Annotated in this window: 81 protein-coding genes, 1 other RNA gene and 3 pseudogenes (1 of these 85 running past the window's edge); 65 read left to right on the top strand and 20 right to left on the bottom strand. The window is 66.1% G+C overall.

Features of this window, described 5'->3' with window-relative positions; translation table 11 throughout:
* Positions 1-122, top strand: partial view of a DEAD/DEAH box helicase gene (locus ASE10_RS00375; RefSeq protein WP_055899433.1) — the 3' end only. The gene continues 4,306 nt to the left of window position 1, outside the view; 122 of the gene's 4,428 nt are visible here — the last part of the coding sequence; its start codon lies off the left edge, out of view; it ends in the stop codon at positions 120-122.
* Positions 123-620: 498 nt separating this feature from the next.
* Here the strand turns inward: ASE10_RS00375 and ASE10_RS00370 are convergent, their stop codons facing one another.
* Entirely contained in the window at positions 621-1,670 is a 1,050-nt protein-coding gene (locus tag ASE10_RS00370; protein WP_055899429.1) for a nitronate monooxygenase, read from the bottom strand.
* Positions 1,671-1,833: 163 nt separating this feature from the next.
* Here ASE10_RS00370 and ssrA point away from each other — a divergent pair.
* The 4 genes from ssrA (at position 1,834) to ASE10_RS00365 (ending at position 4,286) form a co-directional block, all read left to right on the top strand.
* Positions 1,834-2,187: a transfer-messenger RNA gene (gene ssrA / locus ASE10_RS19350) on the top strand.
* 244 nt (positions 2,188-2,431) lie between these two features.
* Positions 2,432-2,668 carry a hypothetical protein gene (locus tag ASE10_RS19875; protein WP_157480953.1) on the top strand — a complete coding sequence of 79 codons (237 nt, stop codon included), beginning with the start codon at positions 2,432-2,434 and terminating at the stop codon, positions 2,666-2,668.
* A 212-nt stretch (positions 2,669-2,880) separates the two neighbouring features.
* A complete protein-coding gene (locus ASE10_RS20485) occupies positions 2,881-3,072 on the top strand; it encodes a hypothetical protein (RefSeq protein ID WP_162255237.1) in 192 nt (63 codons plus the stop codon).
* Between the two features lie 65 nt (positions 3,073-3,137).
* Positions 3,138-4,286, top strand: a complete 1,149-nt coding sequence (locus ASE10_RS00365) for a helicase RepA family protein (protein WP_162255236.1) — start codon at positions 3,138-3,140, stop codon at positions 4,284-4,286.
* 108 nt (positions 4,287-4,394) lie between these two features.
* Here the strand turns inward: ASE10_RS00365 and ASE10_RS00360 are convergent, their stop codons facing one another.
* Entirely contained in the window at positions 4,395-5,156 is a 762-nt protein-coding gene (locus ASE10_RS00360; RefSeq protein WP_056305510.1) for a Cthe_2314 family HEPN domain-containing protein, read from the bottom strand.
* 493 nt (positions 5,157-5,649) lie between these two features.
* Here ASE10_RS00360 and ASE10_RS00355 point away from each other — a divergent pair, with 493 nt between their 5' ends.
* From ASE10_RS00355 to ASE10_RS19860, 6 genes and pseudogenes are all read left to right on the top strand, one after another.
* Positions 5,650-6,582 (top strand): hypothetical protein, encoded by a 933-nt coding sequence (locus ASE10_RS00355; protein WP_056305508.1) that lies wholly within the window; start codon positions 5,650-5,652, stop codon positions 6,580-6,582.
* A 367-nt stretch (positions 6,583-6,949) separates the two neighbouring features.
* Positions 6,950-10,794: pseudogene (locus ASE10_RS21345) on the top strand (DUF6531 domain-containing protein); the annotation flags it as partial.
* 1 nt (position 10,795) lies between these two features.
* On the top strand, positions 10,796-12,007 hold a 1,212-nt coding region (locus ASE10_RS20870; RefSeq protein WP_235567527.1), incomplete at its 5' end, for an RHS repeat-associated core domain-containing protein.
* 2 nt (positions 12,008-12,009) lie between these two features.
* A complete protein-coding gene (locus tag ASE10_RS19870) occupies positions 12,010-12,327 on the top strand; it encodes a hypothetical protein (RefSeq protein ID WP_157480951.1) in 318 nt (105 codons plus the stop codon).
* Positions 12,328-12,963: 636 nt separating this feature from the next.
* Complete coding sequence (locus ASE10_RS19865; protein WP_157480950.1) at positions 12,964-13,335, top strand: hypothetical protein; 372 nt, start codon at positions 12,964-12,966, stop codon at positions 13,333-13,335.
* 419 nt (positions 13,336-13,754) lie between these two features.
* A complete protein-coding gene (locus ASE10_RS19860) occupies positions 13,755-14,114 on the top strand; it encodes a hypothetical protein (protein WP_157480949.1) in 360 nt (119 codons plus the stop codon).
* Between the two features lie 333 nt (positions 14,115-14,447).
* Here ASE10_RS19860 and xth read toward each other — a convergent pair whose 3' ends face one another.
* On the bottom strand, positions 14,448-15,242 hold the full coding sequence (xth, locus tag ASE10_RS00345) for an exodeoxyribonuclease III (protein ID WP_056305646.1): 795 nt from the start codon (positions 15,240-15,242) through the stop codon (positions 14,448-14,450).
* A gap of 205 nt (positions 15,243-15,447) precedes the next feature.
* On the opposite strand from xth, the gene ASE10_RS19345 reads away from it, so the two are divergent.
* Positions 15,448-15,612, top strand: coding sequence for a DUF1328 domain-containing protein (locus ASE10_RS19345; protein ID WP_082559598.1), 165 nt, complete (start codon positions 15,448-15,450; stop codon positions 15,610-15,612).
* A gap of 171 nt (positions 15,613-15,783) precedes the next feature.
* On the opposite strand, the gene paoC is transcribed toward ASE10_RS19345, so the two are convergent.
* From paoC to paoA, 3 genes are read right to left on the bottom strand one after another with little or no spacing between them, the layout of a single operon-like run.
* Positions 15,784-17,976, bottom strand: coding sequence for an aldehyde oxidoreductase molybdenum-binding subunit PaoC (gene paoC, locus ASE10_RS00340; protein ID WP_056305502.1), 2,193 nt, complete (start codon positions 17,974-17,976; stop codon positions 15,784-15,786).
* The gene (locus ASE10_RS00335) at positions 17,973-18,929 is read right to left on the bottom strand and encodes a xanthine dehydrogenase family protein subunit M (protein ID WP_056305501.1); all 957 of its coding nucleotides are present in this window, start codon (positions 18,927-18,929) and stop codon (positions 17,973-17,975) included. The genes paoC and ASE10_RS00335 overlap by 4 nt, the downstream gene beginning before the upstream one ends.
* Positions 18,926-19,582, bottom strand: coding sequence for an aldehyde dehydrogenase iron-sulfur subunit PaoA (gene paoA, locus ASE10_RS00330; protein WP_056305499.1), 657 nt, complete (start codon positions 19,580-19,582; stop codon positions 18,926-18,928). Before paoA ends, ASE10_RS00335 begins: the two co-directional genes overlap by 4 nt.
* Before the next feature lie 474 nt (positions 19,583-20,056).
* On the opposite strand from paoA, the gene ASE10_RS00325 reads away from it, so the two are divergent.
* The 4 genes from ASE10_RS00325 to ASE10_RS00310 all read left to right on the top strand — a co-directional run bounded on the left by ASE10_RS00325 (position 20,057) and on the right by ASE10_RS00310 (position 25,086).
* Positions 20,057-21,145: an SGNH/GDSL hydrolase family protein gene (locus ASE10_RS00325; protein ID WP_055901734.1), complete on the top strand. Its 1,089-nt coding sequence runs from the start codon at positions 20,057-20,059 to the stop codon at positions 21,143-21,145.
* Between the two features lie 27 nt (positions 21,146-21,172).
* Positions 21,173-21,847, top strand: coding sequence for a hypothetical protein (locus ASE10_RS00320; protein ID WP_157480948.1), 675 nt, complete (start codon positions 21,173-21,175; stop codon positions 21,845-21,847).
* A 24-nt stretch (positions 21,848-21,871) separates the two neighbouring features.
* A complete protein-coding gene (gene lnt / locus ASE10_RS00315) occupies positions 21,872-24,337 on the top strand; it encodes an apolipoprotein N-acyltransferase (RefSeq protein WP_056305494.1) in 2,466 nt (821 codons plus the stop codon).
* A 287-nt stretch (positions 24,338-24,624) separates the two neighbouring features.
* Positions 24,625-25,086: a hypothetical protein gene (locus ASE10_RS00310; protein WP_082559597.1), complete on the top strand. Its 462-nt coding sequence runs from the start codon at positions 24,625-24,627 to the stop codon at positions 25,084-25,086.
* Positions 25,087-25,266: 180 nt separating this feature from the next.
* Here the strand turns inward: ASE10_RS00310 and ASE10_RS00305 are convergent, their stop codons facing one another.
* Positions 25,267-25,539 (bottom strand): hypothetical protein, encoded by a 273-nt coding sequence (locus ASE10_RS00305; RefSeq protein WP_157480947.1) that lies wholly within the window; start codon positions 25,537-25,539, stop codon positions 25,267-25,269.
* Complete coding sequence (locus ASE10_RS00300; protein ID WP_056305644.1) at positions 25,536-34,100, bottom strand: glycoside hydrolase family 94 protein; 8,565 nt, start codon at positions 34,098-34,100, stop codon at positions 25,536-25,538. Before ASE10_RS00300 ends, ASE10_RS00305 begins: the two co-directional genes overlap by 4 nt.
* A 266-nt stretch (positions 34,101-34,366) precedes the next feature.
* Here ASE10_RS00300 and ASE10_RS00295 point away from each other — a divergent pair, with 266 nt between their 5' ends.
* Positions 34,367-34,681, top strand: a complete 315-nt coding sequence (locus ASE10_RS00295; RefSeq protein WP_056305492.1) for a hypothetical protein — start codon at positions 34,367-34,369, stop codon at positions 34,679-34,681.
* A 156-nt stretch (positions 34,682-34,837) separates the two neighbouring features.
* Here the strand turns inward: ASE10_RS00295 and ASE10_RS00290 are convergent, their stop codons facing one another.
* A complete protein-coding gene (locus ASE10_RS00290; protein WP_056305642.1) occupies positions 34,838-36,952 on the bottom strand; it encodes a catalase in 2,115 nt (704 codons plus the stop codon).
* Positions 36,953-37,114: 162 nt separating this feature from the next.
* Complete coding sequence (locus ASE10_RS00285) at positions 37,115-38,407, bottom strand: phospholipase D-like domain-containing protein (protein ID WP_157480945.1); 1,293 nt, start codon at positions 38,405-38,407, stop codon at positions 37,115-37,117.
* A 351-nt stretch (positions 38,408-38,758) separates the two neighbouring features.
* Between ASE10_RS00285 and ASE10_RS00280 the strand changes: the two genes are divergently transcribed.
* The 5 genes from ASE10_RS00280 (at position 38,759) to ASE10_RS00260 (ending at position 45,524) form a co-directional block, all read left to right on the top strand.
* Positions 38,759-39,382 (top strand): hypothetical protein, encoded by a 624-nt coding sequence (locus ASE10_RS00280; protein ID WP_056305490.1) that lies wholly within the window; start codon positions 38,759-38,761, stop codon positions 39,380-39,382.
* A 92-nt stretch (positions 39,383-39,474) separates the two neighbouring features.
* Entirely contained in the window at positions 39,475-40,461 is a 987-nt protein-coding gene (locus ASE10_RS00275; RefSeq protein ID WP_056305488.1) for an SDR family oxidoreductase, read from the top strand.
* Between the two features lie 537 nt (positions 40,462-40,998).
* Positions 40,999-42,072: an efflux RND transporter periplasmic adaptor subunit gene (locus ASE10_RS00270; RefSeq protein WP_235565793.1), complete on the top strand. Its 1,074-nt coding sequence runs from the start codon at positions 40,999-41,001 to the stop codon at positions 42,070-42,072.
* On the top strand, positions 42,069-45,161 hold the full coding sequence (locus ASE10_RS00265; RefSeq protein WP_056305486.1) for an efflux RND transporter permease subunit: 3,093 nt from the start codon (positions 42,069-42,071) through the stop codon (positions 45,159-45,161). Before ASE10_RS00270 ends, ASE10_RS00265 begins: the two co-directional genes overlap by 4 nt.
* Before the next feature lie 51 nt (positions 45,162-45,212).
* Positions 45,213-45,524: a hypothetical protein gene (locus ASE10_RS00260; RefSeq protein ID WP_055901708.1), complete on the top strand. Its 312-nt coding sequence runs from the start codon at positions 45,213-45,215 to the stop codon at positions 45,522-45,524.
* A gap of 271 nt (positions 45,525-45,795) precedes the next feature.
* Here the strand turns inward: ASE10_RS00260 and ASE10_RS00255 are convergent, their stop codons facing one another.
* Positions 45,796-46,167, bottom strand: coding sequence for a helix-turn-helix domain-containing protein (locus tag ASE10_RS00255; protein ID WP_055901703.1), 372 nt, complete (start codon positions 46,165-46,167; stop codon positions 45,796-45,798).
* 220 nt (positions 46,168-46,387) lie between these two features.
* Between ASE10_RS00255 and ASE10_RS19855 the strand changes: the two genes are divergently transcribed.
* From ASE10_RS19855 to ASE10_RS00245, 3 genes are read left to right on the top strand one after another with little or no spacing between them, the layout of a single operon-like run.
* Positions 46,388-46,621 carry a hypothetical protein gene (locus tag ASE10_RS19855; protein WP_157480944.1) on the top strand — a complete coding sequence of 78 codons (234 nt, stop codon included), beginning with the start codon at positions 46,388-46,390 and terminating at the stop codon, positions 46,619-46,621.
* A 35-nt stretch (positions 46,622-46,656) separates the two neighbouring features.
* A complete protein-coding gene (locus tag ASE10_RS00250; protein WP_056305484.1) occupies positions 46,657-47,106 on the top strand; it encodes a hypothetical protein in 450 nt (149 codons plus the stop codon).
* A gap of 58 nt (positions 47,107-47,164) precedes the next feature.
* On the top strand, positions 47,165-49,354 hold the full coding sequence (locus ASE10_RS00245) for a CHASE domain-containing protein (protein ID WP_056305481.1): 2,190 nt from the start codon (positions 47,165-47,167) through the stop codon (positions 49,352-49,354).
* Between the two features lie 867 nt (positions 49,355-50,221).
* On the opposite strand, the gene smpB is transcribed toward ASE10_RS00245, so the two are convergent.
* Complete coding sequence (gene smpB / locus ASE10_RS00240; protein ID WP_056305479.1) at positions 50,222-50,734, bottom strand: SsrA-binding protein SmpB; 513 nt, start codon at positions 50,732-50,734, stop codon at positions 50,222-50,224.
* Positions 50,735-50,776: 42 nt separating this feature from the next.
* Here smpB and ASE10_RS00235 point away from each other — a divergent pair, with 42 nt between their 5' ends.
* On the top strand, positions 50,777-51,211 hold the full coding sequence (locus ASE10_RS00235; RefSeq protein WP_055901691.1) for a type II toxin-antitoxin system RatA family toxin: 435 nt from the start codon (positions 50,777-50,779) through the stop codon (positions 51,209-51,211).
* Positions 51,208-51,489, top strand: a complete 282-nt coding sequence (locus ASE10_RS00230; RefSeq protein ID WP_055901689.1) for an RnfH family protein — start codon at positions 51,208-51,210, stop codon at positions 51,487-51,489. Before ASE10_RS00235 ends, ASE10_RS00230 begins: the two co-directional genes overlap by 4 nt.
* Before the next feature lie 79 nt (positions 51,490-51,568).
* Here the strand turns inward: ASE10_RS00230 and bamE are convergent, their stop codons facing one another.
* Entirely contained in the window at positions 51,569-51,964 is a 396-nt protein-coding gene (bamE, locus tag ASE10_RS00225; RefSeq protein ID WP_056305477.1) for an outer membrane protein assembly factor BamE, read from the bottom strand.
* 185 nt (positions 51,965-52,149) lie between these two features.
* Between bamE and fur the strand changes: the two genes are divergently transcribed.
* Complete coding sequence (gene fur, locus ASE10_RS00220) at positions 52,150-52,551, top strand: ferric iron uptake transcriptional regulator (protein ID WP_055901683.1); 402 nt, start codon at positions 52,150-52,152, stop codon at positions 52,549-52,551.
* 238 nt (positions 52,552-52,789) lie between these two features.
* On the opposite strand, the gene recN is transcribed toward fur, so the two are convergent.
* The gene (gene recN, locus ASE10_RS00215; protein WP_056305475.1) at positions 52,790-54,457 is read right to left on the bottom strand and encodes a DNA repair protein RecN; all 1,668 of its coding nucleotides are present in this window, start codon (positions 54,455-54,457) and stop codon (positions 52,790-52,792) included.
* Between the two features lie 144 nt (positions 54,458-54,601).
* On the opposite strand from recN, the gene hrcA reads away from it, so the two are divergent.
* The 23 genes and pseudogenes from hrcA (at position 54,602) to ASE10_RS00105 (ending at position 82,316) form a co-directional block, all read left to right on the top strand.
* Positions 54,602-55,651, top strand: a complete 1,050-nt coding sequence (gene hrcA, locus ASE10_RS00210; RefSeq protein WP_056102829.1) for a heat-inducible transcriptional repressor HrcA — start codon at positions 54,602-54,604, stop codon at positions 55,649-55,651.
* 592 nt (positions 55,652-56,243) lie between these two features.
* Entirely contained in the window at positions 56,244-56,753 is a 510-nt protein-coding gene (grpE, locus tag ASE10_RS00205) for a nucleotide exchange factor GrpE (protein ID WP_055901674.1), read from the top strand.
* A gap of 141 nt (positions 56,754-56,894) precedes the next feature.
* The gene (dnaK, locus tag ASE10_RS00200; protein ID WP_056305473.1) at positions 56,895-58,802 is read left to right on the top strand and encodes a molecular chaperone DnaK; all 1,908 of its coding nucleotides are present in this window, start codon (positions 56,895-56,897) and stop codon (positions 58,800-58,802) included.
* A 128-nt stretch (positions 58,803-58,930) separates the two neighbouring features.
* Positions 58,931-60,058: a molecular chaperone DnaJ gene (gene dnaJ, locus ASE10_RS00195; RefSeq protein ID WP_056305471.1), complete on the top strand. Its 1,128-nt coding sequence runs from the start codon at positions 58,931-58,933 to the stop codon at positions 60,056-60,058.
* Between the two features lie 217 nt (positions 60,059-60,275).
* Positions 60,276-62,198: a DUF3857 and transglutaminase domain-containing protein gene (locus tag ASE10_RS00190; protein WP_056305470.1), complete on the top strand. Its 1,923-nt coding sequence runs from the start codon at positions 60,276-60,278 to the stop codon at positions 62,196-62,198.
* A 111-nt stretch (positions 62,199-62,309) separates the two neighbouring features.
* On the top strand, positions 62,310-62,642 hold the full coding sequence (locus ASE10_RS00185; RefSeq protein ID WP_055901659.1) for a hypothetical protein: 333 nt from the start codon (positions 62,310-62,312) through the stop codon (positions 62,640-62,642).
* Between the two features lie 62 nt (positions 62,643-62,704).
* Positions 62,705-63,430 (top strand): 4-hydroxy-tetrahydrodipicolinate reductase, encoded by a 726-nt coding sequence (gene dapB, locus ASE10_RS00180; RefSeq protein WP_082559595.1) that lies wholly within the window; start codon positions 62,705-62,707, stop codon positions 63,428-63,430.
* A gap of 333 nt (positions 63,431-63,763) precedes the next feature.
* Positions 63,764-64,891 (top strand): glutamine-hydrolyzing carbamoyl-phosphate synthase small subunit, encoded by a 1,128-nt coding sequence (carA, locus tag ASE10_RS00175; protein ID WP_055901652.1) that lies wholly within the window; start codon positions 63,764-63,766, stop codon positions 64,889-64,891.
* The gene (locus ASE10_RS00170; RefSeq protein WP_055901649.1) at positions 64,888-65,466 is read left to right on the top strand and encodes a hypothetical protein; all 579 of its coding nucleotides are present in this window, start codon (positions 64,888-64,890) and stop codon (positions 65,464-65,466) included. The genes carA and ASE10_RS00170 overlap by 4 nt, the downstream gene beginning before the upstream one ends.
* 52 nt (positions 65,467-65,518) lie before the next feature.
* Positions 65,519-65,911: a hypothetical protein gene (locus ASE10_RS00165; protein WP_055901749.1), complete on the top strand. Its 393-nt coding sequence runs from the start codon at positions 65,519-65,521 to the stop codon at positions 65,909-65,911.
* Between the two features lie 49 nt (positions 65,912-65,960).
* Positions 65,961-66,611: a hypothetical protein gene (locus ASE10_RS00160; protein WP_055901646.1), complete on the top strand. Its 651-nt coding sequence runs from the start codon at positions 65,961-65,963 to the stop codon at positions 66,609-66,611.
* 4 nt (positions 66,612-66,615) lie between these two features.
* Positions 66,616-69,864 (top strand): carbamoyl-phosphate synthase large subunit, encoded by a 3,249-nt coding sequence (gene carB, locus ASE10_RS00155; protein WP_056305468.1) that lies wholly within the window; start codon positions 66,616-66,618, stop codon positions 69,862-69,864.
* Positions 69,865-70,096: 232 nt separating this feature from the next.
* The gene (gene greA / locus ASE10_RS00150) at positions 70,097-70,573 is read left to right on the top strand and encodes a transcription elongation factor GreA (RefSeq protein ID WP_055901640.1); all 477 of its coding nucleotides are present in this window, start codon (positions 70,097-70,099) and stop codon (positions 70,571-70,573) included.
* A 25-nt stretch (positions 70,574-70,598) separates the two neighbouring features.
* Positions 70,599-71,549 (top strand): hypothetical protein, encoded by a 951-nt coding sequence (locus tag ASE10_RS00145; protein ID WP_055901637.1) that lies wholly within the window; start codon positions 70,599-70,601, stop codon positions 71,547-71,549.
* 25 nt (positions 71,550-71,574) lie between these two features.
* Positions 71,575-73,362 carry a single-stranded-DNA-specific exonuclease RecJ gene (gene recJ, locus ASE10_RS00140; protein WP_082559594.1) on the top strand — a complete coding sequence of 596 codons (1,788 nt, stop codon included), beginning with the start codon at positions 71,575-71,577 and terminating at the stop codon, positions 73,360-73,362.
* Between the two features lie 22 nt (positions 73,363-73,384).
* The gene (locus ASE10_RS19850; protein ID WP_157480943.1) at positions 73,385-74,056 is read left to right on the top strand and encodes a hypothetical protein; all 672 of its coding nucleotides are present in this window, start codon (positions 73,385-73,387) and stop codon (positions 74,054-74,056) included.
* Positions 74,019-75,092 carry an XRE family transcriptional regulator gene (locus ASE10_RS19340; RefSeq protein WP_162250423.1) on the top strand — a complete coding sequence of 358 codons (1,074 nt, stop codon included), beginning with the start codon at positions 74,019-74,021 and terminating at the stop codon, positions 75,090-75,092. The genes ASE10_RS19850 and ASE10_RS19340 overlap by 38 nt, the downstream gene beginning before the upstream one ends.
* Before the next feature lie 24 nt (positions 75,093-75,116).
* Positions 75,117-75,347 (top strand): annotated as a pseudogene (locus tag ASE10_RS00130) (single-stranded-DNA-specific exonuclease RecJ); the annotation flags it as partial.
* Between the two features lie 126 nt (positions 75,348-75,473).
* Positions 75,474-76,277 (top strand): TSUP family transporter, encoded by an 804-nt coding sequence (locus ASE10_RS00125; RefSeq protein WP_055901629.1) that lies wholly within the window; start codon positions 75,474-75,476, stop codon positions 76,275-76,277.
* Positions 76,278-76,479: 202 nt separating this feature from the next.
* Positions 76,480-76,866: a CopL family metal-binding regulatory protein gene (locus tag ASE10_RS00120; protein WP_055901626.1), complete on the top strand. Its 387-nt coding sequence runs from the start codon at positions 76,480-76,482 to the stop codon at positions 76,864-76,866.
* Positions 76,867-76,984: 118 nt separating this feature from the next.
* Positions 76,985-79,714, top strand: coding sequence for a TonB-dependent receptor (locus tag ASE10_RS00115; protein ID WP_055901623.1), 2,730 nt, complete (start codon positions 76,985-76,987; stop codon positions 79,712-79,714).
* A 77-nt stretch (positions 79,715-79,791) separates the two neighbouring features.
* Entirely contained in the window at positions 79,792-80,484 is a 693-nt protein-coding gene (locus tag ASE10_RS00110; RefSeq protein WP_055901621.1) for a PepSY domain-containing protein, read from the top strand.
* Positions 80,481-82,316: a 2Fe-2S iron-sulfur cluster-binding protein gene (locus ASE10_RS00105; protein ID WP_055901611.1), complete on the top strand. Its 1,836-nt coding sequence runs from the start codon at positions 80,481-80,483 to the stop codon at positions 82,314-82,316. Before ASE10_RS00110 ends, ASE10_RS00105 begins: the two co-directional genes overlap by 4 nt.
* A gap of 57 nt (positions 82,317-82,373) precedes the next feature.
* Here ASE10_RS00105 and ASE10_RS00100 read toward each other — a convergent pair whose 3' ends face one another.
* Complete coding sequence (locus tag ASE10_RS00100) at positions 82,374-83,759, bottom strand: trypsin-like peptidase domain-containing protein (RefSeq protein WP_055901609.1); 1,386 nt, start codon at positions 83,757-83,759, stop codon at positions 82,374-82,376.
* Positions 83,760-84,155: 396 nt separating this feature from the next.
* Between ASE10_RS00100 and ASE10_RS00095 the strand changes: the two genes are divergently transcribed.
* Entirely contained in the window at positions 84,156-87,125 is a 2,970-nt protein-coding gene (locus ASE10_RS00095) for a VIT domain-containing protein (protein WP_235565792.1), read from the top strand.
* A 155-nt stretch (positions 87,126-87,280) separates the two neighbouring features.
* Positions 87,281-88,409, top strand: a protein-coding gene (gene prfB, locus ASE10_RS00090) for a peptide chain release factor 2 (RefSeq protein WP_200944219.1) whose coding sequence is annotated in 2 segments (ribosomal slippage) — positions 87,281-87,355 and positions 87,357-88,409 — 1,128 coding nt in all. Because the reading frame shifts where the segments join, the coding sequence is not laid out codon by codon here.
* A gap of 59 nt (positions 88,410-88,468) precedes the next feature.
* On the opposite strand, the gene ASE10_RS21260 is transcribed toward prfB, so the two are convergent.
* Entirely contained in the window at positions 88,469-88,597 is a 129-nt protein-coding gene (locus tag ASE10_RS21260) for a hypothetical protein (protein WP_255355402.1), read from the bottom strand.
* Positions 88,598-88,809: 212 nt separating this feature from the next.
* On the opposite strand from ASE10_RS21260, the gene lysS reads away from it, so the two are divergent.
* From lysS to ASE10_RS00075, 3 genes are all read left to right on the top strand, one after another.
* Complete coding sequence (lysS, locus tag ASE10_RS00085; protein WP_055901603.1) at positions 88,810-90,324, top strand: lysine--tRNA ligase; 1,515 nt, start codon at positions 88,810-88,812, stop codon at positions 90,322-90,324.
* 231 nt (positions 90,325-90,555) lie between these two features.
* Positions 90,556-91,614 (top strand): two-component system response regulator, encoded by a 1,059-nt coding sequence (locus ASE10_RS00080; protein WP_055901601.1) that lies wholly within the window; start codon positions 90,556-90,558, stop codon positions 91,612-91,614.
* 3 nt (positions 91,615-91,617) lie between these two features.
* Positions 91,618-93,783, top strand: a complete 2,166-nt coding sequence (locus tag ASE10_RS00075) for a response regulator (protein WP_082559592.1) — start codon at positions 91,618-91,620, stop codon at positions 93,781-93,783.
* A 52-nt stretch (positions 93,784-93,835) separates the two neighbouring features.
* Here the strand turns inward: ASE10_RS00075 and ASE10_RS00070 are convergent, their stop codons facing one another.
* Both ASE10_RS00070 and ASE10_RS00065 read right to left on the bottom strand, forming a co-directional pair.
* Entirely contained in the window at positions 93,836-94,729 is an 894-nt protein-coding gene (locus tag ASE10_RS00070) for a crotonase/enoyl-CoA hydratase family protein (protein ID WP_055901595.1), read from the bottom strand.
* Positions 94,730-95,016: 287 nt separating this feature from the next.
* Positions 95,017-96,693, bottom strand: a complete 1,677-nt coding sequence (locus ASE10_RS00065) for a long-chain fatty acid--CoA ligase (RefSeq protein WP_055901593.1) — start codon at positions 96,691-96,693, stop codon at positions 95,017-95,019.
* Positions 96,694-96,884: 191 nt separating this feature from the next.
* Here ASE10_RS00065 and ASE10_RS00060 point away from each other — a divergent pair, with 191 nt between their 5' ends.
* Positions 96,885-97,349 (top strand): nuclear transport factor 2 family protein, encoded by a 465-nt coding sequence (locus ASE10_RS00060; protein WP_235565791.1) that lies wholly within the window; start codon positions 96,885-96,887, stop codon positions 97,347-97,349.
* Positions 97,350-98,003: 654 nt separating this feature from the next.
* On the opposite strand, the gene acnA is transcribed toward ASE10_RS00060, so the two are convergent.
* Complete coding sequence (acnA, locus tag ASE10_RS00055) at positions 98,004-100,784, bottom strand: aconitate hydratase AcnA (protein WP_055901587.1); 2,781 nt, start codon at positions 100,782-100,784, stop codon at positions 98,004-98,006.
* A gap of 373 nt (positions 100,785-101,157) precedes the next feature.
* Between acnA and acnB the strand changes: the two genes are divergently transcribed.
* A complete protein-coding gene (gene acnB, locus ASE10_RS00050) occupies positions 101,158-103,755 on the top strand; it encodes a bifunctional aconitate hydratase 2/2-methylisocitrate dehydratase (RefSeq protein ID WP_055901585.1) in 2,598 nt (865 codons plus the stop codon).
* Between the two features lie 216 nt (positions 103,756-103,971).
* On the opposite strand, the pseudogene ASE10_RS00045 reads toward acnB, so the two are convergent.
* Positions 103,972-104,820: pseudogene (locus ASE10_RS00045) on the bottom strand (integron integrase); the annotation flags it as partial.
* 671 nt (positions 104,821-105,491) lie between these two features.
* Here ASE10_RS00045 and ASE10_RS19845 point away from each other — a divergent pair.
* From ASE10_RS19845 to ASE10_RS19335, 7 genes are all read left to right on the top strand, one after another.
* Positions 105,492-105,827 (top strand): hypothetical protein, encoded by a 336-nt coding sequence (locus ASE10_RS19845; RefSeq protein WP_157480942.1) that lies wholly within the window; start codon positions 105,492-105,494, stop codon positions 105,825-105,827.
* Positions 105,828-106,353: 526 nt separating this feature from the next.
* Positions 106,354-106,818, top strand: coding sequence for a hypothetical protein (locus ASE10_RS00040; RefSeq protein ID WP_156087782.1), 465 nt, complete (start codon positions 106,354-106,356; stop codon positions 106,816-106,818).
* 2,270 nt (positions 106,819-109,088) lie between these two features.
* A complete protein-coding gene (locus ASE10_RS19840) occupies positions 109,089-109,481 on the top strand; it encodes a hypothetical protein (RefSeq protein WP_157480941.1) in 393 nt (130 codons plus the stop codon).
* Between the two features lie 1,163 nt (positions 109,482-110,644).
* Positions 110,645-110,929: a hypothetical protein gene (locus ASE10_RS00020; protein ID WP_056305464.1), complete on the top strand. Its 285-nt coding sequence runs from the start codon at positions 110,645-110,647 to the stop codon at positions 110,927-110,929.
* A 59-nt stretch (positions 110,930-110,988) separates the two neighbouring features.
* Positions 110,989-111,423, top strand: coding sequence for a hypothetical protein (locus tag ASE10_RS19835; protein WP_157480940.1), 435 nt, complete (start codon positions 110,989-110,991; stop codon positions 111,421-111,423).
* A 71-nt stretch (positions 111,424-111,494) separates the two neighbouring features.
* Entirely contained in the window at positions 111,495-111,791 is a 297-nt protein-coding gene (locus tag ASE10_RS00015; protein WP_055907074.1) for a hypothetical protein, read from the top strand.
* A 2,027-nt stretch (positions 111,792-113,818) separates the two neighbouring features.
* Positions 113,819-114,508 carry a VIT family protein gene (locus tag ASE10_RS19335; RefSeq protein WP_082559837.1) on the top strand — a complete coding sequence of 230 codons (690 nt, stop codon included), beginning with the start codon at positions 113,819-113,821 and terminating at the stop codon, positions 114,506-114,508.
* Positions 114,509-115,343 lie beyond the last annotated feature (835 nt).

The raw sequence follows: 115,343 nt of genomic DNA, 5'->3' as shown, positions 1-115,343 counted from the left end.
AAGAAGAAGTGACCCAGGCCGACGCCGAGCGCGTACGCCAGGCCCTGGTCCGCCGCCGCGGCACCGCCGCCGACCCCGACACCGCCCTGTACCCGCCGGGCCTGGCCGAAGCGCTGCGTTAAGCCTTCACCCCCATTTCGCGCCCCGGGGTAGGAGCGGCGTAAGCCGCGACCACAAACCCCCACCAACGCCGCACCTCCCAAAGCACCCTGTAGGAGCGGCGTAAGCCGCGACCGCGACCCCCACCAACGACGCACCTCCCCAAAGCACCCTGTAGGAGCGGCGTAAGCCGCGATCGCGCCCCCCACCAACGACGCACCTCCCCAAAGCACCCTGTAGGAGCGGCGTAAGCCGCGACCGCGACCCCCACCAACGCCGCACCTTCCCAAGCACCCTGTGGGAGCGGCGTAAGCCGCGATCGCGACCCCGCACCTGCATCGCAACTCTCGAAGCGCGCCAGACCCGCCAAAATCGACGCGTCGCCTTTCCCCCGCGACAATGAAAAGCGCGCGAACTGCTCTGCAGCGATAGCACAAAAGAATGTCGACAGCAGCGATCGGAGACTAGCGCTGTCCGCGGCCACGCAATCGCGGCTTACGCCGCTCCCACAGGAAGCAGACTCAAACTACGCGCTCGAACCCCCGCGCCAACTCCCGCGTCAATTCGCCCGCCGGAATCTCACGGCAGCCGCTCGCATTCTGCCCCGACCACAACGGCGAAAAATCGCCGCTGCCTTGCGCCTCGGCATGCGCGCGGATCGGCGCCAGCGCACCACCGGCGAGCGGGAAGGGCGGCGCCAGCGCGCTGATCGGCCCGCGCTCCAGCATGAAACGATTGACGATACCGCGCGCCGGGCGCCCGGAAAACAGGTTGGTGAGCGCGGTATGCGCGGCCGCTTCGCTGCCCAGCGCGGCGCGATGCACCGCACTGGTGGTGGCTTCGGGGCAGAGCAGGTAAGCGGTGCCGATCTGCACCGCGGCCGCGCCCAGATGCATCGCCGCCGCCACCCCGTCCGCATCGGCGATACCGCCGGCGGCGATCACCGGCACCCGGACCGCACGCGCGATCTGCGGCACCAGCGCGAAGGTGCTCAGCTGCCGGCTCAGGTCCATGTCGAGAAAGTGCCCGCGGTGCCCGCCGGCCTCCAGCCCCTGCGCGATCACCGCATCGGCGCCGTGCGCCTCCAGCCAGCGCGCCTCCTCGACGGTGGTCGCCGAGGCCAGCACCGTCGCGCCCCAGGCGCGCACGCGCTCCAACAGTTCCGGCGCCGGCAGGCCGAAATGGAAACTGACCACGCGCGGCCGGAACTGCGCCAGCAGCTCCGCCGCTCCGGCATCGAAAGGGCGCCGACCCACCGCCGCGCCGCCGGCGTCCGGATCGATCCCGAACTCGCGGTAGTAGGGCAGCAGCGACTGGCGCCAAGCCGCCTCGACAGCGGCATCGGCCGCAGGCGGGGTGTGGCAGAAGAAGTTGACGTTGTACGGACGGTCGGTCTGCGCCGCGATCGCGGTCAGCTCCTCGCGCAAACTCGCCGGACTCAGCATCGCCGCCGGCAGCGAGCCCAGCCCGCCGGCATTGCAGACCGCTAGCGCGAGCGCGCTGCCCTGCGAGCCGGCCATGGGCGCCTGGATCAGCGGGAAATCGAGTCCGAGCAGGTCGCGTAGCGTCATGGCTGGGGGCCGCGAAGGCAGGGGGCGTCTTGCGGATTATCGGCACAGACGACGCACTGCGGCCGTGAGCGCGCCGCAGCCGCCCAGATGAACCGCCGCCGTCGCCGCGCTTGTGAATGCGCCCGCCGTCCCTATACTGATCGGGTCAGCGTTAGCTGTCCCCGGGGGTGCACTGGCTTCGACGGGGGTTGCAAAATCGCTTGGCGCATGCCGAGGGGGTAGCTTTCCTCGTAAATCCAGCTGCAAACTTTTAGTTGCCAACGACGACAACTACGCTCTCGCCGCTTAAGGCGTAAGCCCCGAAACTGCTTGTGTCCGTGCTCGCAGCGTAGGGTCATCATCACGGAATCGCTGGGGACGGTTGCCTGTCAATCCCTGGTCAACCCAAAACAGGCTGGTTCCCGGATGCGCTTTGCGCGCCGTGCTGTCCGGGGGCGAGATCTAACGGAGCGCTAAGCATGTAGTGCCGGGGATGGAGTGCCTTCGGACGGGGGTTCAATTCCCCCCACCTCCACCAATACAAACCCCTGATTTATCAGGGGTTTTTTCTTTTCTGCCGCCCTGAGATCTGCCGCGTACGGATGCATGTACGGAAACCCAGATCGATCCGCTTGCGAGAGGTGCGCGGCTAAGAGCCTTCCTGCCAAAGCGCGCCTTCGACGTCCGGACATTCCTGCAATGGAACCCTTCTGCGGCAGTGCTGAAACTGACCCTGTCGCAACTATCGCGATATATCGCAAGGGTCTACCCGTATGCAGCGAATGGAACCATTCAAGCTGTCGCTTCGAGCAATCGCCGACCTTACTGGCGAAAGCCTTCCGCTTATTCATGACGCTATCAACGCCGGCCATCTGGAAACCTTCCTGGTGGGCCGCCGGCGCTTCGCGCGTCCCGCCGCTGTGTCGGCATGGGTCGACTTCCTGGAGTCCCGCAGCAAAGCCGGCAAACCTGTTTCCTACCGCGCACGTACTGCCGACCGCGAGGGGGTGGCCGCGTGAGGACAAAGAAAAGCCCCGGCTTGGGGGCCGGGGCCAAGGAAAACACCGAGAGCGACGCCAATGCTAGGGAGCAGTTGGCAAGCGCGTCATTGCGGAAATGTCCGCTTCCGCTTCGACCATTCCGCATCGAGCATCGATTCCTTAGTCGCTTGGTGATAGCACCCCGCTGGCGAGATAGGCAGCTGACACTCGGCGCTCTGGAGGCGCGCAGGATGGAAGCGGCCTGGCGAACGGTGCGGGCAGGGCTGCGAGAAATGTCCGTTGACGACGTGTTCGCCCACACGCGGCATATGGCTCGGCAATGGGAACGCTTCGCCATGTTGCCGAATTGCCCGCCTCCATTCGAGTTCAACGAGCTGGATGCAGTTCGCATGGTGCTGGATGCAATGGAGCTTCAGCGGTGACGGCTACCCCAGGTGAGTACACGCTCACGGAGAATGTCCCTCAGTGGCAAGCATATTTTCGACACTTGAACGAGCAGCGAGCGTCGCGGCTTGCGAAATTGGCTGCGCCGCATCTACCGCAAGTCCGGCCGCCGGTAGTAGACAAGCCGGCGGCTGGCTTCGGGTTCACGCTGATTGGGGACATGATCGGCGACGGGCTAAAGCCGGTCGCCTGGTTAGTTCGCAACTATGTCGAAGCTGACTCGCTGGCGCTTATGTTCGGCGATCCTGGTTGCGGCAAGTCGTTTGCCGCGATCGACCTGGCCTGTTGTATTGCGACCGGAACATCCTGGCATGGCAACAAAACCACGCAGGGCGCGGTTTTCTACATCGCTGGCGAGGGTCAGAACGGCCTAGCCCGTCGTTTTGTCGCTTGGTCGCAGCACAACAGCATTCCCCTGGCCGGGGCACCACTGTTCGTTAGCCAGCGTCCGGCTCAGCTTTGCAGTGCAGCAGCGGCGGCAGAGGTCGCCAACGCGGTTGGGGGGCTGGAAGCTGTGACGGGTCACAAGCCAGCGCTAATCGTCATTGACACTCTAGCCCGCAACTTCGGCGGCGCCGACGAGAACAGCGCGCAAGACATGGGGTCGTTCATCGCAAACCTGGATGCGTTCCTTAGGGCGAAATGGCGAGCCACCGTTCTGATCGTTCACCACTCCGGCCACGCCGACAAATCGAGGGCGCGCGGTAGCACGGCACTTAAAGGCGCTTTGGACGCGGAATACGCCCTCACGAAGGACGAATCTGGCGTCGTGCGGATCGACGCCACCAAGATGAAGGACGCTGAGCAGCCCGCGCCGCTGGCTTTCAAGCTGGAAACGGTGACCCTTGATGGGCTAACCGATGACGAGGGAAAGCCCATCACAAGCGCGGCTCTTTGGAGTGTGCCCCATGTCGCGCCAGCTAAGGCAGGAAAGACTGGGCGCGGCCGGAATCAAACTCTCGCGCTTTCAATCCTGGCGGAACTATTTGACGAGCGCCGCGCCAGGCTAGAGCGCGGAGGGTTTGACGCTAATGCGGCCCGCGTGAAGCTTGAAGAATGGCGGGATCGTCTAGCCGAGAACGGCGTAGACAGAAAGCGCTTCTATGACCTGCGGAACACACTCAAGGACGCCGGCCGCATCGACATCGAGTTTGGTGATTACGTCAGCCTGGTCGACGAGCGTCCGGTTTGAGTCCGGTTTACGTCCGGTTTTCCCGATTTGTCGTGTCCGGTTTGTCCGGTTTGCCTATAGGCAACCGGACGGACGGACTAAAGCGGTCGGGACATAGGGACTGAGCGTCTAGGTGGCGGAAACATAAGTGGACACCTTTTTTACGTGCTTTCGATAGTGCGGAAGAAACTTGTCGAGCAGGAGCCCAATGGCTTCGAACAGTTCAGTATTAATTGCCTCGAATTCACTGCGCTTTTCCGCGACAACCTTGCGCAGCAGTTGGCTCCGCATGATTGCCAGGTTCTTGAATGGGGTGCCCGACTGAGCTTCGTCCCAGGTTGACTCGTCGTAGATGTAGAAGAGAAGCAGGCGGTCAAGCTCCTTTTCTTGGTAGGAAGCCTGGTGAACGATCTTGTTCCTATCGCTCTGCTTTCCGGCAACAGCCTTCCTGACTCGCTTTAGGTGCGACGGAATGTCAGTCCGGGATACCTGCAGGTTGCTGACAACCAGGGAATGCCCGACGTTCGAGTCTTCAATGCAAAGGTGGAATACGCAATTCGTTAGCTGCAAGCATCTGTCGTATATCGACTGCAGGCGAATTAGGTAGTTTTCCACGGTGTATAGGAGATACCGTGCTCTGGTGATGCCGCTCTTCCGGGCTTTCCCAGAGTAGTTGAAGTCTGCGAGGTAAGTCGGTGCCTCTTGGAGCTGTTCGATCCAGGTTAATAGGTGCGCCAGGGCGTGACCCACTCGATATGTATAGAACTCAAGTTCATTAACGCTGTCTGACATCGGGTCGATGCCGAGCTCCTTATGCTTGCGCCGCATGCCCATTGAGTCGTTCCAGCACTCAGTAACGAACTTGTGGGTCTTTAGGTCGTCGATATTCATTCCTGATCCATCACCGATTGCCCGTACCCATGATGCCTGGGTCCTTCCCTGGCGGGGTAGGCCTGTGGGGTCGGCGACACCGCCTAGTTCGCATTGTGCGTGCCCGTCAAAAATGGGTTTGTTGTTTCTGTCGGCCATCTACCGCCTTAGCCGAGAGGCCAGCCATCAGTCCATGAACCCCATCGAGAGGACCTCTCCTGGCTCTGGCGGACATTCCGCCAATGGAATGGGCTCCCTGCATGGCGGACATTTCGGCAATGGAAGCGGCAGCAATTGACGCCGAAGATTTGCCCCACAGAGCCGCCCAGAGCCCCGCATGCACGACGAGTCCTCAGCCTTGGAAATCCACTACACGATGATTGCGCCTGATGGCAGTCGGCACCTTGTGTACTCGGGATCGAGCTGGGAAGGGTTGCGAGCGGCAAAGGAAGCATGGCTCGCAAGCCATTACCCGGACGGCGGTTACCGCCACACCACTTGAGACCTGATACCAATGCTGCAGGAAAAGATTCGCAATTTGATGGCCGAGGCCACGACCGCTCAGGCGTTCCGTGCCCATACCCCTGTAGGAATGCAGGAGCCAACGGTTTACATCCCGACTTCGGCTGCTCGCTCTGCTCTCATGTGCCTGAGCACAGATAGCCTTACGGGGCTCTTCGACAAAGACGGTCGACTTCGTCGCACGCCGAACGCCGCGCCTTCAAGTGACGAGATCCGACTTGATTCGGTCGTTATTGCGAACTCCCGCGTCGCGAATGCAGGCGCCCATATCGTCATCTATCCGGAAGCCACAAAGGCGCACGCAGTCGGCAAGACGGGACAAGTGGCGCTGGAGCATGTGCCAGGCCATGTTCGGAGCATCGAACTCGCCGTTTTCTCCACAGTAGACGTCGAGGAGGGAGGGACTGTGCCGACTACACCGCTCCCGATCCAGTCGTCGGCTATTGATTGGAATCTAGGGGTCGCAAAAGCGGTCCGCTTCGAAATTTCGCGCAGCGACCGTCGCAAATATTCGAACCCCGACGAGCTTTGCGCGCAGGTGCTGGCGACGATAACGCTGGGCCTGGCGCGCGCGGCCGATGAAGTCCTGTTGTCCGCTCTAAGCGGCATGTCGCTGTCACCTTTCACGCTCGGCAAGGCAGCTGCTGAGGGGCTCATGGTTGGCGACCTTCGCGCTCTGACAAGCGGCGCGGGCGCCGCGATTGCCCACGATGGTGTTCTCCGCGCATCCGGCGTTCCTGCGGAACTTACCGCTGATATGGCAGGAACCATTGCAGGTGCATTCAACCGCGCCTCGGTTGTTGTGAAAGATGACGTGACTGTCATGTTCGAGCGCATCGGCAATGCCGGCAACCTCTCAGTCATCGCTTGGGCGAGCATGCTGCCAATCGTCAATGATCCGAATAAGTTCTGGATCGTCGCCTAATGCGACTGCTTACACGGCTCTCAGGCATTGGGGATCGAGGTTCGGAGTTGCCGCAAACGGTCGCGTTCTCTGGTGCGTTGGATGCGGCAATTGGCGCAGCCACCTTTGTGGGGCGCGAACCGGACGACAACGGACATCGCATCGTCGTTATTTGCCACGCACGTATCGGCGCAACTGTCGTTTGCGATGCCGGGCGCCCCGACGCCTGCCGGCACACTTAAAGCAGGTTCGAAGCTTGGGCGCGGCACTTGACGGCGCAGTCGGTGCTCCTTGAAGCTGGCCCCACGTCGCTCCCGGACTCTTCCGTCCGCGGCGACGCAAGGAACCGCTGCAGCCCACAGGGGAGCAAAGCAGTGATGCATATGGAATGTGGATCGGCCGGCCGTTCGCCGTCGGCCCCATCGCAACGATTCGCCGCGGGTCGCGCGTCCGTCGTGCGCCTGTCTCGGCGCTGTCCGATTTCGCGCTCAACCTGTCGCAGTCCGGGCGACGGGGTCGTCGTGTAATGCATTCGTGCGTGCGGCCCGGTGCCGTACGTAGGCAACACCCGCGCCGTCCGCTAGGCCGGCGCAGACAACTCGAAAAAGGGGATGGTATGGGTTACGAAGGATTGAACCGCCACCGCACCGCCGCGCGTACGCGCTGGGCGGCCGTCGCACTCGGGTGTTTGTCGCTGCTGGCTGGCGCCGCCTCGGCGCAGGAAATCGGGCAGGTCTGGGTCAGCGACTGGGCGTTCAACGGCCCGCACGCCACCGAGCGCGCCGTGCAGCAGGACATGGAAAGCCTGCATGATTTCTCGCTGCCCTATGGCCCCTTCAGTTTCGAAGTGACCCAGCAGACCGTGCTGGACGACCGCACGATCTACCAGTACGAGTTCGAACGCGTGCCGCCGGTAGTAGGCGAGTGGAGCCATCACACCCTGCTCGACCCGCAGCAGCCGAACGCGACCTTGCAGATGGTCGTGGACCAGATCACGCAGCGCCTGGATGCGGAAAGCGTGGGGCAGGGCTGCCCGGCGTCCACCGTCGTGACCGTGTCGCCGAACTGGCAGGTGGACAGCAGTTGGGACAATGGGCAGAGCCTGAACGAGAACACCGCCTACACGGCCAGCTATGCGGTCGGCTCGCCCGGCAATTGCACCAGTACGAACGAGAACGGCTCGATCTTGCGCAACCGTTCGATCCAGTGCCCGAACATCACCGTGCATGCCTGGAGCGCGGCCAAGCAGGCCTGCGCCGGCGTGCCTGGGTCGGAGATGACCTATGCCAGCGCGCCGGTGCGCATGTGCCCGAACGAAGAGGACTGCCAGCCGGGCAGCGGTAACAAGACCGAGGCCACGCGCGACTTCGACCTGGGCTGGGTGTCGTTCCAGCGCCGCTACAACTCCACCGGTTCGTCCGCGGGCGGCGGCTTCGGCAACGGTTGGACGCACTCGCACAACATCCGTCTGACCATCGGCACCGATCCGCTCAGCGGCAATTCGACCTTGCACTACGGTCTGGTCGACGAGAACGGGGTGCACACGCCGTTCAAGCCTGTGGGCGCGGCCTACGAGGCCAGCGATGGCAGCGGCGATCGTCTGGTCGCCGCCGGCGCGCAGTGGACGCTGTACCGCGCCGACCGCGTGCTGAGCTTCGATGCCGACGGCCGCCTGCTGCAGCAGCGCTACGACGACGGCTCCACGCTGAGCTATGCCTACGACAGCCTGCAGCGGTTGACCACGCTGACCCACAGCAGCGGGCGCACGCTCGATTTCGCCTACGCCTCGAACAAGGGCAATGCGCCGGTCGCGTCGATCAGTTCCGCCGGCACCGTGCTGGCGAGCTATGCCTATACCGCGGCCGGGCAGGTCGAGACGGCGACCTACAGCGGCGGCGCACAGCTGCGTTACCACTACGCATCGGCGTCGTTCCCGGCACTGCTCACCGGCATCACGGCCGAAGACAACCGCCGTCTGAGCACCTACGACTACGACGCCAAGGCGCGTGCGGACTACAGCGTGCGCGGCGATCTGGTGGGCGCCCCGACCTTGCTGGACTACGACCCCTCGGGCACGGCCACCGTCACCAATCCACTCCAGCGCACCAACACCTACACCTTCACCGCAGCCCCGCCCAGCGGCGCCCCGAAGAAGGTCGCCTCCGTCAACAACGGCGCCACTACCCTCAGCTACACCTACTACCCCGAGTCCACCGACTTCCGCCGCCGCCTCGACACCGTCACCGACCGCAACGGCACGGTGACCAAGCACGAGTACGCCGAACTCACCGACACGCCGTCCGGCCTGACCGTGCGCAAGCACACCGTCACCGAGGCCCAGGGCACCGCGCAGGCGCGCACCACCGAGCAGCGCACCGAGCTGGCGACCAACCGCGTGCTGATGACGTTGGTCGGCAATCGCGAAACCCGCATCACCCGTAACGCACGCCAGCAACCGACCTCGGTCACGGTGCGCGACACCAGCAATAACGCCACCCGCACCACGGCCTACGCCTACTGCGAAGCCGCCGACGTCGCCGCCAGCAACAGCACCTGCCCGCTGCTGGGCCTGCTCAAGTCCATCGACGGCCCGCGCACCGATGTCAGCGACGTCACGACCTACGCCTATTACCCCAGCGACGACGCCGGCTGCGCGTCCGCCCCCGCCACTTGCCCGCACCGCAAGGGCGACCTGTGGAAGACCACCAACGCGCTGGGGCAGGTCACCGAAGTGCTGCAGTACGACGCCCAGGGCCGTGTGCTGTCGGTCAAGGACATGTCCGACGTCGTCACCGACTACGAGTACCACCCGCGCGGCTGGCTGACCGCCACCAAGGTCCGCGGCCCCAACGCCGGCAGCGAGACGGATGACCGGATCACCTCCGCGATCTACGAGCCCACCGGCCTGGTCCAGCGCCTGACCCAGCCCGACGGCCGCTATGTCGTGTTCACCTACGACGCCGCCCAGCGCCTGACCGACGTCGCCGACAACGCCGGCAACACCATTCACTACACCCTGGACGCCGCCGGCAACCGCACCCAGGAAGAAACCAAGGACAGCGGCGCCGTGCTGCGCCGCCAGCTCGGCCGCGCCTTCAACAGCCTGGGCGAGCAGACGCAGCACAAGGATGCCGGCAACCACATCACCGGCACCACCTATGACGCCGACGGCAACCCCAACTTGGTCACCGACCCGCTCAGCCGTGTGGTCGACCACGACTTCGACCCGCTCAACCGCGTCTCGCGCACCGTCCAGGACCCGGGCGGCATCGCCGCCGAAACCCTGTACCAGTACGACGCCCTGGATCAGGTCACCCAGGTCACCGATCCCAAGGGTTTGAACACCGGCTACGCCTACAACGGCTTCGGCGACGTCACCGCGCTTACCAGCCCCGACACCGGCCTGACCCAGTACGGCTACGACAGCGCCGGCAACCTCGACAGCCGCCTCGACGCCAACGACAGCCAGGCGCACACCTACGACTACGACGCGCTCAATCGGCTGACCTCGGTGTCGATGCTGGCCACCAGCGGCGGCAACGACATCGTCTACCAGTACGACACTGTCAACGCCATTTGCGGCGCGGGTGAGGGCTTCGCGCAAGGGCGCCTGACCGGCTCCAGCCGCTTTGGCGTGCAACAGCGCTACTGCTACAACCGCTTCGGTCAGGTCACGCGTAAGACGCAGTTGATCGGCGGCCAACTTTTCGCGGTGAGCTATGCCTACACCGCAGCGGGTGATCTGCAGGCCGTGACCTACCCGGATGGCGCGTTGGTCGACTACGTGCGCAACGCCCTGGGCCGCATCACCGAGGTCGGCGTCACGCCGAACGGCGGCAGCCGCACCGTGCTGCTCAACCAGGCCGGCTACGCCCCGTTCGGCCCCGCGGTCGGCTGGACCTACGGTAACGGCCGCAGCCTGTCGCGTAGCCACGACTTGGACTACCGCGTCCAGACGATCCAGGACAACGCCAGCGGCGGCCTGTCGCTGCATTACGGCTACGACCACGCCGGTCAGTTGACCGAACTCAAGGACGGCCTGCAAAGCGCGTTTCTGTCGCGCTACGACTACGACAACCTCGGCCGCCTGACCATCCTGCGCGACGGCCCGAGTAGTACGCCGATCGAGACCTATACCTACGACGCCACCGGCAACCGCACCAGCCTGCTGCACGGCGGCATCACCACCGCGTTCACCTATCCCGGCAGCAGCCATCGCCTGAGTTCGGCCGGNACCGGCAACCGCACCAGCCTGCTGCACGGCGGCATCACCACCGCGTTCACCTATCCCGGCAGCAGCCATCGCCTGAGTTCGGCCGGCGGCATCGCACGCACCTACGACGGCGTCGGCAACACCACGGCCATTGGCGGTTCGGCGAAGCAGCTCAATTACGGCGAAGACGACCGCATGAGCAGCGTCCAGCAGGGCGGCGCCATCGTGCGCAGCTATACCTACAACGCTCTGGGCGAGCGTGTGGTATCGACCATCCCGGGCACGACCGGCAACCCCGACGGCAGCGGCGGCACGCCGGCGGTCAACACCTACACCGTCTACGACGAATCCGGCCGCTGGCTGGGCGACTACGACCACAACGGCGCCGTCCTGCAACAGGCCATCTGGCTCGACGACCTTCCCGTCGGCCTGTTGGCCGGCGCCGGCGCCGGCGCCAACCAGAAACTGCACTACATCGAGCCCGACCACCTGGGCACCCCGCGCGCCGTCATCGACCGCACCCGCGACGTCGCCATCTGGACCTGGGCGCTACAGGGCGAGGCCTTCGGCAACAGCCCGCCGAATCAGGATCCGGATCTGGACAGCACGAACTTCGTGCTCGATATGCGCTTCCCGGGCCAGCGCTATGACGCGGCGACGGGCCTGAACTACAACTACTTCCGGGATTACGATGCGGGCAGTGGGCGGTATGTGCAGTCGGATCCGATAGGACTTGAGGGAGGCGCAGCAACATATGCGTATTCCAAAGGGAGTCCCTTGCATTATTCGGATCCCTATGGTTTAGAGGCTTATGATGAATGTGAAACGCGCTCTATATTGGCAGAGGTTTTTTTGAACCTTAATAAGTCAAAAAATCCTTTGAGAAGGTTTCTTGTTGATTCTAATCCTACAATAAGAACTTGGAATGCGTTCAAGGGGCATGCTGGTGGCGGATATTTCGATTACAAGAATAGAGAGGAGGAGAGTACTTTTAGAATAAGAGGGAAAGTTTATAGCGCTGCCGCTTTCGGAAATTTCGCTGCTGGCTACGCCGGAATCTATTACGGAATTAATGGCTATTTCGGAGTTAGGGCTGGTGGCGTTCTGTATGATTACATTGACGGCAAATCAAATTGGGATAGAGATAGCATTGATGATATTAATGCTGGCGCCGAAATGGCGGCCAGGGAGGTAAGCTCTGGAGTTATCGATTCCTGCGGATGCGGAGAGTGATCATGATTATATTTATAATTTCTTCATTGGTTTTTTTGCTTGGTCTGTGGGTGGCCTTTTCTGGAAAGGGAGGGGCGACCCGGGCAATCTATGCGGTTGGTATTGCGAGTTGGTCAGCATTTTTGTTGTACTTTTATATGGATGCTGCAGTAAGGGTGGTCGCGCAGGCGCCTCGAGCAGAGATGTACTCGACCAGCGACTTTATCAGCGGCATTGTCGCGTATAGGAATGGGCTCGATTGGTTTCGTTTTTCTCTTTCAGCGGTCATTGCAGCGGCTGCATTGGTTGCCGGAATTCCTCCGCGAGATAAGCAGGGATAGCAGGCTAATAGGGCCAGTAGGGGGCGAATTACTTTTTGCAGGGAAGGGGGTGAGAGTTAATTCCCGTTTCCAGTGAATGTTCTTTTTGTTGCTTGCTATTGGAGCTAGCTTTCCTGCATGCAGTCCTCCGCCTACTAGTGCGTCTGATGACTATTGCATTCTCCGCGGAGGAAGTGGCGCGTCTTGAGCGTGATGCTCTCAAGGGCGGGCAGGACTCTGCCGGCTGTATCATGACACCTGCAATATCGGGAGCGGCTTGTCGATGATATCTTGGCTGATTATTTTCAAGGGCTATGGGGTTGGCCTGATAAGCTGAGGTCGGACATTGAATGTGGGATGGCAGTTCTTCTCGGTGTGTTTGAGTTCTATGCGATAGGTCTGCTTTTAGGGAAAATATTTGCCCGAGAAGATAAGTGAAGATATTGGTGTGGCGTTAGCTTAGGGTGCTCATGGCTTCAGGGTTTGGCTTGCCCATTCGAATAATTGCGATTTGCTCAGTCCGTTGAGGTCCGGCGTGATTTGCATTGCTGGAGCGATTTCTGGGCATGTCTGACTCAGCTACATCCGCGACAGCGCCGGTAACCTCGGCCTCGATGCTGGCCACCAGCGGCGGCTTGATCAAGGGTGCGCTCGGGCATGTTCGAAATAACTTACAAGACACTACAGGGTGCGACGTTGGCAGCTTTTGTCTTGCTTGCTTGCGGCTGCGAAGGATATCCAGGCGACGCGACTGTCAAGGATGACTTTCGGAGGCTTGCGAAGGTCAGGGTGCCCTCTGGGATCGATGTTGTACCCACCGTTACCTATCGAGCTGATGGTGATTACAAATCATTCTCTCAGGTTGTCGTGTATGAGGCGACTGCGAGAAAAGAAGTTGCGATCAAACATGGTTGGCTTAAGGGTGTGGTCATGCGCAATGGACAAGTCCTTTCCGATCGAAAAGTTGAGTTCCTGTACAACTGGGGAGATGGTCGCTGGCTGCTCGTCGACGACGGGCCAATTGAATAGGTCAAAAGCCAGGGTGCTAATGACTCCGCTTGAGAATCGGCTCGATTGCCATCAGGGCCGGATGAAGCTCTACCCAGGAGGTTATGGATGGTTAGGGGGATTTCTTCGCTTGCGGCCGAGAATGGCGACCCGGTGGGCCAGTACAACGCGGGGATGAGCTATATGGATCCCACTCAGGACAGGTATGCGCCAGGTCGCGCGAGGTTTTGGCTTGAGAAGGCAGCTAGTCAGGGGGATAAGCTAGCAAAGGATCGGCTCAGCGAGGCTCTTCGTAAATAGGAAGGTGGCTGGCTGCCTTGCTGCTCATGCCATGCCTGTTGTTCTGCCGTTGACCGTCCTCGCGCGCGGCAGTCAGATGACGGGCATGAGTGCTTAGTACGGCGGAAATTTCATTTGGCTGGGATACTGAGGTTTTAGCTATGGTTGAGAAGTCAGATTTTTTTCATGATCTAGCAGTGGTTCTTGATGCCTGGTCGCAAACATCTACGGACTCCCTTACGGCGGATAAAGCAGACCTGCTATGGATGGAGGAAAAAGACGGCTGTATCCGCATGCGTGAAGCTTTTGAGAAAGCCGGTGTCGAGAGTAGTGCGGTGCGCGCCGTTCTAAATGAATGCTTTCGAGGACTTTTGGTGAGTGCTCTAAGCATCATTGATGGGGCGACCGAGATGGTGAAAAAGGGCAGAGTTCATCTTGTGAATGAGGACGGCGAGCCCTTGGGGGAGGGCCTTCATCAGGAATTCGTCAACTATCTGTTCGACACCGTTCGGCTGAAGTAGTGTCGGCTCGCATGTCTTCTAGATCCGCTTGATGAGCAGTGTCGAGGGCGATCTGCTGGGGGCACATCTGGGGGCATTGAATCGTTGTAGAGAAGTCGAACCCTGCGCGAAATCAGCCTTGCAGCGCCCAATTTGGGGGAGCCCATCTCCACCATAAAACGGTCCCGAGAGGACCGCGAAAGGCGGAAAATCCCACGAAATCAGGGCTTCCTGCTTTTTGGTGTCCGCGTCGGTCCGAAGGGCTGCCGCAATCCGGTTTCTTTCGGCGGCAACGGTGAGTGCATGGTCGGCCTTCCGTAGCAGCGGTCACGATTGCGTCGCGACGTGCGCAGGTTAGACCAAACCGACTTCGACCCAGGCCGGAGCATGATCGCTGGCTTTTTCCTGCAGTCGGACCCAGCGATCCACGCCCGCGTCCTGCAGGCGTTTGGCCAGGGCCGGGTTGAGCAGCAGATGGTCGATGCGCAGCCCGCGGTCGCGTTCGGCGTGCTGACGGAAATAGTCCCAGAAGGTATAGATGCGCCGGTCGCCGTAAACCTTGCGCAATGCGTCCGTCCATCCTTGATCCAGCAGGCGCCCATAGGCGTCCCGGACCTCGGGCTGGATCAGGGCGTCCTTGCGCCAGGCTTTGGGGTCGTACACGTCTTCGTCGGTGGGGATGACGTTGAAATCCCCCACCAGCGCGACCGGATCGGGCAGCGCCACCAAGGTCTTGGCGCGGCGGCTGAGCGGTTGCATCCACTTGAGTTTGTAGTCGAATTTGGGGCCGGGCTGCGGGTTGCCGTTGGGCAGGTAGATGCCGGCGACCACGATGCCGTGCGCTACCGCCTCGATGTACCGGCTCTGTTCGTCCTCGGGGTCTCCGGGCAGGCCACGCCGGCTCTCGATCGGTATCAGCCCGCGCGCCAACAAGGCCACCCCGTTCCAGGATCTCTGCCCGTGCCAAACGGCGCCATAGCCTGCGTCCTCCAGCGCCGCGGCTGGGAACGCCGCATCCGAGGCCTTCAGTTCCTGCAGCGCGACCACGTCCGGTTTTTCCTTGGCCAGCCACGCCAGCAGATGCGGCAGGCGGGCGCCGATGCCGTTCACGTTGAACGTCGCGATCTTGAAGGTTTTTCGGCGGGTCATGATGGCCATCGCAGGGCCGAATCGGCGGCCTCCAGCCTAGGGCGGCTTTGATGCGCGATACGTGAAGCGCGGCTGGCCGCGACGTAAAGCGGCGTGGCGGGCCGCGGCAGCGTTAAGGCCTCGCCACGAGAAGGGCTGTCCGCGTATACGGCGCCATAGCGGTCGCTGCCGGACGATGGATCACCGGTCCAATGAGGATACCGCCATGCTCAATTACGCCCTGGTCTTCCTGGTCATCGCCTTGATCGCCGGCGTGCTCGGATTCACCGGCATTGCCGGAGCGGCCACCCAGATCGCCTGGATTCTGTTCGTGGTGTTCCTGGTGCTGGCGGCGATCTCCTTCTTCCGCGGCCGAGGACGCGCGGCCTAGCGCGGCCTCGAGCGCTGCCGTTGGAAGCGGCGGATGAAATCGATCCATCCTGTCGTTCGACGGGCTGGGTCCGCCGTTCCTGCGCAATAGCGGCCCGGCGAGCGTCGTGCCGGGCCGCGACGGCGAGGTCGCGCGGGCCAGGGCGGCGGCTGCCGGGCGGCGCCGCCGCGATCACGCCGGGAGGTGATCGAGCAGCTTGTCCAGCGTGATCGGGTAGTGGCGGACGCGGAAGCCGGTCGCGTTGTGGATGGCGTTCGCCACCGCCGCGCCGACGCCGCAGATGCCCAGTTCGCCGACGCCTTTGGCCTTCATCGGCGAGGAGATCGGGTCGGTCTCGTCGAGGAAGATCACGTCCTGGTGCGGGATGTCGGCGTGCACGGGTACTTCGTAGCTGGCCAAGTCGTGGTTGACGAAATAGCCCAGCCGCTTGTCTATCGCCAGCTCTTCCATCAGCGCCGCGCCCACGCCCATGGTCATCGCGCCGATGACCTGGCTTCGCGCCGATTTCGGGTTGAGGATGCGGCCGGCCGCGCACACCGCCAGCATGCGGCGCACCCGGACCTCGCCGGTGGCCGCGTCCACGCCGACTTCGCAGAAGTGCGCGCCGAAGGTGGATTGCTGGAATTTCTTGTCCAGGTCGCCGTACTCGATGGCGTCCTCGGCCACCAGTTCGCCGTCCTTCGCCGCGTCCGCCAGTGAGGCTTGGCGCGTTCCGTCGCGCACGCGGCCGTCGGAGAATTCGGCAGTGGCGGCGTCGAAGCCGAGCTTGTGCGCCACGGCCTCGCGCAACTTGATGCAGGCCGCGTACACGCCGGAGGTGGAGTTGTTCGCGCCCCATTGCCCGCCGGAGCCGCACGAGACCGGGAAGGCGGAATCGCCCAGGCGCACGGCCACGCGCTGCAGCGGCACGCCCATCATTTCGGCGGCGGTCTGGGCGATGATCGTGTAGGTGCCGGTGCCGATATCGGTCATGTCGGTTTCGACTGTGACCATACCTTTGTCGTCCAGCCGCACGCGGGCGGCGGACCGGGTGAGCAGGTTGTTGCGGAACGCGGCGGCCACGCCCATGCCCACCAGCCAGCGCCCGTCGCGGACGCTGCCGGGTTTCGCCGAGCGCTTGTTCCAGCCGAAGCGCTCGGCGCCGGTACGCAGGCATTCGACCAGGCGCCGCTGCGAGAACGGGCGCTGCGGTTGCTCCGGGTCGACCTGGGTGTCGTTGAGGATGCGGAACTCGACCGGGTCCATGCCCAGTTTTTCGGCCATCTCGTCCATCGCCGCTTCCAACACCATCAGGCCGGGAGCTTCGCCGGGTGCGCGCATCGCGTTGCCTTCGGGCAGGTCCAGCGTGGCCAGCCGCATGCGGGTCATGCGGTTCGCGCCGGCGTAGAGCAGGCGGGTCTGCTGCACGGCCACTTCGAGGCCGCCGCCCGGCAGATCGCCGGACCAGCTTTCATGGCCGATGGCGGTGAGCTTGCCGTCCCGGCCGGCGCCCAGGCGAACGCGTTGGATAGTCGCCGGCCGATGGGTGGTGTTGTTGATCATCAACGGGCGCTGCAGCGCGACCTTGACCGGCCGCCGCGCCGCGCGGGCGCCCAGCGCCGCCAGCAACGCGTCGGCGCGCAGGAACAATTTGCCGCCGAAGCCGCCGCCGATGTAGGGCGACATCAGGCGCACGTTCTTCTTCGGTATGCCCAGGGTGGCAGACAGATCGCCGACGCCCCAGTCGATCATCTGGTTCGACGTCCAAACAGTGAGCTGGTCGCCGTCCCACGCGGCGATGGAGGCGTGCGGCTCCATCATGGCGTGCGATTCGTCCGGCGTGGTGTAGGTGCCGTCGAACTGGACCGGCGCCGCTTCGAACGCCGTCGCGAAGTCGCCGGCGTCGCTGTCGGGCTTTTCGTTCTTCGGCGCGATCGCGCCGGCCTTGGCTTTCTCCAGGTCGTAGGCGCCCTTGGCGCGCACGTAGTCCACCCGGATCGTCTGCGCGGCGGCGCGCGCCTGCTCGAAGGTCTCGGCGACGACCACCGCCACGGCCTGGTGGTAGTGCTGGATGTCCGGCCCGCCCAGCAGCTTGGCGGTATTGAACTTGCCCTTGCCGAGCTTGCCGGCGTTCTTCGCCGTCACCACCGCCAGCACCCCGGGCGCCTTGCGTGCGGCGCTGTCGTCGAGGAGGGCGATCCGGCCCTTGGCGATGCCGGCGCCGACCACGTAGCCGTAGGCCTGGTTGGGCACGACGTCGTGGCGCTCGTAGGCGTAGGGGGCGGTTCCGGTGGTCTTGAGCGGGCCGTCGATGCGATCGGTGGCCTTGCCGATCACCTTGCCCTGGTCGATCGGATTGGTGGTCGCGGGCTGGTCGAACTTCATGCGGACCTCCCTGCGTCGACCAGCACGGCGGCGATCGTGCGTTCGACCAGCGGCTGCTTGAAGGCGTTGTCGTGGGTGGTGCGCGCGCCATCCAGCAGCGCCGCGGCGACCGCCTTGGCGCCCTGCGGCATGGCTGCGTCGGCGGCGTCCACGCGCCACGGTTTGTGCGCCACGCCGCCCAGCGCGACCCGGCCGCTGCCGTCGCGCTGGACGATGGCCGCCACCGACACCAGCGCGAAGGCGTACGACGCGCGGTCGCGCACCTTGCGATAGATCTGCCGGCCGCCGACCGGTTTGGGCAGGGTGACCGCGGTGATCAGCTCTGCGGGCTTCAGATTGTGCTCGATCTGTGGCGTGTCGCCGGGCAGGCGGTGCAGGTCGGCGATGGGAATGCTGCGGGACTGGCCTTGCGGGTCCACGGTTTCCACGACGGCGTCGAGCACGCGCATGGCCACCGCCATGTCGCTGGGATGGGTGGCGATGCAGGCCTGGCTGGTGCCGACGATGGCGTTGTGGCGGCTGAAGCCTTCCAGGGCCGAACAGCCGCTGCCGGGACGGCGCTTGTTGCAAGGCTGGTGGGGATCGTAGAAATACGGGCAGCGCGTGCGCTGCAGCAGGTTACCTGCGGTCGTCGCGCGGTTGCGCAACTGTCCGGACGCGCCGGACAGCAGCGCCCGCGCGAGCACCGGGTAATCGCGGCGCACCTGGCGGTCGGCCGCCAGGTCGGTGTTGCGTACCAGCGCGCCGATCCGCAGCCCGCCGTCCCGGGTTTTGGCGATCGCGTCGAGCCCGATGCCGTTCACGTCGACCAGATGGGGCGGCGTCTCGATTTCCAGTTTCATCAGGTCCAGCAGGTTGGTGCCGCCGGCGATGAAGCGCGCACCCGGCGTGGCCGCCACGGCGGCCGCGGCTTCGGCCGGCGTGCGCGCGCGTTCGTAGGCGAAGGCCTTCATGACAGGCCTCCGGCCGCTTCGCCGATGGCGTCGACGATGTTGGAATAGGCGCCGCAGCGGCAGATGTTGCCGCTCATGCGTTCGCGCACCTCGGCGGCGGTCAATCGTGGCTTCGCCTGCAGATTCTCGGTGACGTGGCTGGGGATGCCGGCCTTCACCTCATCGATCATCGCGACCGCCGAACAGATCTGTCCCGGCGTGCAGTACCCGCACTGGTAACCGTCGTGCTTCACGAATGCCGCCTGCATCGGGTGCAGGAGTCCGGGTATGCCGAGCCCCTCAATGGTGGTGATGCGCGCGCCCTCGTGCATCACCGCCAGCGTCAGGCACGAGTTGATCCGGCGCCCGTCGACGATCACGGTGCAGGCGCCGCATTGCCCGTGGTCGCAACCCTTCTTGGTGCCGGTCAGGCGCAGGTGTTCGCGCAAGGCATCGAGCAGGGTGGTGCGCGTGTCGAGTTCGAGGCTGTGCCGCTTGCCGTTGACCTCGAAGCCGACCTTCGACATCACCGGTGGCTTGGTTTCCGCGGATGCGGTGGCCTCGTTGGCCAGGGTGGCGATCATGGGCAGGGTCGTGGCTGCGGCCGATACGGTGCCGGCGATCAACACCTGCCGCCGGCTTACCCGGGTCTTGAGCGGAGAGTCTTCTTCCATTGGCTACGTCCCCGATGGGCGGATGGCTATTGGAATACCGCAAGGGCTCGCTATTAACACAGGAATTGCTATGGCGACGTGATCTGGCTGCAAGGAAGGCGGATTCGGGCTTGCATGCGCGGGCATCGGGCAGGAACGTCTTGCGCTTGATGCGATTGGGCTCGCGACTTGGTCGTTGCGGCTTGCGGACGCGAAGCTTCGCGCTTTGCGTCCGCGTCGATGCGTGGAGTCCTCAGCTGGAACTATGGATTTCTCCCGCCCATGTGCGGAAACGTGATGCAGCCCATTGCGGCTGTTGCAGCGCACATTGCGCGACCCTGGACCGTACGCTAGCGTCTGGGGCGATGGCGGGGGGAGGGATGCCCGAAGCTCGGGGCGTTCTCATCGTGAGTCGAGTTTCGCAGTTGGGTTTCGCGTTTTCTCATCGGACACCAGCCGGTGTCCGTGGCGCACCATCTCGAAGGGGAATTAAGGATGAAGACTCTGTTCCGCAATAGGGCGGGGCGGTGGCTCTCGGCTGTGGCGCTGCTCGCGCTGTCGGCCCCGGCCATGGCCAGCACGCTCAACCAGAATGTGTCGTGGACCATCGACCGGGCCGGGACCAGCACCAAGTACCGCGTCGTCGCCTACGGCGACTCGATCTTCGCCGGCTACAACGGCTCGATCAGCAATGCCGCGCGTTACTCGGCGCCGACCGTGGACGCCGAATACCTGTCGGCGCGCTGGAACGCCGACATCGAAAGCATCCGCCGCGCCAAGTCCGGCGCCGTGGCCAGCGACGTCTACAACAACAAGATCGTCGCCGAGCGTTCCTACATGCAGGCCGCCTCCACCCGCGTGGTGAGCTTCGAGATGTGCGGCAACGACGGCCTGCAGGCGCGTTCGAGCTTCAAGTCGCAGACCGGCACCTGCGACTACAGCGGGCTGGATGCGGCGGTCAATTCCTGCAAGACCTACGTGGCGGCGGCGATGGATTACATCAACGTCAACGCCCACGCCAACACCAAGCTCAAGATCGTTTCCAACCTGTACTACCCCGGCTACAACGCCGACAACGTGCAGAGCTCGTGCCGCGACGCCAGCACCGGCCAGACCGTGAACCTGCGCGACCGCTTCCTGCCGGCGATGGCCAAGATGAACTACTGGATGTGCGAGTACGCCCGCCAGAAGGGCTTCCAGTGCGCGGACAGCTTCGCCCAGTACATGGGCGCGGACTACGACAGCAACGGCGACGGTCAGATCGATTCCGACGCGCTGCGCTACGTATCCGGAGAAAGCGAGGCCAGCTACATCACCCGCACCGCGGTGACGCTGCGTCCGACCTTGCGCGACGCCAACACCAAGTTCGTCTCGTCCTCCAGCTCGTTCGACTACATCCAGTCCGACGACACCCATCCGACCTACACCGGCGGCACGGTGTCGGCCGGCCTGTGGGGCGGCAGCACCGGCAGCGGCGCACCGCGCTACTCCAGCTTCAGCAATGGCCGCAGCCCGATCTGGAACCAGTACGGCCACGAGCGCATGGGTTGGGCGTTGTCGGTCTATCAGCCGGCCAATCCCTGACGTACGAGTCCGACGGAGCACAGAGCCGTGGCCAAGCGCCGCCATCCGCAAGCCCCGTCGTCCCGAGCGGACGGCGAGGGCTTGCGTGTGATCCCGAAGACGCCCACTGCCCGCGGCAGGATGCTGCCGTGGGCGGTGCTGGTCGTCGTCGTGGTCGCTGCGGCGCTGGTGTGGTGGCTGCGGATGCCCGAACCTGCGCAGGCGACGAATGCCGTCGTCGCTCAGGCGGGCGTGGATCGCGACGCGGCGGCAATCCCGGCGGACGGCGGACCTTCATCCACGCGCGTCGCGCTGCAAGCCGCGTCGCCGCAGGAACCGCAGGCGATGCCGAGCAACGATCCCGACGATCTGGCCGCTTACTTCCAACCCGGCGATCCGGAACCCACCGGCGCGCAGGTGATCGAAGCCTTGCAGCAAGCCGGGGTCCGCACGGGCCTGGGCGCGTTCAATCCGCCCGGCACCAGCCCGCCGCTGCTCGGCCTGGCCGTGCCGGAAGGCTTCGAACTGCCCGAGGGCTATGTCCGCCACCATCAGGTCACCGACGAAGGCGTTCCGATCGAGCCGATCCTGATGTTCTCGCCCGACTTCACGCTGTACGACCGCCAGGGCCGGCCGATTGCGATGCCGCCCGACCGCGTCGTGCCGCCGGCGCTCGCGCCGCCCGGAATGCCGTTGCGGCAGATCCGCATTCCTCCGCGCTAAGACCGCGACCCGGAGTTCTTCGACTTGACCAAGGAACGGTTGTCTCCGTCCCGCTGGCGCAGCATCGCCGGCATCCTCGCCACCGCTGTCTTGCTCGGCCTGTACGCTCGCGGCGGCCCCGCCTGGGGGCTGGGCTTCGTTGCGCTGGTGCCGTGGCTGCTGGTGCTCGCCACCGACAGGACCATGCTGCGCGTGTCGGCGAACGCCGCGCTGATGAGCATTGCCTTCGTCGCGGCGGCGTTTCACTGGTTCGGTGCCGCGATCGGCGCCTACACCGGGGTCGGGGCGTCGACGGGGACAGTGGCGCTGCTCGTGTCGGCGCCGTTGTTGCAACCGCAATTCATCGCGTTCGCGCTGGTGCGCCAGTGGGCCGGGCGCCGTTACGGGCCGGTACTACGCGCACTGGCCGCGGCCTGCGCATGGGTGGCCTGCGAGTGGCTGGCGCCGAAGCTGTTGGGCGACACGCTGGGGCATGGCTTGTTTTCGTCCGCGGTGCTGCGTCAGGTCGCCGACCTCGGCGGCGCGGCGGGCATCACCCTGTTGCTGCTGCTGATCAACGAGGCGGTGGCCTTCGCCATGGAGCAGCGCGGCCGCGGCGCGCGCACGCTGTTGCGGCCGCTGGCGCTGGCATCGGTCATCGTCGCCTGCATGGCCGGCTACGGCCTGGTGCGGCGGGCCGCCTTGCAGGCGCCTCCGGTCGACGATGCGCCGACGCTGCGCGTCGCCATGGTCCAGGCCAGCATCACCGACTATGAGCGGCTGCGCCGGGAAATGGGCGCGTACGCCGTGGTCCGGCACGTGCTCGACACGCATTACGCCTTGTCCTGGTCGGCGATCCGCGATCACGATGCGGACGTGCTGCTGTGGTCGGAAACCGTGTACCCCACCAGCTTCGGCAGCCCGCGCAGCGAGGACGGCGCAGCCTTGGACCGTGAGATTCAGGGCTTCGTCGATGCCGCGGGCGTGCCCCTGGTGTTCGGCACCTACGACCGGGATGGGCAGGGCGAATACAACGCGGCCGCCTTCCTCGAGCCCGCCAAGGGCATGCTCGGCGCCTATCGCAAGACCCATCCGTTTCCGCTGACCGAGTACGTGCCGGCCTGGCTGGATGGGCCTTGGTTGCGCCGCTGGCTGCCGTGGGCCGGCGGCTGGCGGCCGGGCGACGGCGCGCGCGTGCTGCCGTTGCGCAGCGCGGACGGGCGCGAGGTCAACGTCGTGCCGCTGATCTGCCTGGACGACGTGCACAGCGATCTGGCCATCGACGGCGCGCGGCTCGGCGCGCAGGCCATCGTCGGCATGTCCAACGACTCCTGGTTCACCGCCTATCCTGTCGGCGCCCGCCTGCACCTGGCGGTCGCCGCCTTCCGCAGCATCGAAACGCGGCTGCCGCAGGTGCGCGTCACCACCAACGGACTCAGCGCGATCATCGACGACACCGGCGAAGTGCTGGCGAGCACTTCGATGGGCGACCAGGCGGTGCTGACGGCCTTCGTTAGCGCCCGCGATCCATCGCCCACCTTGATGGTGCGCTGGGGCGATTGGGTAGGGCGCGCGGCTGCGGCGTTCCTGCTCGGCCTGGCGGCGCTGGCCGCGTGGCAAGCCTCGCGGCGCCGTGCAAAGCCCGTGCCGGAGGCGGAATCGACGGTCGAGGTCGTCGTGTTCACACCGTTCTGGCGTGCGCTGGCCGGCGCGCTGAGGCTGGGCGCGGGCGCGGGGCTGCTGTGGCTGGCCTTCGACATGCTGCTGCGCACAGGCTTGCAGATCCAGTCGCTGTCGCAGCTCGGGCTGTTCGCCGCCGCCGTGGTGGCGCCGCTCGTGGCCGCGTGGGCGATCGGGCGCGCGTTCGTCGCGCAAGCGCGCGTCGAGGGCCCGCTGTTGGTGCTGGAGCAACGCCGGCAGCGGATCGAAATGCCGGTGGCGTCGATCGCCGCGCTACGGCCCTGGCGCGTTCCATTGCCGCGCAGCGGCGTCGACGTGCGCCTGGCCGAAGGGCCGCGCTGGACGCGCTGCCTGGCGCTGACGCGCCCGAACGCATTGCAACGCATGTTGGCCGCGACCGGCGTGCCGCAGCGCTGGGAGGGCGGCCTCGCGCGCGGCTTGGCGGACCTGGCCCAGGCGCGCGCGGACGCACGCCGGCCCCGGTTGGACCATGCGCTGCTGAAGTTCGCCCTGTTCCCGTTGCTGCTGGCGCTGGTCGCCTTCCGTCTGCATCAGGTCATCGCCTTCGGCGGCAGCTTCGGCGAGTACTACAGCTATGGGCTCCGTGCCTACCTCAGCGGATTGCTGATCTGGTGGGCGTCGTGGTCGATCGGTCTGATGCTGTTCGCCGCGTTACTGCGGGTCGCGATCGAAACTGTCGTCGTGCTGGCCATGGCGCTGCGGTCCACGCACGCAGCCGCCCTGCGGGACGCGCTGGAATGGCTGGGCCGTCTGGCGTTCTATGTCGGCGTGCCGGCTTGGTTGGCCTTGCGCTTATTGGCTGCGGGATAAAGGCGGCGAGCGTAGGCAGCCGGGACATCGGAACACAGCGATACTCGGCGCGCTCAACCCTGATGGGCGGGTACTACTCGGCTCTGTCGGCGATCAAGAAGGCCCGAGTCCGCGACGCCGTGTGAGCGCTATTCACCTCATCATCCTTCACATTTTTTGCAATTCCTTCAATCGAAACTAAACGCTCCATCGGCGCTGCCACGACAATTCACGCTCCTATTCCGCAGCATGCCTAGAGTGGATTTGCCGGTGCCGATTAGCGCCGGTCCCCCACAGGAGTATGCGAAATGAGCGATGTCAAAAAAGACCATAGCGTCGGTGCAGGCACTGGTGCGGTTGCGGGCGCGATCGCAGGAGCGGCGATCGGCTCAGCCGCCGGACCCGCCGGCAGTGCGGTGGGAGCGGTAGTCGGTGGTGTGGTGGGCGCCAAGGCCGGCGATTCGATCGCGGAAGCGGTCAACCCGACCGAGTACGTCACCTATTTCCGCAACGAATACCGGAATTCCCCGACCTACATTTCGGGGCGCGAATGGAGCGATTACGAGCCGGCCTACAAGTACGGCTACGACACCTACGGAACGTATCGCGGCAGGAGCTTCGACTCCGTCGAGAGCGATCTGCAGCGCAAGTGGGATGAAACCCGCTCCGCATCGCGTCTGCCCTGGGACGAGGCCAGGCACGCCGTGCGCGAGGGTTGGCATTACATCGAGCGCGCGATGCCGGGCGACGCGGACAAAGACGGGCGCTAAGGGTCCCGTTTCGGCAAGGCTCAGAAGGGCCGGAAAGCCATCGAGGCTTCCGGCCCTTTCGTGTTCTTGGGCCGCCGCGTTCCGGTAACTCGGTTCACGCCATTGAAAGCGCTGGGCTCACCGTGGCGGTGCCTGCATGCGCTGTTGCGGCGCCCTCTGCCCGGAGCCTTGCGATGCGATTCATCGACCGCCTGCATTCGAGCTTGCAGGAGGAAAGGGCGGGGCGGTTTCGCGTTTCGATGGGTCCGCTTCGACTCCGTTTTCGATCAGCATGGCGTGCAGGCGTTGCAGCACATGGACGCGGTCGTCCGCAGCGGCGTCGGTGAGAATTTCCTGAGCGAGGGCGTCGAACTGCGGCCAAAACTGCGCGGGATGACGGAGTTTTTCCAGCCAGGGCGGCAGCATCCGCGCCAGGCGGTCGAGCTCCGCATCCAGTTGCGGCTTGGTCTTCATGCAGGCGAGCGCGGCCAAAGCGCCTCGACCTGGTGCATCGCGCCGTCGTTGATCAGCGCGAATTCGAACCCCGGCTGCTGCTCGCCATCCAGGCTCAGCGTCGCGGACCCCTCATCGTGTTGCCGGACGCGGATCGAGTACAGGCTGCTGCCATAGCGGTACTGCAACCGGTACTCGGGCCAGTCCGCGGGCAGGCAAGGCTGCAGCCGCATGCGATCGCCGCTGCGTTGCAGGCCCAGCAGGGATTCGGTCAGCAGCCGGTACATCCAGCCGGCCGAACCGGTGTACCAGGTCCATCCGCCGCGGCCCACGTGCGGCGCTACCCCATACACGTCGGCGGCCAGCACGTAAGGCTCCACCTTGTAGCGTGCGGCGTCGTCCGCGTTGCCTGCGTGGTGTATGGGGTTGATCATGCGCGCCAGCTCCCAGGCGCGCCTCGCATCGCCTTGCGCGGCGAACGCCATGGCCGCCCACACCGCGGCATGCGTGTACTGGCCGCCGTTCTCGCGCACACCGGGCACGTAACCGCGGATATAGCCCGGGTCCTTGGCGGTCTTGTTGAACGGCGGATCCAGCAACTGGATCAGCCCGGCCTCACGTCGCACCAGATACTGGTCCAGGGAATCCATGGCCTGCCGCGCACGCGCAGGATCCGCCGCGCCCGAGAGCACCGACCAGCTCTGCGAAATGGAGTCGATCCTGCATTCGTCGCTCTGGGTCGACCCCAGCGGCGTGCCGTCGTCGAACCAGGCGCGGCGATACCACTGTCCGTCCCAGGCGTGGGCTTCCAGGTTATCGCGCAGGCGCTGCGCCTGCTCGCGGCAATAGTCGGTGAAGATGTCGTCGCCGCGCGCCTGCGCCACATCCGCGAAACGCTGCAGGGCATCGAACAGGAAGAAGCCCAGCCATACGCTCTCGCCGCGACCGGCTTCGCCGACCCGGTTCATGCCGTCGTTCCAGTCGCCGGTTCCGATCAGCGGCAGGCCGCGTTCGCCCAGCAGATCGCAGCCGCGCCTCAGCGCCAGCACGCAGTGCTCGTAGAACGGCTGCTGCAGGTAGGACGCAACCGGCATGTCGTAGTAGGACTCTTCGTCGGGATTGACCGGGCGTCCCTCGATGAAGCGCACGTTCTCGTCCAGTACGCCGGTATCGCCGGTCACCGTCAGGTAGCGGCAGGCGGCCAGCGGCAGCCACAGATAGTCGTCCGAACAGCGGGTGCGGACGCCGCGGCCCTGCGGCGGATGCCACCAGTGCAGTACATCGCCATGCGGGAACTGGTGCGCTGCGCAGAGCAGCAGGTGCTCCCGGGTCAGCGCCGGCTTGGCGTGCACGGTCGCCATGGTGTCCTGCAGCTGGTCGCGGAAACCGAACGCGCCGCCGGACTGGTAGTAGCCGCTGCGCGCGACATAGCGGCAGGCCAGGGTCTGGTACAGCAACCAGCCGTTGGCGAGGGCGTCGACGCTGGGGTCCGGCGTCTTCACCCGTACGGTCGACAGCAGGGCATGCCAGTGGATGCGCACCGCGTCCAGCGCGTCGTGCGCGCGTTGCGTACCGCGCACCTGGGTCGCGAGTTTCAGCGCTTCGTTCTGGTCCTTGCCTATGCCCAGGCGGAACACCGTTTCCAGTTCCTCGCCGTCGGCCAGGTCGATCGGCACCTGGATGGCCGCGCAGGGGTCCAGGCCGACCCCGAGCCGGCCCGACAGGCGCTCGCGTCGCAAGGCCGCCGGCTCGCCCAGGCTGCCGTTGCGGCCCAGGAACTCGGTGCGGTCGGCGGTGTAACTGCAGCCGTCGGCATCGGTGTCGAAGAAGGCGACGCGTCCGCTGAACTCGGTGTTGTAGGGGTTGCGCGCGGTCAGCAGGCCGCTGTCGGCATGCAGTTCGCTGACCACGTGCATCTGCGATTTCACCCGCAGGTCGCCCAGTATCCATTCCACATAGCCGGTGACGGACAGGCGGCGCGCGCGGCCGGACAGATTGCGCAGCTTCAATACCGAGAACTTGACCGCATCCTCGACGTCCACATACACCCACAGTTCGCTGGCGATGCCGTCCTCGACATGCTCGTAGACGCTGTAGCCGAAGCCGTGGCGGGTGCGGTAGTCGCCATGCCCGCGACAGGGCAGGGGCATCGGCGACCAAATCTGTCCGCTGTCCTCGTCGCGCAGGTAGTAGGCCTCGCCGCCGCTGTCGGCGACCGGGTCGTTGTGCCACGGCGTCAGGCGGAACTCGTGCGCATTCTCGAACCAGGTGTAGCCCGGCGAACTCTCACTGACCACCGTGCCGAGCTTGGCGTTGGCCATCACGTTGGACCAAGGCGCCGGCGTCGGTGCGCCCTCGCGCGAGACGATCACGTACTCGCGCCCGTTGGCGGAGAAGGCGCCGGTGCCGTTGTCGAACAGGAACTCGTCGGCCACCGCATCGAACGGCCAGGCGTCGTCGGCCGCGTTGTCGATCCTGGGCGGTGGCAGTCCGTTCGCCGCGTTCGTATCCGACGCATAGGACGGTATTTCCGGCGGGCCCTCGGGCAACAAGGCGGGCACCGGCCGTTCGGGCGGCACGTGTCGGCCGATCTGCGCGGCCAAAGTGCCGCGTTGATCGCTGATGATCGCCCGTGCCACCGATTGCAGCAGGATGCGGTCTTCCTGCGATATCTGCTGGGCCGGGCGCACGAAGATGCCGCCGGGCCGGTCCAGTATGTTGGCTTCCGGATCGGCCGAGATCATGCCCAGGATCTGGTCCTGCAACTGCTGCCGATAGCCGGCCTTGCTCTCGTTCCAGATCACCAGGTCGGCGCGCAGGCCCTTGAGCCGCCAGTAGGCATGCGCCTGCACCATCTGCCGCACCAGTTCGATGTTGTCGGCATCGGAGATCTGCAGCAGCACGATCGGCAGGTCGCCGGAGATCGCATGCCCCCACAAGCCGGACTGGCCGCGCTGGTTCTGCAGCAGCACCTCGGGGTCGGCGCGCAGAAAAGGGTGCGCGTAGACGATCAGCCCGGCCAGGCGTTCGTACAGCTGGGCATCGGCCTGCGAGGCGTTGATCTGGCGCCGAACCACCTGGCTGTGGGTCCAGGCCAGGTCGAACACGCGATCGGCGAGGCGGCGGTCGCGGTACTTGTCGACCAATCCCGTGCAGGCTTCCCGGTCCGCGCCCACGCCGTAGACCATGTCGATCATCGCGGTCTGTTCCGGCGCCAGTTCGATCCGGCAACGGATCGCCACGATCGGGTCCAGCACCGAGCCCTGCGTATCCGACAGCGCTTCGTCGGCCGACAGCGCTCGCGGCGTGCGCGGGGTGTTGCCGCGGCCTAGGAAGCGCGCCCGATCGGTTTCGTAGGAAATCGCGCCGATGTCGGCGTCGTGCACGGCGACCAGATGGAACATCCACGGCGGCACCTCGTCGTGCGCGCGCGGCCGCCGCGTGCACAGCAGCGCCTGCTTCTGCCTCAGGATCTCCGATTGCACGAACAGGTTGCTGAAGGCAGGATGCAGCTCGTCGGCGATGGCCGGGGCCAGCACCACTTCGGCATAGGTGGTGATCTCGATCGTGCGGGTGCGTCGGCTGCGGTTGCTCAGGCGCAGCCGGCGCAGCTCGATGTCGTCTTCGGCCGAGATGGCGATTTCCAGGTGGCTCTCGTAGCCGCGCTTGCGTCCGCGGAACTCGGCCTTGGCGTCGGAGAAGATCGCTTCGTAGTGTTCGATGGGTACGCCGGTCGGCTGCAGGGCGGCGGACCAGTATTCGCCGCTGCCGACATCGCGCAGGTAGCAGAAGTTGCCCCAATGGTCGCGGGTGCCGTCCTCGCGCCAGCGCGTGACCGCCATGTCCTGTTGCCGGCTGTAGCCGCCGCCCGCGCTGGTCAGCAGCCCGTGATAGCGCCCGTTGGACAGCAACTGCACGGACGGCCGCGTGGTTCCGGGATTGCGGAAGATGCGCAGCTGGGTTTCGGTCTCGCCGACCGTGGCGCGCGTGCCCAGGGTCTCGGCCTCGTGCGGATGGAACACGCCGGTATGCGGGATGCGCTCCTGCAACAGCAGCAGCGTGGCCTGGAATTCGGCGTCGGCGACGAAGCGCCGCTGCATGGGCTGCTGGCGCAGCAGGTGGTCCAGGGACAGCAGCCCCATGCCCTGATGGTGGGCCATGAACGAACGCACCACCACGCATTCCTGGCCGTGCGGCACGCGCGCCGGGGTGTAGTCGATGGCTTCGTACAGGCCGAACTCGCCGCCGAAACCCAAGGCGGTCAGCCGCTGCAGGTTCTGGCAGGCGGCTTCGGGCGCCACCATCAGCGCCATCATGCTGGCGTAGGGCGCGATCACCAGATCCTGGCCCAGGCCGCGCTTGAGCCCGAGCCCCGGAACGCCGAACGCACGGTACTGGTAGTTCATGCGCGCATCGACCGTGTTGTAGCCGGACTCGGACACGCCCCAGGGCACCGAACGCTGGGCGCCGTGCACGATCTGCGCCTCCACCGCGTGGCGCGAGGTCTGATCGAGCAGGGTGTCCGGATAGCTGGGCATCACCAGTTGCGGCATCAGGTACTCGAACATCGAGCCGCTCCACGACAGCAGGGTCGCGTCGCCGTTGACTTCGGTCAGCAGCCGCCCCAGCGCGAACCAGCTGTCCTGCGGCAGCTGGCCCTGGGCGATGGCCACGAAACTGCACAGCCGCGCTTCCGATGCCAGCAGGTCGTAGTAGCCGGCGTCGAGCCGATGTTCGTCCAGGTTGTAGCCGATCGATAGCAGATTGCGCGGGCGGTCGTACAGGAAGTCGTACTCCATCAGCGAGAACTGCCCGGCGATATGGGCGAGGCGTTCGAGCTGGTGGACGCGTTCGCGTGCCCGGGTTTGCGCCTGCGTATCGGACGATTGCGTCTGCAGCTCGCGCAGGGTCGGGATGCGGTCGCCATAGGCCATGGCGGCGGGCGCGGCCGGGTCGGGGACGAAGAACTGCAGCTCGGCATGCGCGGACCGGCAGGCGTCGGCCAGCGCGGCGGCCCAACGGTTCGCTTTCGGGTCCTCGCTCGCCGGCCATACGGCCAGGATCCGGTCGGCGCGCACGACCAGATGCGCCAAGGTCCGTTCCGCATCGCGGACGTTGGCGGGCGCTTGCGCCAGTGCCGGGTCGAGCGTGGCGCGGAAGTCGCTCAGGGCCTGGCTCAGCGCGTCGTCGTCGTGGCCGGCGGCGCGGCGGACTTCTTGCAGCACGCCCAAGGTGTCGGCCAGGCCCGCGAAGGTGCTGGGCGCCAGCACCGGTGCATCGGCCAGGGCCAGCAGTCCCTGGCGCAGAGTCAGCAGATGGCCGGCCAGATTGCCGCTGTCGACCGTGGAAATGTAATGCGGCGGCAGCGGCTGCAGGGTTTCGGTGTCGTACCAGTTGTAGAAGTGCCCGCGGTGGCGCGGCAGGGTGTCGAGCGTGGCGAACACCAGGCGCGTGCGTTCCATCACGCCGCCCACCTGCAGATAGCCGAAATCGTAGGCCGACAGGTTGGCCAGCAGCGACAGGCCGATATTGGTCGGCGAGGTGCGGCGCGCGACCACCAGCGCGGGGTGCTCCTGCACGTTGTCCGGCGGCAGCCAATGATCTTCGGCGCGCACGTAGGTTTCGAAGAAGCCCCAGGTGCGGCGGGCCAGACGGCCCAGGAACGCCAATTGCGCGGCGGACAGGTCCGCGTCGCGCTGCGCGGGCGGATGGCCCAGCCAGGCCATCAGGGCCGGCGACAGCAGCCACAGGCCCAACAGGGGAATCGCCACCCACAGCGAGCGGGGTTGGGCGACGGCCAGCAGCGCCGCCACGGCCACGGCGAACAGCGGCGCGGCGGCCATGCCGCGCAACTCCGCGCTCATGCCGCTGCCGAGGTTGCGTTCCACTTCGCTGGACGGGTTCCACTGCAGCAAGTGGCGGCGACTGATCGCCAACCGCCACAAAGTGCGCGCGATCGCGCTCAGGCTCAGGAAGGCTTCGTAGGGCAGGCAGGCCAGACTGACCGCGGCGCGCAGCAATTGGCGCAGCGTGGATTTTCCGACCTGGACCAGGTGGGTTTCCAGCGGCATGTCCACGGGAATCATGAAGACGTCGCGCAGCACCGGCACCAGCACGGGCAGCAGCCACAGGCACAGCAGCCATGCCGTCCAGGCCAGCGGATGCGGCGAGAACAGCCAGCCCAGCAGCAACAGCGCCGTGGCCGCTGCCGGCACCAGGCTGCGGCGCAGGTTGTCCAGCAGCTTGCCGCGCGACAGCCACGACAAAGGGTTGCGCTCGTAGCCGCCGCGCGCGCGCGGCACCCACGGCAGCAGCCAGGGCAGCAACTGCCAGTCGCCGCGTATCCAGCGGTAGCGCCGTTTCACATCGGCCGCATAGCGCGACGGATAGTCCTCGAACAGGCGCACGTCGCTGACCAGTCCGGCGCGTGCGTAGCAGCCTTCCAGCAGATCGTGGCTGAGGATGCGGTTGTCCGGGAAGCGATCGGCGAGCGCCGATTCGAACGCATCCACGTCGTAGATGCCTTTGCCGACGAAAGAACCCTCGCCGAACAGATCCTGGTACACGTCCGATACGGTGCGGGTATACGGGTCGATGCCGGGCTCGCTGCCGAACATGCGCGCATAGCGCGTACTGCGGCGTCCGCTCTGGCTGGTCCCGACGCTGGGTTGCAGGATGCCGTAACCGCGCACGACCCGGCGCCGGCGGCTGTCGAAGCGGGCGCGGTTCAGCGGATGCGCCAGCGTGCCGACGAACTCGCGGGCCGCATCGCGCGGCAGGCGGGTGTCGGTATCCAGGGTGATCACGTAGCGCACCTGGCTCAGCACTTCGGTATTGCCGATCACCTGCAGGAACTCGTCGTGCGCTCCGCCGCGCAGCAGCCGGTTCAGCGCCGCCAGCTTGCCGCGCTTGCGCTCGTGGCCCATCCAGCGGCCCTCGCGCGGATTCCACTGACGTGGGCGATGGAACAGGAAGAACAGGTCGCCGCTTTCGGCGGCATAGCGGGCGTTGAGCTGCGCAATTTGTTGCCGGGCCCGCGCCAGCAGCGCCTCATCGCCGGGCAGCGTTTGCTGGTCGGCGTCCAGGAAATCGCTCAGCAAGGCGAAATGCAGGTGGCGGTCGCGATTGGCCAGGAAGCGCACTTCCAGCCCCTCCACCAGGCTGTCCACCCCCTCGACGCTGCCGAGCATGCAAGGCACCACGACCAGGGTGCGCGAATCGACCGGGATGCCTTTGGAGAAATCCATCCGCGGCAACGGCCGCGGCGCCATCAGCACGGTCGCGAGCCAGTTGACCAGGGCGATGCCCAGCTCGCTGAAGGCCAGCAACGCCAACGCCGCCAGCAGCCACAGCGGCACCTGTTGCCGCATGCCGGAGCTTTCCGACAACAGGCCCCAGGCGAACAGCCCGGCGATCGCGGCGATCGGCGCCAGGTAGACCGGCAGCGGGATACGCCGGGGACGCAAACGCACCGGCCGGTGCTTCGCATCCGACGCGGCCAGCGCCGCCCGCGTCTGCACCACGCCGTCGTCGACCAGGTAATAGCCGACATGGGTCCGGTCGTCGTCGGCCGCGGTCGCCTCCGCTGCCGCCTGCGCCAGCTGCAGCACGATGTCCGTCACCTCCTGTTCGCTGGCGCCGCTCAGCCGCGCCATCTTCTCCACCACATGGCGGTAGCTGTCGCGGGTGTTGAAATCCATCAGGGCATACGTGCCGGCGGGGTCTTCGCGCAATCGGCGATCGACCACGCTCATGTTCTCGACGAACTCGCGCCAATCCATGTTGGCCAGGAAACGCAGGCTGCCGATGCTGTTGCTGATCGACACCTGGTCGGCGGCCTGTTGCTGGCTTTCCAGGTGCACCAGCTCTTCGATGCTGCGGCCGCCGTCGGCGACCCACTGCTCCAGCCAGGTGATCGGCATCGAGAACACCGCCCCGCGGCCCTGCAGCCCCCGGGTCAGCTCGGACACGAACGCGCCCGACAAGGGCGGCCGGGAGCGCGCCATGTCGGCGACGATCAGCACCACGTTCTTGGGGTTCTCCGCGGCCGTCTCGTTCAGCAGATCGGCCCACTCGCTGGCCAGGCGGTGGTCGGCCGCGTCATGCATGACCCGTACCGCCATGCGCCGCAGGTTGTCGATCAACGCCAGCCGCAGCATGATCGGAATCGCCCACAGCTCGCCCAGCTTCAGCGGCGTGATCGATTGGTAGGCGGCGACGAAACGGCTGATGGTTTCTGCGTCGATGCGGCCGTCGCCGTGGGCGATGGCTTCCAGCGACAGGTCGTACACGCGCGGCAGACCGGCGGAGGGGCCCTGCCGCAAGGAGGGCAGCTGGCGGCTATAGCCTTTGGGAAGGTGCCGGCGCGCGGTGTGGATCTGTTCTTCGATCAGGTAAAAGTTGTCCAGCAGCCACTCGCCGGCCGGAGTGATGCGCATCTCGTCCTGGACCATCCGGGTCAGGACCGTGCTGGCATCGTCCAGCAGGCCTTCGTTCTCTTCCAGCCGGTCCAGCAGGCGTTCCGGGCCGGCGCGCGCATGCACGTGATGCGAGCGGGTCAGCGCCTTGCCGTGCGACTCCATCTGCTCGGCATTGAACAACTGCGAGCGCAACGGTTCTTCGGCTTGCAGCGTGCTCTGGCCGGCTGCACGTCGCCAGCGCCACAAACGCCTGCGCAAGCGCAACCAACGGCTGAAGATCCTCCATAGCTGAGGCATCGGAGACTAAGGTAGGGGCGAGCGGCCGCCGGAAAGGCGATCTTTGCATTCGGCTCGGTAGAGCAAGGTGAAAGGCCGTCGCCGCCGCGCGCGCTTGGTGCAGGCCGAAATTGCTAAGATGCCCGACTCGAATGAACAATCGCGCGCCAACAACCATCAGCCAGCGCATAGACGCCCTGGTCGAGCAAATGCCTGAGCTGGTGGCGGACAACCTCGACGAAGCCGACTTCTGGGCGACTTACGTGCGCCTTTCCGGTCCGATCATTCGGGATGCGGCCGCGATCGGCGATGAGGCCTTGGAGCAGGCGAGTCTGAGGCTGGAGAATGTGTTGGCGCAGTACGGCAAGCTTGGACCAGCGATACCGAAGCCTTCGGACCCAAAGACGGTGCCGCTAGGGGAATGGTTGCGGCAGACCAGGAAGACCGCCAGGAAGCGCGCCTTCTAGCCAGGTCTGGCCGTCCTTCGCTTGCGCCGTCCGCCTTTCGCATGGCGCTCCTGGCGCGCTTTCCCGTCGCCGATGCGAGGGGCGTGCCGAGGAAGGCGACGCCCCATGATCGCGGCTCAGCCGACCGCGGCGGCGACGCCGACCTCGCACGCAGGCTCAGGCCAACGTCCGGACCTTGGCTTCGCGCTCCCACAGACGGCCCTTGGCCGCAGCCACGAAGGAGCGCGCATCGCTGGCATCGACCACGCCCTCGTCGCGTTCGATCCCGCCCGCATCCAATAGCCATTGACCGCCCTGGTCCACCGCGATCGCCTTGAGATGGCCGTAGGCGTCGCGCACGAAGTCGATCGCGGCGCCTTCCTTGGCCAGGCGCTTGCCGGCTTTGTCCGCCAACACCACGGCGACCGCGTCGAACACCACCGATGGCGTGCCGGCGAGCTGACCGTCGGCGGTCTGCGGCTTGCCGTCGCTCAATTTGGCGCCGCCGATGCGCGGCGCCACGATCTTGACCCGTGCGCCGGCAGCCTCGACCGCCTTGCGCAAGGCCCGCACGGTGCCGGCATCGGAGCCGTCGTCGATCAGCAGGCCGACGCAGCGCCCCTGCAGGGTGGATTTCATCTTGCCGATGATCTGCAGCGGCGGGGAGACCGGCAGGTCCTTGGCTGCGACCGCAGCAGGCGGCGCTGCGGGCAGTGCGGCCAGGCCCAAACCATCGGCGACCCGACGGGCCAAGGCGCTGTCGATATGACGCAGGTGGCCGACGATGGCCTCGCGCACGTGCGCGGTGCCGACCTTGGACAGTTCGAACACCAGCGCCGAGGCGATGTGCGCCTGCTCGTAAGGAGTCTGGCTACGGTAGAACTGCCGCGCCTGGCTGTAGTGGTCGGCGAAGCTTTCCGGCCGCACCCGACCCTTGGCGCCGTCGTCGGCGGGCACGGAAGCGCTGCGGAATCCCGCTGGCGTTTCGCGCGGCGACTGCGGGTCCAGCGAACTGGGTTCGTAGTTGACGCGGCCGCGCGGCACCCGCATCTGCATGTGGCCATCGCGCTGCAGATTGGCGAACGGGCATTTGGGGGCGTTGATCGGCAACTGGTGGAAATTCGGCGAGCCCAGCCGCGAAAGCTGGGTGTCCAGATAGGAGAACAGACGGCCCTGTAGCAGCGGGTCGTTGGAGAAATCGATGCCGGGGACCACGTGCGAGGGGCAAAAGGCGACCTGTTCGGTCTCGGCGAAGAAGTTGTCCGGCCAGCGATCCAGGACCATGCGCCCGATCACCGTCAGCGGAACCAGTTCTTCCGGAATCAATTTGGTCGCGTCGAGGTGGTCGAACGGAAAGGCGTCGGCCTGTTCCTGAGTGAACAATTGCACCGCCAGCTCCCACTCCGGGTAGTCGCCGTTCTCGATCGCCTCGAACAGATCGCGGCGATGGAAGTCCGGGTCGGCGCCGGCCAGCTTGCAGGCCTCGTCCCAGACCGCCGACTGCAGGCCCAGCTTGGGCCGCCAGTGGAACTTGACGAAGGTCGAGGCGCCCTTGGCGTTGAGCAGACGGAAGCTATGCACGCCGAAGCCCTCGATCATGCGCAGCGAGCGCGGGATCGCGCGGTCCGACATCGCCCACATGATCATGTGCATGGCTTCGGGCGTGAGCGAGATGAAGTCCCAGAACGTGTCGTGGGCGCTGGCGGCCTGGGGGAAGCCGCGGTCGGGCTCCATCTTCACCGAATGCACCACGTCCGGGAATTTCATCGCATCCTGGATGAAGAACACCGGGATGTTGTTGCCCACCAGATCCCAGTTGCCCTGCTGGGTGTAGAACTTGACCGCGAAGCCGCGCACGTCGCGCGGGGTGTCGATCGAGCCGGCGCCGCCGGCCACCGTCGAGAAGCGGCAGAACAGCGGCGTGCGTTCGCCCACCTCGGTCAGGATGCGCGCCGTCGTATAGCGGGCCAGCGATTTGCTCAGTTCGAAGTAGCCGTGCGCGCCCGAGCCGCGCGCATGCACGATGCGTTCGGGAATGCGCTCGTGGTCGAAATGGGTGATCTTCTCGCGCAGGATGAAGTCTTCGAGCAGGCCCGGGCCGCGCGGCGTCGCGTGCAGCGAGTTCTGGTTGTCCGACAGGGGCAGGCCTTGGTTGGTCGTCAGCGGCGGATGTTTGCCGCCGGCAGGCTGGTGGAGTTCGTCGCCCTGACCGCGGCTGTCGCGGGTGGCGCCGCCAGTGCGGGTCGTGGAGCGTGTCGTGGAGCGGGGCGTAGCGGTTTTCTTGCTGGCCATGGCGAAACTCCGCAGCAGGATGAGCAGGGGGCGGTCGACGCCGACCGGCCGATGCTGCATCGGACGCGGTGAACATCCTGTCGTGCGCTCCTGCGCGCGCATTCATCCGCGCTCGCTCGGAACTGCGCGTGAGCGGAGTCGCATGCGGCTCGAAGCGCAAGGCTAGAGCTGCGATTTGAGCGGCAGCACGAACTTCTCGAACAGCCGCTCTTTCCAGGGGCGGTCGCGCCAGTCCTGCAGCGTGTAGCGGCGCGATTGGCGCAGGTCGGCATCGAAGACGGCGGTCATATCCGCGGCGAAGCTGCGGTCGTAGACGTTGAGGCTGGCTTCGTCGTTGAGGCGGAACGAGCGTATGTCGAAGTTGGTCGACCCCACGGAGACGAGTTCGCCGTCCACGATCAGCATCTTGATATGCATCATGGTCGGCCGGTATTCGTAGAACTCGATGCCGGCCTGGATCAGGGTCTCCCACTGCGCCTTCGAAGCCAGGCGCACCGCATCGGAGTCGGTGTGTTCGCCGGGCACGAGGATGCGGATGCGCACGCCGCGGCGGCGGGCATCGAGCAGGGCCCGCCGTACCAGGTCGTCGGGCACGAAATAGGCGGCGGCCAGGTCGATGGTGCGCTCGGACGCGGCGATCGCCATCAGCACCATCAGATGCATGCTGTCGCTGCCGCCGGCCGGGGAGCTGATGAACAACTGCGCGTCCATGTCGCCGGCGCGGGTCAGCGGCGGGTAGAAGCCGGCGCCGTGCAGGACCACGCCGGTGGATTTGACCCAGTTGTCGTTGAAGCCCGCCTGCATCTGCGCTACCACCGGCCCTTCGACGCGGAAATGCGACTCGCGCCAATGCTGCGGATCCTGGGCATGGCCCTGCCACTGATCGGCGATACCGACGCCGCCGGTGAACCCCACCGTGCCGTCGACGATCAGCAGTTTGCGGTGGGTCCGGTTGTTCACCCGGTCCAGGTTGTACCAGGCCAGCGGCCGGTACTGGCGGATGTGCACGCCGGCGCGCTTCATCTCCTCGATCTGCGCCGCGTCCATCTTGCTGCTGCCGAGCCAGTCGACGGTGAGGTAGACCTGCACGCCGGCGCGCGCGCGTTCGGACAGGGCCTGGCTGAACGCGCGGCCGGTGTCGCCCGACCAGTAGATATAGGTTTCGAAGGCGATCGTGCGCTGTGCCGAGCGGATCGCCTGGAGCATCGCCGGGAAAATCTCGTCGCCGTTCTGCAAGCCGGTCACATGATTTTCGGACAGCAGCGAAGGGCCGAGCAAGGTGCCCATTTCGCGTCGGAACTGCGACGAGGCCACCGGATAGCGATGCGGCAGGGCATGCAACAGCTGCTTTTCCGGCCCCGCCAGGTTGAGGGCGATCAGGCCGATCGCGGCGGTCAGCACGGCCGCGCCCAACACGGCCCAGATCACGCTACGGCGGGTCCAGCGTGCGGGCATGTCGGATCCTTGCAAGAGCGATGGGCGAGTCCGTCGCGATCGGGCGCCCGCAAGCGAACGCGGACGGGCGTCGCGTTCGCCAGGGCTCGGGTACCGCCGCACGGCCGCCGGCGGGTCGCGCCGCGGGTCGTGAATGCCATTCCTACGCCCTGGCAGGTCAAAGACGCGTCATTCCAGGGCGCGGGTTCAGATGTGCCGGCAGCATGAACCGTTCATGCCCATCACACGCAGCGAACGCGATCTGCACGCGCTCCTTACCGGTGCTGGCCGACTCTCGCCGGGGCGCCGCCGACGGCGACCGCGAGCCGGGACTAGGCCGGCATCCAAGTCCGACACCAGGAGCGATGGATCATGGGCAAGAAAGTCAGTTACGACGAAATGCAGCTGAAGGAACTGCTGCTGCAGGCGCTGGAAACCGAGCGCGGCGGCATCCAGATCTACGAGATGGCGGTCTCGCTCGCCGTGAACGACGACCTGCGCAAGGAGTGGACGGAGTACCTGGAGCAGACGCGCACCCACGAGCAGGTGCTCTTGCGCGTCTTCGAGACCCTGGGCCTGGATCCCGAAGAGCAAAGCCCCGGCCGGGACGTGGTCGGCCACATCGGCGCCTCCCTCGTGAAGGCGATGAAGATGGCGGCAAATCATGCGGATCCGAACGCGGCGCAGCTCGTCGCCGGCGAATGCGTCGTCCTGGCGGAAACCAAGGATCACCTGAACTGGGAGCTGATCGGGCACGTGGCCGAGCACGGCAGCGGCCCGGAAACCAAGGTGCTGAAAGCGGCGTTCGACGCCGTCGAGGGCGATGAAGACCATCACCTGTATCACACCACCGGCTGGACGCGGGAACTGTGGATCGATTCCCTGGGCTTCGCCGCCGTCCTGCCGCCGCCGGAAGAGGTCAAGCAGGTCGAGACCGCCATCGGCGCATCGCGGGCGCAGCAGTCGCGCGACGAGATGCTCAAGAAGCGCCATTAGGCCGGGCGCGCAGGCGCGGTCCAGCCGCGCCACGGCGAGCGGGCAGCTCGGCATCGCCCGCTCGACGGCATCTCGTTCAAGGGAGCTAGGGCATGGCAAGCACCAGCAAGAAGGCGGCGAAGACGACGGCAGGGCGGCAAAGAGCGATCCAGCGCGGAGTCGACGCGCTGGATCGCAAGAAGAAGCCCAGCGAAGCCAAGGACCAGCCCGTGCAGGCGGGCACACGCAAGCAGCCGCAGAATCCGATGCCGGCGCAGCACCTGCGCAAGCCGGGCAACGAGCACGATCTGGCCCTGTCGCCGAAATTCCTCGCCCCGGATTACCTCGGCAGCGGCAAGCTGGAGGGCATGACGGCGGTCGTGACCGGCGGCGATTCCGGCATCGGCCGCGCGGTGGCGGTGCTGTTCGCGCGCGAAGGTGCGGACGTCGCCATCGTCTATCTGGATGAGCACGAAGACGCCGCCGACACTCGGCGGCACGTGGAGCAGGAAGGGCGGCAGTGCCTGGCCTTGGCGGGCGACGTCAAGGATCCGGCCTTTTGCAAGCAGGCCATCGAGCAGACGGTCAGGAAATTCGGCCGCCTCGACATCCTGGTCAACAACGCCGCTTTCCAGCTGCACAGCGAGCGCCTCGAAGATCTCAGCGACGAGCACCTGCAGGAGACCCTGCAGACCAATATCGCCGGCTACTTCCACATGGCACGGGCGGCGCTGCCGCATCTCAAGCGGGGGGCGGCCATCATCAACAGCGGCTCCGAAACCGGGATATTCGGCAGCAAGGCGCTGTTGGACTATTCGGCCACCAAGGGCGCGATCCACGCGTTCACCAAGTCGCTGGCCAGCAACCTGCTGGAGCGCGGCACCCGCGTCAACGCGGTCGCGCCGGGACCGGTGTGGACGCCGTTGAATCCCGCCGATCGCGCGGCCGAGGAGGTCGCCAAGTTCGGCCAGGACAGCGACATGGGGCGGCCGGCGCAGCCGGAGGAGATCTCCCCGGCCTATGTGTTCCTCGCTTCGCCGGTATGCTCGTCTTACGTGAACGGAGTCGTGTTGCCCGTCATGGGCGGTCCACGCGGCTAGAGGCGTATCTCCGCGGTCGCTGACCGATAGCGATCGGGCGGGCGATCGCTGCGCCCGGTCGGCTCAGTCCTGCTGCCAGACCCATCGGCGAGGGCAGGGCCGACCCGATCGCGGCCGATGCCGGTATCGTTAAGCAAGATTAATCGCGAATAATTCCCAGCCGGTAAGGTCGCGTCCACAGCCGCTGCGCCAGCAGTCAGCCGATCACTTCCATCTCTTGGCTCTGGCTTCCGTGTCCTTAAAACCCGGTCTTCGCAAATACGCGCGCCCTTGGTCTGGATCCCCGCCGATCCGGGCCGGGCGCGGCCCGCGTGGAGCGGCGCTTGCCCCATGCCGATGCCTCAGGGCCTGCCGGCGCTTAAGGATTGCTGGCGCCAACGCGGCCGCCCGATGAAAACGACATTTCTTACCCCAATCCTGCTTCGGTCCGCCCGGCCAGCGCGCCCTCCGGTCCGCACCTGTCAGCCCAACATCTCACCTCTATCTAATGGACTATTTATGCGTGTCATGCGTGCAGGCCTTCTACGTTGGTCTTCCTTGGCGATCGCTGGGGTCTTGCTGTCGGCCTGCGGCGCCAGCGGCGGCGGGGAAGAAAAGAAAGCCGAAGCCGCGTCGGCGCTGACGGTGACCTTGGTGACCGCGCAGCCGCAAGCCTTGGCGCGCAGCGTGCTCGTCTCCGGCCCGGTGTCGGCCTACGAGGAAATGCAGTTGGGCGTGGAGCTCAGCGGCCAGCGGGTGACCGCGCTCAAGGTCGATGTGGGCCAAACGGTGAGCAAGGGCCAGGTGCTGCTGGAGCTGGATCACCGCACCCTGGACAGCGAACTGGCGCAGGCCGAGGCCTCGATGCGGCAGGCGCAGGCCAGTCTGGACCTGGCCAAGGTCAGCTACGAGCGCGGGGCGAAGTTGGCGGCCGAGCAGCTGATCAGCGCCGGCAACCTCGACGAGCTGCGCGCCACCCGGGTGCAGGCCGAGGCGCAACTGGCCACGGCGCGTGCCGGGCGCGACGCGGCCCAACTGCGCCGCGATTTCGCCGAACTGCGCGCGCCCGCCGACGGCGTGATTTCCAAGCGGCTGGTGCAACCGGGCCAGGTCGTGGCCGCGGGCAGCGAACTGCTGCGCCTGATCCGCGACGGCCGCCTGGAATGGCGCGCCGAACTGCCGGAAGACCAGCTGGCCGGAGTCGCCGTGGGCAATACGGTCGAACTGCCTTACGCCGGCAGCCGCATCGCCGGCCGCATCCGCGCGGTCACTCCCGGCGTCGATGCGCAGACGCGCACCGGCACGGTCTACGTCGATCTTCCGCAGCCCGGCCCGCTCAAGCCGGGCGTCTATGTCGAAGGCCGCATCGTCACCGGTAGCGGCCGCGCCCTGATGGTGCCCAGCGCCGCGGTGGTGCAGCGCGACGGCCATAGCTACGTCTTCACGATGAAGGACCGGCAAGTCGTGCAGCGCCTGCGCGTGCGCACCGGACAGACCGCTCAAGGCCTGGTCGAGGTGATCGAAGGCTTGAAGCCGGGCGACCAAGTGGTCGCCAAGGGCGCGGGCTTCCTGGGCGACGGCGACCGCGTGCGCGTGGTGTCGGCCGCGGCGGCGGGGGCGGGCGGCCGATGAATTTCTCCTCCTGGGCGATCAGCCGGCCGCTGCCGGCGCTGATGGTGTTCTTCGTGTTGTGCGTCGCCGGGCTGTGGGGCTTCTACAAGCTGCCGGTGGCTCGCTTCCCCGATGTCGCGTTCCCGATGACCACGGTCACGGTGACCCAGCCCGGCGCTTCGCCGAGCCAGCTTGAGGCCGAGGTCACGCGCAAGGTCGAGGACTCGGTCGCGACCGTCACCAACGTCAAGCGGGTGATGTCGACGGTCAGCGAAGGCGTCAGCACCACCAACATCGAGTTCCAGCTGGAAACCGACCTGGCCACCGCGCTGGACGACACCCGCGACGCGGTCACCCGCATCCGCACCGACCTGCCGCAGGACATCCAGGAGCCGGTGATCTCCAAGGTCGACATCGGCGGCTCGCTGATGACCTATGCGCTGGTCGCGCCGAAGATGAGCGCGGATGAGGCGAGCTGGTTCGTCGACCGCGAAGTCGCGCGCGCGATGTACGGCGTGACCGGCGTGGCCCGGGTCACCCGCGTCGGCGGCGTGCAGCGCCAGGTGCGCGTGGATCTGGACCCGAACGCCTTGCAGGCCTTCGGCGTCACCGCTGGCGACGTGTCGCGGCAGCTGGCGCTGATCCAGGTCGAGCGCGCCGGCGGCAAGGCCGAGCTCGATGGCGCGCAGCAGACCATTCGCACCCTCGGCACGGTCGCCGATGCGCAGTCCCTGCGCGATTATTCGATCAGTCTGCCGGACGGGCGCGCGGTGCGGCTGTCGGCGCTGGCCAAGATCACCGACGCCGCGGCCGATCCCACCGAAGCGGCGCTGCTGGACGGCCGCGACGTGGTCGCCTTTTCGATGTCGCGCACCCGCGGCTCCAGCGAGGTCAAGGTGGAGGAGGGCGTGCACAAGGCCCTGGCCGCCTTAAAGCAGGCCCATCCCGACGTCGATTTCCGCCTGGTCACGACCGCCATCGACGAAACCCATCGTTCCTACGATTCGTCGATGACCATGCTCTGGGAGGGCGCCTTGCTGGCGCTGCTGGTGGTGTGGCTGTTCCTGCGCGACTGGCGCGCGACCTGGGTGTCGGCGCTGGCGCTGCCTTTGTCGATCATCCCGACCTTCGCGGTGATGTACTTTTTCGGCTTCACCCTCAACATCATCACCTTGCTGGCGCTGTCGGTGGTGGTGGGCATCCTGGTCGACGACGCGATCGTCGAGATCGAGAACATCGTGCGCCACCTGCGCATGGGCAAGCCGCCGATCGAGGCGGCGCGCGAAGCCGCGGGCGAGATCGGCAATGCGGTGATCGCGACCTCGCTGACCCTGGCGGCGGTGTTCGTCCCGGTGGCGTTCATGCCCGGCATCGCCGGCAAGTTCTTCCGCGAGTTCGGCTGGACGGCGGCGACCGCGGTGCTGTTCTCGCTGCTGGTCGCGCGCCTGCTGACGCCGATGATGGCCGCCTACCTGCTCAAGCCGCACGGCGAGGAGAAGGGCGACTCCAGACTGATGCGCTGGTACCTGGGCTGGGTGGACGCGGCGCTGCGCCATCGCGCGCGCACCTTGTGGATCGCCACCGCGCTGTTCTTCGCGTCCCTGGCGCTGGTGCCGTTGATCCCGGCGACCTTCATCCCGCAATCCGATCTGGGCCGCAGCAACCTGACGCTGGAGCTGCCTCCCGGCACGCGCCTGCAGGAAACCGTGGCCATGGCCGAGCAGGCGCGCGGCCTGCTCAAGGACATCCCGGAGCTCAAGCAGGTCTACACCGCGATCGGCAGCGTGCTGGACCTGGGCGATCCCTCGGCCACCGGCATCGGCGAGTCGCGCAAGGCCACCTTGGTGCTGGACTGGGGCGTGGCCGACGATCGCAAGCGCGATCAGCGCGAACTGGAACGCGAGGCGCGCGCCCGCCTGGCCAACCTGGCCGGGGTGCGGGTGAGCTATGTCAGTTCCGAACCCGGCAACCAGCTGCAACTGGTGCTGTCCGGCGACGATCCGCAGCGGCTGCAGGAAGCGTCCATCGCCTTGGAACGCGATCTGCGCGGCATTCCCGGCCTGGGCAGCGTCACGTCTTCGGCCTCGCTGTTGCGCCCTGAAATCCAGATCGTGCCCGACCCGGCGCGCGCGGCCGACCTGGGCGTAGCCACCGCCGATATCGCCGAGGCGGCGCGCATCGCCACCTCCGGCGACTACGAGCAACGCCTGGCCAAGCTCAATCTGCCGGACCGGCAAGTCCCGATCCGGGTCGGCTTCGCCGAATCGACGCTGTCGAACCAGGCGCTGATCGGCCAGTTGCGCGTGCCCGGCCGCTACGGCCCGGTGCCGCTGGCCGCCGTGGCCGAGATCCGAACGGGCAGCGGCCCCTCGCTGATCTCGCGCTACCAGCGCCAGCGCAACGTCACCCTGACCGCCGAACTCAACGGCCGTCCGCTGGGCGACGTCATGGAGACCGTACAGAAGCTGCCCAGCGTGCAGCAGTTGCCGGCCGGCGTGAGTTTCCTCAACACCGGCGACGCCGAGGTCTTCGTCGAACTGTTCGTCGGCTTCCTGCTGGCGATGGCGGCGGGCGTGATCTGCATCTACATGGTGCTGTTGCTGCTGTTCAACCATGCGCTGATGCCGCTGACGATCCTGACCGCGGTGCCGCTGTGCGCCGGCGGTGCGTTCGGCGCCTTGCTGCTGACCCAGAACATGCTGTCGCTGCCGGCGCTGATCGGCCTGCTGATGCTGATCGGCATCGCCACCAAGAATTCGATCCTGCTGGTGGACTACGCGGTGATCGCCGAGGACGAACACGGGCTCAGCCAGCACGACGCCCTGATCGACGCCTGCCGCAAGCGCGCCCAGCCGATCATCATGACCACCCTGGCCATGGGCGCGGGCATGATGCCGATCGCGCTGGGTTTCGCCGGCGATTCGAGCTTCCGCGCGCCGATGGCGATCGCGGTGATCGGCGGACTGATCACCTCCACGCTGCTGAGCCTGCTCGTGATCCCGGCTGCGTTCACGGTGGTCGACGACCTGGGTGAATGGCTCACACGACGGTTCCGGCGTCGTTCCTCGCATCCCAAAGTCCACGGCCCGGCCGATGGAGCGACTGAATGAGGACGGCATCGCCTCGTCCGCCGGAGCGCTAGCAAGGCTTACAATCGCGAGATGGATTACCAACTCGTCATCAAATTCTGGCGCAAGTCCCTGGCGGACGAAGCCTTCCTCGCGACCATCGAAAGCGAGCTGAAAGCGGTGCTGGGCGATGCCGTAGTACTCGAGGGGTACGACGTCAGCGCGAAAGAGATCAATCTGTTCATGGTGACGGCCGATCCCAAGCCCACCTTCCGGCGCGTCCGCGACGTGCTGGAACGCCTGGGCGTGGTGAACGGAGTCTCGGCCGCGTTCCGCCTGGTCGGCGGTGCGCGCTTCACCTCGGTCTGGCCGCTGCGCTCCACCCGCAAGTTCAGCCTGCCGTAGCCGCTCGCGGCCGCCGCCGCGCTTGCCCGCAGACGAAAGAACCTGGCCGCATCGCGCGGCCGGGCCGGTTCCGTCCCTGCGCACCGCTGGCAGCCAGGCGCGGCGACTACGCGGAACCGCGGTGTCGATACCTGTCCGATTGGAGTGCGGCGGCGAGCCCCTTCGCGGTCGCTATCTCACCGTGTGCGACGGCCGGGGCGCAGGCTGAAACCGGCGCATCCGGGCGCCAGCCGCAAGCGGGAGAGGGCGACGCCGGACGCGTCGCCGGCGCTCAATGACCGTCCAGCAATTCGATCAGCGCGCGCCGTTTCTTGCGCGACAGCTTGCGCATCAGGCCCATCAGGCGCAGCTCGTCGGGGTCGCTGTACTTGGCGGTCTGGTCGCGCACCGACAGCGATTTGCCTTCGATGGTGCCGCGGCCGGTGGCCAGCCATTCGAAGCTCACGTGCTGCTGCACGGCGATCGACAGCATGCGCTCGAGTTCCGGCAGGGCCAGGCCGATCAGCCATTTGCGCGCGGTTTCGCGGCTGACGCCGTAGTACGACGCGAGCGCGCCGGTGCGGGCGCGGCCTTTGGCGAAGCCGGAGAAGTCCAGCGCCTGGTGCAGGCGGCGGGCGAATTCGTCGTGGGGTGTGCTGCTCATGCGGTACCGCCTGTGCATCCTGCCAGGCTGAATCGGTTGTCCTTCACCGGGGCGTCCACTCGTTCTTGCGCGGGAGAGCGCAACTTATTGTTGCGCACCTTGTGGAAACGAATCACACTTTTAGAGTGTTGTATTTAGCAATTTACGGTGGTAAATTTTTCAACGCGTAAACGACGATAGGGATGTCGTGACCGGAACCACTCGCGAGCCGGCGCCTGCATTGGCGCAAAGCGGAAAATCCCGCGAAAACCCGATCCTGCGTTACGTCGCCTGCTTCGCGACCGTGGGATTGGCGGCCAAAGCCGCCGGTGTGTCCACAGAAATGCTGCGTCAAATGCGCATTAGAGGTTTCGTTTCCACGCGCAATCGGGCGTTGCGCATGGCCGAGGCCAGCGGCGGGCGGGTCAGCGCGGTCGAGCTGTTGGCGTTGCCGCGGCGGACGAGGCGCGGCTGATGCCGGAGGGCAGGGGCGCCACGTCTGAGGCCGAGATGCTTGAGGCCGCGACGCCGCAGGCCGCGACGCCGCAACGCGAGAAAGCCGACACCACCACGCTGGTCGCGCTGGTCGCCGCCGAATCCGCACCGTCGCTGCGCTTGCAGGCATTCGACGTCTCGGCCACGACGGCCGGTCTGGCCGCCGCGCTGGTCCTGCTGGTCGCGGCCGCCGCTTTCGCCCTGGCCGTGTGGACGCGGCGCTGGCGCGATCGCCCGGGCCTGGCCGAGCGCGAGAGCCGCAACGGCGACGTGCTGCTGCACCTGGCCCGCGAGATTGAGGCCCACGCCGCCCAGTTGGAGCGCGCCGGCCGTAGCGCCGGCGAGCAACGCCGCTGGGCGCGGCTATGCCGCCGCATCGCCGGCGAGCACCTGGAATGCGTGAATGCGCTGCTGCTGGAGAGCCTGCGGCGCGAGGCCGCACGGCCGCCGCCGGACCCGCGCTGAGCCGCTGTCCGGCGCAGGACAGGTGCCCGGGCCCGTGCGCGGCTTGTATGCTCCTGCGATGAGCGCAGCCGACCTGGACGATTCCGCCGCCGCCCAACTCTCCGGCCTGGTGCCGCGTCGCAGCTACCTGCTCGCGCTGCTGGTGTTCATCGGCGCGCTGATCCTGGTGTTCGCGACCTGGACCGTCGCCCGCGACCGCGAATTGCGTTCGGCCGAGTCCGAGTTTCAGACCCGGACCGAGGTCGTGACCGACCTGATGCGGCAGCGCCTGATCTACTACGAATTGGTGGCCGGAGGCGGCGTCTCGCTGTTCGCCTCGGTGTCGCGGCCGACCCCGCAGCAGTGGCGGGCCTACGTCGAGGGCATGAATCTGGGCCGGCGTTTCCCGGCGATGCTGGGCCTGGGCTTCGGCGGCTACGTGCGCAGCTCGCGCCTGCCGGACCTGCAGACCGAATGGCGCGAGTCCGGCTACGGCATGCTGGAAGTGCGGCCGCGCGGCGTGCGCCGCGACTACGGCCCGATCCTGTACCTGGAGCCCAAGACCGCGGCCAACATCGCCGCGATCGGCTACGACATGTACTCCGAGCCGACCCGCGCCGCGGCCATGCTGGCCGCCTTGGAGACCGGTCAGCCGCAGCTGACCGGGCCGGTGCAGCTGATCCAGGACGGCAGCGAACACAAGGTCGGCCTGGTCCTGTACCTGCCGGTCTACCGTGGCGGCGACCGCCCGCAGAGTCTGGACGCGCGCCGCAGCTCGATGCAGGGCTGGGTTTACGTGCCGTTCCGGGTGCAGCGTTTCGTCGAGACCTCGATGGGCACGGCGTTCAAGGACGCACGCTTCCGCGTCTACGACGTCGGCCAGGGCGCGGCCAGCTTGCTGTACGCCAGCCCCGGCGAGGCCAGCGCGGAAAGCTCGGCCTTCCATCATTCGACCACGCTGGAGGTGTACGGCCGGCGCTGGCGCATCGACTTCGAATCCACGCCGCAGGCACAGGCCGCGCCGCGCCTGGCCAGCCTGCAGAACATGCTGGCGTTGGGCTTGTTCGCTTCGCTGCTGCTGTACGCGGTGGCGCTGACCCTGGCCCGCACCGAGGCGCGGGCGCGCAAGATCGCCCTGCGCATGACCGAGGATTACCGCCGCAGCGAGACGCGTTTTCGCAGCGCGATGCGCTATTCGGCGATCGGCAAGGCGTTGCTGGACAGCGAGGGCCGTATCGTCGAGGCCAACCCGTCGCTCATAGCGATCGTCGGAAGGAACGAGGCCGCGCTGCGCGGCATGCGCTTCGACGGCCTGTTCGAGAACGAGGACCACGAGATGGTCGGCAAGGCCAACGGCCGCACCGACACCGACGGCGTGCACCGCGCGACCCGGCGCCTGCACCGCGAGGACGGGCTGGTGCGCCAGGTCCAGCTGACCTATTCGCCGGTGCCGGGCAACGTCGGGCAGGACATCAGCGGCCTGGTCCAGGTCGAGGACGTGACCGAGCGCCTACGCGCGGAGGCACGCGTGCATGCGCTCAACCGCACGCTGGAGGCGCGGGTGGCGCTGCGCACGCGCGAGCTCAGCCAGGCCAACCAGGAGCTGGAGGCGTTCGCCTACAGCGTCTCGCACGACCTGCGCGCGCCGCTGCGCGCGATCGAGGGCTTCAGCCGGGTGCTGATCGAAAAGCATGCGGCCCAGCTCGACGAGCCCGGACGCGATTATCTGAGCCGGGTGCGCAAGGCCGCCGGCCGCATGGGCGAGCTGATCGACGCGCTGCTGCACATGTCGCGGCTGGCGCGCAGCGAACTCAAGCTGGACCGCGTCGACCTGAGCCGGATGGCCGGCGAGGTCGTCGAGGAGCTGCGCACGAGCGATCCGCAACGCAATATCGAAGTCGCGATCGCGCCCGGGCTGGAGGTGGTTGGCGACGCCGCGCTGCTGCGCAACCTGCTGGCGAACCTGCTCGGCAACGCCTGGAAGTTCACCCGCGGCAACCCGGCCGCGCGGATCGAGTTCGCGGCGCAGAACAACGCCCAGGGCATGCCCGAGTTCTATGTGCGCGACAACGGCGCCGGCTTCGCCCAGGAGTACGTGGGCAAGCTGTTCCGGCCGTTTCAGCGGCTGCACAGCGACAGCGATTTCCCGGGCCATGGGATCGGTCTGGCCTCGGTCAAGCGCATCGTCGAGCGGCATGGGGGGACGATTCGGGCCGAGGGTGTGGAGGGGAAGGGGGCGACGTTTACGTTTACCTTGCCCGGGGAGTAGGGCGGCGCTGCCGCTCTGCGCTGGCCGGCGGGTTTCGCTCCGGGTCCGCCTTCCCCTTTCTGCCTTCTGTGGGAGCGGCGTAAGCCGCGATCGCGAATCCCAGCTACTTCGTCGGTTTCGTTCTTAAGCAACAGCTTCCGCCTGCTGCGCATGCGAGTCACTTTCTCTTGCTATTCGCCTTGGGGTAGGAGCGGCGTGAGCCGCGACCGCGACCTTCGGCTACCGCGCTGGCTTCGATTCGGATTGACGTCGCTTTCTGTGGGAGCGGCGTAAGCCGCGATCGCGAACTCCGAAGTTCGGCTGAGGCATCGATTCTTTAGTCAAAGGCTTCCGCCCGCTGCGCGTGCGAGTCACTTTCTCTTGCCACCCGCCTTGGGGTAGGAGCGGCGTGAGCCGCGACCGCGACCTTCGGCTGCTGCTTGAGTTTCGATGCGGATCGGCTTCGCTTTCTGCTTTCTGTGGGAGCGGCGTAAGCCGCGATTGCGAATTCCGTTTGCTGCGTTGGTTTCGTTACTTAAGTCAAAGGCTTCCGCCTGCTGCGCATGCGGGTCACTTTCTCTTGCTGGCCCAAGAGAAAGTAACCAAAGAGAAGGGCCTGCCTAGACAACCCTCCCGTGCGAGTTCGTTGGTGGCGCGGAGATTTTTCGAAGGAACATCCTGTTCCTCGAAAAACGGCGCGCGTCCTGCGCGCCGCCCTTCGGGTCTGGGTGGGGTTGGGCGAGTGCGGTGCAATGGATTTCAATGCAACGGCAACGGCAACGGCAACGGCAACGGCAACGGCAACAGGCCGGCCTGCGCGCCATCCTCACTCTTCGAGAAAAAGGGGCCGGCGAATCCCGTCTCCAGACCGCCGCGCGGCCACCCGCCTCAAGCGTCGCGGTTGTGCCGCCGCATCGCGCGCTGCTTCTCGCGCGCCCAATCCTTTTCCTTGCTGGCCTCGCGCTTGTCGTGGCTCTGCTTGCCCTTGGCCAGGGCGAATTCGACCTTGACCTTGTTGCCCTTCCAATACAGCGCGGTGGGCACCACGGTATAGCCGTCGCGCTGGATCCGGCCGATCAGGTTGTCGATCTCGCGCCGGTGCAGCAGCAGCTTGCGGGTGCGCCGCTCTTCGGCCACGACGTGGGTCGAGGCCGAGATCAGCGGGGTCATCTGGGCGCCGTGCAGGAACATCTCGCCCTCGCGGATGACCGCGTAGGCTTCGGTGATGTTGGCGCGGCCGGCCCGGATCGACTTGAGCTCCCAGCCTTGCAGGGCCAGGCCCGCCTCGAAGCGTTCCTCGAGGTGGTAGTCGTGGCGCGAGCGCTTGTTCAGCGCGATGGTGCCGCCGGCGGCGCCCTTTCCTTTATCCTTGCCGGCCTTGTTGTTTGCATTCTTGGACATCGCGCCATTGTCCCCGATTGCGGGGCCACTAGCGAACATCCCATGCCAACCATCCGCCGCTCCGCCCTGGTCGAACACTCCGCCGCGCGCATGTTCGCGCTGGTCAACGACGTCGCCGCCTATCCGCAACGCTTCGACTGGTGCGAAAACGCGCAAGTCCTGGAGGCCAGCGACAGCCATATGGTGGCGCGGCTGGACCTGGGCCTGGGCGCGTTGCGCACTTGGTTCACCACCCGCAACAGCCTGTCGCCGCCGCACCATATCGAGCTCAAGCTGGTCGACGGCCCGTTCCGTCAGCTCGGCGGGCGCTGGGAGTTCCACGCCCTGGACGAGTCGGCCTGCAAGGTCACCCTGACCCTGGAGTTCGAGCCGGCGGTGAAGCTGCTGGGCCCGGCGATGGCGCTGGGCTTCCAGAGCCTGGCCGACCGCATGGTCGACGACTTCGTGCGGGTGGCCGACCGCGGGGACGAGGCGTGAGGATCGAGCTGGTCCGGGCCTGGCCGCGGCGGTTCGAATCGCGCGAGCTGGACCTGCCCGAGGGCGCGCGGCTGCGCGACGCCCTGGCGGCGGCCGGCTGGGAGCAGGACCCGGAAACGGTCGCCTATGCGGTGTACGGGGTGCGCGCGGAACCCGACGCGGCCCTGCACGACGGCGACCGGGTCGAACTGCTGCGGCCATTGCTGGCCGACCCGAAGGACGCACGCCGGCGCCGCGCGCAGGCGCGCGGGCCGCTCAAGGGCGGTTCGTCGGGCTGAGGGTCGTTTCGGAGCGGCGGCGCGCCGTATCCAGGTCGCGCACGCCGGGTAGGGCTCAGGCGGGAAAGGGAGCGCGGCCTCAGCGGCGGTGCTTCTTGTCCTTTTCCTTGGCCAGGTTGCGGCCGAACTGCTTGGGCGCGGCCTTGGCGATCTGCTCGTCCTGTTCCGGGAAGTAGTCGCCGTCCCAGCGGGTCAGGGTGTCGTTCTCGAAGTACAGGACCAGGTTCTTCTTCTCGGTCCGCGCCAGGCGGCCGGTGCGTTGGGTCGCGGTGTAGTCCCAACGATCGTGGTGGAACGGGTCTTCGATCGAGGGGCTGCCCAGCAGCAACTGCACCTGCTGCTTGGTCATGCCGGCCTGCAACTGGTCGATCGCGCTCTTCTCGAGCAGATTGCCCTGGTAGATCGGCTGCTTGTAGAGGATGCCGCAACCGGACGTGACCAGAGCGATCGAGAGAACGAGCAGGAGCTTGCGCATCGTGTGCTGGGACCTATGTCTGCGACGGGCGGATAACGCGCCGATGATACACTGAAGGCCGCATCCACAAGGGGCGGACCGGGACGCGCCGCGGCGCGTTCATCCGCCGTTCCGGCCGTGGCCGCCGCGCCGCCGGCACGGCTGGCCGCTGCGGACCGCCGCCGAGCACGAAGAGGGACGTTCAGATGGAATCGCAGGACCTGCGCAACGCCGGGCTCAAGGTCACCCATCCGCGCATGCGGATCCTGGAGCTGCTGGAGCAGTCCAAGCCGCGGCACATGACCGCCGAGGACATCTACCGGCTGCTGCTGGAAAAGGGCGAGGACATCGGCCTGGCCACGGTCTACCGCGTGCTGACCCAGTTCGAGTCCGCCGGTCTGGTGCTCAAGCACAACTTCGAGGCCGGTCAGTCGGTGTACGAACTCGACCGCGGCCATCACCACGATCACATGGTCGATATCGAGACCGGCAAGATCATCGAATTCGAAAGCGCCGAGATCGAAGAACTGCAGCGCAAGATCGCGGCCAAGCACGGCTACGACATCGAAGAGCATTCGCTGGTGCTGTACGTGCGCAAGAAGCGCTGAAGGCCGGGATTGGCGATTCGGGATAAGAGCCGAATCGCTCGCGCTGCAAGGCATGAAAGCCCGCCGATGGCGGGCTTTCGTTTGTGGGGTGTGGGTGCGTTCGCGGGCAGCGTCTCGGCGATCGCGATGCTCGGGCTGGCGCTGCGACGGGGAGGCGTTATCGCGGCTTACGCCGCTCCTACAGGGAGCGGCGGGTTGCGCGGGGGGGCTATCGCGCCGAGTCCCGAGTATCCAGACCTCAGACCACATCCGCCAGCAGCCGCTTGGCTGCCGCGCGCACTTCCTTGGTCAGTTCCACGCCGCCGAGCATGCGCGCCAGTTCTTCTTCGCGCTGCTTGGCGTCCAGGCGCTGCACGGCGCTCTGGGTGACGCCTTCGCTGGCCGACTTGCTGACCCGGTAGTGGGCGTGGCCCTGGGCCGCGACCTGGGGCAGGTGGGTCACGCACAGGACCTGACGGCTGGCGCCGAGGGCGCGCAGTTTCTGGCCGACGATCTCGGCCACGGCGCCGCCGATGCCGGAGTCGACCTCGTCGAAGACCATGCTCGGGACCGCGTCCAGGCCCAGCGCGGCGACTTCGATCGCCAGCGAAACGCGCGAGAGTTCGCCGCCGGAGGCGACCTTGCGCAGGGCGCGTGCGGGCTGGCCGGGATTGGCGGCGACCAGGAATTCGACGCGCTCGGCGCCGTTGGGGTCGGGGCGGTCTTCTTCGGCCGCTTCCAGAGCGATCTCGAAGCGGCCGCCGCCCATGCCGAGCTCGCCGATCAGGGCGCTGGTCGCCGACGACAGCGCTTCGGCGGCGCGCTTGCGCGAGGCGCTCAGGGCATCGGCACTGCCGCGCCAGGCGCCGCGCGCGCCGACGATCTCGCCGTCCAGGCGGGCCAGGCGTTCGCCGGCGCCGCGCAGCAGTTCGAGTTCGGCGGCCATGCCGTCGCGGTGCGCGGCCAGGTGTTCGGGGGTGACGCGGTGCTTGCGCGCCAGTTCGTGCAGGCGGCCGAGGCGGTGCTCCAGGGTGTCGAGCGCGGACGGGTCCAGGTCGAGGTCTTCGTGGACGCGGCCGAGCAGGGCCAGGGCTTCGTCGACCTGGATCGCGGCGGCGTCGAGCATGGCGTCGACGTCGCGCAGGCGCGGCTCGTGCTCGGCCACGCGCTGCAGTTCGACCCGCACCTGCTGCAGGGTGCGCGACAGCGAGGGGCCGTCGTCGCCGCCGAGGCGGGCGAAGGCGTCGTCGCAGGCGGCGATCAGGCCGGCGGCGTGGGCGTGGCGCTTGTGGTCGGCGAACAGGCGCGCGATCGCGTCGGGTTCCAGGGTTTCGCGTTCGAGTTCGGCGTACTGGTGTTCGAGCCAGCCGATGCGTTCGGACACATCGCCCTTGGCGATCAGGGCGTCGCGCTCGCGCAGCAGTTCGCTCCAGTCGCGGGCGGCGGCGGCGACCGCGGCGCGGGCGGCGTCGTTGCGGCCGTAGGCGTCGAGCAGGGCGAGCTGGCTGGCCTTGGACAGCAGGGCCTGGTGTTCGTGCTGGCCATGGATCTCGACCAGGCGCGAGGCCAGGTCGGCGAGCTGGCCCAGGGTCGCCGGGCGGCCGTTGATCCAGGCGCGCGAGCCGCCGTCGGCGCGGATCACGCGCCGGACCTGGCAGCTGTCGTCCTCGTCGAGTTCGTTGTCGCGCAGCCAGGCCGCGGCCGGCGCGGCGTCGTCCAGGGAGAAGTCGGCGACCAGTTCGGCGCGGTCGGCGCCGTGGCGGACCACGCCGCTGTCGGCGCGCAGGCCGCTGATCAGGCCCAGGGCGTCGACCAGCAGCGACTTGCCGGCGCCGGTCTCGCCGGAGATCACGGTCAGGCCGGGACCGAACGCGAGCTCGGCCGCGCTGACCACGACGAAATGCTTGAGGGAGAGATGGGTGAGCATGCGTGGTCGGCGTTGTGGAGCGGCGATTGTGCCGGGTCGCGGATGACCGGGCCAGCGGGAGATGCCGCCACTGTGGGTCGGAACAGTCTCCAGGGCTGAGACCGGCGCTTGCGCCGGACGCCCTGCGTGCTTATATCGACAGCGATGAACCGCCGTCCTTCCGACCTGAGCCTGGACCCGCGTTCGCGGCAGCTGCTGCGAACGCTGATCGGGCGCTACATCCACAGCGGCGAGCCGGTCGGCTCGCAGACGCTGGCGCGGCATGCCGGCCTGGACGTGAGCGCGGCGACCATCCGCAACATCCTGTCCGACCTGGAGGACGCCGGCCTGCTCAGCGCGCCGCACACCTCGGCCGGGCGCATACCGACCGCGCAGGGCTATCGCCTGTTCGTGGATTCCCTGCTGCAGGTGCGGCCGCTGCCCGAGGGCGACCTGGCCCGGCTGCGCAACGAGCTGCCGGCCGGTTCGGGCACCCAGACCCTGCTCGGCAGCGCCTCGGAGCTGCTGTCGGCGATGACCCATTTCGTCGGCGTGGTCAGCGTGCCCAAGCGCGAGCAGTTCGCGTTCCGGCGCATCGATTTCGTGCCGCTGGATGCGCAACGGGTGCTGGCGATCCTGGTGTTCGCCGATCACGACGTGCAGAACCGCATCATCCAGACCAAGCGGCCCTACGACGCCGGCGAGCTGGAGCGGGTCGCCAACTACCTCAACGGCCATTTCGCCGGGCGCCCGGTCGCCGACATCCGCGCGACCCTGCTGCACGAGCTGCGCAGCGCGCAGTCGGAGATGGCCGCGTTGCTGGCGCAGTCGGTGGAGCTGGCCGAACAGGCGCTGGCGCCGGACCGCGACGACGACATGGTGCTGGCCGGCCAGACCCGGCTGATGGGCGTGCAGGAACTGTCCGACGTCGAGCGCCTGCGCGAGCTGTTCGAGGCCTTCGCCCGCAAGCGCGAGATCCTGCAACTGCTGGAGCGCACCATCCATGCGCCCGGCGTGCGCATCTTCATCGGCGAGGAAACCGGCCTGGCGCCGCTGGAAGGCGTGTCGCTGGTGACCGCGCCGTACACCGCCGGCGGCCACGTGCTCGGCGTGCTGGGCGTGATCGGCCCGACCCGGATGGCCTACGAGCGGGTGATCCCGGTGGTGCAGGCCGCCGCGGACGCGCTGGGCGACGCGTTCAAGCCCGAGGGCTGAGCGGCGCCGCCAGGCGTCTTAAGTGTGAGCGGTGTGGGCCGCGACCCGACGCGCGCGGCCAGCTTCCTGTAGGAGCGGCGTAAGCCGCGATGCCGACGCGCGTCACCTGCTTCCTGTGGGAGCGGCGTAAGCCGCGATGCCGAAGCGATGGACGCCGGCGCTTGGATTGTGCCCCGAAGCCATCGGAAGCAGGGTTCCGATTTCCGCAATCGCGGCTTACGCCGCTCCTACACGGGGGCGCTGTCGAAGCCGGGGCGGGCGCGGTAGGCCGGTCGGAGCGGTCGTGGCTTGTGCCACCGCTGCCCCAAAGCAGTCGGAAGCGGCACCGAAGCGCTGGCGAAACGATGGCGCAGCGGTGCCGAAGCGGCGTCGGAGCGGCAACGCTGACCGCCGCCAATAGCGGCGTCGGTCTGACTATTCAGGCGGCGAGGCCGTTCATCGTCCCAAAAACGTCGCCGAACAGCGGTGCTCGCTGCCGTTGCCGCACGATCGCTGCAGATCGAGGCACTTCGGCAGCCCGCGCACTTGAACGGTCCGGGCACGGCCCCAATAGCTGCCCCAGTCGCGGATGACCCGCCAGGACCCACCCAGCATGAACCACTCCGACCCCAACTCCGAACTCCACCTCGACGAGCCGGCCGCGGCCGCCACGCCGGACGAGGCCGAGACCCTGCGCGCCGAACTGGCCCAGGTTCGCGAGGACGCGCTGCGCGAGCGCGCCGAACTCGACAACCAACGCAAGCGCCTGGCGCGCGACATCGACATGGCGCGCAAGTTCGCCAACGAGCGCCTGCTCGGCGAGCTGCTGCCGGTGATCGACAGCCTGGAAGCCGGCCTGGCTGCGGCCGGCGGCGATGCCGGCGCGCTGCGCGAAGGCATGGAGCTGACCCTGCGCCAGCTGCTCAAGGTCGCCGCCGACAACGGCCTGGTCGCGGTCGACCCGACCGGCCTGGCCTTCAACCCGGAACACCACCAGGCCATGAGCATGGTCCCGGCCCCTGGCGTCGCCCCGAACCACGTGGTCCAGGTCTACCAGAAGGGCTGGCTGCTCAACGAGCGTCTGTTGCGCCCGGCGCTGGTCGTGGTCAGCCAGGACGCCTGAGCGGCGCCCGCCGCAGGCCCGGCCCGGATGAAGGGCGCGGGGCAGGGCGCTTGAACCGCCCGCAGGCGGACCCCAAATAACGCACATCGGCGCCGTAACGGCAGCCGCACCATCTAAAAGCATTCGAGAGGGAGCAACATCATGGGCAAGATCATCGGCATCGATCTCGGCACGACCAATTCGTGCGTGGCGATCATGGAAGGCGGCAACGTCAAGGTCATCGAGAACGCGGAGGGCGATCGCACCACGCCGTCCATCGTCGCCTTCACCAAGGACGGCGAAGTCCTGGTCGGCGCCTCGGCCAAGCGCCAGGCCGTCACCAACCCCAAGAACACCTTCTACGCGGTGAAGCGCCTGATCGGCCGTAAGTTCACCGACGCCGAAGTGCAGAAGGACCTGGACCTGGTGCCCTACGGCATCGTCCAGCACGACAACGGCGACGCCTGGGTCGCGACCGCCGACGGCAAGAAGATGGCGCCGCAGCAGATCTCGGCCGAAGTGCTGGCCAAGATGAAGAAGACCGCCGAGGCCTACCTGGGCGAGCCGGTCACCGAGGCGGTCATCACCGTGCCGGCCTACTTCAACGACAGCCAGCGCCAGGCGACCAAGGATGCCGGCAAGATCGCCGGCCTGGAAGTCAAGCGCATCATCAACGAGCCGACCGCGGCCGCGCTGGCCTACGGCATGGACAAGAAGGGCGGCGACCGCAAGGTCGCGGTCTACGACCTGGGCGGCGGCACCTTCGACGTGTCGATCATCGAGATCGCCTCGGTCGACGGCGAAATGCAGGTCGAAGTGCTGGCCACCAACGGCGACACCTTCCTGGGCGGCGAAGACTTCGACAAGCGCGTCATCGACTACTTGGTCGAAGAGTTCCAGAAGGACCAGGGCATCGACCTGCGCAAGGATCCGCTGGCCCTGCAGCGCCTGAAGGACGCGGCCGAACGCGCCAAGATCGAGCTGTCCAGCGCCCAGCAGACCGAGGTCAACCTGCCGTACGTGACCGCCGACGCTTCCGGTCCGAAGCACCTCAACATCAAGCTGACCCGCGCCAAGCTGGAGTCGCTGGTCGAGGACCTGGTCAAGAAGACCATCGAGCCTTGCCGCATCGCCCTGAACGACGCCGGCCTGCGCGGCGCCGACATCAGCGAAGTGATCCTGGTCGGCGGCCAGACCCGCATGCCCAAGGTCGGCCAGGCCGTGGCCGAGTTCTTCGGCAAGGAACCGCGCAAGGACGTCAACCCGGACGAAGCCGTCGCCATCGGCGCGGCGATCCAGGGCGGCGTGCTGGCCGGCGACGTCAAGGACGTGCTGCTGCTGGACGTGACCCCGCTGAGCCTGGGCATCGAAACCCTGGGCGGCGTGTTCACCAAGATCATCGAGAAGAACACCACCATCCCGACCAAGGCCTCGCAGACCTTCTCCACCGCCGAGGACAACCAGTCGGCCGTGACCGTGCACGTGCTGCAGGGCGAGCGCGAGCAGGCCCGCTACAACAAGTCGCTGGCCCGCTTCGATCTGGCCGGCATCGAGCCGTCGCCGCGCGGCATGCCGCAGGTCGAGGTCTCGTTCGACATCGACGCCAACGGCATCCTGCACGTGTCGGCCAAGGACAAGAAGACCGGCAAGGAACAGAAGGTCGAGATCAAGGCGGGCTCGGGCCTGTCCGAGGACGAGATCGCCAAGATGGTCGCCGACGCCGAGGCCAACCGCGAGGAGGACCAGAAGTTCCACGACCTGGTGCAGGCCCGCAACCAGGCTGACGGCCTGATCCACATGGCGCGCAGCACGATCAAGGAGCACGGTGAGAAGCTGCCGGGCGACGCGATCGGCCGCACCGAGGGCGCGATCGCCGAACTCGAAACCGCGATGAAGGGCGACGACAAGGGCCAGATCGAGGCTAAGTCCAAGGCCCTGGAAGAGGCCGCGCAGGCGCTGTTAGCGGCGGTGCAGTCGCATCAGCCCGGTGCCGACGCCGGCGGCGGCGCCAAGTCCGAGGACGTGGTGGACGCCGAGTTCACCGAGGTCAAGGACGATCAGAAGCCGTGATTCGGGATTAGGGATCGCGGATCGGAAGGGGCGGGTTCTCCCGCTCCTTCCGCCGTCCTCGCTCCCGTTCTGTTCCTAGCTTTCCCGCTGCAACGAATCCCGATTCCCGAACTTCGACTCCCGGCCTCATGAGCAAACGCGATTACTACGAAGTGCTGGGCGTGGCCCGCAACGCCAGCGACGAAGACCTCAAGAAGGCCTATCGCCGCTGCGCCATGAAGCACCACCCCGACCGCAACCCCGACGACAAATCCGCCGAGGCCGCGTTCAAGGAGTGCAAGGAAGCCTACGAGGTGCTGGCCGACGCCAACCGTCGCCGCGCCTACGACCAGCACGGCCACGCCGCGTTCGAACACGGCATGGGCGGTGGCGGCGCTGGCGGCGCCGGCTACGCCGACATGGGCGACATCTTCGGCGACATCTTCGGCAACATCTTCGGCGGCGGCGGCCAGCGTGGTCCGCGCCGCGGCGCCGACATCGGCTACGTCATGGAGCTGTCGCTGGAGGAAGCGGTCGGCGGGCTCGACAAGCAGATCGAAATCCCGACCCTGGACGAATGCGACACCTGCGACGGCTCGGGTTCGGCCGACGGCAAGCTCGAAACCTGCGCCACCTGCAGCGGCCGCGGCCAGGTCCGTTTCCAGCGCGGCATCTTCTCGATGCAGCAGGCCTGTCCGCATTGCGGCGGGCGCGGCCAGACCATCGCCGACCCCTGCCAGGACTGCCACGGCCAGGGCCGGGTCGAGCGCACCAAGACCCTGCAAGTCAAGATTCCGGCCGGCGTCGACAACGGCGACCGCATCCGCCTGACCGGCGAAGGCGAGGCCGGCCCGGCCGGTTCGCCGCCTGGCGACCTGTACGTGGAAGTGCGCGTGCGCGAGCACGAGATCTTCCAGCGCGACGGCGACGACCTGCACTGCGAAGTGCCGATCCGGATCTCCCAGGCCGCGCTCGGCGACACCATCCGGGTCCCGACCCTGGGCGGCGATGTCGAACTGCGGATCCCGTTCGAGACCCAGAGCGGCAAGCTGTTCCGCCTGCGCGACAAGGGCGTGAAGTCGGTGCGCAGCCGCAAGCCCGGCGATCTCTACTGCCGCGTGGTGGTGGAAACGCCGGTCAACCTGACCGTCGAGCAGCGCGAGTTGCTGGAGAAGTTCGAAGCCACCTTCATCGGCGAAGGCGCGCGCAAGCATTCGCCGCGCTCGTCGACCTTCATCGACGGGGTCAAGGGCTTCTGGGACCGCATGATCTCCTGAAGCCGACGCTGGAGCATCGCAACGACGAAAGGGGCTACGGCCCCTTTTTCGTGTCCGCGCGGCGCCGGCTCCGAGAGCGTCGCCGCGTTTGCGCCGGGCCGGTCTCAGCCTCGCCCTGGCGATGTGGTAGAACGTCCCGCATCGGCCGGCCGGCCTGCGGCGACACGCGCGGCGCACGGCCTGGGCAGGAATATTTCGACAAGGACAGGGGGAAGGGATGCGTATCGCAACACTGCGGCTGTGCGCCGCGATCGGTTTTGCTCTGGCGGCCGCGACGGCCGCGGCCCAGAACGCGGCACCCGCCGCCGCGCCGGCCGGGGCCAAGGCGCCCGCCGCGCCAGCCGCCGCCGAGGAGCCGCTGCGCAGCGAACGCGCCCACCTCAGCTATGTGGTCCAGGCCGACGGCAGCTACGTCGAGCAGCGCGAGACCGAGGTCAAGGTGATCGAAGAGCGCGCGGTCGAGTACGCCAAGCGCCAATCGATCAGCTACAGCGCCAGCATCCAGCAGCTCGACGTGATCGAGGCCTATACGCGCAAGGCCGACGGCCGCCGCATCGACGTGCCCAAGTCCAATTACCAGGTCGAGACCAACGACGGCCGCAACGGCGGCGGCCCGGCGTTCTCCGACATCGCCACCACCAGTCTGGTGTTCCCCGATGTCGCCGCCGGCGACACGGTGGTGCTGGCCTACCGCCTGGTCGGCAAGCAGCCGATGTTCGAGGGCCAGTTCTCCGAGCTCGACAGCTACGGCGGCAACCAGTACCAGGGTGATGTGCGGATCAAGATCGACGCGCCGGCCGCGATGTGGGCCCAGCAGCGCGCCTGGGGCACGATGAAGCAGGTGCGCGACGAAACCGTCGGCGACCGCCGCATCGTCGAGTGGAGCTACAGCAATCGCAGCCCGGTCAAGAGCAAGCGCCGGAACTACTCGGTCTACCAGGTCGAGCAGTTCCCCGGCTTCGCCTATTCGACTTTCCGCAGCTACGGCGACATCGCCCGCGCCTACGCGGCGCGCGCGCTGCCCAAGGCCGCGCCGACGCCGCGCGTGCGCACGCTCGCCGACGAGATCGCCGCCGGCAAGACCGACCAGCGCGAGGTCGCGCGCGCGCTGTACGAGTGGGTGTCGACCAACATCCACTACGGCGGCAACTGCATCGGCCTGGGCGCGGTGGTGCCGCGCGATCTCGACTTCGTGCTCGACAACCGCATCGGCGACTGCAAGGACCACGCGACCCTGCTGCAGGCGCTGATGGCGGCCAAGGGCATCGAGGCGACCCAGGCCCTGGTCAATGCCGGCAACGTCTACCGGCTGCCCGACATCCCGGTCGCCTCCAGCGTCAACCATGTACTCAACTATCTGCCGGGCCTGAACCTGTACGTCGATGCCACCGCCAAGGGCATCCCGTTCGGCGATTTGCCGGTCACGTTGCTGGGCAAGCCGGTGCTACGCATCGACCAGCCCGAGCTGAAGGCGCAGACGCCGGCCTACGCGTCCGAGCGCAATCGCCAGCGCATGGACACCCGCCTGACCGTGCAGGAGGACGGCTCGGTCAAAGGCCGGGTCGAAGTCGAGGTCAGCGGCCATCCGGCGATCGCGCTGCGTTCCGGCCTGCGCGATCTGACCCAGGAGCAGGCCAAGGACGTGGTCAAGAACTTCTTCCAGGCCAGCGGCCTGGTCGCCACCGGCAGCTTCCGCCAGGACGATCCCAAGGCCCTGATCGACCGCCACAAGTACGACGCCGAATTCGAGGTCCAGCAGATGCTGCCGGTGCCGGGCGCGTTTCCGCTGCAATCGATTTTCTTCAACGCGATGCCGGTGGCGTCCTTCGTGGCCGACGCCAACGAAGACCGCAGCGAGGAAGGCGAAACCGCCTGCACCGGCGGGCGTTCGGAGGAGAACTACCGGATCGAGTTCCCGGCCGGCATGAAGGTGATCGCGGTGCCGCCGAATCTGGCGATCGAGTCCGGCGGTCTGAGTTACCACGCCAGCTACACGCTCAAGGGCAATGTGCTGGAAGCCAAGCGCGTGTTCGTGGACGGCACGCCGGGGCCGCTGTGCACGCCGGAGTACGGCCGCGAGTTCCAGGTCTTCGCCAAGAAGGTACTGCCGAACCTGAAGGCGCAGGTGGTGTACCAGTAGGCGGGCAGGGCATGCAGCCGGTGCCGATGGGTCTCAAGGCCGAGCGCCGCTCCCACTGGTGGGCGCCGCCGCGGCGCTCGGGCCGTCCCGCCACCGCCGCAGGCAGAGCGCATGCCGCCGCGTACCCATGAACTGGCCTTCGCGCCGGGCCGCCATGCCTGCAGTCTGCAGGCGGCGGCCAGACGGGTGTTCGCCGTCCTGGGCATCGCCCGCTACCGCCTGATCGAGAAGACCGGTCCCGGCCAGGCCTTCGACCGCTACTGGGAAGGCCGCCGCGACGGCGCGGTCTGCCGGGTGCGCGGCAGCGACTGGGACCCGCAAGGGCCGCAGACCCGTATCCACGTCGAACTGTCGGATGCGGCCGCCGCCGCGACATGGCTGCAGGTCCTGCATCGCTTCGGCGAGGCGCAGGGCTGGGGCGCGGCGGAAATCGCCGACGCATGAACGGCGATCCGGCCGCGCACGCTCGCTTGTGGAAACTCCGGCCCAGCCGTTAGCCTGCGTGCATGAGCGAAACCACCCGAATCCTGATACACGGCGCCTCCGGCCGCATGGGCCAGGCCTTGTTGCGCCTGGCCGCCGAGCGCGACGATCTGAATGTGGTCGCCGCGGCCTCGCGCAAGTCGCCGGCCCAGCGCGTGGTCGACGGTGTGCCGCAGTTCGCCGCCAGCGAACTAGGCGGCGTGCCCGAGTTCGACGTCGCCATCGATTTCAGCCTGCCCGAGGGTTTCGACCCGGTGCTGGCGCTGTGCGCCGAGCGCGGCCGGGCCCTGGTTTCGGGCACCACCGGGCTGTCGTCGGAGCAGAACCGCGCCATCGAGGCCGCCTCGGCGCGCATCGCCGTGGTCTGGGCGGCCAATTACAGCCTGGGCGTGGCAGTGCTGACCGAGCTGGTGCGGCGCGCCGCGGCCGCGCTGCCGGCCTGGGACTGCGACATCGTCGAGGCCCACCACACCCGCAAGCTGGACGCACCCTCGGGCACCGCCCTGCATCTGGGCCGGGCGGTGGAGATCGGCAGCGGCCGCGACCCGCATTACGCCAGCCTGCGCGCCGGCGACATCGTCGGCGAGCACACGGTCCAGTTCGCCAGCGCCGGCGAGCGCCTGGAGCTGATCCATCGCGCGAGCAACCGCGACATCTTCGCGCGCGGGGCGCTGGAGGCAGCGCTGCGGGTGGTCCGTCAGGCCCCGGGCCGCTACGGCCTGGCGGAGTTGATGTTCCCCAACCTGTAGCCGGCGCACGCGCGGCGGCACCGGTCCAGCCCGCGTTCACCTCGCCGCGGGCGGGCGCAAGGGCCGCATAAGAGCGTCCGAGCTCGCCGAATCGGGCTTTGCGCGCCCGCGATCAAGCGCGCGGCCGGCATCGCGCGCGCGCGAACCGCCTGGTCCGGCCTGTTTCTGCGTGGACGCAGCGCTGGCACTCGGACGCCATCGCCGCTAGAATTCTCGCTCGCCTGAACCCCGCCCGCCGGACCGGTCCCGCACCGCGTCCGTGTTTTGCTGCAAGCCGGTTTTACCGGTGCGCGCTGGACGGGGTCAGTATCCCCGGCAGCCAAGGCGACCCCCGTGACCCAACCCGCAATCCTCGCTCTCGAAGACGGCACCGTATTCGAGGGCGTTTCCGTAGGCGCGCCCGGCCTCAGCGTCGGCGAAGTCGTCTTCAATACCGCCATCACCGGCTACCAGGAAATCCTCACCGACCCGTCCTACGCGCGCCAGTTGGTCACCTTGACCTATCCGCACGTGGGCAACACCGGCTGCACCGACCAGGATGACGAAGCCGGCCAAGTCTGGGCCTCGGGCCTGATCGTGCGCGACGTGCCGCGTCGCCCCAGCAACTGGCGCAGCCGGGTCGCGCTGCCGCAGTGGCTGGCCGAGCGCGGCGTGGTCGCGATCGCCGACATCGACACCCGCAAACTGACCCGCCTGCTGCGCGACCGCGGCGCCCAGAACGGCGCGCTGATGGCGGGCGAGGGCATCGACGCGGCCCGCGCCATCGAAGCCGCGCGCAAGTTCCCCGGCCTCAAGGGCATGGATCTGGCCAAGGAAGTCTGCACGCGCGAGCGCTACGAGTGGCGCGACGGCCAGCTCGACCTGGACGCCAACGCCTTCGTCCAGGCCGAACCGCGTTTCCACGTCGTCGCCTACGACTTCGGCGTCAAGCGCAACATCCTGCGCATGCTCGCCGAGCGCGGCTGCCGCGTGACCGTGGTGCCGGCGCAGACGCCCGCCGCGGACGTGCTGGCGCTGAATCCCGACGGCGTGTTCCTGTCCAACGGCCCCGGCGATCCGGAGCCCTGCGACTACGCGATCGCGGCGATCCGCGAGTTCCTGGCGCGCAAGGTCCCGACCTTCGGCATCTGCCTGGGCCACCAGCTGCTCGGCCTGGCCACCGGCGCCAAGACGTTGAAGATGAAGTTCGGCCACCACGGCGCCAACCACCCGGTCCAGGACCTGGATAGCGGCCGGGTGATGATCACTTCGCAGAACCACGGCTTCGCGGTCGACGAAGCCTCGCTGCCCGGCAACGTGCGGGTGATCCACCGCTCGCTGTTCGACGGCAGCAACCAGGGCATCGAAGTCACCGACGCGCCGGCCTTCAGCTTCCAGGGCCATCCGGAAGCCAGCCCGGGCCCGCACGACGTGGCGCCGTTGTTCGACCGCTTCGTCGCCAGCATGGAGTCGGCGCGGTGAAGCCGTTCGCGTTCGCCGCCGCTCTGGTCGCGGGCCTGGCTTTGTCGGGTCCGGCCGCCGCCGCGCTGCCGACCGACGCTGAGGTCGCGCAGATCCAGCAACTGCTGGGTTTCGACGTCGCCATCGAGCGCGTGATCGCCGGCAAGATCGACAAGAGCGAAGCATTCGAACGCCTCAGCGAGCAGGAGCGCGGCTGCATCAAGGGCGAGCTGCTGCCCAGATTCAAGACCAGCATGCTCGATTCGTTCCGCAGCCTGTTCGGCGACGGCGAGACCATCGCGGCCTGGAAGAGTTTCGGCCAGACCAAGGGCGGCGCCAAGTTCGTCGCCGGCATGCGCGAGCAGGTCAAGGCCAATATCGACAACGCCGTCGACGGCACGCCCATGGCCGAGCCGGTCCAGTTCTTCAAGGACATGGAAGCCGATGAGATGCTGCAGGTCGTCGAGTTCATGCAGAGCCCGGCCGGCAAGGTGCTGGAGCGCGACTTCCCGGATGCCGACGTCAGTCCCGCCCAGCTCGAAGAACTCGGCCAGCGCGTGAGCCAGCGTTGCGGCGTCGAGATGCCCAAGGCCTGATGTGAACGCAGCCTCCGCACCGAGCAAGCCGAGGCGCCGCTGGCGCCGTTGGCTGATCGCCGGCGCGCTGGCCGCGGCCTATCCGGGTTTCGTGCTGATCGCGGTGTACTCGCATTTCTTCGCCGTCGATCTGCCGGGCGGCCGCAACGGTCCGGCCGACGCTTACCGGCACTCGCTGGCCAGCGCGGTGGTCGCCTACACCGTGTCGCCGCGGCTGGTCGACTGGGTCACCTGGGCGATGGAGCGCGACGGCCACGGCAATCGCAGCCGCGCCATGGATGCGCACAACAACCGCATCGGTGCCCGCATCGGTGCCGGTGCGAGCGACTGGGATGCGATGAACGACGCCGTGCTGGACGCCGTGCGCCGAGGCGCGATCGACGCCCAGACCGACGGCCAGATCACCTGGCTGCCGCCGGCGGCCTGGCAGGACCGGTGGTACTGATATGCCACTTACCCGTAACCACGCGACGCGAACTCAACGGAGACAAGGAATGACCCTGCAAGCCCGCTGCAATACCGCTGTCGCCGCCGCGCTGTTCGCGTTGCTGCCGTTCGCCGCGTCCGCGCAGAGCGCCGATGTCCAGGCCGACCGGCTGACCGACGTGATGATGCAGATGCTGCCGTTCGGCAAGATCCTCGACGATGCGGCCAAGGCCGACGCCCAGTGGCCGCTGCAGGGCAAGGCCGACAAGGTCAGCCCGACCCAGCTGGGCTGCCTGCGCAACGAGCTTTCGTCCACCGGCTACCGCCGCTCCAAGCGCGCCGAGGCGCTGGACTACGCCCGCGCCAACCCGGACCGGGTCGGCGCCGACCTGGCCCTGCTCGACGGCGGTGCCGCCGGCGTGTTCGCCGATTTCATCAACGCCGGCGTCAGCGAAGCCCAGGGCGGCAAGAAGGTCGAACCGACCGAAGTGATGAAGAAGATGAAAGCCGATCAGATGCTCTCGTTCGTCGAGTTCATCACCGAACCCAAGCACGCGCCGCTGCGCGAGCTGGTCGGCATCGGCGAAGCGTTCGATCCTGCAAAGTCGTCGCAGGAAAACAGCGACTCCGGCAAGGACGTCGGCACCCGCCTGGTGCTGAAGCTGATGCTGGGTGCGATGAATACCTGCGACGTACCGCCCTCCACGATCCTCGAGTGACACAATGCCCAAGCGTACCGACATCAAAACCGTCCTGATCATAGGCGCCGGGCCGATCGTGATCGGTCAGGCCTGCGAGTTCGACTACTCCGGCGCGCAAGCCTGCAAGGCGCTGCGCGACGAGGGCTATCGCGTGGTCCTGGTCAACAGCAATCCGGCCACGATCATGACCGACCCGGACATGGCCGATGCGGTGTACATCGAGCCGATCAACTGGCAGACGGTCGAGAAGATCATCGCCAAGGAAAAGCCCGACGCGCTGCTGCCGACGATGGGCGGCCAGACCGCGCTGAACTGCGCCCTGGACCTGGCCGACCACGGCGTGCTTGAGAAGTACAACGTCGAGCTGATCGGCGCCAAGCGCGACGCGATCCGCATGGCCGAAGACCGCGAGCTGTTCCGCGTGGCGATGGCCGAGATCGGCCTGGAATGCCCCAAGGCCGAGGTCGCGCGCACCTTCGAGCAGGCCGTCGATATCCAGACCCGGGTCGGCTATCCGACCATCATCCGCCCCAGCTTCACCCTCGGCGGCAGCGGCGGCGGCATCGCCTACAACAAGGAAGAGTTCGAGGAGATCGCCAAGCGCGGCCTCGAACTGTCGCCGGTGCACGAGATCCTGGTCGAGGAGTCCGTGCTGGGCTGGAAGGAATTCGAGATGGAGGTGGTCCGCGACACCGCGGACAACTGCATCATCGTGTGCTCGATCGAGAACTTCGACGCGATGGGCGTGCACACCGGCGACTCGATCACCGTCGCCCCGGCGCAGACCCTGACCGACAAGGAATACCAGCGCCTGCGCGACGCCTCTATCGCGGTGCTGCGCAAGATCGGCGTCGACACCGGCGGCTCCAACGTCCAGTTCGGCATCAATGCGCAGGACGGCCGCGTGGTGGTGATCGAGATGAACCCGCGCGTGTCGCGCTCCTCGGCGCTGGCGTCCAAGGCCACCGGCTTCCCGATCGCCAAGATCGCGGCCAAGCTCGCGGTCGGCTACACCCTGGATGAGCTGCGCAACGAGATCACCGGCGGCGCCACCCCGGCTTCGTTCGAGCCGACCATCGACTATGTGGTCACCAAGATTCCGCGCTTCGCGTTCGAGAAGTTCCCGCAGGCCGACGCGCGCCTGACCACGCAGATGAAGTCGGTCGGCGAAGTCATGGCGATGGGCCGGACCTTCCAGGAATCGCTGCACAAGGCCCTGCGCGGGCTGGAGACCGGCAAGGTCGGTCTCGACCCGACCGGCCTGGACCTGAGCAGCGAGGTCGACATGGCCAAGCTGCGCCGCGAGCTCAAGGAGCCGGGCCCGGAGCGCATGTTCCATATCGGCGACGCCTTCCGCGCCGGCATGAGCGTGGAGGACGTGCACGCGCTGTCGTTCGTCGCCCCCTGGTTCCTGGACCAGATCGAGGAGCTGATCGCCGCCGAGCGCAGCGTCGCCGAGGCCGGCCTGGCCGCGCTCGACAAGGCGCGCATGCGCGCGCTCAAGCGCATGGGCTTCTCCGACGCGCGCCTGGCCCAGCTCACCGGCACCGACGAAACCGCCGTGCGCACCCTGCGCCGCGCCTTCGGCGTGCGCCCGGTGTACAAGCGGGTGGACTCCTGCGCCGCCGAGTTCGCGACCACCACCGCCTACATGTACTCGACCTACGAGGACGAGTGCGAAGCGCAGCCGACCAACCGCGACAAGATCATCGTGCTCGGCGGCGGTCCCAACCGCATCGGCCAGGGCATCGAGTTCGACTACTGCTGCGTGCACGCCGCGCTCGCCCTGCGCGAGGACGGCTATGAAACCATCATGGTCAACTGCAACCCGGAGACCGTGTCGACCGACTACGACACTTCCGACCGCCTGTACTTCGAGCCGCTGACGCTGGAAGACGTGCTGGAGATCGCCGACCTCGAGAAGCCCAAGGGCGTGATCGTGCAGTACGGCGGCCAGACCCCGCTCAAGCTGGCGCGCGCGCTGGAAGCCAACGGCGTGCCGATCATCGGCACCACCCCGGACAGCATCGACCTGGCCGAGGACCGCGAGCGCTTCCAGAAGCTGGTCCAGGACCTGGGCCTGGCGCAGCCGATCAACCGCACCGCGCGCAATCCCGACGAAGCGCTGATGCTGGCCAACCAGATCGGTTACCCGATGGTGGTGCGCCCGAGCTACGTGCTCGGCGGCCGGGCCATGGAAATCGTCTACTCCGACGCCGACCTGACCCGTTACATCCGCGACGCGGTCAAGGTCTCCAACGATTCGCCGGTGCTGCTGGACCGCTTCCTCGACAACGCGGTCGAGGTCGACGTCGACATCATCGCCGACCGCGAAGGCCACGTGCTGATCGGCGGCGTGATGGAGCACATCGAGGAAGCCGGCGTGCACTCGGGCGACTCCTCGTGCTCGCTGCCGCCGTACTCGCTGAGCGCGGCGACCCAGGAAAAGCTGCGCGAGCAGGTCGTGGCTCTGGCCAAGGCGCTGAAGGTCGTGGGCCTGATGAACACCCAGTTCGCGATCCAGACCGACGCCGAAGGCCGCGACACCATCTTCCTGATCGAAGTGAACCCGCGCGCCTCGCGCACGGTGCCGTTCGTGTCCAAGGCCACCGGCATGGCCCTGGCCAAGATCGCCGCGCGCTGCATGGTCGGCCAGACCCTGGCTTCGCAGGGCGCGCTGGAAGAGATCGTGCCGGACTACTACTCGGTCAAGGAAGCGATCTTCCCGTTCGCCAAGTTCCAGGGCGTCGACCCGATCCTCGGCCCGGAGATGCGCTCCACCGGCGAGGTGATGGGCGTGGGCAAGAACTTCGGCGCGGCCATGGCGCGCGCCCAGGAAGCCGGCGGCATCAAGGCGCCGCCGGTGGGCAAGGTGTTCGTGTCGGTGCGCGATCCGGACAAGCTGCGCGTGCTGCCGGTGGCCCAGGAACTGGTGCGCCGCGGCTACAGCCTGGTCGCCACCAGCGGCACCCAGGCCTTCCTGAGCGGGAACGGCGTGAGCTGCGAGCTGGTCAACAAGGTCACCGAGGGCCGTCCGCACGTGGTCGACCTGATCAAGAACGGCGAGCTGGTCTACATCATCAACACCACCGAGGGCCGCCAGGCGATCTCGGACTCGTTCTCGATCCGCCGCGAGGCGTTGCAGGGGCGGGTCACGTACTCGACCACGGTATCCGGCGCGCGCGCGCTGGTGAACTCGCTCGACTACCGCGGCCAGGGCCCGGTGTGGTCGCTGCAGGAGCTGCACGCGCAGATCCAGGGCGCGGCCTGAGCCTGCAGGGGACGCGGAACTCCGCGTCTCCGGGCTGGTACGGGACGCGGAACCGCGTCTCCAGGTCGGCACGGGACGCGGAACCGCGTCCCGGTCGCCCGCCGCGCCAGAGCGGGTTTTCGCCCGATTTTCCCGACGGCGCCCTTCGGGGTGCCAAGCGGCCGCGTTCGCGGCACAATCGAACTTTGCAAACGGATGCGGCCGGCCGTCGGCCGGCACGAGGAACGACGAAATGAGAGCACCGATCACGGTGAAGGGCGCGCAGCGCCTGCGTGCGGAACTGGAAGAGCTGAAGTCGGTCAAGCGACCGGCCGTGATCAACGCGATCGCCGAAGCGCGCGCGCACGGCGACCTCAAGGAAAACGCCGAGTACCACGCCGCGCGCGAGCAGCAGAGCTTCATCGAGGGCCGCATCAAGCAGCTCGAATCCGAGCTCTCGCACGCCCAGCTGATCGACGTGTCCACGCTCAACGCCGGTTCCAAGATCGTGTTCGGCGCCACCGTCGAGTTGGCCAATGTCGACACCGAAGAGGAACGCACCTACCAGATCGTCGGCGACCTCGAAGCCGACATCAAACAGGGCCTGATCGCGATTTCCTCGCCGGTCGCGCGTGCCCTGATCGGCAAGCACGAGGGCGACAGCGTCGTCATCGAAGCGCCGGGCGGCACCCACGAGTACGAAATCGTCGGCGTCAGCTACGCCGGCTGAGCAGGCAGCGACCGCGAGGCCGCGCATGACCGCCGCCACGACCGCCACCCTGCTGCTGCCCGAGCGCGAACGCTTCGGCGGGCAGCGCCTGTCCGAAGACCTCGGCCGCCGGCTCGCGCGCGCCGACCGCATCGCGCGCACCGGCGACCCGCTCGCGCGCGTGCTCGACGTGCTGCCGCGCGGCTGGCCGGTGGCCGCGGCCACGCGCCAGCGCGACGCCCGCGATGCCGCTCACGCGGCCTGGCTGCGTGCCGATCCGGCCTACGTGCGTCCCGACCTCAACGGCGCGCGCCTGCTTTCGTATGGCCAGGCCTTGGCCTTGGACGAGGCCGCGGCCGCGGATTTCCTGCGCAGCCTCAAGCCCTTGTTCGGCGACGCCGGTTTCACCATCGACGCGCCGGTGCCGTCGCGTTGGTACCTGCGCCTGCCGCAGGGCGCCCGGCTGCCGGTGTTCGCGACGCCGGAAACCGCGCTCGGCGCCGACCTGTTCGAGCACCTGCCGGATGCCGCCGACAGCAGCCCCGAGGGCCGGCGCTGGCGCTCGCTGCTGAGCGAGGCGCAGGTGACCCTGCACAACCATCCGCGCAACGCCGCGCGCATCGCCGCCGGCCTGGCGCCGGTGAACTCGCTGTGGTTCTGGGGCGCGGGCGTGCTGCCGGATCACGTGCGTACGACTTACGCGCGCATCTACAGCGACGACGAGGCCCTGACCGCGTTGGGCGCGCTCGCCGGCGCCGATGCCGCCGCGTTGCCGCCGCGCTGGAGTGCGGGCGAGGGCGATCTCGCCGTGGATCTGCGCCGTGCGCGCGACCTGCAGGCGCTGGAACGCGATTGGCTGGCGCCGCTGGCGGCCGAACTCGACGCCGGCCGGATCGGCCGGATCGCGCTCGATTTCGCCGACGGCGAAGCCTTCGAACTCGCGCGCGGCCAGCGCTGGCGTTTCTGGCGCCGCCCGCTGCGCTCGCTGCAGCCATGATTCAGCGCACCACGAAGCCGCGCCCATGAACGAAGCCGCCCGCCTGCTGCGGCGCGCCATCGCCGACCCCGGCGCCTGGCCCGACAGCGTGTCGCCGCTGCTGCGCCGCGTGTACGCCGCGCGCGGCGCGATCGCGATCGAACAGGCCCAGCCGCGCCTGGCGCAGTTGTTGCCGCCGGACGGATTGAGCGGGCTGGACGCGGCCACGACCCTGCTCGCCGACGCCATCGCCGGCGACCGCCACATCGTCGTGGTCGGCGATTTCGACTGCGACGGCGCCACCGCCTGCGCGGTCGGCGTGCGCGGCCTGCGCATGCTCGGCGCGCGCCGGGTCTCGCATGCGGTGCCCAACCGCATGGTCCACGGCTACGGCCTGTCGCCGGCGCTGGTGGCCGAACTCGCAGCGCTGCAACCGGACCTGCTGGTCACCGTCGATCACGGCATCGCCTGCCATGCCGGCATCGCCGCGGCCAAGGCGCGCGGCTGGCAGGTGCTGGTCACCGACCACCATCTGCCCGGCGAAACGCTGCCGCCCGCGGACGCCATCGTCGATCCCAACCTGCCCGGCGACGCATTCCCGAGCAAGGCCCTGGCCGGGGTCGGGGTGATGTTCTACGTATTGCTGGCGCTGCGCCGCGTGTTGCGCCAGCAGGGTCGCTGCGAGGGCAACGGCCCCGACCTGCAGGTCTTGCTGGACCTGGTCGCGGTCGGCACCGTCGCCGATCTGGTGCCGCTGGACGCCAACAACCGCGCCCTGGTCGCGGCCGGCCTGCGCCGCCTGCGCGCCGGGCAGGGCGGGGCGGGACTGCGTGCGCTGATCGAAGTCTCGCAGCGCGACGAGCGCCGGCTCACCGCCAGCGACATCGGCTACGCGCTGGCGCCGCGCCTGAACGCCGCCGGCCGCCTCGAAGACATGGCGCTGGGCATCGAATGCCTGTTGACCGAAGACCCGGGCCAGGCGCGCGAGATCGCCCACAGCCTCAACGAGATCAACGCCGAGCGCCGTGCGGTCCAGCAGCAGATGACCGACGAGGCCGCGCTCGCCTTCGCGAAGGTCGCGCTGGACTCGGTGCATGCGCCGCTCGCCGTTTGCCTGTTCGACGAGGACTGGCATCCCGGCGTGGTCGGGCTGGTCGCCTCGAAGATGAAGGAGCGCCTGCACCGGCCGGTGATCGCGTTCGCGCCGGCCGAACCCGGCAGCGATGCCTTGCGCGGTTCGGCGCGCTCGATCCCGGGCTTCCATATCCGCGACGCGCTGGCCGATGTGGCCGCGCGGCATCCCGAGCTGATCGAACGCTTCGGCGGTCACGCCATGGCCGCCGGCCTGTCCTTGCGCCGCGATGCCTTGGAGGCGTTCCGTGCCGCGTTCGAACGCTGCGCCGGCGCCATGCTCACGCCCGAGCTGCTGCAGGCCGATGTGCTCAGCGACGGCGAACTGGACGCGGGCGAGTTCGACCGCGCCAGCGCCGAGTCGCTGCGCGACGGCGGGCCGTGGGGGCAGGGCTTCCCGGAGCCGACGTTTCATGTGAACTCTGAGGTGCTCAGCTTTCGAGTTCTGGGCGAGAAGCACCTGAAGCTAGTGCTTCGAGTGGAGGGGAGAGCGGAGCCGCTGAACGCCATTCAATTCAATGGCTGGGACGGGGTGCCTCCCCCGAAGCACATCCTCGTGGCATTCAAGCTTGAGCCGGATGACTACCGGGGCGGGGAAGCGATCCAGCTCAACATCGTCTACCGCCGGTCTTCCCCGCCGCCAGAAGGCCCCGTCCTTGTACCGTCCACCGCGAACTCGCCTAAGCCGTCGGGAGGTTGGTGAGAATAAGAAATGAATAAAATAATTGACACTGGAAGTTGGGCGTGTATTCTGGCTCCTAATCCCCCGTGGTCAGGACGCGATGGAAATCCAGCCGGATGTCGTACATGAAGCCTTAGCGCCGTACCTTCCCGGACTGAGGCAAATGGTTTTCCAAGCAGTAGCGGACTACGGGAAATACACCCCGGAACAGCGAAAAATCCATACGACGCGCAGCAAGGCGTCCATCATCCACGACCACTTCTTTAGTCACGCAAAGCTCTTTGCTGCCATGGCTGAAGGAGTCCGCTTCGAAGAGCGTGCCCACTTATGGATGCTCGTTTTCGATGTGGGGTTCGTAATCAGGTTCAAGAAAGTTGGCCGCGATCTATTGCCTGCGGGACATCTGACGCAGCAGGTACTGAAATTCCGAACGCATCAACAGCTCGACGAGATTCCCCGCTCGGTGAACCTTGATCTGAGCTATGAAGAAGATGTGCTTGGAAATCTCCAGAACGTGTTACTCATTTGTCCGTCTGGACCGAAGTCGAACATGTGGGTTTCCGAGTTGCACGAAGAAGCTGTCGAAACGAAGGTCGTAAGCCTATTCGGCGCTGCCCATCACAATCAAGATGAACCGAGTGGTGCAAGTATCACCACTAAGCGGCGGGAAAAAGGCAATGAAACCCAATCCGGAAATGGTGATTCTAGCGCGTGAGTATCGCGGCCTGACTCAAGAGGAACTAGCCTCTGCTGCTGGAATGAAACAGCCGCGAGTTGCGAGGATCGAGGCAGGGTCCGGCGCAGACCTTGATGTCAGCGAAATGGAAGAGATTTCGAAAGTCCTTGGGTTTCCCAAGGACTTCTTCTTTCTTCCCGAGCAGCGGTTTAGTTATGGCAGTAGCTCCGTTTTTACGCGGACGCGCCAGCTCAAAGCTTCCGAGCGACGTAAGGTATCTGGGATCGTCAATGTCCTTCGGATTCACGTCCGACGGATGCTCGATCACATCGATGTTCAACAATCGCGGCCGTTGCCCAAGTTGAGCTTGGATGATTACGGAACTCCAACAGCTTGTGCGCGTGCACTGAGGGCTGCATGGGGCTGCCCGAGTGGGCCGATTCGTAACCTCACGAAATTGCTGGAAGGTGCAGGTGTACTTGTAATCGAATGTGACTTTGATGGCGTGCCGATGGATGCTACGTGCATTCAATTGGCTGAGCTTCCGCCGATCATTTTTATCGACCGAAGCGTGCCGGGTGATCGCTGGCGATTCACGTTGGCGCACGAGCTCGCGCATCTGATCATGCACGACATACCGCGCCCCTCCATGGAGGACGAGGCGGATGAATTTGCTTCCGAGTTCTTGGTTCCCTCGGAAGAAATTGCACCTGACTTATCGCGGTCAACTGCCTCGCGACTGCAAAGTTACCTTCCGCTGAAGGAGTACTGGGGTGTTTCGATCGCAATGCTTGTGATGAAGGCGCATGCGCTCGGGAAGATTGATGACAACCAGAAGAAGTGGCTATACATCCAGATGAACAAGCTCGGGATTCGCAAGGCAGAGCCAGCGGCTATCGCCAAGGAACAGCCGACACTATTCCCTATGATGATTCAACACTTCTTCTCTGAGCTGGAGTTTTCAGAAGAGGATTTTGCTGCGGCAATAATGTTCTTGCCGGAACGCTTGGGCGAGCTATACGACGTGAGGCGCGCCGCTCAACTTGAGCGACCAAAATTGCGAATCGTTCGCTGAGACGTCTCCAGTCAGGAGTTCCCGGAGCCGCAGTTCGACGGCGAGTTTCCGGTGCTGGGCTGGCGCGTGGTCGGCGAACGCCACCTCAAGCTCGAACTCGGCCACCAGGGCCGGCGCCTCAACGCGATCGAGTTCGGCGGCTGGAACGGCGACGCGCCGCCGGCGCGGGTACGCATCGCCTATCGCCTGGAGCCGGACGATTACCGCGGCGGCGACGCGGTCCAGTTGGTGGTCACGCACCGCGAGCCGGCCTAGGCGATAGCGCCGATCGTCGCTGCGCGGCTGAAGGCCGCGGCGACATCCCTGCGTCCGGCGCTCACGGCCTTTCCATTCCCGGCGCGCAGCGGAGACAATGAGCGCCCTTGCTCAGGTCGGTCGCGCATGGAGTTCTCGCTGGAGGCGATCGCCTTCCTGATGGCCGTGGCCTTCGTCGCCGGCGCCATCGACGCGCTCGCCGGCGGCGGGGGGCTGCTGACCATCCCGGCGCTGATGGCCGTGGGCATTCCGCCGGTCGCGGCGATCGCCACCAACAAGCTGCAAAGCGCGATCGGTACGTCCAGCGCGGTGATCGCATTCGCGCGCAAGGGGCATATCGATTTCCGGCGCTACGCCTTGCCCGCGGCCGGCGCGTTCGTCGGCTCGGCGGGCGGCGCCTGGTTGCTGCAAAGGCTGGACCCCTCGTTCCTCAGTGGCGTGATTCCCTTGTTGCTGATCGCGATGGCGGTGTATTTCCTGCTTGCGCCGCGCATGAGCGACGAGGACAGCCACCAGCGCGTCGGTCCGCTCGCACTGGCGGCGCTGATCGCGCTGATCGGCGTCTACGACGGTTTCTTCGGCCCCGGCACCGGCTCTTTCATGGCGACCACCCTGGTCGCGCTGGGCGGCCTGGGCGTGGTGCGCGCGACCGCGCAGACCAAGTTCTTCAACCTGGCCAGCAATCTGGCCGCGCTGACGGTGATGATCGTCGGCGGGCACGTGCTGTGGGCGGTCGGACTGGCGATGGCGCTGGCCAGCGTCGCCGGCGGCCAGGTCGGCGCGCATGCCGCGATGCGCTTCGGCGCGCGCGCGGTGCGGCCGGTGCTGGTGACGATCTGTCTCGCCCTTACCGTGAAGCTGTTGTCGGACCCCGACAACCCTTTGCGCACCGCCATCGCCGCTGGAGTGGCGGGGTATTTTTCCGGCTGAATCTGCGGCCGGATTTGCAGCTGAATCGGCAGTCCATGCCGAGCCGTATCGATGCAGTGCGGCGTGCGGCCGCCGTCGCGAAGGCCTGCAGGCGCAGCCTTGTCCGCGCCAAGCGACACATTCGGCATGGCATGGGTCACGCGGTTGACATGCGCTTTTTTGTCGTGCTATTTCATCGGAGCGTTCTTGCCACAGCAAGCCTATGTTCTCCCTCGGCACACTACTGCGTTGCCTCCTGATCGTGGCGTTCTGCCTCGAGGGCACGCTGTCGCTGTGGGCGTCCAGCGCCATGGCCGCCGAGGGCGCCGTGGCCGCCACCACCCGCATCGGCGCCGAATCGAACGACGCGCTCGCCGTCGATCTGGATTGCGAAGACGACAGTTCGCACGGCCAGGGCGGCTCGCCGCATCGCGACTGCGATTGCGGCACCGGTTCGGGTTGCTGCGCCTGTGCGTTCCCGGTCCTGGCGGTGGCGCATGGCGTGCCGTTCGCCGCGCAACACCGTCTTGCCGAGCAGCCGCCGATCCCGGCGCCCGCGTCCGTGATTCCCGCCGCCGCTACCGGCGTTTTCCGACCTCCGATCGTCTGATCCGGTCCGGCCACCTGCGTGGTGGTCCCCGTTGCCTCCGACTTCGCATCCGCGCGTACGCGTGCGGCCCGAGCCGTGGGCAATCGACACCCAGATCACAAACCGTTCGGGGAATTTCATGTACTGCAAGCGCAACTATCTCGCCTCGGCGATAGGCCTGATGCTGTCCGCCGGCATCGGCCATGCCGCCCACGCCCAAACCGCCGCACCGGTCGCCCCTACGGACGAAACCGCGCAGGATGCGACGACCGTCGACACGGTGACCGTCACCGGCAGCCATATCAAACGCGCCCAGATTTCCGGCGTCGGACCGGTCACCGTGATCGACCGCGAAGCCATTCAGCGCTCCGGCGCGATCTCGGTGGACACCTTGCTGCAGCGCCTGCCGGCTGCCGCGGGCTTCGCCGGCAATCAGACCAACGCCTATTGGGCCGACAACGGCTACGGCACCACCCAGGTCAATCTGCGCGGTCTGGGCATCAACCGCACCCTGGTGCTGTTGAACGGCCGCCGCATCGTCAACGGCGGCACCGGCGCCAACAGTTCGGTGGACCTCAACGTGATTCCGATCGCGCTGATCGAGCGCGTCGAGGTGCTCAAGGACGGCGCGTCGGCGATCTACGGCGCCGACGCGGTGGCCGGCGTGGTCAACATCATCACCAAGAAGAAGTTTGACGGCGTCGAAGCCTCGGTGCGCTACGGCCAGACCTTCCAGGGCGACGGCGACGAAACCGCGCTCGATCTGGCCTGGGGCATGAGCGGCGAACGCGGCTCGATCATGGCGGCGATCAACTATGCCGAAGGCGGTACGGTCAACATGGCCGACCGCGCGCCCTGCGGCCTGGGCGAATCCAACGGCCAGTTGGTGTGCGAGGGCAGTTCGACCACCATCGGCGGCCGCGCCGTGCTCGCCGACGGACGCCGGGTCAACTTCAACCAGGATCCGAACGGCGACGGCGATTTCTTCGAAACCTATTCGGCCAAGCACAACTACAACGGCAACCCGTATCTCAACGCGGTCAACCCAATCAAGCGCCTGAGCTTCAGCAGCTTCGGCAACTTGAACCTCAGCGACGACCTGCGCCTGTTCACCGAGTTGATGTACACCAACCGCCGTTCCAACCAGCTCGCGACGCCGGGCGCGATCGGCCAGTACCGGCCGATCAATATCGCCGCCAATCATCCGACCAACCCGACCGGGCAGAATCTGCTGCTGCAACGCCGCCGCCTGCAGGAAGCCGGCGTGCGCGAGTTCTACCAGGAGACCGACACCTTCCGCGTGGTGCTGGGCCTGGACGGCAAGTTCGGCGTGGGCTGGGACTGGTCGGCGGCGCTGAACTGGGGCCGCAACACCGGCATCGACGGCTCCGACAACGTCGCCAACCTGGACCGCGTCGATCAGACCTTGAACACCGCCGTGTGCAGCAACGCACCGGGCGCGGCGATACCCTGCGCCGACTACCTGGGCTACGGCGACGTCACCCGGCAGGTGCTGGACTACATCATGTTCACGACCCGCGACAGCGGCGGCAACGAGCAGAAGAGTTTCACCGCCAACGTCAGCGGCCAGTTGTTCGAGCTGCCCGCCGGCTGGGTCGGGCTGGCGACCGGCGTGGAGGTGCGCAAGGAACGCGGCTGGCGCGATCCCGATCCGCTGACCGTGCTGGGCATCGCCAACACCAACCAGCAGCAGCGCATCGCCGGCGAATACACCGCCAAGGAAGTGTTCGCCGAAGTCGCGGTGCCGCTGCTGCAAGGCAAGGCCTTCGCCGATTCGCTGACCCTGAACGCCGCGGTGCGCTACTCCGACTACGATCTGTTCGGCGCCGACACCAACTACAAGGTCGGTCTGGACTGGCAGGTGGTGCCCTCGCTCAAGCTGCGCGCCAACTACGCGACCGCGTTCCGCATCCCGAACGTACCGGAGCTGTTCGGCGGCGTGTCCGAAGGCAACCTGACCACCACCGATCCTTGCGGCGGCTGGAGCGGAAAGCCGGCGTCGTCGGTGATCTACCAGAACTGCCAGGCCGCCGGCGTGCCGGTGGGCTACACCCAACTGGGCAATTCGGTGCTGACCACGGTCGGCGGCAATGCCGAACTCGAACCCGAAGACGCCAAGACGCTGACCGTCGGCGCGGTCTGGACGCCGACGTTCGCGCCGGATCTGACCGTGACCCTGGACTACTACAACATCAAGATCGACAACGCGATCCAGCGCATCGACGGTTCGACCAAGCTCGCGGTCTGCTACAACACGCCGGGCTTGAGCCACCCGTTCTGCAGCAGCGCCAACTTCACCCGCAATCCGCTGACCGGCGAGATCGACTTCCTCTCCGCGCAGCCGGTCAACGCGGCCAGCGAGCGGGTCTCGGGCCTGGACCTGGGCCTGCTGTACCAGTTCGACCTGGCCGGTTGGGACGCGACCTTGAACTGGGATGTGTCGTATCTGAAGAACTACGACGTGCGTCCGTTCCTCGGCGCCGACGAGATCCGCTACGCCGGCAAGATCACCGGCGGCCGCGGCAGCTACACGCAGTGGCGTTCGTTCGGTTCGCTGACCCTGGCGCGCGGTCCCTGGTCGGGTTCGTACAGCGTGCAGTACATCGGTTCGGCCGACGATATCAACGCCGCGCGCGGCGACATCGGCGACCGCGCGCCCAGCGTGAGTTACCACAACGTGCAGGCGAAGTACGCGTTCAGCGAGGCCTTCGATCTGTCGGTCGGCATCGACAACCTGTTCGACAAGTCGCCGCCGTTCATCCAAAGCTGGACCGACGCCAACACCGACACCATGACCTACGACCTGTTGGGCCGGCGCTGGAACCTCAAAGCCACCTATCGCTGGTGATGCGCGGCGTCCCTGCCGGCTTGCGCCGGCGGGGACGAAACCTCCCGGCCTGAGCACGAATCGAGAGTGGTGAAGCTATGAAACCTGCATTCTGGGCGCGCCGCGCCCACAAGTGGATCGCCTTGGTGGTCGGCGTCCAGGCCTTGCTGTGGATGATCAGCGGCCTCTACATGACCTCCATTTCGATCGACATCATCCACGGCGATCATCTGGCGCACACCAAGGCCAAGCCCTTGTCCGCGTCGAGCGCGTTCCTCGCGCCGGACGCATTGCGCCGGCAGTACCCGGGCCTGACCGGGTTCCGGCTCAAGCGCTTCATGGACCGCGAGGTTTACGAACTGCGCCAGGGCCAGACGCTGAGCCTGGTCGACGCGCGCAGCGGCGAACCGCTCAGTCCGCTGGACGAAGCGACCGCGCGGTCCCTGGCCGCATCGTTGTACCAGGGCAAGGCCCCGATCGCGGCGGTCGAGTTGCTGCATGAAGCGCCCAGCGAAGTCAAAACCCGGCCGCTGCCGATGTGGCGGGTGTCGTTCGCCGACAGCAACGAGACCGCGCTCTACCTTTCGCCGCAGAGCGGCGAACTGTTGGCCAAACGCCATGATCTATGGCGTTGGTTCGACTTCCTGTGGATGTTCCACATCATGGATTACCAGGAGCGGACCGACGTCAACAACACCCTGCTGCGGATCGCGTCCGGCTTGGGCCTGACGTTCGCGCTCAGCGGCGTCTGGCTGCTGTTGTACAGCTTCAGCAAGAGGCGGCCCGCATGACGCCCTGGATGCGCAAGCTGCATAAATGGGTGGGCCTGATCGTCGCGCTGCAGTTCGTGCTGTGGACCGCGAGCGGGCTGGTGATGAGCGTGCTCGATCACGAAACCGTGCAAGGTCACCAGCATCGCGCGCACGCCGCCAAGAGCGTGCGCGCCTGGCCCGAGGGCACGCTCGCGCCGGCGCAGTTGCTGGCCCAGGCCGGCAAGCCGGTACAGAGCGTGGACGCGGCCTGGCTGCAGGAGCGACCGGTCTATCGTCTCAGCCACAAATCCGCGGTGTGGCTGGTGGACGCGCGTGACGGACGGCCGCTGACGATCGATGCCGCGCTCGCTGGGGCCTTGGCCGCGGCGGACTACGTCGGCGACGGACGTCCGGGCGCGCCGCAGTGGATGCAGCGCGCCACGCTGGAAGCGCGCGGGCATGCCGGCCCGATCTGGCGCGTGGACTTCGACGACGGCGACGGCACCACGCTGTACCTGTCGGCGCAGGACGGCAGCATCCTGGAACGGCGCAACGACAGCTGGCGCCTGTTCGACATCTTCTGGATGTTGCACATCATGGATTACACCGGGCGCGAGGATTTCAACAATCCGCTGGTGATCATGGCCGCGGCCGGCGGCTTGTGGATCGCGTTGTCCGGCGTGTGGCTGCTGGTCGCCAGTTTCCGTCTGGACGAGTTCGTGCCGGCGCGCTGGCGGCCGTTGCGCGCGTTGACGGTGTTCGACAACGCCGGCGACAAGTTGCGTTCGCTGGAATCGCATCGCGGCGACACGGTCTATCTGGCCATGGCCCGCAACGGCCTGCAGCTGCCGTCGAACTGCGGCGGCGGCCAGAGCTGCGGCCTGTGCGAGGTGCGGGTGCGCGGGTCCGCGCCCGAACCGACCAGCGCCGACCGCGCCCATCTGGACGAAAGCCGGTTGCGTATCGGCCATCGCCTGGCCTGCAATCTGCCGCTGGACGGCGATCTGCAAGTCGAGGTCGCGGGCGGCGCCGGGCTGTGGACGCAGCGCAAGGCCACGGTCGAATCGGTCGTCGCGGTCACGCCGTTCCTGCGCGAGATCGTGCTCCGGCCCGAGCAGCCGCCCGGTCCGGAGTTCCAGCCGGGCGCCTATCTGCAGGTGCACGTGCCGGACTACCGCCTGCAGCGCGACGACATCGCCTATCCCGAGCACCATCGCGAGGATTGGGCCGGGCTGGCCTTGCCCGGGACCCTGCACAACAAGGACGCGGTGCGGCGCTCGTATTCGCTGGCCCTGCCGGTGGACAAGGCCGAAGGGCGCCTGACCCTGCTGGCGCGATTCAGTCCGGGCGCGCAACACAAGAAGCGCCCGGTATTCGGCAAGGGCTCGACCTATCTGTACTCGCTCAAGGCCGGCGACACGATCCGCTACAGCGGCGCGTTCGGCGACTTCGCGGTCAAACCGGGCGAATGCGAGAAGGTCTTCATCGGCGGCGGCGCCGGCATGGCGCCGTTGCGGGCGATGATCCATGCCTGCCTCGATCGCGGCGCGCAGGAGCGCATCCACTACTGGTACGGCGCGCGCACGCTGCGCGAGGCGCCGTATGCGCAGGAGATGGCTGAGCTGGCGCAATGCCACGCCAACTTCAGCTGGCACTTGGTGCTGTCGGAGGACGCCGAGCAGGGCAGCGGTCTGGTACGCGGCCTGGTCCACGAGGCCACCCACGAGCATCTGCTCAGCCGGCACCCGGACCTGTCGGCCTGCGAGTTCTATCTGTGCGGCCCGCCGGCGATGCTGGCCGCGACGCGTCAGCTGCTGCGCAAGTTGGGGGTGGCGGACGAACGGGTCGCGTACGACGACTTCAAAGTCTGATTCGCCGTACGCGACGCTTCGGCCTCTCCCGCGCGAAAGCGGGAGAGGCCGGATCGGTCAGGGGCCGAAGTAGGAGGAGATGCTCGACCACACGCCGCTGAGCTGCGAGTAGCCGTCCGGGTCGCTGGGGGCGGAGCAGAACGACGTTCCGCCGTACAGGCCGCCGCGCAGCTGGTAGTCGCCGCTGGCGGCGACGGTGAACAGCGCCGAGCCCGAGGAGCCGCCTTCGGTGACGCCGGTGTTCCAGGCGACGCGGGTCAGGGGCGACTTGCCGTCCAGCGTGTACGACAGGCTGGTGACCGAACCCAGGGAGTATTTCTTCAAATCGCCGGCCGGGTGGTGGATGCCTTCGATCGCGGTGCCGTTGGCGGCGATGGCGCTGCTGTTCCAGGCGGCGTAGTAGGCGCCGGTGGGCGGCGCGGCCTTCAGTTCCAGCAGCGAGGTGTCGCGGGTCGTGTTGGCGTGACGCAGGTAGGCGCCGCCGGTCAGCGTCACCGCACCCGGGTTGGCGGTGTCGTTGTCGCAGGCGGTGGCGTCGAAGAACCAGTAGGTCTGCAGCGTATCGGCGACTCGCTGGGTGCTGATGCAGTGCGCGGCGGTCCAGAACAGCTGGCGCTTGGGCGAGTTGTCGTTATTGAGCAGCGTGCCGGTGCACAGGTAGGACTTGCCCTTCGCCGTGAAGACCATGCGCGCCACGGCCTTGCTCGCCGCCAGGAAGCCCGAGGTCGGGTTGACGCGGCAGACGATGTCCTTTTCGCAGGCGCCGCTGGCGCCGACGCCGCTGGCCTTGGACAGGTCGCGGGTGTTGGCGGCCGGATCCACGTCCAGGTGCGACAGCTGCGGCACGTTCAGATCGAAGCCATCGGGGCGCTGGCCCGGCGCGAGCACGATTTCGACGGTGAGCGTATCGCCGGCGACGGTCGGCGACCAGCCGGCTTCGCTGCCGCTGTAGTTGCGGCCGTTGTCGGTGAACACGCGGCCGTCGCTGCCGGCGAAGCGCAGGGTCACCGCCGAGGGATCGCCGCCGGACTTGCGCGCGGCGCGCAGCAGCAGGCCCGCGCGCAAGGCCACGGCATGCGTCGAGGTCAGAGTGAAGCGGGCGCCGTGCGAACCGTCGGGCAGCGCTTCCCAGTCCAGGCCGGTCAGATCGACGCGGCTGCGGCCGACGTTGCGGGCGAAGCCGATTTCCAGGGGCTGGCCGTGCTTGTACTGGTCGGCGCGGCGCGTGCGCACCGCCGCCAGGCTGGCCGCGTCGGGCAGGCCCAGGTCGACCGCGCGCAGCGAACGGATCTTGCGGCCGGTGGCGAAGTCGGCGCCGCCCAGGGCGCTGGCCATGGGGCGGGCCGTGACCGGCGCGGCGCTCATTTCCGCCGCCATGGTCGTGGCGCTGGCGGCCGAAACGCCGGCCAACAATGCGAAGCGAAGCATGCCTTTACGTGTCATTGCGTCTGGCTCCTGGATGCGGAATTCGGAATCGTGTCGGTCCGCGCAGCGACGCGGCCGAATCGATGATGGCGGAGCGATCGGGCGCGCCGGCACACTGGAAAGGCGTTTGGATAGCGACAAATCGCGATGTCCGTCATAGTTCGGCCAAGCGCCGGCAACGGCGGACCGATGTCGCGACGACCCGGTCCGGCGCGGGCACGGCACGGGGCAGGGGACAGCACGGTCGGGGACTCACGGTCGGAAGGTCGCGGTCGAAAGATCACGGGCGGGGTAGAGCACGCGCGCCGGCGCGTCTCAACCCCGTTGGTCGCGCGCGTGCGTTGGCTACAGGCAGGCCGGTCGGACAGGCCGCTCGAATCAATCGATCGAAGACGAATCCAGGAGAGGTGACCGGTGCGTTCCTATTGCTTGCATGTGTGCCTGTTGTTGGGACTGAGCGGTGCGGTCGCCGTGCAGATGAGCGGGCCGGCGGACGCCCAGGTGCGCGGCCCGGTGACCGCGCCGCCGCTGATGCGCGCGGCCGGGGCCGAGCAGCCGATCGTGCTGGAGGCGGCCGCGGTCGAGGTCGAGCTCAACGGCGGCCTGGCCCAGACCACGGTCGATCTGACTTTCCGCAATCCCAATAACCGGCCGCTGGAAGGCGAGCTGCAGTTCCCGCTGCACGAAGGCCAGCAGATCAGCGCCTTCGCGCTCGACATCGACGGCCGCATGCGTGCGGCGGTGCCGGTGCCCAAGGCGCAGGGGCAGGCGGTGTTCGAGGCGATCGAGCGGCGCCGGGTCGATCCGGCCCTGTTGGAGAAGACCGAAGGCAACCATTTCCGCCTGCGGGTGTATCCGATCCCGGCCCAGGGCATGCGCCGCGTGCGCCTGAGCTACGTCGAGGCCCTGCGTCCCGACGGCGACGGCCGTCGTCTGCAGTTGCCGTTGGACTACGCGCGCGGCGCGGATGCGGTCGAGCTGCGGGTGCTCGCTCGCGGCGCCTCGGCGCCGCAGGTCGACGGCGGTTTCGGCCGGGTGGAGTTCAAGCGCGACGGCAAGGGCGGCTATGCGGCGCGGATCGGGCGCGAACAACTGATCGGCAACGGCCTGGGGCTGCGTTTCGCGCGCGCCAGGTCGGCGCAGGTCTACACCCAGAGCGTGGGCGGCCAGCATTACTTCGTCGCCGAAGTGCCGGTGGCCGCGACCGCTGCCACGCGCGCGCTGCCCAAGCGCGTCGGTCTGCTGTGGGACAGTTCGGCCTCGGGCCGCAAGCGCGACCTGGCCGGCGAACTGGCGCTGCTGGATCGTTACTTCGCCGCGCTCGGCGATGCCCAGGTGCACCTGATCCGACTGCGCGACCGCGCCGAGGAGGCGGGAGACTTCCGCGTCCAGGGCGGCGATTGGCGGGCGCTGCGCGAGGCGCTGAAGGCTACGGTCTACGACGGCGCCACCGATCCCGGCGGCTGGACCGCGCAGGCGGAGATCGAGGAATACCTGCTGGTCAGCGACGGCCTGTTCAACTACGGCCAGCGCCGTTTCCCCGAACTCGGCCGCGGCCAGCGCCTGTACGCGATCAACTCCGCAGGCAACGCCGCCGACAGCACGCGCCTGAGCGCGCTGGCCGAGGGGCATGGTGGGCGCCTGATCGCCTGGCAGACGCCGGGCGCGATCGAGAGCGGCGCGCGCGAATTGCTGGCGAGCGGCACGCGCCTGACCGATCTGGAAGCATTGGGCGCGACCGATCTGGTCGCCGAGTCGGCCTATCCGAGCGACGGCGTGCTGCGCGTGGCGGGACGCCTGACCGCGCCGAACGCGAAAGTGACGCTGCGCTTCGACGGCCAGGCGCCGCTGGATCTGGCGATCGGCGCCGATACGCCCGACAGCGCCTACGCGGCTCGGCTGTGGGCCGGCTACCGGGTGCGTGCGCTGAGCGCCGAGCCGGAGCTCAACCGCGCCGGCATTGCGCGCCTGAGCCAGCAGTTCGGCCTGGTCACGCCGGAAACCTCGCTGCTGGTGCTGGAAGCGGTCTCCGACTACCTGGAGCACGACATCCTGCCGCCGGCCGAGCTGCGCGCCGAGTTCGATCGCTTGAAGTCGACCCAGGTCGCACAGCGCGACGAGGCGCGGCGCAGCCATCTGGACGAGATCGCGGCGCAGTTCGAGGGCACGGTGCAGTGGTGGCAGAAGACCTGGCCCAAGGGCAGGCCGCCCAGCCCCGAGACCGAGGCCAAGCGCCGCCAGCGCGCCGGCGAAAGCGAGCGTGCCGTGGCCGGCTACGCGCCGCCGATGCCAATGGCGGCGCCGGCACCGATGCCCGTCGATGCAGATGCAGAAGCGGAGGCTGTGGATATGCCAGACGCGGCGGCGACCAGCCTGGACCGGATCGAAGTCACCGGCGCGCGGCTCACCGCCGAAGAACTAGCCCAAGTCGAGGCCGAGTCCAAGAGCGAGGCCGGCGACAGCGGCGAAGGCCGCGGCGCGACCATCGCCCTGCAGGCCTGGAAACCCGATTCGCCGTACGCCGCGCGTCTGCGCAAGGCCTCGCCGGAGCAGGCCTACGCCATCTACCTGGACGAGCGCGACGGCTACGCCGCCAGCACCGCGTTCTACCTGGACGTGGCCGACGTGCTGCTGGAGAAGAAGCAGCGCGCGCTGGCGCTGCGGGTGCTGTCCAACCTGGCCGAGCTGGATCTGGAGAACCGCCATATCCTGCGCGTGCTCGGCTACCGCCTGCTGCAGGCCGACGAGCCGACCCTGGCGGTGCCGGTGTTCGAGCGGGTGGTGCGCCTGGCCGAAGAGGAACCGCAGAGTTTCCGCGACCTCGGCCTGGCCTATGCGGCGGCGCGCGACTACCAGCCGGCCATCGACAACCTCTACCAGGTCGTCAGCCGGACCTGGGACAGCCGCTTCGAGGGCGTGGCCCTGATCGCGCTGAACGAACTCAACGCGATCGTGGCGACCTCGGGCAAGCCGCTGGACACCTCGGCCATGGACCGGCGCCTGCTGCGCAACCTGCCGCTGGACCTGCGTGCGGTGCTGAGCTGGGACAGCGACAACTCCGACATGGACCTGTGGGTCACCGACCCCAACGGCGAGCGCTGCTTCTACCAGCACACCCTGACCTACCAGGGCGGACGCATCTCCGACGACTTCACCGGCGGCTACGGGCCGGAGGAGTTCATGCTGCGCGACGCCAAGCCCGGCAAGTACAAGGTCGAGGCCAACTTCTACGGCGACCGCCAGCAGCTGGTCACCGGCGCCACCACGCTGCAGCTGTGGCTGAGCACCGGTTTCGGCACTCCGCGCCAGCAGGACCAGCGCGTGACCCTGCGGCTGAAGCAGCAGTCGGAAACCGTGCTGGTGGGCGAGTTCGAGGTCAAATAGGCCTCGCCCCAGGGAGAGGAGCGGCGCGGGCCGCGACCGGCATCCGGCCGATCGCGGCTTCGATGGGCTGCCGCGCCTGTCCCGCTGGCCGGGCAGGGCCTCGGCCCGCCCGGCCTGCTAGAATCGCCGGTTCATCCGCATCAAAACCACCGGACATGATCGAACTCAATCCCGTCCGCCAGCGCATCGCCGACCTCACCGGACGGCTGGATTCGCTCAGGGGGTATCTTTGACTACGACAGCAAGGTCGAACGTCTCGAAGAAGTAAACCGCGAACTCGAAAACCCCGACATCTGGAACGACTCCGAGCGTGCCCAGGGCCTGGGCCGCGAGCGTTCCTCGCTGGAAAAAGTGGTCGACGGCATCCGCAACCTCACCGACGGCCTGGTCGGCGCCGGCGAACTGCTGGAACTGGCCGAGATGGAGGACGACGAGTCCACCGCGCTGGCTGTGGTCGAGGACGTCGAGCGCTACGCCAAGGAAGTCGAGAAGCTCGAATTCCGGCGCATGTTCTCCGGCAAGATGGACGCGTCCAACGCCTTCGTCGACATCCAGGCCGGCGCCGGCGGCACCGAGGCCCAGGACTGGGCCGAAATCCTGCTGCGCATGTACCTGCGCTGGTGCGAATCGCGCGGCTGGAAGACCGAGCTGATGGAAGTCAGCGGCGGCGACGTCGCCGGGATCAAGTCGGCCACGATGCGGGTCGAGGGCGACTTCGCCTACGGCTGGCTCAAGACCGAAACCGGCGTGCACCGGCTGGTGCGCAAGTCGCCGTTCGACTCCGACAACCGCCGCCACACCAGCTTCACCTCGGTGTTCGTGTCGCCGGAAGTCGACGACAACATCGACATCGAGATCAACCCGGCCGACCTGCGCACCGACGTCTACCGCTCCTCCGGCGCCGGCGGCCAGCACGTCAACAAGACCGAGTCGGCGGTGCGCATCACCCACATCCCCAGCGGCATAGTCGTGGCCTGCCAGACCGGACGCAGCCAGCACCAGAACCGCGACAACGCGATGAAGATGCTGGCCGCCAAGCTGTACGAGCTGGAGATCCAGAAGCGCAACGCCGAGCGCGACGCGGTCGAGGCGACCAAGTCCGACATCGGCTGGGGCAGCCAGATCCGCAACTACGTGCTCGACCAGAGCCGGATCAAGGACCTGCGCACCGGCATCGAGCGCAGCGACACGCAAAAAGTGCTCGACGGCGATCTCGACGAGTTCGTCGAGGCCAGCCTGAAATCGGGCCTGGAAGTCGGCTCCAAACGCAGCGACGCGGTCTGAGCGCGGGCGGGTGGGCGCGGCCAGCGGCCGCCGCCCGTCCTGCGGACCCGCCGCATGCCTCAGGGCTTGGCGGTCGCGGCTTCGGCCTTTTCCTTCTGCGCCAGATGCCGGCCGAATTCGTGGCCACCGCGGGCGAGGGCGCAGACCACGGTCACCAGGGCCAGACCGATCAGAAATTTCTTGAACATGATGCATCCGCCTTGTGAGGCCGCCGGAACCCGGCGGCGCGCCCAAGAGCGAATCTAGGCCCACAGCCGGGCGCGAGGATGTGCTCAAGGTCACCGGGCCTTCCGGGCGCCGGGCCATCCACCCCCGAAAGCGAGCAAACCGCAGCCGCTGCCAGTAATCTGCTTTCCTGACCCACCGTCCCACCCGCATTCTCAACTCATCCGCGAAGACCATGACCGACCAGACGCCCGACACGACGCCGACCGACGAGAACCACCTGATCGCCGAGCGTCGCGCCAAACTCACGGCGCTGCGAGGGCAGGGCATCGCTTTCCCCAACGACTTCCGCCGCGGCGACTTCGTCGGCGACCTGCAAACGCAGTACCAGGACGCCGAGCGGTGGAACGCCGAGGCCCTGGAGGGCGAGCGCCACCGCGTCGCCGTGGCCGGGCGCGTGCTGCTCAAGCGCGACATGGGCAAGGCCGGCTTCTGCCAGATCCAGGACGAGTCCGGCCGCCTGCAGCTGTGGCTGAAGAAGGACGTGCTCGGCGACGCCTACGAGGTGTTCAAGGAACTCGACCTGGGCGACATCGTCTCCGCCGAGGGCGAACTGACCCGCACCCGTACCGGCGAGCTGTCGCTCAAGGCGCAGAGCCTGCGCCTGCTGACCAAGGCGCTGCGGCCGCTGCCGGACAAGTTCCACGGCATGGCCGACGTCGAGCAACGCTACCGCCAGCGCTACGTCGATCTGATCGTCTCGCCGGACGCGCGCGACGTGTTCGTGAAGCGCTCGCTGATCATCCGCGCGATCCGCGCCTGGCTGGACGCGCGCCGTTTCCTGGAAGTGGAAACGCCGATGATGCATTACATCCCCGGCGGCGCCGCGGCCAAGCCGTTCACGACCCACCACAACGCCCTCGACCTGGAGCTGTACCTGCGCGTGGCGCCGGAGCTCTACCTCAAGCGCCTGGTGGTCGGCGGCCTGGAACGGGTCTACGAGATCAATCGCAACTTCCGCAACGAGGGCGTGTCGACCCGGCACAACCCCGAATTCACCATGCTCGAACTGTACGAGGCTTACGCCACCTACACCGAGATCATGGACCTGACCGAGGCGGTGATCCGCCACTGCGCCGAGCAGGTCGGCGCGGTCGTGTCGGAGTGGGACGGCAACCGCATCGACCTGGGGCCGGCGTTCCGGCGCTGGTCGATGATCGACGCGGTGCTAGAACACAACCCGGAGATCAAGCGCGAGGAGCTGCGCGACCTGGAGGTCATGCGCGCCCACTGCGCCCGCCTCAAGCTGCCGGTCAAGGCCTCCTACGGCTGGGGCAAGCTGCTGCTGGAGATCTTCGAGGCGACGGTCGAGCACACCCTGATCCAGCCGACCTTCATCACCGACCATCCGGTCGAAGTCAGCCCGCTGGCGCGCGCCAACGACCTCGACCCGGAGCTCACCGACCGTTTCGAGCTGTTCATCGGCGGCAAGGAACTGGCCAACGGTTTCTCCGAGCTCAACGACCCCGAGGACCAGGCCGCGCGCTTCCGCGCCCAGGTCGACCAGAAGGCCGGCGGCGACGACGAGGCCATGCACTACGACGCCGACTACATCCGCGCGCTCGAGGTCGGCCTGCCGCCCACCGGCGGCCTGGGCGTGGGCATCGACCGCCTGGTGATGCTGCTGACCGGCTCGTCCTCGATCCGCGACGTGCTGCTGTTCCCCTACATGCGGCCCGAGGCCGGTTGATCGGTCCGCCGGCCCATACGCCGACCCGGGTCGGCCGAACGGGCTAGGGCGACGCTCGTGAACCCCCGCGCCACCGTCGTGGCGCAAAGTCGGAAGGCCGCTGCTGCGGCCTTTCCGCGTTTTGGATGTACGCCGGCAAGCAAAGTGAACGGGGCGGCTGCCAACGGCCGCTGGGCGGGGTATCCTCGCCTTGTCGGCCACCACAGGGGGTGGCCCCTCACGGATGCCTGTGTGAACGTCGTTATCGTCGATGACCAAACGTCCGCGCGCACCATGCTGCGCCACATCATCGAGGACATTGCGTCCGAGCTGGCCGTGCACGACTTCGGCGAGCCGGAAGCCGCACTGGCTTGGTGCGAATCGAGCCAGCCCGACCTGCTGTTGCTCGACTACCGCATGCCGGGCATCGACGGCCTGGAATTCGCGCGTCGCTTCCGGCGCCTGCCGCTGCACCGCGACATTCCGATCATCCTGGTCACCGTGGTCGGCGACGAGCCGGTGCGCCAGGCCGCGCTGGAGGCCGGCGTGATCGACTTCCTGGTCAAGCCGGTGCGTCCGCGCGAACTGCGCGCGCGTTGCCGCAACCTGTTGCAGCTGCGTCAGCAGTCGGAGAACGTCAAGCAACGCGCGCTGTCGCTGGAGCAGCGCCTGCTGTCGAGCATGCACGAGGTCGAAGAACGCGAGCGCGAAACCCTGTCGCGGCTGGCGCGCGCGATCGAGTACCGCGACGCCGGCACCAGCGCCTACCTGGAGCGCATGGCCCACATCGCCGGCTTGATCGCCGAGGCGCTGGGCATGTTCGAGGACGAAGTGCGGGTGATCGAGATGGCCGCGCCCCTGCACGACGTGGGCAAGATCGCGATCCCCGATGCGGTGCTGATGAAACCCGGCCCGCTGACCGAGGAGGAGACGGCGGTGATGCGCCGCCATCCCAAGATCGGCTACGAACTGCTCAGCGGCAGCCAGAACCGTTTCATCCAGGCCGGCGCGATGATCGCGCTGCGTCACCACGAGCGCTACGACGGCAGCGGTTATCCCGACGGCCTGGTCGGCGAGGAGATCCCGCTGGAAGCGCGGATCGTCGCGGTCGCCGACGTGTTCGACGCCCTGATCTCGCCGCGCCCCTACAAGAAGGCCTGGGACGTGGATGCGGCCCTGGGTTACCTGTACGCCCAGCGCGGGCGCCTGTTCGACCCGCGTTGCGTGGATGCGCTGATACGCAGCCGAGCCCGTCTCGAAGAGATCTGCAGCCGTTATTCGACGAGTGTCCCCCGTCCCGGCATGGAGTAGCCGATGGCTTCCGTTCTGCGCTTGTTGAAGGAGCGCCTTTCGAATCGCCCTGACAGCGAGCATGGGCAGGCTTTGGTGCGGCTGGTCATCGCCTGCCTGATCGTGGCCTACCTGCTGAGCCTGCACGCGTTCGAGCGCGACAGCCAGGCGACCATGACCATGCTCTGGGTCATGCTCGGCGAATCGGTGATCGGCCTGGGCTTGATGGCCGCGATCGTCGCCTCGCCCGGCGTTTCGCACATCCGGCGCTGGATCGGCATGATCGCCGACTATTCGACCCTGGCGATGCTGATGTCGCTGGACGCGCCCTCGCTGGCGCCGCTGTACGTGATCGTGCTGTGGGTGACGATCGGCAACGGCCTGCGTTACGGCACCACCTATCTGTACACCGCCGCGGCGCTGGCGGGCGCCTCGTTCATCGCGGTGATCCTGGGCAATCCCTACTGGCGCGTGCAGCCTTACCTGGCCGCGGGCCTGTGGCTGGGACTGGTGGCGATCCCCGCCTACCTGTCGTCGTTGCTGCGCAGCCTGCAGAAGGCGACCGAGGACGCGCGTCGCGCCAACGAGGCCAAGACCCGATTCCTGGCCAATATGAGTCACGAACTGCGCACGCCCTTGAACGGCATCATCGGCATGGCCGAGCTGATGCACGGCACCCGTCTGGCGCCGGAGCAGCGCGAGTACGCCGAAGTCATCCACACCTCCGCCCAGTCGCTGTTGCTGCTGGTCAACGACGTGCTCGACATCTCGGCGATCGAGGCTGGCAAGCTGCAGCGCCGGGACATCGACTTCAATCTGCAGGAAGTGCTCAAGCGCCTGCAGAAGATGCTGCAGCCGCTGGCATCGGCCAAGGGCCTGACCTTCAAGGTCGATATCGAGGACGACGTGCCGGTGCGCCTCAACGGCGACAGCGCGCTGCTGACCCAGGTGCTGTTGAACCTGATGCACAACGCGGTCAAGTTCACCGAGAAGGGCGGGGTGTCGCTGGTCGCGCGCCTGGCCGGCGAGCGCAGCGAGGCGCCCGATCACGAGCGTCGCGTCTGGCTGCGCTTCTCGGTGCGCGACACCGGCATCGGCGTGTCCAGCCAGGACGCCGAGCGCATCTTCCAAGCCTTCGAACAGGTCGACAACGGGCCGACCCGGCGCTTCGGCGGCACCGGCCTGGGCACCACCATCGCCCGCACCCTGACCCAGCTGCTGGGCGGCGAGATCGGGCTGGAGCAGAACCCCGGCGGCGGCAGCCACTTCTGGATCGAGCTGCCGATGCTGCTGGAGGAAACCCAACCGACCCAGCACCACGAAACCGCGCCGAGCGATGGCGGCAAGGTGATCTCGTTCGAGGATCCCTTCATCCGCCACAAGACCCGGGTGCGCAACCTGCGGGTGCTGATCGCCGACGATCAGCAGGCCAACCGCACCGTGCTCACGCGCATCCTCGAACGCGCCGGCCACCGCGTGACCTCGGTCAACGACGGCGAGCAGGCGCTGGACCAGCTGGAGGCCTCGCAGTTCGAGCTGGCCGTGCTCGACATGCACATGCCCGGCCTCAGCGGCCTGGACGTGATCCGGCAACTGCGCTTCATGCAGGCTGGCACCGGGCGCCATACCCCGACCATCATCCTCAGCGCCGACGCCACGGTGCAGGCCTCGGAAGCGGCCAACGAGGCCGGCGCGATGGCGTTCCTGACCAAGCCGATCGTGGTCGGACGCCTGCTTGAGACCATCGCCGACGTGGTCGATTCGCAGAAGCTGCCGGCGGTGCGCGCGATCAGCGACGTCAGCCGCCCGCTGACCAACCCGGCGGTGCTGGCCGAACTGGCCGAAATGGGCCTGGGCGAGCAGTTCCTGCGCGACTTCGTCGAGCAATGCCTGAAGGACGCGGGCGGTTGCCAGCAGGAACTGGCCAAGGTCGGTGCGGCGCGCAACTGGGAAGAGTTCCGCGAGGTCGCGCACGCCTACAAGGGCGTGGCGGAAAACCTCGGCGCGCACTCGATCGCCGAGCGCTGCTCGCAGATCATGCGCGCCAGCGACGAAGCGCTGGGACGCGAGCAAGCCAAGCTGGTCGCGGACCTGGCCGCGCAGCTAATCGCAGTGACCGACGCCAGCCGTCACGAAGTCACGCGCCTCAGCCGTGGAGGCCGCAGCAAGGACGTCCCCGACGTGTCCTGACCCCTTCGTCCTGCCACGCAAGACGCGTGGCAGGCTCCCCCTGAGAAGATGTTCATGCGAATGCGAGCGCCGGAGCATTGGACTCAGCGCGGCGTTGCTGAGCGCGTACCAGGCGTTCCATGGTCTTCAGCCCGCGGTCGTTCAGGCGCATCGCCGCATCCACCCATTCGGTGGTGACCGACTGTAGTTCGTCCAGGGTGATCGGGCGGCACGCCTGGCGCACGGTGTTCATCGCCCGCAGCGAATTGCCGATGCGCTGGTTGCGCTTGACCATGGCGGCGGCCGCCTGCAGGCCTTCGCCGCGCGGCACGACCATGTCCACCACGCCCATGCGCAGCAGTTCTTCGACCGGATAGACGCGCGCGTCGAGCATCATGCGCTCGGCCTGGGACGGGGTGACGCGACGGGTGAGGAAGGTGTACGCGCCCATGCCCGGGAACAGGTCGAACAGCACTTCCGGGAAGCCCATGCCGGCGCCTTCCTCGGCGATGATGGTGTGGCAGCACAGCGCGGCTTCGAAACCGCCGCCGAGCGCGTCGCCCTGGATCACGGCGATGCTGTGGACGCGGTCTTCGTAGAGCTGGTACAGGTTGAACGCGACTTCGACGCAAAGCTTGGCGTATTCGAGCAGGCGGCCGCGATTGCCGTTGCGGATCAGCTGCGAGAACAGCGACAGATCGCCGCCGAGATTGAAGACTTTGGAATCGTCGGATGCGAGCACCAGATGGTGGATACCGGCGCTGGGCGAGCTGTCGGCCGCGAGTTCGCGGCGGATGCACTCCTGGGTGCGCTTCATGTCGTACAGCAGATGCTCGGAGAAGCAGGGGTGGTACACGTGCGAGGGGTTGGCGTGCATGTAGCACCAATCGGCGGTGCCGTCGGCGGAGGTGACGCGGCGAAGCAGCGAAGAATCTTCGAGGTGCAGACGTGCGGGGACAGCAGACATGGCGAGGCTCCTGGTCGTAGGTTGGAATGACGGGCCGTAGCCCGCCAATTTCATGCTACACCTGCCGTTCAGACTCGAAGCTCCAGAAATTGGCTGGCCCCCCAGCCAGAACGGTCGAGTGGCCGATTCAGCCTGCCGCGACGGGCGTGACCCGAGTGGCAAGCCGTGCCCGGCAGGACCGATTTTAGGCGCCCCAAACGGCGCGCCCGCAGGGCCTGAGGCCTTGCGGGCGCGTTTAACGGGCTTATCGGACGGACGGCGGCTCTCGACCGCCGGATCGCCGGCGTTCAGGCCGGCGGCGGCGCGTCGCGCAATTCGCGTCGCAGGATCTTGCCGACGTTGGTCTTGGGCAGCTCGGTGCGGAACTCGACGTACTTGGGATGCTTGTAGCCGGTGAGGTTTTCGCGCGCGTGCGCCTTGACCTGCTCGGCGGTCAGCGCCTGGTCCTTCTTGACGATCACGACCTTGACCGCTTCGCCGGACTTCTCGTCGGGCACGCCGACCGCGGCCACTTCGAGCACGCCGGGCATCATCGCGATCACGTCCTCGACTTCGTTCGGATAAACGTTGAAGCCCGAGACCAGGATCATGTCCTTCTTGCGATCGACGATGTAGAAGTAGCCCTGTTCGTCCATGCGCGCCATGTCGCCGGTGTGCAGCCAGCCTTGGTCGTCGATGACGTTGGCGGTTTCCTCAGGACGCTTCCAGTAGCCCTTCATCACCTGCGGGCCCTTGATGCACAGCTCGCCCACTTCGCCCATCGGCAGCATGTTGCCGTTCTCGTCCTTCAGGCAGGCGTCGGTGGAGGAGATCGGCAGGCCGATCGAGCCGTTGTAGTCGGCCAGGTTCATCGGGTTGATGCAGGCCGCGGGCGACGTTTCGGTGAGGCCGTAGGCTTCGAGCAGGGTCACGCCGGTGACCTGTTTCCAGCGTTCGGCCACGGCGCGCTGCACTGCCATGCCGCCGCCCAGGGTCAGGTGCAGGCGCGAAAAATCGACCTCGCTGAAACCCGGCGTGTTGAGCAGGCCGTTGAACAGCGTGTTGACGCCGGTGATGGCGGTGAACGGGGTCTTCTTCAGTTCCTTCACGAACGCCGGCATGTCGCGCGGGTTGGTGATCATGTGGTTGAGGCCGCCGAACTTCATGAACACCAGGCCGTTCGCCGTCAACGCGAAGATGTGGTACAGCGGCAGCGCGGTGATGATGACTTCCTCGCCCAGCTTGACGTTGGTGCCGACCCAGGCCGCGGCCTGCTGCATGTTGGCGACCAGGTTGCGGTGGGTCAGCATCGCGCCCTTGGCCACGCCGGTGGTGCCGCCGGTGTACTGCAGGAAGGCGATGTCGTCGGGCGCGATCTCGATGTCGGGCAGCTTGTGCATCTGCCCCAGGGTCAGCGTGTCGCGGAAGCGGATCGCGCCGGGAATGTGGTAGTCGGGGATCATCTTCTTCACGTGCTTGAGCATGAAGTTGACGATCGGGCCCTTGGGGAAGCCGAGCATGTCGCCCAGGCCGGTGGTGATGACCTTGATCGGGCTGCCGGCGACGACGTTCTGCACGGTGTCGCCGAAGTTGTCGAGCACGAAGATGACGCTGGCGCCGGAGTCGTCGAGCTGGTGCTTGAGCTCGCGGGCGGTGTACATCGGGTTGGTGTTGACCACGGTCAGGCCGGCGCGCAGCACGCCGAAGGTCGCGATCGGGTACTGCAGGCAGTTGGGCATCATGATCGCGACGCGATCGCCCTTCTTGAGTTTGAGTTCGCCCAGCAGGTAGGCCGCGAACTGCGCGCTGAGTCGGTCGATCTCGGCATAGGTCAGGACCTTGCCGAGATTGGAGAAGGCCGGGCGATCGCGATACTTTTCAATCGCGGTTTCCAGTACCGAGACGATGGACGGGAACTCGTCCACGTCGATCTGCGGCGGCACTTCCGCCGGGTACTGGGCAAGCCACGGACGTTCAAAACTCATCGCGATCCCCTCTCTATCGCTGGTGTTTCCGTTCACTGGCGGCGCAAGCGAATGCGCTGCCGTACGGTCCTCGCTGGATTGGAGCATAGGCTCTATTGGCTGGCAAGGCGACGCACGCAGGGAGCGCTGAAGGCAGCTCCGGCGTGTCAGGATGGCGGCCGAAAAACGAACGGACGGTCAGGTTCATGACGATGAAGACGATGGCTTTCGAGGCGCCGCGCCTGCGGTCCGGCGCGATCTGGCTGTGCGCCCTGGCGCTGGCGGCGTTGCTGGCCGGCTGCGCGCGGCCGCCGCCGGAGCAGCGCCTGCGCCAAACCCTGGCGTCCTTGCAGACGGCGATGGAGGAGCGCGACCTGGACGGGCTGCAGTCGGCGCTGGCGGAGGACTTCGTCGGCCCCGAGGGCATGGACCGCAACGGCGCCCGCGGCCTGGCGATGCTGAGCTTCCGTCGCTACCGCGCTGTCGGCGTGACCCTGGGCCCGGCCGAGATCGCGCTGCAGGGCGACCGCGCGACGGTCCGGTTCAGCGCCGCGCTGACCGGAGGCGGCGGGCGCGTATTACCGGAGGCGGCGCAGGTGTACGAGGTCGAGACCGGCTGGCGCGAAAGCGAAGGCGAATGGCGCATGACCAGCGCGCAGTGGAAGCCGAAGTTGTAGGGCAGGGCACTGGTTTCCTTTCTCCGGCTGCGGGAGAAGGTGGCCCGCAGGGCCGGATGAGGGGCGATGGGTGGGAGCTACGCGCTTGCGCCGGCACTCACCCCAACCCCTCTCCCGCAGGCGGGAGAGGGGCTATAGCGCGAGGCTTTTGTCGCTACAGCGTTGGCGCTTTCCCTTCTCCCGCATGCGGGAGAAGGTGGCCCGTAGGGCCGGATGAGGGGCGATGGGCAGTGGGAGCTACGCGCTTGCGCCGGCCCTCACCCCAACCCCTCTCCCGCAAGCGGGAGAGGGGCTACAGCGCGGGGCTTCTGTCGCTACGGCGGTTGGCGCTTTTTCCCTTCTCCCGCGTGCGGGAGAAGGTGGCCCGCAGGGCCGGATGAGGGCGATGGGCGGTGGGAATTGCGCGCTTGCGCCGGCCCTCACCCCAACCCCTCTCCCACAAGCGGGAGAGGGGCTACAGCGCGGGGCTTCTGTCGCTACAGCAGTTGGCGCTTTTCCCTTCTCCCGCTTGCGGGAGAAGGTGGCCCGCAGGGCCGGATGAGGGGCGATGGGCGGCGAGAGCTGCGCGCTTGCGCCGGCCCTCGCCCCAACCCCTCTCCCGCAGGCGGGAGAGGGGCTGCAGCGCGGGGCTTCTGTCGCTACGGCGGTTGGCGCTTACGCGGCCTTCGCCGCCAACTGCCGCAACACGTAATGCAGGATGCCGCCATGGCGGAAGTACTCGACTTCCTTCGGCGTCAGCAGCAACACTTTGACCTCGAACCGGCTGCGGCTGCCGTCGGGCTTGGTCGCGGTCACGGTCGCGGTCTTGGCGGCACCGTCGTTGAGGCCGGTCACGTCGATCGTTTCCGAACCGTCCAGGCCGTGGCTCTGTGCATTCTCGCCGTCCTTGAACTGCAGCGGCAGCACGCCCATGCCGACCAGGTTGGAGCGGTGGATGCGCTCGAAGCTCTCGGCGATCACCGCCTTGACCCCGAGCAGATTGGTGCCCTTGGCGGCCCAGTCGCGCGAGGAGCCGGTGCCGTATTCCTTGCCTGCGAACACCACCAGCGGTACGCCGTCGGCCTTGTACTTCATCGCCGCGTCGTAGATCGCCAGCTTCTCGCCGGCGCCGCCGTTCTTGCCGAAGTACAGGGTGTTGCCGCCTTCCTCGCCGCCGAACATCAGATTCTTGATGCGGATGTTGGCGAAGGTGCCGCGCACCATCACGTCGTCGTTGCCGCGACGGCTGCCGTAGCTGTTGAAGTCGGCCGGTTGCACGCCGCGCTCCTGCAGGAAACGGCCCGCGGGCGAATCCTTCTTGATGTTGCCGGCCGGCGAGATGTGGTCGGTGGTGATCGAATCGCCGAACAGGCCCATCACGCGCGCGCCATGGACATCGTTGATGGTGCCCACGGCCATGGTCATGCCGTCGAAGTAGGGCGGGTTCTTGATGTAGGTCGAGTTGCTGTCCCACTGGAAGGATTCGCCGTCGGGCGAGGCGATCTGGTTCCAGCGCGAGTCGCCCTTGAACACGTCGGCGTAGTTCTGCGCGAACAGTTCCGGGCCGACGGTGGCGGCGATGGTGTCGCCGATTTCCTTGTTGCTCGGCCAGATGTCGCGCAGGTACACGTCCTGGCCGTCGCTGCCCTTGCCGATCGGCTCCTTGGTCAGATCGATGTTGACCGTGCCGGCGATGGCGTAGGCCACCACCAGCGGCGGCGAGGCCAGGTAGTTGGCCTTCACTTCCGGATGCACGCGGCCTTCGAAGTTGCGGTTGCCCGACAGCACCGAGGCGACCACCAACTCGTTCTCGGCGATGCCCTTGGAGACTTCGTCCGGCAGCGGACCGGAGTTGCCGATGCAGGTGGTGCAGCCGTAGCCGACCACGTAGAAGCCGAGCTTCTCCAGGTCGTCGAGCACGCCGGCTTTCCTGAGGTAATCGGTGACCACCAGCGAGCCCGGGCCGAGCGAAGTCTTCACCCAGGGCTTGGACTTCAGGCCCAGGCGCGCGGCGTTGCGCGCGAGCAGGCCGGCGCCCAGCATCACCGCCGGGTTGGAGGTGTTGGTGCAGGAGGTGATCGCCGCGATCACCACCGAGCCGTCGGACAGCTCGGCGTCCTGGTCCTTGATGCGGATTTTGGATACCGGCTTGGCGGCCAGGTGCTCGGCCTGCGGCTGCGCGCCGCCTTCGGCCTTGAGTTCCTCGACGGCGCAGCCGACCCCGCGCGGTTTGCGGCTGGCGACCAGCGGGATCAGGTTTTCCTGGAAGTTGCTGTGCACGTGCTCCAGCAGGACCCGGTCCTGCGGGCGCTTGGGGCCGGCCAGCGACGGCTTGACCTCGGCCAGGTCCAGTTCCAGCGTGGCCGAGTAGGTCGCATGCGCCTGGTCGGCCTCATGCCACAGGCCCTGGGCCTTGGCGTAGGCCTCGACCAGGGCGATCTGCTCGTCCGAACGGCCGGACAGGCGCAGATAGGTCAGGGCCTCGGCGTCGATCGGGAAGATGCCGCAGGTGGCGCCGTACTCCGGGGCCATGTTGGCGATGGTGGCGCGGTCGGCCAGCGGCAGGTGCTGCAGGCCGTCGCCGTAGAACTCGACGAACTTGCCGACCACCCCGTGCTTGCGCAGCATCTGGGTCACGGTCAGGACCAGGTCGGTGGCGGTGGCGCCCTCGGGCAGCTTGCCGCTCAGCTTGAAGCCGACCACCTGTGGAATCAGCATCGACGAGGGCTGACCCAGCATCGCGGCCTCGGCTTCGATGCCGCCCACGCCCCAGCCGAGCACGCCGATGCCGTTGATCATGGTGGTGTGACTGTCGGTGCCGAACACGGTATCGGGGAAGGCCTGCAGCTCGCTGGTGCCGTCCGCTCCCTGGACCTCGCGGCCCATGACCACGCGGGCCAGGTTTTCCAGATTGACCTGGTGGACGATGCCGGTGTTGGGCGGCACCACCTTGAAGTCCTCGAACGATTTCTGGCCCCAGCGCAGGAAGCTGTAGCGCTCCTGGTTGCGCTGGAATTCGATCTTGCCGTTGAGGTCCAGCGCTTCGGGGCTGCCGTAGACGTCGACCTGGACCGAGTGGTCGATGACCAGTTCCGACGGGATCAGCGGGTTGATCTGCGAGGGCTTGCCGCCCAGGCGGCCGACCGCGTCGCGCATCGCCGCCAGGTCGACCACGCAGGGCACGCCGGTGAAGTCCTGCAGGACCACGCGCGCGGGCATGAAGGCGATCTCGGTGTCCGGCTCGCGGGTCGCGTCCCATTGCGCGACCGCTTCGATGTGCTCCGGTCCCACGGTCATGCCGCCGTCCTCGTGGCGCAGCAGGTTCTCGAGCAGGATCTTCATGGAGTAGGGCAGGCGGGCGATGTCGTAGCGCTCGCCCAGCGCCGGCAGGCTGAAATAGGTGTAGTCGCGGCCGTTGACGGAAAGCCGGCGGCGGGTCGAGAAGGAGTCGGGCATGGGGTGGGGCTCCTGATGTGCGGCTGGCGCGCCCGAGGTAGCGGGGCGCGGTGGCATGCGATTCGTTGCGATTATCACCCTATCGGATTCAGGTGGCGTGCAGACAATGGTCGCAGGCGCGTGACTGCGTTCCGTAAAAATCGCGCAAAGCCTTGCCGGATATGGCTGGCGCGGGTCCGGCGCGTTGCCGCGAAACGCCATTCCGGGCAAAATACGCAGTCGAGGGGCCGCCCAAGCAAGACCCGCTCCGAACTGGGCAAGCTCCGAAGCTCCACCTACGGGACTCTTTCCCCGCCAGCCCGCGACGCATCCCATTCCGGTGGCCGATGCGGCGCCGGTGCGGTGCACACCAGCTTCATCTACGGGACTCTCCATGCTCTCCAGCTACCGCCAACACGTTGCCGAGCGCGCCGCGCTGGGCATTCCGCCGCTGCCCCTGACCGCCCAGCAGACCGCTGAGGTCATCGAACTGCTGAAGGCCCCGCCGGCGGGCGAGGAAGCGTTCCTGCTGGATTTGATCAGCCATCGCGTCCCGGCCGGCGTCGACGACGCGGCCAAGGTCAAGGCCTCCTACCTGGCCGCGGTCGCCTTCGGCACCGAAAAGAACCCCCTGATCGACCGCGCCCGCGCGACCGAACTGCTCGGCACCATGCTCGGCGGCTACAACATCCACCCGCTGATCGAACTGCTCGACGACGCCGAAGTCGGCGCTGTGGCGGCGAACGCGCTCAAGCACACCCTGCTGATGTTCGACGCCTTCCACGACGTCCAGGAAAAGGCCGAGCAGGGCAACGCCCACGCCCGCGCCGTGCTGCAAAGCTGGGCCGACGCCGAGTGGTTCACCAGCAAGCCGGAAGTGCCGGAAAGCCTGACCATCACCGTCTTCAAGGTGACCGGCGAAACCAACACCGACGACCTCTCGCCGGCGCCCGACGCGACCACGCGCCCGGACATCCCGCTGCACGCCCTGGCGATGCTGAAGAACAAGCGCGACGGCATCGAGCCGGAAGAAGACGGCAAGCGCGGCCCGATCGCCTTCATCGAATCGCTGAAGGACCAGGGCCACCTGGTCGCCTACGTCGGCGACGTGGTCGGCACCGGCTCCAGCCGCAAGTCGGCGACCAACTCGGTGCTGTGGTTCACCGGCGAGGACATCCCCTACATTCCGAACAAGCGCTTCGGCGGTGTCTGCCTGGGTTCGAAGATCGCGCCGATCTTCTACAACACCATGGAAGACGCCGGCGCCTTGCCGATCGAACTCGACGTGTCGCAGATGAACATGGGCGACGTGGTCGAACTGCGTCCCTACGAGGGCAAGGCGATCAAGAACGGCGAGGTGATCGCCGAGTTCGCGCTCAAGTCCGAGGTGCTGCTGGACGAAGTCCGCGCCGGCGGCCGTATCCCGCTGATCGTCGGCCGCGGCCTGACCGCGAAGGCGCGCGAGGCCCTGGGCCTGCCGACCTCGACCCTGTTCCGCCTGCCGCAGAACCCGGCCGACACCGGCAAGGGCTACTCGCTGGCGCAGAAGATGGTCGGCCGCGCCTGCGGCCTGCCGGAAGTCGGCGGCGTCCAGCCGGGCATCCGTCCGGGCACCTATTGCGAACCGAAGATGACCTCGGTCGGCTCGCAGGACACCACCGGTCCGATGACCCGCGACGAGCTCAAGGACCTGGCCTGCCTGGGCTTCAGCGCCGACCTGGTCATGCAGTCGTTCTGCCACACCGCGGCCTATCCCAAGCCGGTCGACGTCAAGACCCATCACGACCTGCCGGCCTTCATCAGCAACCGCGGCGGCATCGCCCTGCGTCCCGGCGACGGCGTGATCCACTCCTGGCTCAACCGCATGCTGATGCCCGATACCGTCGGCACCGGCGGCGACTCGCATACCCGTTTCCCGGTCGGCATCTCGTTCCCGGCCGGCTCCGGCCTGGTCGCGTTCGCCGCGGCCACCGGCGTCATGCCGCTGGACATGCCCGAGTCGGTGCTGGTGCGCTTCAAGGGCGAAATGCAGCCCGGCGTGACCCTGCGCGACCTGGTCAACGCGATCCCGCTGGCCGCGATCCAGCAGGGCCTGCTGACCGTCGCCAAGCAGGGCAAGAAGAACATCTTCTCCGGCCGCATCCTCGAAATCGAAGGCCTGCCGCAGCTCAAGGTCGAACAGGCCTTCGAACTGTCCGACGCCTCGGCCGAGCGTTCCGCCGCCGGTTGCACGGTGAAGCTGGATAAGGAACCGATCATCGAGTACCTGACCAGCAACATCACCCTGCTCAAGTGGATGATCGCCGAAGGCTACGCCGACGCGCGTTCGCTGCAGCGCCGGATCAAGGCGATGGAAGGCTGGCTGGCCAACCCGCAGCTGCTGGAAGGCGACGCCGACGCCGAGTACGCCGCGGTCATCGACATCGACCTCAACCAGATCGTCGAGCCGATCGTGGCCTGCCCGAACGACCCGGACGACGTGAAGACCCTGTCGGACGTGTCCGGCGCGGTCATCGACGAGGTCTTCATCGGCTCGTGCATGACCAACATCGGCCACTTCCGCGCCGCCGCCAAGCTGCTGGAAGGCAAGCGCGACATCCCGACCCGCCTGTGGGTCGCGCCGCCGACCAAGATGGACGCCTCCGAGCTGACCAAGGAAGGCCACTACGGCACCTTCGGCACCGCCGGCGCGCGCATGGAAATGCCGGGCTGCTCGCTGTGCATGGGCAACCAGGCGCAGGCGCGCGAGGGCGCGACCGTGTTCTCGACCAGCACCCGCAACTTCCCCAACCGCCTGGGCCGCAACACCAACGTCTACCTGGGCTCGGCCGAACTGGCCGCGATCTGCTCGCGCCTGGGCCGCATCCCGACCCGCGAGGAGTACATGGCGGACGTCGGCGTGCTCAAGGCCGACGGCGACAAGATTTACCGCTACATGAACTTCGACCAGATCGAGGACTACAAGACCGTGGCGGACACCGTCGCGGCCTGATCGGATCGCAAGTTTCGGGCGTTAGGCGCTCACGAAAAACCCGGCTTCGGCCGGGTTTTTTGTTGCCTGGGTGCGCGTCATTGCGGAGGAACGTACTGCGACAATTCTCAGCCTGCGCCGCTGGGCGCGGCGGAAGCTCATGAGGCACCTTGCCGCAAGGTGGCTCGACACACACAGGCTGGGCTGCTGTGAAGTTGCCGTTCGCCGCGAGTAGCGCTAGCGGTCCAGAGGACTCAGCACACCGACCGTGCCGCGGTTCAGAACGTGCGTATAGATTTGTGTGGTGGTCACGTCCTTGTGGCCCAGCAGTTCCTGCACTGTGCGGATGTCGGCACCGCCTTCCAGTAGATGAGTGGCGAAACAATGTCTCAGGGTATGCGGGCTGACCGGCTTGAGGATGCCGGCCGCCCGCGCAGCGGCACGCACCGCCCGTTGCAGCACGCCTTCGTCCAAGTGGTGGCGCTTCTCGTGTCCGTCAGCAGGATCCGCCGCCCGGCGTGCAGCAGGGAACACATACTGCCAACCTGGTTCCTTCTCCGCGTTGCGGTATTTGCGGGCCAGTGCGTAAGGAAGGGAAACCGCCCCGAACCCGGCTTCCAGATCCCGAGCATGCTGTGCCCGCGCGCAGTCGATCTGCGCCTGCAGTGCCGGCCGTAACCGTTCCGGCAGCATGGTCTTGCGGTCCTTGCCGCCCTTGCCCTCGCGCACGGTGATCTCGTGGCGGACCAGGTCCACATCCTTCATCCTCAGGCGCAGGCATTCCATCAGCCGCAATCCGCTGCCATAAAGCAGGCCGGCCATCAAGGCTTCACGACCCGACATCGTGCGCAACAGGGCCATGGTTTCGGCGCGCGACAGCACTACCGGCAAACGCGGCGCCTGTTTGGCCCGGACTATGTTCTCCATCCATGGCAAATCCAGGGCCAGCACCTCCCGGTACAAGAACAGCAGGGCGGCCAAGGCCTGGTTCTGGGTACTAGGGGCAACTCGATGCCGCTGGGCCAGATCGCTCAAGAAGTATTCGATTTCCTTACCGCCTAATTCGCGTGGGTGTCGGTTGCCGTTTACAATGTCCTACGTACATGCTAGCGCTTCCGCTCGTGAGTTCATTGAGGGTCATGGAGAGCTAGCTCTAGATGGCTTCTCATTCACTGACACCCCCGGTACGTCATCTTCAATGGCGGTGTCCCTTGCGACGTCCTGCTGGCAGACTAGGGCCTAACAATTCATTCAAGCCGAAGCCGCTTCGCGGCTCGGCTTAATTCAGGCGTTAGGTGGCAAAGAGAGTGGATCGCATCGTGAAGGAAGAGCTTATTCAGTTCAGCCGAGAGGACGTGGCGACCCAGATTGCCGCCCGAGCTTCGCTGCGCCGCGGCCTTATCGCAATCACTACCCTCCTCGCTGGCTGGTTGGCAATTGCATTCTTAGTGCTCCCGCGCCTTGGCCTGCACAATGACCTTTGGCCTCTCACTGCTGGTGCCCCTTTTTTTCTTGCGCTTCTCGCTATTCGCCAACTGCAATGGTCTGTACTAGCGTCACATCAGCTCCGGTGTCCGTCCTGCCGGCACTTGCTGGTCACTCACCGTCGTTGGTGGAATAGTCCCGATGCCTTCTGCAAATCCTGTGGCAAGTTGGCACTTCTTCCGGTGTCGGCGCTCAAGCGCGCAGCTACCACCTAACAATTCATTCAAGCCGAAGCCGCTTCGCGGCTCGGCTTAACTCAGGCGTTAGGCCTCATGGAACGTCATCTGCAGTTGGAGACTTTGGAAGCACATCTGGACCAGCTCGTAGCCGTCCTGTCTCGAGATCCTGTGTGCGCTTGGCGGCGGCATTTTGAGAGCTGCCTTTCCATTGCCAACCACCTGCTTAGCCATGGCTTCACTCAGCAGCAGCTCAATGAGCTTTCGGGCTCAACTATGTCGGTTTATGGAGGCATGGGCAGCTTCAATGACTATGCCCCGGTGACACAACGATCCGACGGCACCTACGGGCTGCTACCGGGCATGGAACTCATTGATACACTTTCCGGAAAGGTCTATCAGTCGGCTCTTGCTCTCCGGGTTAGCGGCTGAGGCCTAACAATTCATTCAAGCCGAAGCCGCTTCGCGGCTCGGCTTAATTCAGGCGTTAGGTTGTTATGGTGAGATCACTAGAAGTTTCAACATACTTTTCCGTCTTCTATGGGCTTGGCGCGCTGGGCTTCGTTGCCGTCACTGCGCTTCCAATTCGTCTGTGGACTCATCTGCGCCGAAATGCCTGGGCTTTACGTTCCAATGCCGGTCAGTGCGCGGCTTATCTCTTGTTGGCCACGGCCGGCGTCACAGCAATAGCACTTGCTGCCTCCGGCCTAGTCCATGTCGGGCGTTGCCTGCTCGGGTTCCACTGCAGTGCCAATGCTGCCGGTGGCTGGATGGCTCTCGGGGGTATTGGTTTCTGGTGCTTGGCTTATGAGCTGGTTGCCTTCGTCATCAATCGAGTTGCACTCAGACAGTCACGTGACGCAACCTAACAATTCATTCAAGCCGAAGCCGCTTCGCGGCTCGGCTTAATTCAGGCGTTAGGCCTCAGACAAGCCGTATGCCGGTACCGGAGAACAACATGTTCAACGACCTTCTTCCTCAGCGCTTTGACAACACGTACCACGGCCAAAAATTTGCACTTTGGCTCTTGGGGTTCCTTGCGCTCAGCAAGATCGTGATGGGTCTGAACTGCATCTTCAACGGCTACTACGTCGCGACTGCGGCTGATGGGATTCCCCTCGCCAATTACACGTCTGCCGGAGCTCAGGCCGTAGTCTCTATGTTCGCGGCATGGGGGTTATCTGTATTCATCTTCGGCGCGCTATCTGTGCTGATATTGGTACGCTACCGCAACATGGTTCCATTCATTCTTGCGCTGCTACTAACAGAGCATCTGAGCAGAAAGCTGATTTTTGTCTTTTTGCCTATCGCTAAGCTCGAGGGATCAAAAGGATACCTCGTCAACCTTGTCCTCCTCGCCGCCATGATCGTTGGTCTGGTCCTCTCGCTGTGGCGCAGTCAAGGTAATCGGGCTGAGGCCTAACAATTCATTCAAGCCGAAGCCGCTTCGCGGCTCGGCTTAATTCAGGCGTTAGGCCTCATGCCTTACTTTCGTGTACGTGTTGAAGGCACAGGGATTTCGGTCCCTATGGGAGACTCAACTGCGGTCGGGTTCTTCACAACCCGAGCAGTTCGTGCGCGGTCCGAGGCCGAAGCAGTGGAGAAGGTACTGTCCATGATTGGCGCGGCTTGGACCACCGGTCGGTATTCCGCGTGGAATCAAGGCGCGGCACCGACCATCCACATTGAAGAAGTCTGGCAATCCCCTTGGTTCCGGAACATATTCTTCAAAAACGACGGTCACGTATTCTACCCGGACAACGAGGGGGACGACGATGAGGCCTAACAATTCATTCAAGCCGAAGCCGCTTCGCGGCTCGGCTTAATTCAGGCGTTAGACCTGTATGCAAGAGAATCCGTACTCGGCACCACAAACAAGCGGCGACGAACTTCGCGATACGCCTCGTCGTCCGACGTCGGTCAAGCTTGCGGCTGCATTCATCATTTGTAATTCCTTAGCTGGTCACTCCAAATTCCTCTTCANCCTAACAATTCATTCAAGCCGAAGCCGCTTCGCGGCTCGGCTTAATTCAGGCGTTAGACCTGTATGCAAGAGAATCCGTACTCGGCACCACAAACAAGCGGCGACGAACTTCGCGATACGCCTCGTCGGCCGACGTCGGTCAAGCTTGCGGCTGCATTCATCATTTGTAATTCCTTAGCTGGTCACTCCAAATTCCTCTTCATCGATACTCCGACTACCGGAGTCATGACTGGTGTTGCGTTTGCCCTCGTCTTTGGCTTCACGGCGTTACTTATCGCAGCCGTTCTCTCGCGAGTTAACTGGGCCCGCTGGGTAGTTGTGGTTCTGTTAGGGGCCAGCTTGTCGTTTTTTCCTTTTGCCATTACACACGCTTCGATACCCGCGCTAAGAATCATCCTGGTCGCCCAGGCCGCCTTTCAGTTGGCGACTCTTGGGCTCATGTTCTTGCCGCCTTCGGTTAGGTGGTACAGGTCTAACAATTCATTCAAGCCGAAGCCGCTTCGCGGCTCGGCTTANCAGTTGGCGACTCTTGGGCTCATGTTCTTGCCGCCTTCGGTTAGGTGGTACAGGTCTAACAATTCATTCAAGCCGAAGCCGCTTCGCGGCTCGGCTTAATTCAGGCGTTAGAGCCCATGGATGTCATCTGTCCAGAGTGCAGAAAAAGCATCGACTTTGCGGACGCATTCGCGTCGTCTTTCTGCTGGGCGCAAACCCACTTCGGTCAGGCACGCCCCGCCATCGCGTTTCGCTGCCCTGAGTGCAACACACCTGCACATTTCACGCCGGATCATGAGGAAACGGAGATAGGCCTTCTTGGCTCTGGCCCGCCCCTGGATACAATTGAGGGGTCACGCTATCCAATTCATCTTTCCTTTCATCGGCAAGGTGATGTCCTGACAGTTCAGTGGGGAGCCCATAGCAAGACCGTGCCCACTGCGCGCTCCTTTGTCGCAGCGTTAGCGGCACGGGACGGGCTCTAACAATTCATTCAAGCCGAAGCCGCTTCGCGGCTCGGCTTAATTCAGGCGTTAGGCGCGCATGTTGATTCGGACTAAGCCACGCAAAAAGCAAAGCAATCTCATCTGGCATTTGGCGGAGGTCATGATTGCCTCGCTTGCCGCTTTCTGCCTCTTCTTGGCGGCTCGGGGCGTGTTGTCGGGCGAGATTGAGATACTAAGCAAACGCAGCGGTGCCATCACTCACGCAACCGCCAACCCCGTACTCTTCTGGTTCACCGTAGCGCTTTGGTTTGCTGGCGGGATCTTCCTGCTTTGTGTGGCATTCAATAGTTGGCGTGGCCGGTAGCGCGCCTAACAATTCATTCAAGCCGAAGCCGCTTCGCGGCTCGGTTTAATTCAGGCGTTAGGCCTCTCATGGGAATACTCGCAATCGTTGGTTTGATTCTCGTGATCGCTGGAGTGGCACTCTGCTACTTTGAGCACATCTGGTTTGGTATCGCCTTTATCCTAGTGGGCATGTTCCTTGTTGATCTGTTTAAGGACCAAGCTATGGCAGCGGCGATTTCAAAGTATCGCAAGGACTCTCGCCAGGACACGCGCTAGCCGAGGTTGTCGGTAGTCTCGCTCTACGCACTACTATTGCTACTTGGTCTCGCTGCTTTGAGTGGTCGAGGCCTAACAATTCATTCAAGCCGAAGCCGCTTCGCGGCTCGGCTTAATTCAGGCGTTAGGCATCAGGGAGAGGCAGCCGTGAACTGGGGAAAGATCGCCAAGTACGCTGTCTCGCTTCTCATTGCGCAGATGGCAATCGGCTTCTTCGAGAGCTTCTTTGCGCCCGCCGGCCGCGCCGCAGGCACTGCGCTTCTGTTCGCTAGTTCCGCTGCATCCTTTCTGGCCTGCGGTGCCATCTTCGCCCGTCTCGCAGCAGGCCAGCCCTCCAAGCCGTTGGTCCACGCTTGGGCCGCATTAGCTCTTCAAGTTAGCTTGGCCTCAGTGCTGGCTTGGATATTGAGCGTCTGGACGGGTCATGAGCAGTTGCTTTTGATTGCTCTTGAGTGGCTGGTGCTCGTATGTGCACTCTTGGTTGGCACTACAGTTGGCTCATCGCATAGGCGCAGCACAGGACAGCCAGCTGATGCCTAACAATTCATTCAAGCCGAACCCGCTTCGCGGTTCGGCTTAACTCAGGCGTTAGGCGGCAATGGCAGATTTCTCGAAACCTGTAAGAGGCAAGTCCTTTCTCTGGCTGGGCCTCCTAGTTGGTCTAGGCAGCCTGCTCCTAGTTTCTCTCGCCCCTGCCACGTACAAATCTGTCTGGGCGGTCATTGGGTTCTCGTTGTTTGGTCCGCTCTTCTTGATCCAGGCAGTTTCAGGTGCCGCCCTGGACAACTGGTGGGTAGCGCGCATTGATCGCAAAACTCAACCTTATAGCTACTGGTGGCGAGTTGTGTTCTGTGGGCTGGGCGCTGCAGGATTCGCCTATCGCATCTTTGTTCCAGTGACAGTCTAGGCGGATGGGATTGCCGCCTAACAATTCATTCAAGCCGAAGCCGCTTCGCGGCTCGGCTTAATTCAGGCGTTAGGCCCGCAACATGACTCCTCGCATTTTCAAATGGGCCATCTTCGCCTCGCTGATCCTGTCAGTACCGCTGCTCTTCTTCCTTGGCATGGCTGCTGGTTTCTTNCCGCAACATGACTCCTCGCATTTTCAAATGGGCCATCTTCGCCTCGCTGATCCTGTCAGTACCGCTGCTCTTCTTCCTTGGCATGGCTGCTGGTTTCTTCCCCATGCTGGGTATTGCGGCCATCTCTCTTGCGTCTCTTGGCACCGACCCATTCCTTTCCATCATTGGGCTGGTTTATGTAGTCGCCTACGGCGCATTGCTCTATGGCATCGCACTGGGTGCCTCAAAGTTGGCCGGCCGTCTGTCTGGCGGTCTTCGGCTAGTCCTTGCCATCGGCATTGTTTCGGCTCTGGCCTGGACTACCTTCCAGCCTTGGTATGGCTGGGGTGGCTACGCTACGTCGCGCTACTATCCATTGCCCGTTATTGTTCGCAAGGCCCTTTCCCCGGAGCAGGCCTAACAATTCATTCAAGCCGAAGCCGCTTCGCGGCTCNTCGGCATTGTTTCGGCTCTGGCCTGGACTACCTTCCAGCCTTGGTATGGCTGGGGTGGCTACGCTACGTCGCGCTACTATCCATTGCCCGTTATTGTTCACAAGGCTCTTTCCCCGGAGCGGGCCTAACAATTCATTCAAGCCGAAGCCGCTTCGCGGCTCGGCTTAATTCAGGCGTTAGGCCGCTTATGAGCGTATCCACCTACTTCAAAAGCATTCCTTTCGGCCAGCGCTATGTGCTCGGCTGGCGCGTCATAGGCATGCTCTTTTCCATGTACATCGCGCTCGAGCTCTTCATGCGCGGCCTGAGCTGGATCGGCCAGCATCTTGGCGCCTGGCACATCAATGACGTTGCTGCAGTGTGGATGTATATGGTCACGTTTCTTGTCGTTGCTCCACCCGTTGCATCGGTATTTTTGGGTCTATTCTTTCCCTTAGGTCACTTGGTCAAGCGGGACGGGCCAGCGGCCTAACAATTCATTCAAGCCGAAGCCGCTTCGCGGCTCGGCTTAATTCAGGCGTTAGGCCGCACATGAAACATCTCTGGTTACTCAGCTTGCTTTTCCTCGTATCCCCGCAAGCTTTTGCGCGGTCAGTCGAGGTCTGCCCTGCGCTTCCGGCGGGCTCGGGCCTTGGGTGGACTTACAGCGAGGGGCCAGACTTTGATGTATGTCGCGCTTCTGCTCCCGGCTCCGAGAGCCTGGCCTTTGGCATCTATCTCGGCAACCATCCAAGCTTCCACCCTGAGCTTTCCGACCGCATCGGCAAGGGCAAGGTCGCTGGCCGCCGCGTCACTTGGTATCGTCAAGAGCCGGGAGACTCAGATTCTGCTTTCTCTCGTCAAACCCTGCTGACACTTGACCGCAAATGGGGCTACGTGGCGTACATCTGGGTGGCTGCAGATACTGAGCAGCAGTTGTTAGATCGGCTGTCCGTTTTAGAGCGCATCGTGTTCAAGGCTCCATGACTGTGCGCCCGAACAATTCATTCAAACCGAAGCCGCTTCGCGGCTCGGCTTAATTCAGGCGTTAGGCAGCAGTGAAAGATCGTCGCGACTACGAAAAATCACTGGAGATCATCGGCGCCATGATTCGCGCTTGGGATCCATACGACCTCATTGCCGGGGGAGCACCCGCCAATGAGTTTGATGACCAAGTTGCAAGAATCACGGCCAAGGTCCCCAGCTTCTACGGCATCGACGAGATCGCACAGACAATCTCTGATGTGTTCTCGGCTTCGTTTGGCCCGGGCACGTTGGCGCCGGTAGACTGCTTCCGACCCGCCCAAGAGATATTCATGGAGTTGCGTCGTGCAAAGCTCCTGCCTGCTGCCTAACAATTCATTCAAGCCGAAGCCGCTTCGCGGCTCGGCTTAATTCAGGCGTTAGGTGCCAATGACACATGACGAAGCACTTGAGGCACTAAGAGCGTCTTTCTCTCGAGAGTCGTGCACACCAACGCTTGGTACTGACGATCGAGAGGGATACATTCGAGAGCAGACTCGTCTACTTGAAGCAGCCCTAATCCCGCCGGTGACGGCCAATGTCAAGGACGAGGCCTATAGCCACGGTCTGCTGCAACAACTCGCCGGTCGAAGCGTTTTTACAATTGCACACTCGGGCAATGAGTGGCTTGGCTTTATTCCGGAGACTGGAGAGTTCTTCCTCGCTTACGGGGAAAGCGCCGACCATCTGACTGCGCTCGGGTTCCATTCCGATGATGCGCTAGCTCAGTGGCTAGGCTAATGTCACAGATGCAATCCAAGGCGTCGCGGTTGGCGCCTAACAATTCATTCAAGCCGAAGCCGCTTCGCGGCTCGGCTTAATTCAGGCGTTAGGCCCCATGGCGGACTTCCACTGCATCTCATGCAAACAGCCTCTGCGAATTACCAACTGGGATCTGGTTCCATCCAGCTTCCCGGACAGGTACTCCTGCAACTCTTGCGGCGCGGCCAACATGTTCAGTCGCAAAACAATCTTGTTGTCCCTCGTACCAAGCTTGTCGCTCTTGCTTCTGGTCGCCTTCACCCACCGCATTTGGCTCACTGGCATGGCCCCTCTCTTTGCCATAGTGGTCGCCTACGTAGTGGGTATGCCCCTAGGCATCTGGGTTGCACGCCGATACGGTAGCCTAGTGGCACCGTACAGGCCTCTGCTGTAGGGCCTAACAATTCATTCAAGCCGAAGCCGCTTCGCGGCTCGGCTTAATTCAGGCGTTAGGCCGCATGGAAAGATCTACGTTTAAGAACCTATTTTTTGCTTACCTCAACGGGGCCACGGCGGCCTCCGTCTTCTACTTATGCTTGTCGCGGCCGCTCCCCACATCCATCCTCAAAGCTGTGCTGCTCGGCTATTGGCTATTCGTGGGGATATTGTTTGGGGTTGCGTCAGCATCCATTCTTCTTAACTGGCCCCGGAAACGGATGCTGCAATACGTTGCAGTTGGGTCTCTTATCCCAATCGTCATTTTCATATTCGGCGTTAGGCTCTACTTCCATGCTGCGGCCTAACAATTCATTCAAGCCGAAGCCGCTTCGCGGCTCGGCTTAATTCAGGCGTTAGGCCGCATGTCGCAACCTGAAACACTCGACCTCAAAATTTCCCCTGGTGAGATCTACGAGGACTGCGCCTACCATCCTTGCCTGTGTCTAGGCATAGAGGACGGCTACGTCTGGGGCATATCGCTCATTGACAGGTCTCAGCCACGGTCCTGTGATCTTCGTATGTGCGGTGTCCGGCAACTGTCGCTCGCGGAGGCTTGGGAGATTAAGCAGCACGGACCTTCGGACCCCGACGTGAGGTCCAACTTTCCGCCAGAGCAGCATTGGTGGCGGTGATGCGGCCTAACAATTCATTCAAGCCAAAGCCGCTTGGCGGCTCGGCTTAATTCAGGCGTTAGGCCCCGCATGAAGGTTCACGACAACGCCCCAAAACCTGGACGCATTTGGTCCATCGAGGTTCCTGCGCGGGTGGGACGGCGAACTCTTGTGCACATCATTGCCGGCATGCCCGGCGTTCGGGTGACGCAACAGCCATCGGCATTGTCATGGCTTCTGGACAAGCCATTCTGTCGCTTTGAGCTTGGTGGACGCTGTTTCACAATCGAGTCGTCTTGGCCAGCTGGCGAGAGGTTCGAGATCAGCCCTGACCCACCCGGTTGCGCAGAGGAGTTGTTGGTGATCAGGGAGGCGCTGCTTGCACATTCAGCCAGCGGGGCCTAACAATTCGTTCAAGCCGACGCCGCTTCGTTCCGGCACCAGGCATGGCATGAAGAGCTTGCCATGCCTGGCACCTCCTCTACGCAGCACGGCTTAATTCAGGCGTTAGGCGTCGCAATGAGCCTTCTACCATCCGGTGAAAATGTATGAGGCACAGCGAAAGACATCGAACACATCGGACAGGCTGGCTTCGCGCTGCCGTTCTTGGGGCAAACGACGGGATCGTTTCCACAGCGAGCCTTGTACTGGGCGTGGCAGCCGCTGGTGCAAGCACAAGAGCAATTCTCGTTGCGGGTGTCGCCGGTCTTGTCGCTGGAGCCATGTCAATGGCCGCTGGCGAGTACGTCTCCGTCAGTTCGCAGGCAGATACGGAGCGAGCCGATCTAGCCCGCGAGACAAAAGAGTTGGCCGCAAATCCAGCTCAAGAGCACGAAGAATTGGTATCAATCTATGTCCAGCGTGGACTTGATAGGCCATTGGCATCAAGTGTTGCCACCCAACTTATGGCTCATGATGCTCTTGGTGCACATGGCAGGGACGAACTCGGTATATCCGATACGTTGGCCGCTAAGCCAGTCCAAGCCGCATTCGCTTCCGCAGGAACTTTCGCTACGGGTGCTGCGCTTCCACTCCTGATGGTTCTGGTCCTCCCAAATGTCACGCTCATGTGGGGTCTCGCGAGTAGCTCCCTTTTCTTCCTTGCATTGTTGGGCCTTTTAGCTGCGCGCACTGGCGGTGCCCCGGCATTGGCATCCGTACTGCGTGTTTCCTTCTGGGGCACCTTGGCGATGGGTTTGACTGCGGCAGTCGGAGCGATCTTCGGGGTCACTGCGTGAAAGGCGTCGAGTTGACTGGTGCGCCGCCTAACAATTCATTCAAGCCGAAGCCGCTTCGCGGCTCGGCTTAATTCAGGCGTTAGGCCCCATAGATGCAATATCGCGATGGATCAAAGGTTCTATTGGGTGACCGAGTCACACTTCCCGTACCGGAGGGCCAAGCTCCGGCTCGAGTGGTCATGCTCGGAGATACGCGCGAGCATCTGGCGCTTGATCCACAGTTCCTAGAATGGGTGCATTCGACTGACGTGCTCGCACCTACGTCGGTGGTTGTAGAGTGGATTGGGTCCAATCCATTCGCACACGAAGATCCTGACTTTGCACCGGCAGGCAACTACATGTTCACAGTCGTTGATGAGTGGGTCGAGCTGCAAGCTAGGGCTGGGGCCTAACAATTCATTCAAGCCGAAGCCGCTTCGCGGCTCGGCTTAATTCAGGCGTTAGGCGGCAATGAGACCTTCGGCCGAAGAAATCAAGCGAAGGATTCGCTACAGGCAATACTTCGAATTATTTCGGAGCGGGCAGACAGTTCCGCCACGCCTGGCTGCGCACTTCAAAGTTTGTGACAACTGCTCCGGCCGGGGACAGATCGGATATGGAACGGTCCACGATGGAACGCCGGTCGAGGTGGACGACGTTTGCCCAATATGCAGCGGCGACGGCTTTGTACAAGTCGACCCCGCCTAACTAATCATTCAAGCCGGCGCCTTCGGCGCGGCTTAACTTAAGCGTTAGGTCCGCAACATGACTCCTCGCATTTTCAAATGGGCCATCTTCGCCTCGCTGATCCTGTCAGTACCGCTGCTCTTCTTCCTTGGCATGGCTGCTGGTTTCT

The organism is Lysobacter sp. Root76 (assembly GCF_001428685.1).
Taxonomy (GTDB): Bacteria; Pseudomonadota; Gammaproteobacteria; order Xanthomonadales; family Xanthomonadaceae; genus Lysobacter.
Note: the sequence above shows the minus strand (reverse complement) of the source record. Positions and strands in the feature narration are given on the sequence as shown.

Bases quoted from the DNA above. Each gene is read 5' to 3' on its own strand.
- recN (WP_056305475.1), bottom strand. From the start codon at position 54,457: ATGCTCACCCATCTCTCCCTCAAGCATTTCGTCGTGGTCAGCGCGGCC.
- ASE10_RS19875 (WP_157480953.1), top strand. From the start codon at position 2,432: ATGGAACCATTCAAGCTGTCGCTTCGAGCAATCGCCGACCTTACTGGC.
- ASE10_RS00110 (WP_055901621.1), top strand. From the start codon at position 79,792: ATGAAACCTGCATTCTGGGCGCGCCGCGCCCACAAGTGGATCGCCTTG.
- greA (WP_055901640.1), top strand. From the start codon at position 70,097: ATGAGAGCACCGATCACGGTGAAGGGCGCGCAGCGCCTGCGTGCGGAA.
- paoA (WP_056305499.1), bottom strand. From the start codon at position 19,582: ATGGAAGAAGACTCTCCGCTCAAGACCCGGGTAAGCCGGCGGCAGGTG.
- paoC (WP_056305502.1), bottom strand. From the start codon at position 17,976: ATGAAGTTCGACCAGCCCGCGACCACCAATCCGATCGACCAGGGCAAG.
- fur (WP_055901683.1), top strand. From the start codon at position 52,150: ATGGAATCGCAGGACCTGCGCAACGCCGGGCTCAAGGTCACCCATCCG.
- smpB (WP_056305479.1), bottom strand. From the start codon at position 50,734: ATGTCCAAGAATGCAAACAACAAGGCCGGCAAGGATAAAGGAAAGGGC.
- ASE10_RS19345 (WP_082559598.1), top strand. From the start codon at position 15,448: ATGCTCAATTACGCCCTGGTCTTCCTGGTCATCGCCTTGATCGCCGGC.
- ASE10_RS19340 (WP_162250423.1), top strand. From the start codon at position 74,019: ATGAAACCCAATCCGGAAATGGTGATTCTAGCGCGTGAGTATCGCGGC.
- ASE10_RS00115 (WP_055901623.1), top strand. From the start codon at position 76,985: ATGTACTGCAAGCGCAACTATCTCGCCTCGGCGATAGGCCTGATGCTG.
- ASE10_RS00125 (WP_055901629.1), top strand. From the start codon at position 75,474: ATGGAGTTCTCGCTGGAGGCGATCGCCTTCCTGATGGCCGTGGCCTTC.
- xth (WP_056305646.1), bottom strand. From the start codon at position 15,242: ATGACCCGCCGAAAAACCTTCAAGATCGCGACGTTCAACGTGAACGGC.
- ASE10_RS00370 (WP_055899429.1), bottom strand. From the start codon at position 1,670: ATGACGCTACGCGACCTGCTCGGACTCGATTTCCCGCTGATCCAGGCG.
- grpE (WP_055901674.1), top strand. From the start codon at position 56,244: ATGAACCACTCCGACCCCAACTCCGAACTCCACCTCGACGAGCCGGCC.
- carB (WP_056305468.1), top strand. From the start codon at position 66,616: ATGCCCAAGCGTACCGACATCAAAACCGTCCTGATCATAGGCGCCGGG.
- ASE10_RS00335 (WP_056305501.1), bottom strand. From the start codon at position 18,929: ATGAAGGCCTTCGCCTACGAACGCGCGCGCACGCCGGCCGAAGCCGCG.
- ASE10_RS00060 (WP_235565791.1), top strand. From the start codon at position 96,885: ATGAAGACGATGGCTTTCGAGGCGCCGCGCCTGCGGTCCGGCGCGATC.
- ASE10_RS00255 (WP_055901703.1), bottom strand. From the start codon at position 46,167: ATGAGCAGCACACCCCACGACGAATTCGCCCGCCGCCTGCACCAGGCG.
- ASE10_RS00100 (WP_055901609.1), bottom strand. From the start codon at position 83,759: ATGACACGTAAAGGCATGCTTCGCTTCGCATTGTTGGCCGGCGTTTCG.
- acnB (WP_055901585.1), top strand. From the start codon at position 101,158: ATGCTCTCCAGCTACCGCCAACACGTTGCCGAGCGCGCCGCGCTGGGC.
- ASE10_RS00265 (WP_056305486.1), top strand. From the start codon at position 42,069: ATGAATTTCTCCTCCTGGGCGATCAGCCGGCCGCTGCCGGCGCTGATG.
- ASE10_RS00285 (WP_157480945.1), bottom strand. From the start codon at position 38,407: ATGCCCGCACGCTGGACCCGCCGTAGCGTGATCTGGGCCGTGTTGGGC.
- ASE10_RS00305 (WP_157480947.1), bottom strand. From the start codon at position 25,539: ATGAAGACCAAGCCGCAACTGGATGCGGAGCTCGACCGCCTGGCGCGG.
- ASE10_RS00020 (WP_056305464.1), top strand. From the start codon at position 110,645: ATGAGCGTATCCACCTACTTCAAAAGCATTCCTTTCGGCCAGCGCTAT.
- ASE10_RS00325 (WP_055901734.1), top strand. From the start codon at position 20,057: ATGAAGACTCTGTTCCGCAATAGGGCGGGGCGGTGGCTCTCGGCTGTG.
- ASE10_RS00235 (WP_055901691.1), top strand. From the start codon at position 50,777: ATGCCAACCATCCGCCGCTCCGCCCTGGTCGAACACTCCGCCGCGCGC.
- ASE10_RS00145 (WP_055901637.1), top strand. From the start codon at position 70,599: ATGACCGCCGCCACGACCGCCACCCTGCTGCTGCCCGAGCGCGAACGC.
- ASE10_RS00250 (WP_056305484.1), top strand. From the start codon at position 46,657: ATGCTTGAGGCCGCGACGCCGCAGGCCGCGACGCCGCAACGCGAGAAA.
- ASE10_RS00360 (WP_056305510.1), bottom strand. From the start codon at position 5,156: ATGAATATCGACGACCTAAAGACCCACAAGTTCGTTACTGAGTGCTGG.
- ASE10_RS19845 (WP_157480942.1), top strand. From the start codon at position 105,492: ATGGAACGTCATCTGCAGTTGGAGACTTTGGAAGCACATCTGGACCAG.
- ASE10_RS00300 (WP_056305644.1), bottom strand. From the start codon at position 34,100: ATGGAGTCGCACGGCAAGGCGCTGACCCGCTCGCATCACGTGCATGCG.
- dapB (WP_082559595.1), top strand. From the start codon at position 62,705: ATGAGCGAAACCACCCGAATCCTGATACACGGCGCCTCCGGCCGCATG.
- ASE10_RS19860 (WP_157480949.1), top strand. From the start codon at position 13,755: ATGGTTGAGAAGTCAGATTTTTTTCATGATCTAGCAGTGGTTCTTGAT.
- ASE10_RS00290 (WP_056305642.1), bottom strand. From the start codon at position 36,952: ATGGCCAGCAAGAAAACCGCTACGCCCCGCTCCACGACACGCTCCACG.
- ASE10_RS00280 (WP_056305490.1), top strand. From the start codon at position 38,759: ATGGGCAAGAAAGTCAGTTACGACGAAATGCAGCTGAAGGAACTGCTG.
- dnaJ (WP_056305471.1), top strand. From the start codon at position 58,931: ATGAGCAAACGCGATTACTACGAAGTGCTGGGCGTGGCCCGCAACGCC.
- ASE10_RS19835 (WP_157480940.1), top strand. From the start codon at position 110,989: ATGAAACATCTCTGGTTACTCAGCTTGCTTTTCCTCGTATCCCCGCAA.
- ASE10_RS21260 (WP_255355402.1), bottom strand. From the start codon at position 88,597: ATGTTCAAGAAATTTCTGATCGGTCTGGCCCTGGTGACCGTGGTCTGC.
- ASE10_RS00160 (WP_055901646.1), top strand. From the start codon at position 65,961: ATGACCCTGCAAGCCCGCTGCAATACCGCTGTCGCCGCCGCGCTGTTC.
- ASE10_RS00075 (WP_082559592.1), top strand. From the start codon at position 91,618: ATGGCTTCCGTTCTGCGCTTGTTGAAGGAGCGCCTTTCGAATCGCCCT.
- ASE10_RS19865 (WP_157480950.1), top strand. From the start codon at position 12,964: ATGTTCGAAATAACTTACAAGACACTACAGGGTGCGACGTTGGCAGCT.
- ASE10_RS00245 (WP_056305481.1), top strand. From the start codon at position 47,165: ATGAGCGCAGCCGACCTGGACGATTCCGCCGCCGCCCAACTCTCCGGC.
- ASE10_RS00105 (WP_055901611.1), top strand. From the start codon at position 80,481: ATGACGCCCTGGATGCGCAAGCTGCATAAATGGGTGGGCCTGATCGTC.
- ASE10_RS00065 (WP_055901593.1), bottom strand. From the start codon at position 96,693: ATGAGTTTTGAACGTCCGTGGCTTGCCCAGTACCCGGCGGAAGTGCCG.
- ASE10_RS19870 (WP_157480951.1), top strand. From the start codon at position 12,010: ATGATTATATTTATAATTTCTTCATTGGTTTTTTTGCTTGGTCTGTGG.
- recJ (WP_082559594.1), top strand. From the start codon at position 71,575: ATGAACGAAGCCGCCCGCCTGCTGCGGCGCGCCATCGCCGACCCCGGC.
- dnaK (WP_056305473.1), top strand. From the start codon at position 56,895: ATGGGCAAGATCATCGGCATCGATCTCGGCACGACCAATTCGTGCGTG.
- bamE (WP_056305477.1), bottom strand. From the start codon at position 51,964: ATGCGCAAGCTCCTGCTCGTTCTCTCGATCGCTCTGGTCACGTCCGGT.
- ASE10_RS00310 (WP_082559597.1), top strand. From the start codon at position 24,625: ATGAGCGATGTCAAAAAAGACCATAGCGTCGGTGCAGGCACTGGTGCG.
- ASE10_RS00260 (WP_055901708.1), top strand. From the start codon at position 45,213: ATGGATTACCAACTCGTCATCAAATTCTGGCGCAAGTCCCTGGCGGAC.
- ASE10_RS00185 (WP_055901659.1), top strand. From the start codon at position 62,310: ATGCCGCCGCGTACCCATGAACTGGCCTTCGCGCCGGGCCGCCATGCC.
- hrcA (WP_056102829.1), top strand. From the start codon at position 54,602: ATGAACCGCCGTCCTTCCGACCTGAGCCTGGACCCGCGTTCGCGGCAG.
- ASE10_RS00190 (WP_056305470.1), top strand. From the start codon at position 60,276: ATGCGTATCGCAACACTGCGGCTGTGCGCCGCGATCGGTTTTGCTCTG.
- ASE10_RS00295 (WP_056305492.1), top strand. From the start codon at position 34,367: ATGAACAATCGCGCGCCAACAACCATCAGCCAGCGCATAGACGCCCTG.
- ASE10_RS00120 (WP_055901626.1), top strand. From the start codon at position 76,480: ATGTTCTCCCTCGGCACACTACTGCGTTGCCTCCTGATCGTGGCGTTC.
- lysS (WP_055901603.1), top strand. From the start codon at position 88,810: ATGACCGACCAGACGCCCGACACGACGCCGACCGACGAGAACCACCTG.
- ASE10_RS20485 (WP_162255237.1), top strand. From the start codon at position 2,881: ATGGAAGCGGCCTGGCGAACGGTGCGGGCAGGGCTGCGAGAAATGTCC.
- ASE10_RS00275 (WP_056305488.1), top strand. From the start codon at position 39,475: ATGGCAAGCACCAGCAAGAAGGCGGCGAAGACGACGGCAGGGCGGCAA.
- ASE10_RS00040 (WP_156087782.1), top strand. From the start codon at position 106,354: ATGTTCAACGACCTTCTTCCTCAGCGCTTTGACAACACGTACCACGGC.
- ASE10_RS00355 (WP_056305508.1), top strand. From the start codon at position 5,650: ATGCTGCAGGAAAAGATTCGCAATTTGATGGCCGAGGCCACGACCGCT.
- ASE10_RS00070 (WP_055901595.1), bottom strand. From the start codon at position 94,729: ATGTCTGCTGTCCCCGCACGTCTGCACCTCGAAGATTCTTCGCTGCTT.
- acnA (WP_055901587.1), bottom strand. From the start codon at position 100,784: ATGCCCGACTCCTTCTCGACCCGCCGCCGGCTTTCCGTCAACGGCCGC.
- ASE10_RS19335 (WP_082559837.1), top strand. From the start codon at position 113,819: ATGAGGCACAGCGAAAGACATCGAACACATCGGACAGGCTGGCTTCGC.